The organism is Curtobacterium sp. BRB10, from assembly GCF_031844325.1.
Lineage (GTDB): Bacteria > Actinomycetota > Actinomycetes > Actinomycetales > Microbacteriaceae > Curtobacterium > Curtobacterium poinsettiae_A.
This window is the reverse complement of sequence record NZ_JAUZVA010000004.1, coordinates 114,689-228,348: the sequence shown is the minus strand read 5'-3', so window position 1 is coordinate 228,348 and position 113,660 is coordinate 114,689. Positions and strand designations below refer to the sequence as shown.

General features: G+C 71.6%; 103 protein-coding genes, 3 tRNA genes and 1 riboswitch (2 of these 107 running past the window's edge). Of the genes, 40 read left to right on the top strand and 66 right to left on the bottom strand.

The window, feature by feature from the left end; all coding sequences use genetic code 11:
- The 4 genes in view from Q9R26_RS10490 to Q9R26_RS10475 are tightly spaced (at most 8 nt apart) and all read right to left on the bottom strand, a layout consistent with a single transcriptional unit that may run on beyond the window.
- Positions 1-867, bottom strand: the 5' portion of a protein-coding gene (locus Q9R26_RS10490; protein WP_311227240.1) for an ABC transporter permease. Its footprint begins 24 nt before the window's first position; 867 of the gene's 891 nt are visible here — the first part of the coding sequence; its start codon is at positions 865-867; its stop codon lies off the left edge, out of view.
- Positions 864-1,805: an ABC transporter permease gene (locus Q9R26_RS10485; RefSeq protein WP_182064858.1), complete on the bottom strand. Its 942-nt coding sequence runs from the start codon at positions 1,803-1,805 to the stop codon at positions 864-866. The genes Q9R26_RS10490 and Q9R26_RS10485 overlap by 4 nt, the downstream gene beginning before the upstream one ends.
- Positions 1,805-3,205 (bottom strand): M14 family zinc carboxypeptidase, encoded by a 1,401-nt coding sequence (locus Q9R26_RS10480; protein ID WP_311227239.1) that lies wholly within the window; start codon positions 3,203-3,205, stop codon positions 1,805-1,807. Before Q9R26_RS10480 ends, Q9R26_RS10485 begins: the two co-directional genes overlap by 1 nt.
- 8 nt (positions 3,206-3,213) lie before the next feature.
- Positions 3,214-4,797 (bottom strand): ABC transporter substrate-binding protein, encoded by a 1,584-nt coding sequence (locus tag Q9R26_RS10475; protein WP_311227238.1) that lies wholly within the window; start codon positions 4,795-4,797, stop codon positions 3,214-3,216.
- Between the two features lie 179 nt (positions 4,798-4,976).
- Here Q9R26_RS10475 and Q9R26_RS10470 point away from each other — a divergent pair, with 179 nt between their 5' ends.
- Positions 4,977-5,636 carry an FMN-binding negative transcriptional regulator gene (locus Q9R26_RS10470; RefSeq protein ID WP_311227237.1) on the top strand — a complete coding sequence of 220 codons (660 nt, stop codon included), beginning with the start codon at positions 4,977-4,979 and terminating at the stop codon, positions 5,634-5,636.
- On the top strand, positions 5,633-7,105 hold the full coding sequence (locus Q9R26_RS10465; protein WP_311227236.1) for an amidohydrolase family protein: 1,473 nt from the start codon (positions 5,633-5,635) through the stop codon (positions 7,103-7,105). Before Q9R26_RS10470 ends, Q9R26_RS10465 begins: the two co-directional genes overlap by 4 nt.
- Positions 7,106-7,132: 27 nt before the next feature.
- Here Q9R26_RS10465 and Q9R26_RS10460 read toward each other — a convergent pair whose 3' ends face one another.
- From Q9R26_RS10460 to Q9R26_RS10450, 3 genes are read right to left on the bottom strand one after another with little or no spacing between them, the layout of a single operon-like run.
- Entirely contained in the window at positions 7,133-8,062 is a 930-nt protein-coding gene (locus Q9R26_RS10460) for an Fpg/Nei family DNA glycosylase (protein WP_071246661.1), read from the bottom strand.
- A 36-nt stretch (positions 8,063-8,098) separates the two neighbouring features.
- On the bottom strand, positions 8,099-8,587 hold the full coding sequence (locus Q9R26_RS10455) for a ribose-5-phosphate isomerase (protein WP_182064862.1): 489 nt from the start codon (positions 8,585-8,587) through the stop codon (positions 8,099-8,101).
- 46 nt (positions 8,588-8,633) lie between these two features.
- On the bottom strand, positions 8,634-9,275 hold the full coding sequence (locus tag Q9R26_RS10450; protein WP_311227235.1) for an XRE family transcriptional regulator: 642 nt from the start codon (positions 9,273-9,275) through the stop codon (positions 8,634-8,636).
- Here Q9R26_RS10450 and Q9R26_RS10445 point away from each other — a divergent pair.
- Positions 9,274-9,792 carry a GNAT family N-acetyltransferase gene (locus Q9R26_RS10445; RefSeq protein ID WP_259580945.1) on the top strand — a complete coding sequence of 173 codons (519 nt, stop codon included), beginning with the start codon at positions 9,274-9,276 and terminating at the stop codon, positions 9,790-9,792. The two genes, Q9R26_RS10450 and Q9R26_RS10445, sit on opposite strands and share 2 nt — an antisense overlap.
- Before the next feature lie 72 nt (positions 9,793-9,864).
- On the opposite strand, the gene Q9R26_RS10440 is transcribed toward Q9R26_RS10445, so the two are convergent.
- Positions 9,865-10,518, bottom strand: a complete 654-nt coding sequence (locus Q9R26_RS10440) for a DsbA family protein (protein WP_396136823.1) — start codon at positions 10,516-10,518, stop codon at positions 9,865-9,867.
- A 120-nt stretch (positions 10,519-10,638) separates the two neighbouring features.
- Here Q9R26_RS10440 and pepN point away from each other — a divergent pair, with 120 nt between their 5' ends.
- The 3 genes from pepN to Q9R26_RS10425 all read left to right on the top strand — a co-directional run bounded on the left by pepN (position 10,639) and on the right by Q9R26_RS10425 (position 14,876).
- Positions 10,639-13,218, top strand: coding sequence for an aminopeptidase N (pepN, locus tag Q9R26_RS10435; protein ID WP_182064864.1), 2,580 nt, complete (start codon positions 10,639-10,641; stop codon positions 13,216-13,218).
- 75 nt (positions 13,219-13,293) lie between these two features.
- On the top strand, positions 13,294-14,358 hold the full coding sequence (locus Q9R26_RS10430) for a mechanosensitive ion channel family protein (protein WP_259580940.1): 1,065 nt from the start codon (positions 13,294-13,296) through the stop codon (positions 14,356-14,358).
- A 56-nt stretch (positions 14,359-14,414) separates the two neighbouring features.
- The gene (locus Q9R26_RS10425; protein ID WP_311227344.1) at positions 14,415-14,876 is read left to right on the top strand and encodes a globin; all 462 of its coding nucleotides are present in this window, start codon (positions 14,415-14,417) and stop codon (positions 14,874-14,876) included.
- Between the two features lie 140 nt (positions 14,877-15,016).
- On the opposite strand, the gene Q9R26_RS10420 is transcribed toward Q9R26_RS10425, so the two are convergent.
- A complete protein-coding gene (locus Q9R26_RS10420) occupies positions 15,017-15,859 on the bottom strand; it encodes an NAD(P)H-binding protein (RefSeq protein ID WP_311227234.1) in 843 nt (280 codons plus the stop codon).
- A 69-nt stretch (positions 15,860-15,928) separates the two neighbouring features.
- Positions 15,929-16,630 carry a hypothetical protein gene (locus tag Q9R26_RS10415; protein ID WP_071405518.1) on the bottom strand — a complete coding sequence of 234 codons (702 nt, stop codon included), beginning with the start codon at positions 16,628-16,630 and terminating at the stop codon, positions 15,929-15,931.
- 91 nt (positions 16,631-16,721) lie between these two features.
- Here Q9R26_RS10415 and Q9R26_RS10410 point away from each other — a divergent pair, with 91 nt between their 5' ends.
- Positions 16,722-17,585 (top strand): acyl-CoA thioesterase II, encoded by an 864-nt coding sequence (locus Q9R26_RS10410; protein WP_182064867.1) that lies wholly within the window; start codon positions 16,722-16,724, stop codon positions 17,583-17,585.
- On the opposite strand, the gene Q9R26_RS10405 is transcribed toward Q9R26_RS10410, so the two are convergent.
- Complete coding sequence (locus Q9R26_RS10405) at positions 17,572-18,024, bottom strand: thioesterase family protein (RefSeq protein ID WP_259580936.1); 453 nt, start codon at positions 18,022-18,024, stop codon at positions 17,572-17,574. The genes Q9R26_RS10410 and Q9R26_RS10405 overlap by 14 nt on opposite strands.
- A gap of 32 nt (positions 18,025-18,056) precedes the next feature.
- Complete coding sequence (gene ettA / locus Q9R26_RS10400; protein ID WP_071405516.1) at positions 18,057-19,742, bottom strand: energy-dependent translational throttle protein EttA; 1,686 nt, start codon at positions 19,740-19,742, stop codon at positions 18,057-18,059.
- Between the two features lie 189 nt (positions 19,743-19,931).
- On the opposite strand from ettA, the gene Q9R26_RS10395 reads away from it, so the two are divergent.
- Positions 19,932-20,669, top strand: a complete 738-nt coding sequence (locus Q9R26_RS10395; RefSeq protein WP_182064869.1) for a hypothetical protein — start codon at positions 19,932-19,934, stop codon at positions 20,667-20,669.
- 74 nt (positions 20,670-20,743) lie between these two features.
- Here the strand turns inward: Q9R26_RS10395 and Q9R26_RS10390 are convergent, their stop codons facing one another.
- The 3 genes from Q9R26_RS10390 to msrA all read right to left on the bottom strand — a co-directional run bounded on the left by Q9R26_RS10390 (position 20,744) and on the right by msrA (position 22,327).
- Positions 20,744-21,439 (bottom strand): single-stranded DNA-binding protein, encoded by a 696-nt coding sequence (locus Q9R26_RS10390; protein ID WP_311227233.1) that lies wholly within the window; start codon positions 21,437-21,439, stop codon positions 20,744-20,746.
- 119 nt (positions 21,440-21,558) lie between these two features.
- Positions 21,559-21,762 carry a hypothetical protein gene (locus tag Q9R26_RS10385; RefSeq protein WP_027464651.1) on the bottom strand — a complete coding sequence of 68 codons (204 nt, stop codon included), beginning with the start codon at positions 21,760-21,762 and terminating at the stop codon, positions 21,559-21,561.
- A gap of 37 nt (positions 21,763-21,799) precedes the next feature.
- Entirely contained in the window at positions 21,800-22,327 is a 528-nt protein-coding gene (msrA, locus tag Q9R26_RS10380; protein ID WP_209133472.1) for a peptide-methionine (S)-S-oxide reductase MsrA, read from the bottom strand.
- Positions 22,328-22,476: 149 nt separating this feature from the next.
- On the opposite strand from msrA, the gene Q9R26_RS10375 reads away from it, so the two are divergent.
- Both Q9R26_RS10375 and Q9R26_RS10370 read left to right on the top strand, forming a co-directional pair.
- Positions 22,477-22,743 (top strand): hypothetical protein, encoded by a 267-nt coding sequence (locus Q9R26_RS10375; protein WP_182064872.1) that lies wholly within the window; start codon positions 22,477-22,479, stop codon positions 22,741-22,743.
- Between the two features lie 89 nt (positions 22,744-22,832).
- Complete coding sequence (locus Q9R26_RS10370; RefSeq protein ID WP_311227232.1) at positions 22,833-24,170, top strand: hypothetical protein; 1,338 nt, start codon at positions 22,833-22,835, stop codon at positions 24,168-24,170.
- Positions 24,171-24,231: 61 nt separating this feature from the next.
- Here the strand turns inward: Q9R26_RS10370 and Q9R26_RS10365 are convergent.
- Positions 24,232-24,304, bottom strand: a tRNA-Arg gene (locus tag Q9R26_RS10365).
- Between the two features lie 152 nt (positions 24,305-24,456).
- On the opposite strand from Q9R26_RS10365, the gene Q9R26_RS10360 reads away from it, so the two are divergent.
- From Q9R26_RS10360 to Q9R26_RS10350, 3 genes are all read left to right on the top strand, one after another.
- Entirely contained in the window at positions 24,457-25,251 is a 795-nt protein-coding gene (locus tag Q9R26_RS10360) for an acylneuraminate cytidylyltransferase family protein (RefSeq protein WP_311227231.1), read from the top strand.
- Positions 25,248-26,120: an N-acetylneuraminate synthase family protein gene (locus Q9R26_RS10355; RefSeq protein ID WP_071405510.1), complete on the top strand. Its 873-nt coding sequence runs from the start codon at positions 25,248-25,250 to the stop codon at positions 26,118-26,120. Before Q9R26_RS10360 ends, Q9R26_RS10355 begins: the two co-directional genes overlap by 4 nt.
- Before the next feature lie 67 nt (positions 26,121-26,187).
- Entirely contained in the window at positions 26,188-27,768 is a 1,581-nt protein-coding gene (locus Q9R26_RS10350) for a DUF6716 putative glycosyltransferase (protein ID WP_311227230.1), read from the top strand.
- Here the strand turns inward: Q9R26_RS10350 and Q9R26_RS10345 are convergent.
- Entirely contained in the window at positions 27,712-27,972 is a 261-nt protein-coding gene (locus Q9R26_RS10345) for a thioredoxin family protein (protein ID WP_027464648.1), read from the bottom strand. The genes Q9R26_RS10350 and Q9R26_RS10345 overlap by 57 nt on opposite strands.
- 29 nt (positions 27,973-28,001) lie before the next feature.
- The gene (locus Q9R26_RS10340; RefSeq protein WP_017886051.1) at positions 28,002-28,292 is read right to left on the bottom strand and encodes a hypothetical protein; all 291 of its coding nucleotides are present in this window, start codon (positions 28,290-28,292) and stop codon (positions 28,002-28,004) included.
- An 82-nt stretch (positions 28,293-28,374) separates the two neighbouring features.
- Between Q9R26_RS10340 and Q9R26_RS10335 the strand changes: the two genes are divergently transcribed.
- The 5 genes from Q9R26_RS10335 (at position 28,375) to Q9R26_RS10315 (ending at position 32,180) form a co-directional block, all read left to right on the top strand.
- Complete coding sequence (locus Q9R26_RS10335; RefSeq protein ID WP_311227229.1) at positions 28,375-28,824, top strand: MarR family transcriptional regulator; 450 nt, start codon at positions 28,375-28,377, stop codon at positions 28,822-28,824.
- Positions 28,821-30,062 (top strand): MFS transporter, encoded by a 1,242-nt coding sequence (locus tag Q9R26_RS10330; protein WP_311227228.1) that lies wholly within the window; start codon positions 28,821-28,823, stop codon positions 30,060-30,062. The genes Q9R26_RS10335 and Q9R26_RS10330 overlap by 4 nt, the downstream gene beginning before the upstream one ends.
- An 891-nt stretch (positions 30,063-30,953) precedes the next feature.
- Positions 30,954-31,592, top strand: a complete 639-nt coding sequence (gene orn, locus Q9R26_RS10325; protein ID WP_311227227.1) for an oligoribonuclease — start codon at positions 30,954-30,956, stop codon at positions 31,590-31,592.
- Positions 31,593-31,667: 75 nt separating this feature from the next.
- Positions 31,668-31,743: transfer RNA gene (locus Q9R26_RS10320), tRNA-His, on the top strand.
- Between the two features lie 92 nt (positions 31,744-31,835).
- Positions 31,836-32,180 carry a metallopeptidase family protein gene (locus tag Q9R26_RS10315; protein ID WP_311227343.1) on the top strand — a complete coding sequence of 115 codons (345 nt, stop codon included), beginning with the start codon at positions 31,836-31,838 and terminating at the stop codon, positions 32,178-32,180.
- A 35-nt stretch (positions 32,181-32,215) separates the two neighbouring features.
- Here the strand turns inward: Q9R26_RS10315 and Q9R26_RS10310 are convergent, their stop codons facing one another.
- Complete coding sequence (locus Q9R26_RS10310; RefSeq protein ID WP_311227226.1) at positions 32,216-33,481, bottom strand: acyl-CoA dehydrogenase family protein; 1,266 nt, start codon at positions 33,479-33,481, stop codon at positions 32,216-32,218.
- Complete coding sequence (locus Q9R26_RS10305) at positions 33,478-34,899, bottom strand: LLM class flavin-dependent oxidoreductase (protein ID WP_311227225.1); 1,422 nt, start codon at positions 34,897-34,899, stop codon at positions 33,478-33,480. Before Q9R26_RS10305 ends, Q9R26_RS10310 begins: the two co-directional genes overlap by 4 nt.
- Positions 34,900-35,001: 102 nt before the next feature.
- Here Q9R26_RS10305 and Q9R26_RS10300 point away from each other — a divergent pair, with 102 nt between their 5' ends.
- On the top strand, positions 35,002-36,387 hold the full coding sequence (locus Q9R26_RS10300; protein WP_311227224.1) for an MFS transporter: 1,386 nt from the start codon (positions 35,002-35,004) through the stop codon (positions 36,385-36,387).
- Between the two features lie 99 nt (positions 36,388-36,486).
- Here Q9R26_RS10300 and Q9R26_RS10295 read toward each other — a convergent pair whose 3' ends face one another.
- From Q9R26_RS10295 to Q9R26_RS10280, 4 genes are all read right to left on the bottom strand, one after another.
- Positions 36,487-37,143 carry an ATP-binding protein gene (locus tag Q9R26_RS10295; RefSeq protein ID WP_311227223.1) on the bottom strand — a complete coding sequence of 219 codons (657 nt, stop codon included), beginning with the start codon at positions 37,141-37,143 and terminating at the stop codon, positions 36,487-36,489.
- The gene (locus Q9R26_RS10290) at positions 37,136-39,739 is read right to left on the bottom strand and encodes an ATP-binding cassette domain-containing protein (protein ID WP_311227222.1); all 2,604 of its coding nucleotides are present in this window, start codon (positions 39,737-39,739) and stop codon (positions 37,136-37,138) included. The genes Q9R26_RS10295 and Q9R26_RS10290 overlap by 8 nt, the downstream gene beginning before the upstream one ends.
- Before the next feature lie 2 nt (positions 39,740-39,741).
- Positions 39,742-40,380, bottom strand: coding sequence for an ECF transporter S component (locus tag Q9R26_RS10285; protein WP_182064881.1), 639 nt, complete (start codon positions 40,378-40,380; stop codon positions 39,742-39,744).
- Positions 40,375-40,486, bottom strand: a riboswitch (TPP riboswitch). (Overlaps the previous gene by 6 nt.)
- Before the next feature lie 82 nt (positions 40,487-40,568).
- Positions 40,569-40,892 (bottom strand): hypothetical protein, encoded by a 324-nt coding sequence (locus tag Q9R26_RS10280; RefSeq protein ID WP_182064882.1) that lies wholly within the window; start codon positions 40,890-40,892, stop codon positions 40,569-40,571.
- A gap of 128 nt (positions 40,893-41,020) precedes the next feature.
- Between Q9R26_RS10280 and glgX the strand changes: the two genes are divergently transcribed.
- Genes glgX through treZ form a run of 3 tightly spaced genes read left to right on the top strand, consistent with a single transcriptional unit; the run spans position 41,021 to position 47,501 of the window.
- Complete coding sequence (gene glgX / locus Q9R26_RS10275; RefSeq protein WP_311227221.1) at positions 41,021-43,252, top strand: glycogen debranching protein GlgX; 2,232 nt, start codon at positions 41,021-41,023, stop codon at positions 43,250-43,252.
- On the top strand, positions 43,249-45,750 hold the full coding sequence (gene treY, locus Q9R26_RS10270) for a malto-oligosyltrehalose synthase (RefSeq protein ID WP_311227220.1): 2,502 nt from the start codon (positions 43,249-43,251) through the stop codon (positions 45,748-45,750). Before glgX ends, treY begins: the two co-directional genes overlap by 4 nt.
- On the top strand, positions 45,747-47,501 hold the full coding sequence (treZ, locus tag Q9R26_RS10265; protein WP_311227219.1) for a malto-oligosyltrehalose trehalohydrolase: 1,755 nt from the start codon (positions 45,747-45,749) through the stop codon (positions 47,499-47,501). The genes treY and treZ overlap by 4 nt, the downstream gene beginning before the upstream one ends.
- A 105-nt stretch (positions 47,502-47,606) precedes the next feature.
- Here treZ and Q9R26_RS10260 read toward each other — a convergent pair whose 3' ends face one another.
- The 8 genes from Q9R26_RS10260 to Q9R26_RS10225 all read right to left on the bottom strand — a co-directional run bounded on the left by Q9R26_RS10260 (position 47,607) and on the right by Q9R26_RS10225 (position 56,917).
- Positions 47,607-48,401 carry a polyprenol monophosphomannose synthase gene (locus Q9R26_RS10260; protein WP_209133493.1) on the bottom strand — a complete coding sequence of 265 codons (795 nt, stop codon included), beginning with the start codon at positions 48,399-48,401 and terminating at the stop codon, positions 47,607-47,609.
- A 45-nt stretch (positions 48,402-48,446) separates the two neighbouring features.
- Entirely contained in the window at positions 48,447-49,160 is a 714-nt protein-coding gene (locus tag Q9R26_RS10255; RefSeq protein ID WP_311227218.1) for a class F sortase, read from the bottom strand.
- A complete protein-coding gene (locus Q9R26_RS10250; RefSeq protein WP_311227217.1) occupies positions 49,157-50,311 on the bottom strand; it encodes a glycosyl hydrolase family 8 in 1,155 nt (384 codons plus the stop codon). Before Q9R26_RS10250 ends, Q9R26_RS10255 begins: the two co-directional genes overlap by 4 nt.
- Before the next feature lie 99 nt (positions 50,312-50,410).
- Complete coding sequence (locus tag Q9R26_RS10245; protein WP_311227216.1) at positions 50,411-51,235, bottom strand: DUF4397 domain-containing protein; 825 nt, start codon at positions 51,233-51,235, stop codon at positions 50,411-50,413.
- 433 nt (positions 51,236-51,668) lie between these two features.
- Positions 51,669-53,657, bottom strand: coding sequence for a glycosyltransferase family 39 protein (locus Q9R26_RS10240; protein ID WP_311227215.1), 1,989 nt, complete (start codon positions 53,655-53,657; stop codon positions 51,669-51,671).
- Complete coding sequence (locus Q9R26_RS10235) at positions 53,654-55,201, bottom strand: glycosyltransferase (RefSeq protein WP_311227214.1); 1,548 nt, start codon at positions 55,199-55,201, stop codon at positions 53,654-53,656. Before Q9R26_RS10235 ends, Q9R26_RS10240 begins: the two co-directional genes overlap by 4 nt.
- Complete coding sequence (locus tag Q9R26_RS10230) at positions 55,198-55,722, bottom strand: GtrA family protein (protein ID WP_182065872.1); 525 nt, start codon at positions 55,720-55,722, stop codon at positions 55,198-55,200. The genes Q9R26_RS10235 and Q9R26_RS10230 overlap by 4 nt, the downstream gene beginning before the upstream one ends.
- A 190-nt stretch (positions 55,723-55,912) precedes the next feature.
- Positions 55,913-56,917, bottom strand: a complete 1,005-nt coding sequence (locus Q9R26_RS10225) for an aldo/keto reductase family protein (protein ID WP_071405490.1) — start codon at positions 56,915-56,917, stop codon at positions 55,913-55,915.
- A 656-nt stretch (positions 56,918-57,573) separates the two neighbouring features.
- Between Q9R26_RS10225 and Q9R26_RS10220 the strand changes: the two genes are divergently transcribed.
- From Q9R26_RS10220 to Q9R26_RS10205, 4 genes are all read left to right on the top strand, one after another.
- A complete protein-coding gene (locus Q9R26_RS10220; RefSeq protein WP_311227213.1) occupies positions 57,574-58,305 on the top strand; it encodes a hypothetical protein in 732 nt (243 codons plus the stop codon).
- A 109-nt stretch (positions 58,306-58,414) separates the two neighbouring features.
- Positions 58,415-58,975, top strand: a complete 561-nt coding sequence (locus Q9R26_RS10215) for a YceI family protein (protein WP_027464630.1) — start codon at positions 58,415-58,417, stop codon at positions 58,973-58,975.
- A gap of 750 nt (positions 58,976-59,725) precedes the next feature.
- Positions 59,726-60,292, top strand: a complete 567-nt coding sequence (locus tag Q9R26_RS10210) for a TIGR03086 family metal-binding protein (protein WP_182065874.1) — start codon at positions 59,726-59,728, stop codon at positions 60,290-60,292.
- Positions 60,289-61,320: an aldo/keto reductase gene (locus Q9R26_RS10205; protein ID WP_280634932.1), complete on the top strand. Its 1,032-nt coding sequence runs from the start codon at positions 60,289-60,291 to the stop codon at positions 61,318-61,320. The genes Q9R26_RS10210 and Q9R26_RS10205 overlap by 4 nt, the downstream gene beginning before the upstream one ends.
- 82 nt (positions 61,321-61,402) lie before the next feature.
- Here the strand turns inward: Q9R26_RS10205 and Q9R26_RS10200 are convergent, their stop codons facing one another.
- Positions 61,403-62,329 (bottom strand): oxygenase MpaB family protein, encoded by a 927-nt coding sequence (locus Q9R26_RS10200; protein WP_182065875.1) that lies wholly within the window; start codon positions 62,327-62,329, stop codon positions 61,403-61,405.
- A 94-nt stretch (positions 62,330-62,423) separates the two neighbouring features.
- Between Q9R26_RS10200 and Q9R26_RS10195 the strand changes: the two genes are divergently transcribed.
- On the top strand, positions 62,424-64,106 hold the full coding sequence (locus tag Q9R26_RS10195; RefSeq protein ID WP_311227212.1) for a long-chain-fatty-acid--CoA ligase: 1,683 nt from the start codon (positions 62,424-62,426) through the stop codon (positions 64,104-64,106).
- 34 nt (positions 64,107-64,140) lie between these two features.
- Here the strand turns inward: Q9R26_RS10195 and Q9R26_RS10190 are convergent, their stop codons facing one another.
- From Q9R26_RS10190 to Q9R26_RS10175, 4 genes are all read right to left on the bottom strand, one after another.
- The gene (locus Q9R26_RS10190) at positions 64,141-65,148 is read right to left on the bottom strand and encodes an EamA family transporter (protein WP_311227211.1); all 1,008 of its coding nucleotides are present in this window, start codon (positions 65,146-65,148) and stop codon (positions 64,141-64,143) included.
- Complete coding sequence (locus Q9R26_RS10185) at positions 65,145-67,046, bottom strand: amino acid transporter (RefSeq protein WP_247737568.1); 1,902 nt, start codon at positions 67,044-67,046, stop codon at positions 65,145-65,147. The genes Q9R26_RS10190 and Q9R26_RS10185 overlap by 4 nt, the downstream gene beginning before the upstream one ends.
- 154 nt (positions 67,047-67,200) lie before the next feature.
- Positions 67,201-67,512 (bottom strand): hypothetical protein, encoded by a 312-nt coding sequence (locus Q9R26_RS10180; RefSeq protein WP_311227210.1) that lies wholly within the window; start codon positions 67,510-67,512, stop codon positions 67,201-67,203.
- An 11-nt stretch (positions 67,513-67,523) separates the two neighbouring features.
- Positions 67,524-68,915, bottom strand: a complete 1,392-nt coding sequence (locus tag Q9R26_RS10175; RefSeq protein ID WP_311227209.1) for a PspC domain-containing protein — start codon at positions 68,913-68,915, stop codon at positions 67,524-67,526.
- A 114-nt stretch (positions 68,916-69,029) separates the two neighbouring features.
- Here Q9R26_RS10175 and Q9R26_RS10170 point away from each other — a divergent pair, with 114 nt between their 5' ends.
- Both Q9R26_RS10170 and Q9R26_RS10165 read left to right on the top strand, forming a co-directional pair.
- Positions 69,030-70,265: a PspC domain-containing protein gene (locus Q9R26_RS10170; protein ID WP_311227208.1), complete on the top strand. Its 1,236-nt coding sequence runs from the start codon at positions 69,030-69,032 to the stop codon at positions 70,263-70,265.
- Positions 70,262-70,924, top strand: a complete 663-nt coding sequence (locus Q9R26_RS10165) for a response regulator transcription factor (protein WP_209133516.1) — start codon at positions 70,262-70,264, stop codon at positions 70,922-70,924. The genes Q9R26_RS10170 and Q9R26_RS10165 overlap by 4 nt, the downstream gene beginning before the upstream one ends.
- Before the next feature lie 60 nt (positions 70,925-70,984).
- Here Q9R26_RS10165 and Q9R26_RS10160 read toward each other — a convergent pair whose 3' ends face one another.
- The 9 genes from Q9R26_RS10160 to Q9R26_RS10120 all read right to left on the bottom strand — a co-directional run bounded on the left by Q9R26_RS10160 (position 70,985) and on the right by Q9R26_RS10120 (position 80,913).
- On the bottom strand, positions 70,985-71,833 hold the full coding sequence (locus Q9R26_RS10160) for an ABC transporter permease (RefSeq protein ID WP_311227207.1): 849 nt from the start codon (positions 71,831-71,833) through the stop codon (positions 70,985-70,987).
- Positions 71,830-72,831: an ATP-binding cassette domain-containing protein gene (locus Q9R26_RS10155; protein WP_311227206.1), complete on the bottom strand. Its 1,002-nt coding sequence runs from the start codon at positions 72,829-72,831 to the stop codon at positions 71,830-71,832. Before Q9R26_RS10155 ends, Q9R26_RS10160 begins: the two co-directional genes overlap by 4 nt.
- Positions 72,832-72,890: 59 nt before the next feature.
- Positions 72,891-73,679, bottom strand: a complete 789-nt coding sequence (locus Q9R26_RS10150; protein WP_247737507.1) for a hypothetical protein — start codon at positions 73,677-73,679, stop codon at positions 72,891-72,893.
- A gap of 259 nt (positions 73,680-73,938) precedes the next feature.
- Positions 73,939-75,525, bottom strand: coding sequence for an inositol monophosphatase family protein (locus Q9R26_RS10145; RefSeq protein ID WP_311227205.1), 1,587 nt, complete (start codon positions 75,523-75,525; stop codon positions 73,939-73,941).
- A complete protein-coding gene (locus Q9R26_RS10140; RefSeq protein ID WP_311227204.1) occupies positions 75,522-76,628 on the bottom strand; it encodes an ABC transporter ATP-binding protein in 1,107 nt (368 codons plus the stop codon). Before Q9R26_RS10140 ends, Q9R26_RS10145 begins: the two co-directional genes overlap by 4 nt.
- 53 nt (positions 76,629-76,681) lie before the next feature.
- On the bottom strand, positions 76,682-77,494 hold the full coding sequence (locus Q9R26_RS10135; RefSeq protein ID WP_311227203.1) for an ABC transporter permease subunit: 813 nt from the start codon (positions 77,492-77,494) through the stop codon (positions 76,682-76,684).
- Positions 77,491-78,531 (bottom strand): ABC transporter permease, encoded by a 1,041-nt coding sequence (locus tag Q9R26_RS10130; RefSeq protein WP_182065887.1) that lies wholly within the window; start codon positions 78,529-78,531, stop codon positions 77,491-77,493. The genes Q9R26_RS10135 and Q9R26_RS10130 overlap by 4 nt, the downstream gene beginning before the upstream one ends.
- Positions 78,528-79,682, bottom strand: a complete 1,155-nt coding sequence (locus tag Q9R26_RS10125) for an extracellular solute-binding protein (protein ID WP_209133525.1) — start codon at positions 79,680-79,682, stop codon at positions 78,528-78,530. The genes Q9R26_RS10130 and Q9R26_RS10125 overlap by 4 nt, the downstream gene beginning before the upstream one ends.
- A 280-nt stretch (positions 79,683-79,962) precedes the next feature.
- The gene (locus tag Q9R26_RS10120; RefSeq protein WP_311227202.1) at positions 79,963-80,913 is read right to left on the bottom strand and encodes a hypothetical protein; all 951 of its coding nucleotides are present in this window, start codon (positions 80,911-80,913) and stop codon (positions 79,963-79,965) included.
- Between the two features lie 115 nt (positions 80,914-81,028).
- Here Q9R26_RS10120 and Q9R26_RS10115 point away from each other — a divergent pair, with 115 nt between their 5' ends.
- Together Q9R26_RS10115 and Q9R26_RS10110 are read left to right on the top strand one after the other, a co-directional pair.
- Positions 81,029-81,451 carry a DUF3054 domain-containing protein gene (locus Q9R26_RS10115; protein WP_220456603.1) on the top strand — a complete coding sequence of 141 codons (423 nt, stop codon included), beginning with the start codon at positions 81,029-81,031 and terminating at the stop codon, positions 81,449-81,451.
- Complete coding sequence (locus Q9R26_RS10110) at positions 81,448-82,461, top strand: LacI family DNA-binding transcriptional regulator (RefSeq protein ID WP_182065890.1); 1,014 nt, start codon at positions 81,448-81,450, stop codon at positions 82,459-82,461. Before Q9R26_RS10115 ends, Q9R26_RS10110 begins: the two co-directional genes overlap by 4 nt.
- A 130-nt stretch (positions 82,462-82,591) precedes the next feature.
- Here the strand turns inward: Q9R26_RS10110 and Q9R26_RS10105 are convergent, their stop codons facing one another.
- Complete coding sequence (locus Q9R26_RS10105; RefSeq protein WP_182065891.1) at positions 82,592-83,245, bottom strand: spermidine/putrescine ABC transporter substrate-binding protein; 654 nt, start codon at positions 83,243-83,245, stop codon at positions 82,592-82,594.
- Between the two features lie 69 nt (positions 83,246-83,314).
- Positions 83,315-84,229: a DUF3097 domain-containing protein gene (locus tag Q9R26_RS10100; protein WP_182065892.1), complete on the bottom strand. Its 915-nt coding sequence runs from the start codon at positions 84,227-84,229 to the stop codon at positions 83,315-83,317.
- A 79-nt stretch (positions 84,230-84,308) separates the two neighbouring features.
- On the opposite strand from Q9R26_RS10100, the gene Q9R26_RS10095 reads away from it, so the two are divergent.
- A complete protein-coding gene (locus Q9R26_RS10095; protein ID WP_311227201.1) occupies positions 84,309-85,358 on the top strand; it encodes a zinc-dependent alcohol dehydrogenase family protein in 1,050 nt (349 codons plus the stop codon).
- A gap of 104 nt (positions 85,359-85,462) precedes the next feature.
- Here the strand turns inward: Q9R26_RS10095 and Q9R26_RS10090 are convergent, their stop codons facing one another.
- The 9 genes from Q9R26_RS10090 to mnmA form a co-directional block, all read right to left on the bottom strand.
- Positions 85,463-86,185 (bottom strand): methyltransferase domain-containing protein, encoded by a 723-nt coding sequence (locus Q9R26_RS10090; protein ID WP_311227200.1) that lies wholly within the window; start codon positions 86,183-86,185, stop codon positions 85,463-85,465.
- Entirely contained in the window at positions 86,182-87,381 is a 1,200-nt protein-coding gene (locus Q9R26_RS10085) for a type III polyketide synthase (protein WP_259580802.1), read from the bottom strand. Before Q9R26_RS10085 ends, Q9R26_RS10090 begins: the two co-directional genes overlap by 4 nt.
- A 108-nt stretch (positions 87,382-87,489) precedes the next feature.
- Positions 87,490-88,995, bottom strand: a complete 1,506-nt coding sequence (gene gatB, locus Q9R26_RS10080; RefSeq protein ID WP_259580800.1) for an Asp-tRNA(Asn)/Glu-tRNA(Gln) amidotransferase subunit GatB — start codon at positions 88,993-88,995, stop codon at positions 87,490-87,492.
- Entirely contained in the window at positions 88,995-90,542 is a 1,548-nt protein-coding gene (gene gatA / locus Q9R26_RS10075; RefSeq protein ID WP_182065896.1) for an Asp-tRNA(Asn)/Glu-tRNA(Gln) amidotransferase subunit GatA, read from the bottom strand. The genes gatB and gatA overlap by 1 nt, the downstream gene beginning before the upstream one ends.
- 11 nt (positions 90,543-90,553) lie before the next feature.
- Positions 90,554-90,853 (bottom strand): Asp-tRNA(Asn)/Glu-tRNA(Gln) amidotransferase subunit GatC, encoded by a 300-nt coding sequence (gene gatC / locus Q9R26_RS10070; RefSeq protein ID WP_182065897.1) that lies wholly within the window; start codon positions 90,851-90,853, stop codon positions 90,554-90,556.
- 138 nt (positions 90,854-90,991) lie between these two features.
- The gene (locus Q9R26_RS10065; RefSeq protein ID WP_311227199.1) at positions 90,992-93,343 is read right to left on the bottom strand and encodes a transglycosylase domain-containing protein; all 2,352 of its coding nucleotides are present in this window, start codon (positions 93,341-93,343) and stop codon (positions 90,992-90,994) included.
- Between the two features lie 292 nt (positions 93,344-93,635).
- Complete coding sequence (locus Q9R26_RS10060) at positions 93,636-95,066, bottom strand: alpha/beta hydrolase (protein ID WP_311227198.1); 1,431 nt, start codon at positions 95,064-95,066, stop codon at positions 93,636-93,638.
- A 178-nt stretch (positions 95,067-95,244) separates the two neighbouring features.
- Entirely contained in the window at positions 95,245-97,575 is a 2,331-nt protein-coding gene (ligA, locus tag Q9R26_RS10055) for an NAD-dependent DNA ligase LigA (protein WP_311227197.1), read from the bottom strand.
- Positions 97,576-97,641: 66 nt separating this feature from the next.
- Positions 97,642-98,748: a tRNA 2-thiouridine(34) synthase MnmA gene (mnmA, locus tag Q9R26_RS10050; RefSeq protein WP_031259645.1), complete on the bottom strand. Its 1,107-nt coding sequence runs from the start codon at positions 98,746-98,748 to the stop codon at positions 97,642-97,644.
- A 56-nt stretch (positions 98,749-98,804) separates the two neighbouring features.
- On the opposite strand from mnmA, the gene Q9R26_RS10045 reads away from it, so the two are divergent.
- From Q9R26_RS10045 to Q9R26_RS10035, 3 genes are all read left to right on the top strand, one after another.
- Positions 98,805-100,112, top strand: coding sequence for an MFS transporter (locus Q9R26_RS10045; protein WP_182065902.1), 1,308 nt, complete (start codon positions 98,805-98,807; stop codon positions 100,110-100,112).
- 166 nt (positions 100,113-100,278) lie between these two features.
- Positions 100,279-100,359 (top strand) — tRNA-Leu (locus tag Q9R26_RS10040).
- A 144-nt stretch (positions 100,360-100,503) separates the two neighbouring features.
- Entirely contained in the window at positions 100,504-101,211 is a 708-nt protein-coding gene (locus Q9R26_RS10035; protein ID WP_311227196.1) for a VTT domain-containing protein, read from the top strand.
- Positions 101,212-101,305: 94 nt separating this feature from the next.
- Here Q9R26_RS10035 and rdgB read toward each other — a convergent pair whose 3' ends face one another.
- The 3 genes from rdgB to murI are packed head-to-tail and all read right to left on the bottom strand — an operon-like array spanning position 101,306 to position 103,475.
- A complete protein-coding gene (gene rdgB, locus Q9R26_RS10030; RefSeq protein ID WP_027464602.1) occupies positions 101,306-101,899 on the bottom strand; it encodes an RdgB/HAM1 family non-canonical purine NTP pyrophosphatase in 594 nt (197 codons plus the stop codon).
- Positions 101,896-102,633, bottom strand: a complete 738-nt coding sequence (rph, locus tag Q9R26_RS10025; RefSeq protein WP_311227195.1) for a ribonuclease PH — start codon at positions 102,631-102,633, stop codon at positions 101,896-101,898. The genes rdgB and rph overlap by 4 nt, the downstream gene beginning before the upstream one ends.
- Entirely contained in the window at positions 102,630-103,475 is an 846-nt protein-coding gene (gene murI / locus Q9R26_RS10020; protein WP_027464600.1) for a glutamate racemase, read from the bottom strand. The genes rph and murI overlap by 4 nt, the downstream gene beginning before the upstream one ends.
- A 173-nt stretch (positions 103,476-103,648) precedes the next feature.
- Here murI and Q9R26_RS10015 point away from each other — a divergent pair, with 173 nt between their 5' ends.
- Positions 103,649-104,938: a nicotinate phosphoribosyltransferase gene (locus Q9R26_RS10015; protein ID WP_311227194.1), complete on the top strand. Its 1,290-nt coding sequence runs from the start codon at positions 103,649-103,651 to the stop codon at positions 104,936-104,938.
- Between the two features lie 181 nt (positions 104,939-105,119).
- Here the strand turns inward: Q9R26_RS10015 and Q9R26_RS10010 are convergent, their stop codons facing one another.
- The 3 genes from Q9R26_RS10010 to Q9R26_RS10000 form a co-directional block, all read right to left on the bottom strand.
- On the bottom strand, positions 105,120-105,380 hold the full coding sequence (locus Q9R26_RS10010; protein ID WP_099051947.1) for a DUF3039 domain-containing protein: 261 nt from the start codon (positions 105,378-105,380) through the stop codon (positions 105,120-105,122).
- A 101-nt stretch (positions 105,381-105,481) separates the two neighbouring features.
- Positions 105,482-107,053: an ABC transporter permease gene (locus Q9R26_RS10005; protein WP_311227193.1), complete on the bottom strand. Its 1,572-nt coding sequence runs from the start codon at positions 107,051-107,053 to the stop codon at positions 105,482-105,484.
- Positions 107,029-108,258, bottom strand: a complete 1,230-nt coding sequence (locus Q9R26_RS10000) for an ABC transporter ATP-binding protein (RefSeq protein ID WP_311227192.1) — start codon at positions 108,256-108,258, stop codon at positions 107,029-107,031. Before Q9R26_RS10000 ends, Q9R26_RS10005 begins: the two co-directional genes overlap by 25 nt.
- Positions 108,259-108,555: 297 nt before the next feature.
- On the opposite strand from Q9R26_RS10000, the gene Q9R26_RS09995 reads away from it, so the two are divergent.
- From Q9R26_RS09995 to Q9R26_RS09980, 4 genes are all read left to right on the top strand, one after another.
- Complete coding sequence (locus Q9R26_RS09995; protein ID WP_110862735.1) at positions 108,556-109,251, top strand: NTP transferase domain-containing protein; 696 nt, start codon at positions 108,556-108,558, stop codon at positions 109,249-109,251.
- Positions 109,252-109,295: 44 nt separating this feature from the next.
- Positions 109,296-110,120 (top strand): ABC transporter permease, encoded by an 825-nt coding sequence (locus tag Q9R26_RS09990; RefSeq protein ID WP_259362829.1) that lies wholly within the window; start codon positions 109,296-109,298, stop codon positions 110,118-110,120.
- The gene (locus Q9R26_RS09985; RefSeq protein ID WP_071405446.1) at positions 110,120-110,890 is read left to right on the top strand and encodes an ABC transporter ATP-binding protein; all 771 of its coding nucleotides are present in this window, start codon (positions 110,120-110,122) and stop codon (positions 110,888-110,890) included. The genes Q9R26_RS09990 and Q9R26_RS09985 overlap by 1 nt, the downstream gene beginning before the upstream one ends.
- 116 nt (positions 110,891-111,006) lie before the next feature.
- Complete coding sequence (locus Q9R26_RS09980) at positions 111,007-111,309, top strand: hypothetical protein (protein WP_311227191.1); 303 nt, start codon at positions 111,007-111,009, stop codon at positions 111,307-111,309.
- 46 nt (positions 111,310-111,355) lie between these two features.
- Here Q9R26_RS09980 and Q9R26_RS09975 read toward each other — a convergent pair whose 3' ends face one another.
- The 3 genes in view from Q9R26_RS09975 to Q9R26_RS09965 are tightly spaced (at most 44 nt apart) and all read right to left on the bottom strand, a layout consistent with a single transcriptional unit that may run on beyond the window.
- Positions 111,356-112,588 carry a CDP-glycerol glycerophosphotransferase family protein gene (locus Q9R26_RS09975; protein ID WP_311227190.1) on the bottom strand — a complete coding sequence of 411 codons (1,233 nt, stop codon included), beginning with the start codon at positions 112,586-112,588 and terminating at the stop codon, positions 111,356-111,358.
- Positions 112,589-112,631: 43 nt separating this feature from the next.
- Positions 112,632-113,507, bottom strand: a complete 876-nt coding sequence (locus Q9R26_RS09970) for a glycosyltransferase (protein WP_311227342.1) — start codon at positions 113,505-113,507, stop codon at positions 112,632-112,634.
- A gap of 44 nt (positions 113,508-113,551) precedes the next feature.
- On the bottom strand, positions 113,552-113,660 hold the final stretch of the coding sequence (locus tag Q9R26_RS09965; RefSeq protein WP_311227189.1) for a CDP-alcohol phosphatidyltransferase family protein. It continues 713 nt past the right edge of the window; 109 of the gene's 822 nt are visible here — the last part of the coding sequence; its start codon lies off the right edge, out of view — the gene reads right to left on this strand; its stop codon occupies positions 113,552-113,554.

Here is a 113,660-nt window from a genome sequence, read left to right as displayed (position 1 = left end):
GGCGCGCAGCGTGTCGCCGAGCGCGATGACGGCGAGCACGGTCACGGCGAGGAACGCCGCCGGCGCGATGAGCATGTGCGGGGCCCGGAGGAACTGCGACGTCGCCGCGGACAGCTGCAGCCCCCACGAGATCGCCGGACGCTCCAGCCCGATGCCGAGGTAGGTCAGCGACGACTCGGACACGATGACCCCGCCGACGGTGATGGTGGCGAGCACGAGCAGCGGCGAGATCGACGACGGCAGCACGTACCGGGTGGTGATCCGCCACGTCGACAACCCCATCGTGCGGGCGGCGAGCACGAACTCGGCGCCCCGGACGCTGCGGACGCTCGACCGCACGAGCCGGGCCATCGTCGGCCACCCGAACAGGGCGAGCACGAGCGACACGGTGAGCACCGACCGCTCCCCCACGCTGTTCAGCACGACGACGGCGCCGAGCAGGAACGGGAACCCGAGGAACACGTCGGTGAGCCGGGCGAGGACCGCGTCGACCCACCCGCCGACCATGCCCGCGACGGTCCCGACGACGACCGCGACCATGCCGGCGAGCAGGGTCGTGAGCACCGCGACGGCGATCGACGACCGGGTGCCCCAGATGACGTTCGCGTACACGTCGCAGCCCTGCAGGTCGAAGCCGAACGGGTGCCCGGCGCTCGCCGACGCCCCGCTCCGGCCGAGGTCGCACACCCGGGGGTCGCCGTGGCCGAACAGGCCGGCGAAGAGCTGCGGGAACGCCGCGATGAGCAGGACCACCACGAGCACCGACGCGGGCACCCAGAACCCCGGCGTCCGTGCGGCGGCGAGCAGTGGCCGACGCCGGACCCCGACGGCGGGTTCGACGGTGGCGCCGAGGGCTTCGGTGGTCATCGGGAGGCTCCTGTCCGGACGCGCGGGTCGAGGGCGGCGTGCAGCAGGTCGACGAGCACGCTCGTGACGAGGAACACCAGGATGAGGGCGGTCGAGATACCCACGACGACGGCGCCCTCGTGCGAGCGGATGCCCTGGAACAGCAGGTTCCCCACGCCCGGCAGGTTGAAGATGCCCTCGATGATGACGGTGCCGCCCATCAGGTACCCGAGGTCGGTCGCCAGGTAGGTGGCGGTGGGGATGAGCGAGTTCCGCAGCACGTGCACGCCGACGATCCGGCCCGGCGCGAGCCCCTTGGCGCGGGCCGTCCGCACGTAGTCGGCGTCGAGCGTCTCGATCATCGAGGTCCGGGTGAGCCGGGACACCGCGGCCAGGCCGAACAGGGCGATCACGAACGCCGGCAACACGTACGCGGTCGGCCACCCGGCGGTGACGCCCGCGACCGGGAACCAGTGCAGCCGCACCGAGAACACCAGCTGCAGGGCCACGCCGAGCACGAACACGGGTACGGCTCCGACGACGATGGTCCCGACGAGCACCGTCTTGTCGAGCACGGTGCCGCGCCGGAGCGCCGAGACCACGCCGAGCCCGATGCCGAGGACGATCTCGAGTGCCCACGCGCTCAGCGCCAGCGTGATCGTCACTGGCCAGCGCGAGGCCATCTGCTCGCCGACCGACTGCCCGTTGAAGTCGGTGCCGAAGTCACCCCGGAACAGGCCGCCCAGGTACTGCACGTACTGCAGCCACAGGGGCTGGTCCAGGTGGTACTCCGCCCGCAGCGTCCGCACGACGGTGTCGGTGAGCGGTCGCTCACCGCCGAGCGCCTTGATCGGGTCGCCCGGCAGCGCGAACGTCATCGCGTAGATCAGGAAGGTCACCCCGAGGAACACGATCACCAGGCCGCCGAGTCGGCGACCGGCGGCGAGCGTCGGACGCATCACGCGCCTCCCGCCTGTCCCGTGGTGACCAGGGGCGGACGGGAGGCGCGGGTCGGGTCCGCCACGTGCGCCGCGCAGGCGAGGATCGCCCCGTACTGCACCCCCACCAGCTTGCCCACCGGGATCGGCTGCGCACCCGTCGACGCGTCCGCCTGCCAGTGCGCGTACCGCTCGGCCAGGCGGTCGCGGAGCCGCCGGAGCGGCGCGGACGCCGTGCCGGCGGTCGTCTCCGCCTCGACGGCACGCAGGAGCATGCCGCCGTAGCGCAGACGGAAGCAGCGGACGAGGTCCTCGCAGCCGAAGCGCTCCGCGACGGTGGCCGTCCGGTCGGCCGGTTCCCGCTCGGCCCGGCGACGGTCGGTGTCCGCGATCCCGACGAGCATCGGCACGAACGCCCGGGAGGCCTCGACGAACGGGGACGGGATCGAGAGCATCGGCGACGCCTCGTCGAGGAACGCCTGCAGTTCCGCACCCGAGGCACCGAGCTCGTCTGCGCACCGGCGGAGCAGGTCGGCGTACGACTCGTCGGTCGGGGCCTGGTCGTCGGCGTCGGGATGGCTCCAGTACGGCAGCTCGGCCACCATGCAGAGGGCCCCGTGCCGCATCGCCCACGCTGCGCTCGACCCGCCGTGGATGTGCTCGCCGGGGTCGACACCGAGCTCCTCGAGGTAGGTGTACGCCGTCTCGATGCCGTCCATCGCGAACACCGCCGGGGCGAGCTCCCGCAGGTACGGTGACTCCGGCTCCCCGGTGTCGAGCGGCAGCCCGAGTGCGGCCGGCACCGCGTGCAGGGTGTCGACGACGTCGGGCAGGTCCTCGGACAGGTAGTAGTAGACCCCGCCCATCTCGCCGTTGTGCAGGCTCACGAGCAGGTCCGGCTCGGTGTCGTCGATGAGCCGCATGAACGCGAGCGTCTCGGGCAGCACCTGGTCGAAGTACACCGACTTGTAGCTGTTCGGGAACGTCCACTCGACCTGGCTGTCCGGGGCGGGCCGGTAGAAGTTCCGCGCGTAGAAGACGCGGTCGTGCGGGTCGTGGAACCACGCCTCGTTGAGCCGCATGCCGTCCGGGTCGATCGTCGGGACGATGTGCCAGGTGACGTCGAGCGTTCGCACACGCTCGTCGCCCAGGGCCGTCTCGGCGAGGTGCAGCGCCGTCCACGAACCGATCGGCTCGTTCGGGTGCACCCCGCCGACCACGACGGCCGCGTGCGACCCGGTGCCGATGCGGTAGCTGTGCAGGGGTTCGCCGAGGCGGCTCGTGCCGATCCGGGTCACCGTGACCCGGTCCGGGTGCGACGCGGCGAGCGCGGCGAACCGGGCGTGCAGGTCGTCGACGAGCGGGAAGCCGTCGCGGTCGGGGACGTCGCGGACCAGGTCGAGGACGGTGTGCTGCTCCATGCCCCGCCCTACTTCACGGTGATCTGCGCGATGACCGGACTGCCCGCCACCGCCGGCAGCTTCGCGATCTTGTCGCTCGTGACGTACGAGTACTTGTCGAAGAAGGTCGGGACGATCGGGAAGTCCTCCAGCACGGCCTCCTGCGTCTTCGTGTAGTACCCGTTCGCCTCGTCCTGGGACCCGGCGGAGTCGGCCTTCGCGAGCAGCGAGTCGACGTCGTCGGACTGGTAGTAGCCGGTGCACGGGGAGCAGCCGCCGGCCGTGGTGAACAGCGCGCGGAGCGTGTTCTGCTGGCTGATGTACAGCGCGCCCCAGTGGCCGAAGTGCGGACCGGCGACGGTCTTGTCGGTGAGCTCCGAGTAGTACGACGCCCAGTCGGTGGTGGCCTTCGCCTCGGCGTCGACGCCCAGGTTCTGCCGGATCTGGTTGGCGTACGCCTCGTACAGGGAGTCGAGGCCGGTGCCGCCCGGGTAGACGAGCGTCAGGGTGCCGTCGAACCCGCCGGCGCTCGCGAGGAGCTTCTTCGCCGCTGCCGGGTCGAACTCGCAGGCGTCGCCGCAGATGCCCTCCTCGGTGCCGGACATCGACGGTGGGGTCAACGCGGTGGCCGGGTCGTACAGGCCGCCGTAGATCGCGTCGTTGACCTCGTCACGGTCGATCGACATCGAGATCGCGCGGCGCACGTCGGGGTCGGAGTACCGGTCGTCCCACAGCGGGAACCCGAGGTAGTCGATGCCGGGGGCGTCGAACGAGTGCAGGCGGTCACCGAAGTCGGCCTTCGCGCTCGTCATCTTGTCGGTCGGCAGGAACAGCACGTCGGCGTTGCCGGCCAGGACGTCCGTGTAGGCGGTGTTCATGTCGGAGTAGCTGCGGAAGGTCACCTCGTCGGTGGCGGGCTTCGTGCCCTCGTAGTCCTTCCACGCCGTGACGGTGAACTCCTGGTCCGCCTTCCACGCCTTCGTCATCTCGTAGGGGCCGTTGCCGATCGGCTTCCTGTCGTACGCCTTCAGGTCGTCGTAGGCGGCCTCGGGCATCGGGTAGAACGCCGTCTGGGCCTGGCTGAGCTGCAGGGGGAACTGGCTGTCCGCGTGGGTGAGCGTGACCGTGAAGGTGTCCTTGCCGGTGACCTCCAGCCCCGACATCTCCTTGGTCTTCGGGGTGCCCTTCGCCGGGTTGAGGTCCGTGTACCCGACGATCCCGGCGAGCTGACCGCTGTTCTCCCACGCGTTCGGGCCGTAGGCGACGTGGTTCCAGGCCTTCACGTAGCTCTCCGGCGTGACGGCCTCGCCGTTCTGGAACGTCCAGCCGTCCCGCAGCGTGATCGTCCAGGTGGTGGCGTCGTCGCTCTCGACGCTCTTCGCGGCGACGTCCTGCAGATCACCGTCGGCGTCGGTCTGGGTGAGCGGCGCGAAGACGCTCATCACCTGGTCGAAGGCCACGGTCTGCCGGCCCGGGGTCAGGTGGTCGGGTTCGCCGGTCGCGTAGACCAGGCTCGAGGGAGCGTCGTCGGCCGCGCCGCCCGCCGAACAGCCGGTCGCCACCAGTGCCAAGGTTGCCGCCGCGGCCAGCGCGGCGATCGTCCTGCGTCGCATGATCTCTCCTCGATCGGGTGCGGCCGGATCCCTGCCCGGTCGTCGTGGTGGGAAAGCTAGGACGGTTCGAATCCCGACCACAAGACTTCTTTCAATGCGCTCTGAGAGTTTTACCGCGCAGAAACACAGAAGAAACGACACCCGTCGCGCGACCGAGCCCGTTGTGCAACGCTCGGAGCATGCGCCACACACCGCACTTCCTGATGACCGACGTCGACGAGGTCCGACGCCTCATCACCGGGAACCCGTGGGCGACGATCGTGTCGCACACCGCGGCCGGGCTGGTCGCCTCGCACTACCCGGTGCTGCTCGAGGCCCCCGGCCCCGACGACGACCCGGACGCCCTCGTCCTGGTGTCCCACGTCGGCCGCCCCGACGAGCTCGCGCACGAACTCGGACGGCACGAGGTCCTCGTCGTGTTCCAGGGCCCGCACGGCTACGTCTCCCCCGCCTGGTACCCGCCGGAGCAGTTCGTGCCGACCTGGAACCACGTCACCGCCCATGTCTGGGGCACCCCCGAGCTCCTGTCCGACGACGAGAACTTCCGGGTGCTCGGCGAGCTCGTCGACCACTTCGAGCAGGTCATGCCGGAGCCGGTCTCGCTCGAGATCGACGAGCAGACCGCACGCCGGATGGCGAAGGGCACCGTCGGCATCCGGATCCGCGTCACCCGGTTCGACGCCCGCGCGAAGCTCTCCCAGAACAAGGCTCCCGAGGTGATCGACCGCATCGTCGCCGGGCTGCGGGGCGACGGCCCCTACGCGTCGCCGGCGCTCGCCGCCGAGATGGAACGGGTCCGGTCCGGAGGGTCCACGACGGACAGCCGGGAGGCGCGATGAGCGAGATCCTGCTGCGCACCGTCCGCAGGGTGGGCACCTCCGGGGCCCCTGCCGACGTCCGCGTCGTCGACGGCCGGGTCACCGAGATCGCGCCGACCGGCACGCTCGACCCCACGGGCGTCGACACCGACGTGGTCGAGGCGGCCGGCGCCTGGCTCGGCCCGGGGCTCCGCGACCACCACACGCACTTCGACCAGTGGGCACTCGTCCGCCGCCGTGTCGACGTCACCGGCTGCGACTCCGCCGAGGCGACCGCCGACCTGCTCGCCGCCGTCGCGCGGGCGGGCGTGGCGGACCGCGTCGTGGTCGGACACGGCTACCGCGACGGGATGTGGCCGCGCCCCGCACGACGCGAGCTGCTCGACCGAGCCGCACCGGGCCTCCCGGTCGTCGTCATCAGCGCGGACCTGCACGCGGTGTGGTGCAACGCGCTCGCACTCGCGCACTTCTCGGCTGCTGTCGGCCGACCGCTCGAGGCGGGCGAGGACGGGGTCCTGCGCGAGCAGGACGCGTTCGACGTGACCGGTGCGCTGTCGCAGGTGCCGGACGACCTGCTCGACGCCTACGTGACGGATGCCGCCGAGGCCGCGGCGGCCCGCGGGGTGACGGGCGTGGTCGACCTCGAGATGCGCTTCGGGCTCGACCGCTGGCGCCGCCGGATCCACGCCGGCACCGACGCGATCCGAGTCGCGTCCGGGGTGTACCCGGCCGAGCTCGACCAGGCCATCGCCCGGGGGCTGCGCACCGGCGACGTGGTCGAGGGCACGCGGGGCCTGCTCACGATGGGACCGTTCAAGGTGGTCACGGACGGGTCGCTCGGCACCCGGACCGCCGCCATGACCGACGGCTCCGGCGTGCTCGCCTGGCCGTTCGAGGAGCTCGTCGCGATCACCCGCCGCGCCGTCGACGCCGGGCTCGTCCCCGCGATCCACGCGATCGGCGACCGTGCGAACACCCTGGCGCTCGACGTCTTCGAGACCGTCGGTGCCCGCGGCACGATCGAGCACGCACAGTTGCTCGTCGACACCGACGTCGACCGGTTCGCCCGGCTCGGGGTGGCCGCATCCGTGCAACCCGAGCACGCCATGGACGACCGGGACATCGCCGACCGGCACTGGGCGGGGCACACCGACCGGGCCTTCGCCTTCGCCTCGCTCGCCCGGGCCGGAGCACGCCTGCTGCTCGGGTCGGACGCCCCGGTGGCGCCACTCGACCCGTGGGTGTCGATGGCGGCAGCCGTCGGGCGGGACCGTGACGGGCGGGACCCGTGGCACCCGGCCGAACGGCTCTCGGCACTCGTCGCGTGGCAGGGGTCGACCGACGGGCGCGTCGGCGTGTCCGTCGGCGACGTGGCGGACCTGGTGCTCGTCGAGTCCGACCCGCTCGCCGCGTCCTCGTCCGCCGCACTCCGTGGCACGCAGGTGCTCGGGACGGCCGTCGCGGGACGCTTCACGTACCGGGAGCTGTGAGCGGACGGGTGTGCCCGCGCCCGTGGGCTACTTCTGGTCCTTCGGGCACCAGTAGAGCTTCCGGCCGGCCATGTCGGCCATCCGGATCTCGGTGCCGCACACCCGGCACGGCTCGCCCTGGCGGTGGTAGACCCAGTGGCGGTCCTTGCGGGAGCGCAGGGCCTTCTTGTGGTCGGCCTCGGACAGGTCGTCCATCGTCATCATCAGGCCGTCGCGGACGCCGTCGTGCAGCAGCTTCGACCAGTCGGCCCAGAGCGCCTTCGCCTGCTTGACGGTGATCTTCTTGCCCGGCTTGTACGGGTCGATGCGCTGCCGGAACAGCAGCTCGGCGCGGTAGATGTTGCCGATGCCGGCCACGACAGACTGATCCATGAGCAGCTGCCCGATGGCGACGTTCCGACGGCGGACGTTGTCCACGAAGGTCTTCTCGGCCTCGGGCCCGTCGTCGTTCATCGGGTCGGGGCCGAGCTTGTCGAGCGCGCGCTGCACCTCGGCCGGGGTCTCCACGACGCACGCGGTCGGGCCGCGCAGGTCGGCGACGGTGTCCTCGGTGAGGATCCGCACCCGGACCTGGCCCACCGGGTCCGGCGGGAAGGACTCGATCGGGTCCTCCGCCTTCTCCTGCTCAGCCATCCGGTACCGGGCGAGCCGCGGTGCGCCGATCGAGCTGAGCGACTCCTCGCGGTCGTCGTCGTCCGACAGCGCCTCGGCCGTGGAGATCACGCCGGCGAAGTCCCACGCTCCGTACAGCCCGAGGTGGACGCGGAGGAACAGGTCGCCCTCGAACTCCAGGAACATCTGCTTCGCGACGGCACGGGCGGCGATCATGCGCTTGCCGTCGAGCTGCGCGGCCCCGGCGGCGAAGCGACCCTGGGGGCTCGACACCTCGCAGCGCTTGCCGACGAAGTGCCGGGTGAACTGGTTGGCGATGCGGTGGACGGAGTGACCCTCGGGCATGACTACCGTTCTACCCGGTACCCCTGACGAGCCGGACTACGCGTCGATCTGGCGGCCGGCGATCAGCCCAGTGGTCTCGTACTCGGCGAGCTGCGCGATGCGGCGGGCGTGGCGCTCCTCGCCGGAGAACGGCTCGGCGATGAACAGGTCGACGAACCGGATCGCCTCGTCCTCGGTGTGCTGGCGCGCGCCGATGGAGATGACGTTGGCGTCGTTGTGCTGCCGGGCGAGCAGCGCGGTCGACTCGTTCCAGACGAGCGCGGCACGGATGCCCTCGACCTTGTTGGCGGCGATCTGCTCGCCGTTGCCGGAACCGCCGAAGACGACACCGAGGGCCTGGACACCGGCGCGCTGGTCCCGCACCACGGCGTGCGCGGCGTTGATGCAGAACGAGGGGTAGTCGTCGAGCGCGTCGTACTCGGTCGGACCGTGGTCCACCACCTCGTGCCCGGCTTCGGTCAGGTGGGTTGCGAGGGTCTTGTTGAACTCGAGGCCGGCGTGGTCCGTTCCGAGGTGGATGCGCATGGGACCGATCCTATTCCCGCGGCTCCGGGGCCCGGACCACCACGGACTACGGCGCGCGGACCACCACGACGAGGTACCGGGTGGGGTCCTCGCCCGGGTTGCGGTAGACGACGTCGGCGGGGTCGCCGAGCTCGATCCGGTCCCCCGCCGCCAGACGCGTCGGCTCGCCGCCGACGGCGACCTCGAGCACGCCGTCGACGACCCAGATGCAGTGCCGCAGGAACGCGTAGGCGGACGCCGGGTAGGCCACTTCGCGGCCGGCCGGGAGGCGCACCTCGGTGACGTCAGCTGGGAACGCCGCGCTCGAGACCGGGCGGCGGCGGTACCCGGTGTCGGGATCGGTCCAGGAATCGGCGGTCGCGCCGCGCTGGACCCCGCGCGCCTCGTCGGGGTCCGTCACTCTGGGCACCTCGTGCTCCAGGGCATCGTCGAGGAGCTGCGAGATCGTCAGGCCGAAGGCACCGGACAGGCGACCGAGGATCGTCGCGGTGGGGCTGGAGACCCCGCGTTCGACGCGGTTGATCATCGCGCGGGAGACGCCGGACTCCTCGGCGAGCTCGGTGAGGCTCCACCTTCGCTCGGTGCGGAGGCGCTGGAGGCGTTCACCGAGCGCCCGCTGCTCGGCGACCGAGGTGTCGTCGGCGCCGGTTGCGGGATCGGTGCGCTCGTCGTCTACGATGTGAGACATGACGACAGCATATGCGACGAACGGGGTCGTGATCCGCGACTGCTCCCCGAGCGACCTCGACGTCGTGCACGCCCTGCACGTCGATGCCGTGCTGCACTCCACCGCCATCTGGCAGGACACCCCGCACCCGCGTGCGTACTTCGACGGGTGGCTCGCCGAGCGGCAGGGCGGCGGGTACCCGGTGGTCGTGGCCGAGGTCGACGGCGTCGTGGCCGGCTACGCCACGTACTCCCAGTGGCGGCCGCACCAGGGGTACCGGCTGACCGTCGAGCACAGCGTCTACGTGGTCGAGGCGTTCCGCGGCCGGGGCATCGCGACCACTCTGATGGCCGAGTTGGTCGCGCGCGCCACCGCCGAGGGGCGACACGTCATGATGGCCGGGATCTGCAGCACCAACACGGGGTCGATCGCCCTGCACGAGCGCCTGGGGTTCACCACGGTCGCGGTCGTGCCCGAGGTCGGACGCAAGTTCGACCGCTGGCTCGACCTGACGCTCATGCGCCTGCCGCTCGTCTGACGCGACGGGCGGGGCGGACGCACCACGGGCCTCCCGGCCGCCCGTCGACGAACGGAACCCGGTTCCGGAGCGTCAGTCGGTGGTGTCGAAGACCGGGCCGACGGTGCGCGAGCGCTTGAGCTCGAAGAAACCGGGGTACTTCGCGACGGCGACGACGCCGTCCCACAGGTCGAGCGCCTCCTGGCCCTTGGGCGCCGGGGAGATGACCGGTCCGAAGAACGCGGTGCCCTCGACGGCGATGACCGGCGTCCCGACGTCCTGTCCGACGCGGTCGATGCCGTCCTGGTGGCTGACGCGCACGGCGGCGTCGACCTCGTCCGTCCATGCGTCCTCGAGCAGGTCGGCGTCGAGGCCGAGCTCCGCGAGCACGGCGGGGACGACCTGCTCCGGGTCGGACTCCTGGCGGTGGTGGATGTGCTCGCCGAGCGCGTCGTAGAGCGGCTTCACGACGTCCTGCCCGAGCCGGAGCCGCGCCGCCGTGACGATGCGCGGGTAGACCTGACCGGCGTGCAGGCGCTCCTTGTAGCTCTCCGGCACGTCCTGGTCCTCGTTGAGGACGAACAGGCTCATCACGTTCCAGGTCACGTCGAGGTCGCGGTGCTCGGCGACCTCACCCACCCAGCGGCTCGTCATCCAGGCCCAGGGGCAGTTCGGGTCGAACCAGAACTCCACGGCGGTGCGCTCGGTGGTGGGGTCGGTCGGGTTGTCCACAGTCGTCTCGGTCACGATCCGAGGGTACGCGGCGTCGCTAGGCTGGAACCCATCGTCCCGCCGGCGCACGACGCCGTCCGGGGCCCCGTACGCGGACGCCGATCGTCCGCGTCCCCAGCGAAGATGGAGCGTTGCGTGCCCGGAGAGAACCTCACCCGAATCGAAGCCCAGGAGCGCGCGGCCGTCGTCGCCGTGCAGACGTACGACGTCGAGCTCGACCTGACCCGCGGCGCCGACAGCTTCGGCAGCACCACGCGGGTGCGCTTCACCGCCACCGCCGGCGCATCGACCTTCATCGACGCCATCACGAAGACCGTGCACTCGATCACGCTGAACGGCACGGCGCTCGACGTCGCCGCGGTGAACGACGGCGTGCGCATCCGGCTCGACGACCTGCAGGAGCAGAACGAGCTCGTGGTCGTCAGCGACGCGCTCTACACGAACACCGGTGAAGGCCTGCACCGCTTCGTCGACCCGGTGGACGACGAGGTGTACCTGTACTCCCAGTTCGAGGTCCCGGACTCCCGCCGCATGTTCGCGGTGTTCGAGCAGCCCGACCTGAAGGCCGAGTTCTCCTTCACCGTGACGGCGCCGTCGCGGTGGCAGGTCGTCTCGAACTCCCCCACGCCGGAGCCGCACGTCGACGGCGACGTCGCGACCTGGGCCTTCCCGCCCACCGCGCGCATCTCGAGCTACATCACCGCGCTCGTCGCCGGCCCGTACGAGGTCGTGCGCGACGAGCTGACCAGCCGCGACGGCCGGACGATCCCGCTCGGTGTGTTCGCGCGCAAGTCGCTCGCCTCCTACCTCGACCCCGAGTACGTGTTCGACATCACGAAGAAGGGCTTCGCGTACTTCGAGGAGAAGTTCGACGTCGCTTACCCCTTCGACAAGTACGACCAGCTGTTCGTGCCGGAGTTCAACGCCGGTGCGATGGAGAACGCCGGCGCGGTCACGTTCACCGAGACCTACGTGTTCCGGTCGAAGGTCACCGACGCCATCAAGGAGCGCCGGGTCGTCACGATCCTGCACGAGCTCGCCCACATGTGGTTCGGCGACCTGGTCACCATGAAGTGGTGGAACGACCTGTGGCTCAACGAGTCCTTCGCCGAGTGGGCCTCCACGATCGCCACGGCCGAGGCCACCGAGTGGACCGAGGCCTGGACCACGTTCCAGGCGATGGAGAAGTCCTGGGCCTACCGCCAGGACCAGCTCCCCTCGACGCACCCGATCGTCGCGACGATCAACGACCTCGAGGACGTCCAGGTCAACTTCGACGGCATCACCTACGCGAAGGGCGGCTCGGTCCTCAAGCAGCTCGTCGCATGGGTGGGCATCGACGCGTTCTTCGCCGGTGTCTCCGCCTACTTCAAGAAGCACCACCACTCGAACACCGAGCTCCGCGACCTGCTCGTCGAGCTCGAGGCGACGAGCGGCCGTGAGCTGACCGAGTGGTCGAAGCTCTGGCTCGAGACCGCGGGCGTCAACACCCTGCGGCCCGAGATCGAGACCGACGAGTCCGGCGTCATCACGTCGTTCACCGTCCTGCAGGAAGCCCCCGCCGACCACCCGACGCTGCGCCCGCACCGTCTGGCGATCGGCGTGTACGCCTTCCGGAACGACGAGTCCGCGCCGTTCGGCGCCGACACTGCCTCCGCCGGCGGCAAGCTCGAGCGGGTCCACCGCGTCGAGATCGACGTCGACGGCGCCCGCACCGAGGTACCCGAGCTCGTCGGCGTCCAGCGCGGCGACCTCGTGCTGCTGAACGACGACGACCTGGCCTACGCCAAGATCCGTCTCGACGAGCACTCGCGGCGCACCGCGATCGAGCACCTCGCGTCGATCGCGAACCCGCTCGCCCGCTCGATCGTCTGGGGTTCCGTGTGGGACGCCACGCGCGACGCCGAGTCCCCGGCCAGCGACTACGTGCGCCTCGTGCTCGGCAACATCGCGACCGAGACCGAGTCGACGACCATCCGCACGACGCTCTCGCAGCTGCTGCTCACCGCACGCAACTACGTGGCACCGGGCTCGGTCGAGGCCACGGTCCGCACCGTCGGCGACACGCTCTGGCAGCTCGCGTCCTCGGCCGAGGCCGGTTCGGACGCGCAGTTCCAGTTCGTGAAGTTCTTCGCGCAGATCCCCTCCACGCCCGAGCACGTCGCGACCCTGCAGGGTCTCCGCGACGGATCGGTCACGCTGCAGGGCCTCGAGATCGACACCGACCTGCGCTGGGAGCTGCTCGAGGGCCTCGTGCTCACGGGCGCTGCGGACAACGCCGAGATCGACGCCGAGCTCGCCGCGGACAAGACCGCGTCGGGTGAGCAGGCCGCAGCCCGCGCACGGGCGACGATCCCCACGGCCGAGGGCAAGCTGGCAGCGTTCTCGTCGCTGGTCGACTCGTCCGAGCTGCCGAACGCCATCGTGCGCCAGACCACGGTCGGGTTCCAGCACGTGAACAGCCCGGTGCTGCTGGAGGGCCTCGTGCCGAAGTACTTCGAGGTCCTCACGCGCATCTGGGCCGAGCGCAGCTACCACATGGCGGACACCATCGTCTCGGGGCTCTACCCGGCGCCGCTCGCGTCGGCCGAGCTCCGTGACGCCGCCGCCGCGTGGCTCGAGGAGCACCCGGAGACGCCGGCGCTGCGCCGCATCGTGTCCGAGAGCCTCGCGGGCACCGAGCGCGCGCTCCGGGTCCAGGCCGCCGACGCCTGACCCCCGCTCTGATCCGGCGGGGTCTTGGTGTTCCTCCAGGGACGCCGAGGCCCCGCCGCTTAGCATCGACCGGATATGAACTTGGCTGCTACCACCGAAGACACGTCCAAACTGCTCTCGAACGCGTTCACGGACTTCGTCGAGACCTGGCAGGCGCCGATCACGATCGTCATCACGATCATCGCGGCGATCATCCTCCGGTTGATCTTGCGCCGAATGATCAAGCAGGTCGTCGACCGGATCGTCAACGGCGTCAAGAAGCGCCAGGGTGCCGCTGACACACAGGCCCTCATCGCGTCGCCGGTGCAGACGGCTCGGGTCGTCCAGCGCACCCGGACGCTCGGCAGCGTGCTCGAGAACCTCGCCACGGTCGTCGTCGTCGCGATCGCTCTCGTCATCATCGCCACTGCCGTGTGGAAGGGTGCCGCGGTCGGCATCGTCGGCGGTGCGTCCCTCGTCGCCGCCGGTCTCGCCGTCGGCGCCCAGTCCATCGTGAAGGACCTGCTGTCCGGCGTCTTCATGATCCTCGAGGACCAGGCCGGCGTCGGTGACGTCGTCGACACCGGGCAGGCCACCGGTGTCGTCGAGAACGTCGGGCTGCGCGTCATGCAGATCCGCGACGTGAACGGGATCCTGTGGTTCGTGCCGAACGGCCAGATCCTGCGCGTCGGCAACCTGTCGCAGGGCTGGTCGCGCGTGCTCGTCGACATCACCGTCCCCTACGACACCGACATCGACGCCGTGCAGGACGCCCTGCTCAAGGCGGCCGTCACGATGTCGCAGGAGTCCCGCTGGCGGCAGCGGATCGTCGAGAAGCCGGAGATCTGGGGCCTGCAGTCGATCACCGACGCCGGCATGGTCTTCCGCTTGGTGGTGAAGACCCGCGCGTCGGAGCTCGACGTGGTCGGTCGGGAGCTGCGCACCCGCCTGAAGCACGCCGTCGACGAACTCGGCATCACCCTGCCGGCGATGGCGATGATCATGCCCGAGGGCTGGGAGAACGCCACCTCGATCAACGGCCTGCGCACCGTCCGCACCCAGCCGACGCCGGCACCCACGAAGCCCCGGCGCACCAAGCGCAACATCCTCGGGCAGCCGATCCGCACGGACGACCCCGACAGCGGGAAGGACCCCCGATGACCGACCCCACACCCCCGAGCGGCACGGGCGGGCCCGGAGCACGCGGCTCGCTCGGCATGCCCGGCGCCCCCGGCATGCCCGGCTCGGTCGGCGTCCCGGCGCAGCCGATCTCCCTGCGCGTCGGGGAGCACGGCGCCTCGGCCACGGGGTCGCTGTACGAGCGGATCGGCGGCGCCCCCACCTTCGACCGGCTCGTCCGGCGCTTCTACGAGGGCGTGCAGCAGGACGAGGTCATCTGGCCGATGTACCCGGCGGACGACCTCGAGGGTGCGATCTGGCGCCTCTCCGCCTTCCTGCAGCAGTACTGGGGCGGCCCCGGCACCTACAGCGAGCAGCGCGGCCACCCTCGCCTGCGGATGCGGCACAACCCGTTCCGCATCACGTCCGAGGCCCGGGAACGCTGGCTCCACCACATGCACGAGGCGGTCGAGTCGCTCGAGCTCCCTCCCCTCGACGAAGCCGAGCTCTGGGGCTACCTCGACCGCGCTGCCCACGCGATGACGAACACCTTCGACTGACGCGCTCCGGGCGCGTCGCCGGCGCGGTGGACCCCGCACGTGGCGGACGGGAGGCCCGTGGCGGCGCCGCCACGGGCCTCCCATCCGCCGGTCCCCGCGTCCTCGTGCCCCGGGACGCCGGCGTCTTCTGGCGGCGCGTCTCAGCGCACGGACGAGCCAGAGGCGAGGTCCTCGACCAGGGACGGCCGCGACGGCCGCCAGCCGAAGGCTGACCGGGCGTGTGCGCCGGACGCCTCCTGGTGCAGCAGCAGGGCGTCGGCGAATTCCCGCCCGAGCCGTTCGCGGCTCGCGTCGACGCTCTCGGCGACGACCGGTGCACCGTGGGCCCCGGCCTCGGCGATCTGGCGGACGGTCGGGTTGTCGCCGGTCGCGGCGACGATGTACCCGTCGGCCTGGCCGCGGTGCAGCGCGAGGACGTAGAGCTCGCCGAGGTCGTCGACGTGCACCGTCGTCCACCGCTGCGAGCCGTCGCCCACCAGCCGCACCGGCTGCTCGCCGTCGCTGACGAACATCGCCGGGATGCCGGCGCCGCGCCCGTAGACGATGCCAGGGGCGACGATGGTGCTCCGCACGTCGCTCCCCCGCAGCAGGGCCTCGTTCGGCCCGCGCCAGGCGGTCAAGGCCGGCGGGTCGATCGGCGACTGCTCGGAGATGTCCGTCGAGTCGCCGAAGGTGAAGATCCCGCCGGTGTGCACGAACGGCTTCGGTGTGCCAGCCAGGGCACCGATCGCGGTGCGGATGAAGTCCGGGTCGACGCCCGGCGCCGATGCCGTGTGGACCACGCCGTCGCTCTCGTGCAGCAGGCGTTCGACGACGTCGGTGTCGGCGACGTCGCCGACCAGGGCCCGGCCACCGGCGTCACGGACCTGCTTGGCCTTCTCGTCGGAGCGGACGAGCGCGGTGACCTCGTCGCCGTGGGCCACGAGGGAGCGGAGGACGGAGGATCCGATGTAGCCGGACGCACCGGTGAGGAAGACGTGCATGCCGCCAGCCAACCACGGCGACCGGGCGGCGTCGCGGTCGGCGCCCCGTCGTCGCCGCAGCCGTCGTCGCTACGAGCTCAGGGTCCAGGCGCGGCGCTTCACGAGCACGTGGCCGCGCGAGGTCGTGAGTCGGCTCCACGGGCCCGTCTCGAACAGGCGGACCGGGTCGTGCCCGAGGAACCCGAGACTCTCGCCCGCGAAACCCGCACCTGCGGGCAGGTGCTCGACGCCGGGGACCGGTCGGCCCCAGACCTCGGCACGGATCCGCCGGACGATGGCCTCGCCCGCGTTGGACGGCACGGCGTCGGCGACCTCGGCGATGCCGTCACGGGTGGCCCGGCGGAGGAGTTCCGGTGAGACGTCCGGCAGCGGGACCCAGCCGCCGCGGGGCGGGGAGATGGCCGCCCACGTCACGGTGTGCACCTCGTGCGGCAGCTCGACCTCGATCGGGGTGGCCCGCGTCGGGTCGGCGCCCTCGGCGTGTTCGGCGTCCTGTGCCTCGGCCAGCAGGCGGAGGCGCTCGAGGAGCGACTGCAGCGGGACCACGGTGTCGATCGACGCGGGCTCGGTGAGCGAGAACGTGCGCAGCCCGAGCACCGTCGGCAGTTCGTCGAGCAGCCCGAGCGGGTAGAGGATCGCCGTGTAGACGGCCAGGACGCCGGAATCGGCGATGAGCCGGACCGAGCCGTCCTCGATCCGAGCGGCACGTCCGAGGTACGTGCGGAGGTCACCGAGTGAGGCGGCGTCGGGAAGCGTGAACGAGTTGCCCATGTCGTGCCCGATCCTACCGGCCATCGGGACCGCGCAGCCTGGGCGCGGCGACCTGCGACGGCGGCGGGCAGCCGTTCGTAGACTGCACAGCGTGAACGGCGAACCCGACTTCCTGCGGACCCTGCGACTCGAGGACACCGGCGCGAGCACGGGCGAGACGATCCTCACGGGCGCCAGCCACTGGTCACCCGGTGGACGGGTGTTCGGCGGCCAGGTGTTGGCGCAGTGCATCGTCGCCGCGCAGCGCACGATCGAGGGACGCGACGTCCACTCGATGCACGGCTACTTCCTGCGGCCCGGCGACATCGACGTGCCGATCACCTTCGGCGTGGAGCGCATCCACGACGGCCGGTCGTTCGCGGCCCGTCGCGTGCAGGCGTACCAGCGCGGTGTCCCGATCTTCTCGATGATCGCGTCGTTCCAGGTGCCGGACACCGGCATCGAGCACCAGGACCCGTACCCGGTGGACACCCCGGACCCCGAGTCCCTGCCGTCGGCCGCGTCGATCCTGTCCGCGATCGACCACCCGGTCGCACGTGCCTGGGCCGCGCGGTCCATCGACCTGCGACACGTCGAGGGCCCGGTGTTCGTCGACGTGCAGGGCGAACACGTGCCGCACCAGGCGGTCTGGTTCCGGGTGCAGGGCGACCTGCCCGAGGACCCGGCGCTCCACCGAGCCGTGCTCGGGTACGCGAGCGACCTGTCGATCCTCGAGCCGATCATGCGGCGGCACGGCGTCGCCTGGGGCACCCCGGGGGTCAAGAGCGCGAGCCTCGACCACGCCATGTGGTGGCACCGCGACGGTCGCGCGGACGAGTGGATCCTGTACACGCAGGAGTCCCCGAGCGCACAGGGCGGACGGGGACTCGCGTTCGGGCGGATGTTCTCCCGTGACGGCACGCTGCTGGCCACCGTCGCCCAGGAGGGCATGATGCGGGTGCCTACGGCCGGCTGAACTGCACCGGTTCCTCGAGGTAGCGCTCGCACGCGGCACGCTCGGTGTCGGTCAGCCGACGAGGACGGTTCGTCGCCGCGTCGACCATCACGAGTGCCGTCGTCGCCCGGGTGTACAGCACGGCGGGGTGCTGTCCCACCGGCGACCAGACCTCGTACGAGACGTCGATGCTCGCACCCCCGAGCCGCCCGATCCACATCTGGATGTCCAGCGGCTGACGGAGGTACGGGATCGATTCCAGGTACTCGAGGCGCTGGCCGGCGATCACCGTCATGGTGCCGGAACCGGGCCGACCGTCGATGATCGGCTCGGGCAGGTCGCCGTCGGGGTCCTCGCCAGGGTCGGCACCCCAGAACCCCACGATGCGCGCCTCCTCGAGGAGGCGCAGCATCGCGGAGTTGTTGACGTGACCGTAGGCGTCGATGTCGCTCCACCGCATGCGGATGGGAGCGTGCAGTCTCGCCACGCGGGTCAGTCGCGGGTGAGCTTGCGGTACGTCGCGCGCCCCGGCTTCGCGGCGTCGGCGCCGAGGCGCTCGATCTTGTTCTCCTCGTACGCCTCGAAGTTGCCCTCGAACCAGTACCAGTTCGGCGTGCCGTCCTCGTTGAGGCCCTCCCACGCCAGGATGTGCGTGGCGATGCGGTCGAGGAACCACCGGTCGTGGGTGATGACCACGGCGCAACCGGGGTACTCGAGCAGGGCGTTCTCCAGGCTGCCGAGCGTCTCGACGTCCAGGTCGTTGGTCGGCTCGTCGAGGAGCAGCAGGTTGCCGCCCTGCTTGAGCGTCAGCGCCAGGTTCAGACGGTTGCGCTCACCACCGGACAGGATGCCGGCACGCTTCTGCTGGTCCGGGCCCTTGAAGCCGAACTGCGACACGTAGGCGCGGGACGGGATCTCGGTCTTGCCGACCTGGATGTAGTCGAGCCCGTCGGACACGACCTCCCACAGGTTCTTGTTCGGGTCGATGCCGCCACGGGTCTGGTCGACGTAGGAGATCTGGACGGTGTCGCCGATCTTCAGCGTGCCGCCGTCGAGGGGCTCGAGGCCGACGATCGTCTTGAAGAGCGTGGTCTTGCCGACACCGTTCGGGCCGATGACACCGACGATGCCGTTGCGGGGCAGCGTGAACGACAGGTCGCCGATGATGACGCGCTCACCGAACTGCTTGCGCAGGTGCTCCGCGTCGATGACCTGCGAGCCCAGACGCGGGCCGACCGGGATCACGATCTCCTCGAAGTCGAGCTTGCGCGTGCGCTCGGCCTCGGTGACCATCTCCTCGTACCGGGCGAGACGGGCCTTCGACTTCGCCTGACGGCCCTTGGTGTTGCTCCGGACCCAGTCGAGCTCCGAGGACAGGCGCTTCGCCAGCTTGGCGTCCTTCTTGCCCTGGACCTCGAGGCGAGCACGCTTCTTCTCGAGGTAGGTCGAGTAGTTGCCCTCGTACGGGTACAGGCGGCCACGGTCGACCTCGGCGATCCACTGGGCGACGTGGTCCAGGAAGTACCGGTCGTGGGTCACGGCGAGGACAGCACCGTGGTACTGCTGCAGGTGCTGCTCGAGCCAGAGCACGCTCTCGGCGTCGAGGTGGTTGGTGGGCTCGTCGAGGAGGAGCAGGTCGGGCTTCTGGAGCAGCAGCTTGCAGAGCGCGACGCGGCGCTTCTCACCTCCGGACAGGTGGGTGACGAGTTCGTCCCCCGGGGGGCACTGCAGCGCGGCCATGGCCTGCTCGAGCTGGGAGTCGAGGTCCCACGCGTCGGCGGCGTCGATGTCCTCCTGCAGCGTGCCCATCTCGGCCAGGAGCGCGTCGAAGTCGGCGTCCGGCTCGGCCATGAGCGCCGAGATCTCGTTGAAGCGTGCGAGCTTGCCGTGGATCTCGCCCACGCCTTCCTGCACGTTCTCGAGCACGGTCTTGCTCTCGTCGAGCTCCGGCTCCTGCATGAGGATGCCGACGCTGAAGCCCGGCGTGAGCTTCGCCTCGCCGTTGGACGGCTGGTCGAGACCCGCCATGATCTTCAGGATCGTCGACTTACCAGCACCGTTCGGTCCGACGACGCCGATCTTGGCACCGGGGAGGAACGACATCGTGACGTCGTCGAGGATCAGCTTGTCGCCGACCGCCTTGCGGGCGCGGACCATCTGGTAGATGTACTCAGCCATATCGGCCCCAAGTGTAGTGACACCACCGGAGCACCGCTCGCCCGACGCCGGATCGCCGCTTCCCGCACCTGTACGAACAGGCCTGTTGTTCGCGGCAACGACGACGTAGCTTTGGCTCACCCCGCTGCCTCGGGCCCGTCGCCCACCACGACGAGGACCAGGATCAGGACCACGGACAGGACGAGGACCATGACCACGCACACGACCACGACCCCGTCGCGGCTCCGCCGCCTCGCGCTCCCCTTCGTCGGAGCGATCGCACTCACCGTCGCACTCATCGCCCCGGTGTCGCCGGCGTCCGCCGCCGGTGCCGTGCCGAAGGGCAGCCCGTACCTGCTGTACACGGCGAGCATCAGCGCCAACGGCACGGGGACCGGCTACTCGTCGTACATCAACGTGCACGACGCCCACAACAACGCGTACGCCTTCGGGATCCAGTCGGACAAGGGCTCCCCCGAGAGCAAGGGCAAGCCGCGCTACATCTGGGAGCGCGTGCAGAACGGCAAGTTCACCTACGGCTACCTCGGTCCGGCCACCAACAAGCTCACGCCCATCGGCATGCGCTGGTACAAGAACGACGTCGCGACGATGATCGTGAACCACAAGACGATCGGCACCCTCAAGCTCAACCTCGACGGCCGCCTGTTCTTCAACGCCGAGGCCAACGCACGCCTGAACGGTGACGTCGTGCACTCCACGGTGCAGAACACCCGCATCACGGTGGGTGACCGCAAGTCGAACACCGGCCTGAACGGCAAGTGGGACACGAGCTTCTCGTTCCACGGGCTGAAGGCGAAGCAGACGAACAGTCCGCGGGTGCAGGGCGCCAGCTTCAAGATCGACGGCCGCGTGACCGGTCTGCCACGCGGCGGCAACTGGGACACGACCCAGGTCTCCGGCATCGCGATGATCGCCCAGAAGTGGTGACCGACGCGACGCGGTGAACCGTCTGCACACCCTGCGGCCTGACCCGCGCACCCCGACTCCGGTCGGCGTGCGGATCAGGCCGCTTCGGCGTCGGGTGCGTGGTCCTCGAGGGGCGGCGAAGGGTCCCAGGGGGCGGCGTCCTGTTCGAGGACGTGCTCGGACGGCCCCGCCGGCTCCTCGCCGTCACCGAGGGCCGGCGCGCCGTGCAGCCCGTCACCGTCACCGTCGCCGACGCCGACGCCGACGCCGTCCGGACCGTGCTCGGTCGCCGGTGGGTGGTCGTGCGAACCGTCCGGCTCCGCGCCGTGGTCGGACCCGTGTCCGGCGCCGTGCCCCGCCGGGTCGCGGACCTCGCCGGTGCGGGGGTCCACACCGCGCAGGCCACCCTGCCCCGAGGCTCCGTCGCCGACCTGCCGCGGCACCCGCAGCCAGTTGCTGATCCCCCACGCCAGGTCGTGGCCGATGCCGTCGGCGTCGATCTCGACCGAGGTCCCGCCGCGACCGTCCCGTTCCCACGTGCGGATGCGGACCCGGCCGGCGACGACGATCCGGTCGCCCTTCTTCAGGGACTTGTACACGTTCGACGCGAGCGACCGGAACGCCGTGACGGTGTACCAGTTGGTCGCGCCGTTGACCCAGGCGGCGCTGGCCCGGTCCCAGCGGCGCGAGGGTGACGCGAGTCGGAGACTCGTGATGGCGATGCCGGTCTCGGTGACGAGGTGCCGGGGCTCGGTGGCGACGATTCCGCAGACGGTGATGATGTCGTTCATGCGTCGATCGTCACGGAGCCCGGGGCCGCGTCAGCGGCCCCGGGCTCGATCTGTGGCGGGCGGACCCGATCAGGCGACCTGTGGAGGACGAGTCCCCCGGGCCTCCTGTCCGGACCCGGTCAGTGCGCTCGGAACTCGGGCCGGGCGGCCAACGGTCCGAGCGCGGCGTGGACCGCGCCCTTCGCGGACTCGAGGGACGGGTACGGCCCGCCCGCCCGTCGTCGTCCGTACAGCTCGACCTGGAACCCGTCCGCCGCGCGGTGGATGCTGCCCACCGCTCCGGCCGGACCGATCGCGACCCAGGTTCCCGTGTTGTCCGTCATGTTCGAACCACCTCCTCGTGGCCCTGCCGCCCCGGGGTCAGGACGCCAGGATGTACTGACTGTAGGCCTTCCGGACCTTGTTCACCTTGGGCAGCGCGACTGCGAGGCAGTAGCCCTGCCCGGGGTTCTTCGCGAAGAAGTCCTGGTGGTACTCCTCGGCCGTGTAGAAGGTCGAGAGTGGCTCGATCGTGGTGACGATGCCGCCGTCCCAGATCTCCGACGCCCGCTCGATGGCGCGCTCGAACAGCTCGCGTTGCGCGTCGTCGGCCGGGAACATCGCCGAGCGGTACTGCGTGCCGACGTCGGCCCCCTGGCGGTTCAGCTGGCGGGGGTCGTGCAGCGTGAAGAAGACGTCGAGGATCACGTCGGCCGGGATCACCGACTCGTCGAACGTCACCGCGACTGCCTCGGCGTGCCCGGTCGTCCCGGTGCACACCAGTTCGTAGGAGGGGTCCTCGACCTGTCCGCCGACGTAGCCGGACACCACGTCCTGCACACCCTGGAGTGTGCGGTACACGGCGTCGAGACACCAGAAACATCCACCTGCGAGCACGAACGTGGTCATGGCCACAACCTCTCTGCGGGCTGCTGGTGCAGCCCCTCGTTCCTCCACAACAGTGTGCGCGGAGACCCTGTTCCCCAGGCCGGACGGCGCCCCTCGGCGTGTCGGTGGTCCCCCGTAGCGTCGGAACCACACCGACCAGGAGGCCAGCGATGCAGACCACGACCGAACCCGCCCTGCGGATCCGCACCGTCCCGCTGGCCCGCGCCCGGGGCGACTACCGCATCCTCGACGTCCGCGACGACCTGAGCAGGGTCACCCGGGCCAACGGCGAGATCGTCGGGTACGTCGACCGCATCGACGTCGCCGGTGACACCGCCTACCGTGCCCGCCGGTACGTCGCGACCGAGCGCCGGTTCGTCGAGCTGCCGAGCGTGTGGTCCGCCGACGACGCCGTGGACACCCTGCGCTGGTCTTGATGTTCCACATTGCAATCATCTGCACCGGGATGCACGGAACGCCGCCCGGCCTCCCCGACGCCTGACCGTTCCGTGGGTATGGTGCGCGCATGGACTGGTGGAACGACCTGACCGACTGGACTTCGTCCGACACGGGGTGGCGGGTGCTCTCGGGCGCTGTGATCCCCTTCGTCGCCATCGTCGTGGCGGGTGTCATCGCAGCGCTCATCGGGCGCAGCGCGACCAAGCGGGTCGTGGCGCTGCAGGAGCGGGAATCGAAGAACGCGGCGGTTGCCGCGATCCTGACGGCTGCGCGCAAGGCAGCGGCGTGGGGATCGCTCGGGCACGACGAGCGGGCCTACGCGGACCACCTCGCCGAGGATGCCGACATCCGGCTGCGCCTGCTCCCCGTGCAGGGTTCGCCGCTGGCCGCCAACTGGGCCCAGCACGAGATCGCCGACATCAAGAAGAACTCGTCGACGTTCAGCTTCCAGGCAGACCAGTCCCTCGCCGAGTTCCGTGACCGCCTGCTCGACTGGCAGGCACGACCGAGCCGTGCGCGCAAGCTCTTCAAGGCCGACCTCGAGCGCTGGAAGTTCGAGTCCCCGGATCCCGACGCCGACCTGATCAAGCGTCAGCAGGACTGGAACGCCGACCAGGCCGAACCCACTCGTGCGCAGGCGCAGGCGCAGGCAAAGACGCCGACACCGGCGCCGGCTGCTCCCGCCGAGCGTCCCACCCCGACCACGACCTCGCTGCGTCCGGCCCAGCGCCCCGCGTCCGCACCCTCGACTCCTCCGGCGCCAGCCGCTGCTGCACCCGGTGCTGCGTCAGCCGGTGCTGCGTCAGCCGGTCCTGCCGGCGGGACGACCCCGTCGTTCTCCGTGAACCGTGGCGCGGGCACGAACCCGAACCGCGGCAGCGCCGACCCGAACGCCACGCGCTCCTTCGGTGACAACACCACCCGCGTCTACGGCGACGACGAGGCTGCACCCCCGGTCCGTCCGGCGCTCGGCACCCCGACCTCGCCCGCCCGCTCCGTCCAGGGCCGCGGCACGGACGACACCGAGGTCGTGGGCGACGACAGCCCCACGCGGGCCTTCGGCGACGCGAGCGCCACTCGCGCGTCCGGCGACGCCGGCGCCACCCGCGCCTTCGGTGACACCGACCGCGGACCGCGGAACGACCGTCCGTCCTCGTCCGATCGCCCCGTCGCGACGCCCACCGCAGCCGACGCGCACGTCAACCGCGCGCCCGCGAACGACGTCCCGCCCGCATCGGCACCGCGGATCGACTCCCCCGGCACGACGACCACCACGTCCGTCCCGACGCGGCTCAACCAGGCCCCCGCCGAGCCGACCGACGCGAACGAGACCTCCGAGGCGCCGTACACGCAGCCGATCAGCGCCGCCGAACTCCGACGCCGCGCCGCGGACGACGACGAGTAACCACCCCACGACGAGAACGGGGCCGCCATCCGGAGAGGATGGCGGCCCCGTTCGTCTTCGGCGCCCCCGGCAGGAATCGAACCCGCGGCACGGTGGGTAGAAACCACCTGCTCTATCCACTGAGCTACGGAGGCGAGCAGCGTCGATTGTAGCGGCGAGCGGCCATCGGACGCTCGATGCACGCCCCGCCGCGTCGCGGTGACGGGGCTCGGCGGTCGCTCAACGGTCGGCCGCCGTCTGCCGTCCGTTCTCCTCCGGGACACCCGCGCTTCGTAGCGTCCGGAGCATGCGCACCACCGGTTCCGTCCTCGCCGTCGTGCCCGCACGTGCCGGATCGAAGGGGATCCCCGGCAAGAACCTCCGCACGGTCGCGGGTCGTTCGCTGGTTCGTCGGGCGGTCGAGTCGGCACGACGTGCCACGCGCATCGACCAGGTGGTCGTCACGACCGACAGCGACGCCATCGCCGCCGAGGCGGTCGCTGCCGGTGCCGCCGTGGTCCGCCGTCCGCCCGAGCTCGCCGGCGACGAGGCGTCATCGGAGTCCGCCCTGCTGCACGTCCTCGACGCGATGAGCACCCCGCTGCCCGAGGTCCTCGTCTTCCTGCAGGCGACCTCGCCGTTCATCGACCCGGCCGACCTCGACGCCGCCGTCGCGCGCGTGGTCGACGGGCACGCCGACACGGTGTTCGCGGCCGCTCCGTCGCACGCGTTCCTGTGGCGGACCGCCCCGGACGGCACGGCGGTCGCGGTGAACCACGACGCGGCGACCAGGCCCCGTCGGCAGGACCGCGAGCCCGAGTACCGCGAGACCGGCGCCTTCTACGTGATGCGGACGGCGGGGTTCCTCGAGAACCGACACCGGTTCCACGGCCGCGTCGAGTTGGCCGTCGTCGACGGTGCCGGCGCGATCGACATCGACGACGAGGCCGACCTGGCCCTCGCCGAAGCCCTCGCCGAAGCGCCCGGCGAAGCGCCCGGCGCGCCGACCGACGCACGCGTCGGCGCCCCGGCACCAGCACCCACCACGACTCGAGACCCATCCCCGACGCGGGCCACGCCCGCACCGAACGGAGCACCATGACCGTCACCATCGGTACGTCCACGATCGGCGCGGGCCACCCCGCATACCTCATCGGCGAGATCGGCCTCAACCACAACGGCGACGTCGACATCGCGAAGCAGCTCATCGACGTCGCCGCCGACGCGGGCCTGCAGGCCGTGAAGTTCCAGAAGCGCACCCCCGCGATCTCCACGCCGGAGCACATGAAGAACACCCCGCGCAGCACCCCGTGGGGCGACATGACCTACCTGGAGTACCGCTACCGCGTCGAGTTCGACCGCGACCAGTACATCGAGATCGGTGACCACGCGACCCTCCGCGGCCTCGACTGGTTCGCGTCGCCGTGGGACGAGCCGTCCGTCGACTTCCTCGAGGACCTCAACGTCGTCGCCTACAAGATCGCCTCGGCGTCCGTCACCGACCTCGGCATGCTCGCCGCCGTCGCCGCGACCGGCAAGCCCGTCATCCTGTCGACCGGCATGTCCACGCTCGAGCAGATCGACGCCGCCGTCGAGGCCCTCGGCACCGACCGCCTCGTCCTCATGCACGCGACGTCGACCTACCCGCTGCCGGCCGAGGAGGCGAACCTCCGCATGATCGACACCCTCGCCCACCGCTACGCGGGCGTCCCCGTCGGCTACTCCGGCCACGAGCCCGGCCTGCAGATCTCCATCGCCGCCGTCGCCCTCGGTGCAACGGCCGTCGAACGGCACATCACGCTCGACCGCACGATGTGGGGCTCCGACCACGCCGCGTCGCTCGAACCGCACGGCCTGAAGACGCTCGCCCGCGACATCCGCATCATCGAGACCGCGCTCGGCGACGGCGTCAAGAGGATCTTCCCCGGCGAGCAGGCACCGCTCGCGAAGCTGCGTCGCGTCGGCGCGTGAGCGGATGCAGTCCCCATCCGACCGCCGGCGAGCAGGCACCGCTCGCGAAGCTGCGTCGCGTCGGCGCGTGAGCGGAGCGCACGTGCGCGGAGCGCACCCGAGCGGAGCGCACCTGAGCGGCCCGGTCGACGGGACCGGTGCCCTGGACGGGCCGGGTGACGGCGGCGGGTCGACAGACGGACTGGAGGCGCGCCTCCCGTCCGACGCGTCACCACGCGTCCGACGCGTGGTCGGCCTGGTCGACACCGACTCGTTCGCCAAGTGGGGCGCCCACCTGCTGTCGAGCGCCCCGGCGGACTGGGATCTGGAGCTCCGCACCGTGGCGACTCCGCGGTCGGCGAGTCCGGAGCAGCTGCGGTCGGCGTTCCGCGGGCTGGACGGGCGGCTCGCCCACCTGCACCGCGACCCACCCGCTCCGAAGGACGTCGACGCCGTCGTCGAGGAACTCCGACGGGACCCGCCGGACGCCGTCCTGGTGTCGTTGATCGGCCCGGTGGCCGAACTCGTGATCGACGAGGTGCACCGGCGGATCCCGGATCGGCCGGTGCTGGTGTCGGGGCTGCCGGGGATCTCGTTCCCGTCGAAGTGGAAGGGCATCTTCTTCCGTGCCCGGGCCGACCTGTTCGTGCTGCACAGCCACCGTGAGGTCCGCGCGTACGAGGAGATGGCTCGCGATGGCGGCGTCGAGCCGCACTTCGCACTCGCCACGCTGCCGTTCGCACGCGGCGCGGGCGGTGTCGGCTCGGCGGGCGCGACCGTCCGCGACTCCGTCGTCTTCGCGGCGCAGCCGAGCGTGCCGTTCGAGCGGGCCGACCGGGCCCTCGTCGTGCGGTGGCTCGTCGGTACGGCGCGGGCGCACCCGGAGTGGCGCGTCGTCATCAAGACGCGCGCTGCGGCCGGCGAGCACCAGACGCACCGCGAGGAGCACCCGTACCCGGACCTGGTGCCCGCGGACGCGCCGACCAACCTCGTGGTGGAGAGCGGGCCGATGGCCGAACACCTCGACCGGGCGGTGGCACTCGTGACGATCAGCTCGACCGCGGTGCTCGAGGCTGCGGCCCGGGGCGTCCCCGCGCTCACGCTGACCGACTTCGGCATCGGGCGGCACCTGATCAACGAGGTGTTCGTGGGGAGCGGCCTCGAGGGTGACGCCGTCGACCTGGTCGACGGACGGTTCGGCGTCGTCCGGCCGGAGTGGATGCGGGACAACTACTTCCACCCGGCCTCGGAGGACGACTGGCAGCACCGGCTGGTGGAGCTCATGGCCCGACGGGACGCCGGGAACTTGATGGACCGGGCGCCGGCTCGGCGGAGTCGCGGTGGGCTGCTGCGGCGTGCGTGGGAGCGGAAGAACGCCCTCGGCGCGGCCGATCGCAGTCCGCTCGGGTTGGTGGCGCTGGGCATCGGGGCACCGATCCGGGGCACCAAGCGTCTGGCACGACGCGTGCGGGCGCTGGTCGATCCGCCGGAACCCGTCGTGGTGGCGGCGCCGACGTCGCAGCGCGCGGGGACTCGCGCCGCTGTGCCTGCGCCGGGGGCCGCCGCTGGCACGGCCGCGAGGCCCGCGGCTGCCGCTGCGGCGGACGCTCGCTCAGAGCGCCTTGGCCACCGCGAGCAGGAGTTGGTCGCGGGTCGGGACGCCGGGTGACCGGAAGACCTCGGTGCCGTCGTCCTGCCGCACGATGATCGTGGGCGTGGACCGGATACCGAGGTCCTCCGCGTCGTCGGGGTGTGCCGCCACGTCGCGTTCGGTCACGGTGAGCCCGGGGACGAGCGCCGAGGCCTCGGCCGACACCCGGCGGGCGGCGGCACACGGCGCACAGAAGGCGGACGTCCAGAGGTCGAGCTGCATCTGGTCCTGCAACGCGGCGGGAGCGGGTTCTACTCCCGGTCGAACTCGCCGCTGCGGTCGCCGCGGTCCTGCAGGTCGTCGACCGGGTCGGACTCGCTGGGCTCGTAGGTGAACTCGACCGAGATCTGGTCGAGGACCTGGCGGGACTTCGTGGCGCGGTAGGTGAAGGCCGTCTGCAGGCCCTCGACGTCGGCGAACACCGTGACCTCGTCGTCCAGCGCGTCGCTCGTGGCGGTGCGGGTGTCGGTCGTGCCGTCGAAGGGGCCGCCGTGGAAGATCGCGGTGTACTCGTCGCCTTCGTGGATGGTGATGTCGCTCATGCCTCCCTTCTACCAGGCGGCGGCTGGTGCAGTCTGTCCGGCCCGCGTTGCGGTATTCATAGCACAGCTATATAGTTCAGCTATGGAAACACCGCGTGAGCAGACGATCGAGACCCTCCTCGTCTCCGTCAACCGCCTGATCCGCAGCGCCGTCCAGTCGACGGGCAACACCACGTCCACCGCGGTCTGGCGCACACTCGGCATCCTCGAGACCGACGAACCCCTGCGACTCGGTGAGCTGGCGACAGCATCGCGCGTGGCACAGCCCACGATGACCCGACTCGTCGCCGGCATGCTCGCCGACGGCCTGATCAGTCGCAGCGTCGACCCGGACGACTCCCGCGGCCAGCTCATCGAACTCACCGAGGCCGGACGCGAGCGGCTCGCTTCCTGGCGCTCCACCCTCACCAGCACGGTCGGTCCGTTGTTCGCCGACCTGACCGACGACGACTGGGACGTCCTGCACCACGCGGCGAACCTGATCGCCCAGCGCACCCGGACAACCCCCAACGGAACGGAGATTCCCGCGTGAACGCCCACGCACCCGCCGGCCAGTCCGGCTCCATCCTCAAGCAGTCGTCTGCGGTCTGGGCGATCGCCTTCGCCTGCGTCGTCGCGTTCATGGGCATCGGCCTCGTCGACCCGATCCTCCCGGCGATCGCGGCGTCCCTCAAGGCGACCCCGGCGCAGACCGAGTTGCTCTTCACGAGCTACCTCGCCGTCACCGGTGTCGCGATGTTCTTCACCAGTTGGGTCTCCAGCCGCATCGGCGCGAAGCGCACCCTGCTCATCGGACTCGCCCTGATCGTGGTCTTCTCGGTGCTCGCCGCGACGTCGAACAGCGTGTGGAGCATCATCGACTTCCGCGCCGGCTGGGGCCTCGGCAACGCGCTCTTCATCTCCACCGCGCTCGCGACCATCGTCGGGGCAGCGTCGGGTGGCACCGCCTCGGCCATCATCCTGTACGAGGCAGCACTCGGCCTCGGCATCGCCGTCGGGCCCCTCGTGGGAGGCCTGCTCGGCTCGGTGAGCTGGCGCGGCCCGTTCTTCGGCGTCACGACCCTGATGGCCGTCGCGTTCATCGCCATCGTCGCCCTGCTGAAGACCGGCAGCCTCGAGAAGCCCACACCGACGAAGCTCTCCGCCCCCTTCCGCGCCCTGACCCGTCCGGCACTCGCCGCCCTGGCCGCGACCGCACTGTTCTACAACATCGGCTTCTTCGTCCTGCTGGCGTACACCCCGTTCCCGCTCGGCTTCGGCGCGCTCGGCATCGGCTTCACGTTCTTCGGATGGGGTGTCGGTCTCGCCATCACGTCCGTGTGGGTCGCCCCGATGCTCACCGCCCGTCTCCGGCGGACGACGGTGTTGAAGATCGCACTGCCGCTGCTCGCCCTCGACCTGTTCGCCGCGGCCCTGGTCGTCCGCTCCCAGGTCGGCCTGATCATCTGCGTCGTCATCGGTGGCCTCGTGCTCGGTGTCCTGAACACCGTGCTCACCGAGTGCGTCATGGAGGCCACCGACCTCCCCCGCTCGGTCGCCTCGAGCGCCTACTCCGCGGTCCGGTTCATCGGTGGCGCCATCGCGCCGCCCGTCGCGACCCTGCTCGCCGACGCGTACTCCCCCTCGGCCGCCTACGTCTTCGCGGGTGCATCCGTTGCGGTCGCCTTCGTCGTGATCCTCTGCACCACCAGGGTCCTGCGCCGCGTCGACGACGGCCCCGAGCCGGAGCGTGTCGAGGCCGAGGCCATCACCGCCGGCGACATGGCCTAGCCGCCGGCGTGCGGGGGCCTTCCCCCTTCCCCCTTCCCCCGTCCCCCTTCCCCTTCCCCACGAACGGGCGAAATGCCGGAGTGTCCTCCATGTGCACCCCGGCATCCCGCCCGTTCGTGCGTCCGCGCGGGGCCTCGCTCACCCCTCGTTCCGCGCCCCACCCGCGAGCGGGCGAAATGCCCGGCCCCGACCGCGGAGCAACTCCGGCATTCCGCCCGCTCGTGCGGGCTGGCGAGAACCGTGCGGCAGGCGGGGTGGAGGGCGACCGCCTGGAGGCGCGGGTCGGCCTGCCGGGGTCGCCACGGGCCTCCAGGCGATCGCTTCACGATGCACGCGGCTCGCGTCGCGGACGAGCGGGCGGAACATCCGGGTGCGCCAGCAGGACGACCGCGGCATTCCGCCCGCTCGGCAGCACGCAGCCGTGCGAAGCCGGGAGCGCGGCGCGGCCGCTGTCGGCGAGCGGGCGGAATACCGCGGTCCGTTCGAAGGGTGACCGCGCCATTTCGCCCGCTCGCGTCGACGACGCGGGACCGGGCCGGATCGGTGCGGCAGGCGGGGTGGGTGGCGACCGCCTGGAGGCGCGGGGCGGCCCGTCGGGGTCGCCACGAGCCTCCCGGCGGTCGCCTGCACCGCATGCGGCTCGCGTCCCGGACGAACGGGCGGAACATCCGGGTGCGTCCGCAGGGCGATCGCGGCATTCCGCCCGCTCGCGGGACGGGCGGGACGGGCTGGGACGGGCGGACGCGGCCGGGCGCGGTCGGGCCGGCGCGAGCGGACGCGGCAGGCACGGTCGGGCCGGCGCGAGCGGACGCGGCAGGCACGGTCGGGCCGGCGCGGGCGAGCGCGGCGGCACGTACGGGACGATCGCGGGGCGGGAATAGGATCGGGGACATGGCAACCGCGAATGACCGCCTCGTCTGGATCGACTGCGAGATGACCGGCCTCGACCTCGAGGTCGACGAACTCGTCGAGGTGGCCGTGGTCATCACCGACTTCGACCTCGAGCCCGTGCACCCCGGCTTCGACATCGTCATCAAGCCGGACCAGTCGGCGCTCGACAACATGAACGAGTTCGTGACGAACATGCACGTCACCTCGGGGCTCATCGACGAGATCCCGAACGGCGTCAGCCTGGCGGACGCCGAGTACCAGGTGCTCGAGTACATCCTCCAGCACGTCCCCGCCGAGGGCTCCGCGCCGCTGGCCGGCAACACGATCGGCACCGACCGAGCGTTCCTGTCGAAGTACATGCCGCGGGTCGACGGGCACCTGCACTACCGCAGCGTCGACGTGTCGAGCATCAAGGAGCTGTGCCGCCGCTGGTTCCCGCGCGTGTACTTCAACGCGCCGGAGAAGCACGGTGGACACCGGGCCCTCGCGGACATCCTCGAGTCGATCCGGGAGCTCGAGTACTACCGCCGCGCCGGCTTCGTCGCCGAGCCCGGCCCGACCACCGACGATGTCCGCGCCGTCCAAGCCGAGGTCGTCGAGAAGTGGGAACCGCGCCTGGCACAGCCCGCGGCCGAGTGACGACACGGGTGGTCGGCACCACCCGCAGCATGTACTACTATTGAGTGGTCGCGCCGGTCCGCCGGTGTGTGCATGGTGGATATAGCTCAGTTGGTAGAGCGCCTGGTTGTGGTCTAGGAGGTCGCGGGTTCGAGACCCGTTATTCACCCCAGTGTTCAAGAACAGACGAAGGCCCCGGTCCGTTGGATCGGGGCCTTCGTCGTACCGCGGGTGGTCAGCGCGGTGTGGGACGATCCCCTCGTGATGGAGATGTCCGCCGACGACTTCGAGCAGCTCGTGACCGACGAACTCGACCTGCTGCCTGACGAGATGGTCGACGGGCTCGACAACGTGGTGTTCGTCGTCGAGGACGAACCGGAGAACGGCGAAGAGCTCTTCGGCGTGTACGACGGCATCGCGGCCACCGAGCGCGGCCAGTACGGCTTCGGCGAACTGCCTGACCGCATCGTGGTGTTCCGGAAGCAGCACCTGGCCGAGTGCAACACCGTCGAGGAGCTCAAGGACGAGGTGCACACCACCCTCGTGCACGAGATCGGACACTTCTACGGCATCGACGACGAGCGGCTGCACGAGCTCGGCTGGGCATAGCGGCCCAGCGACTCGCCCGCGCACCGCACCGCACCTCAGAACCGCGTCGGCCCCACCTCGTGGTACTTCTCCCACGCGCCCACCGGCCCCCGCCCGTGCAGCGCGTACTCCCCCACCATCCGTTCCTTGTAGACGGCCGGGTTGTGCGACGCCACCACCCGCGCGTTCCGCCAGTGCCGGTCCAGCGCACGCGTCCGGTCGGCCGCGGACGCCCCGCCGACCTCGAACAGCTCGGACGCCGACCGCAGCACCCGCGGCCCGACCTCGACCTGCGCCTGGTACACGGCGTTCTCGGCCGCGTCGAGCAGCACGCGGTCGACACCGACCCCGGGCTCGTTCGTCGCGACGACCCCGTCGAGCAGCCCAGCGGCGGCGACGACGAGTGACCGGGCGGTGAACGCCCCGGCCGACAGCCGCCCGAGCACCGCGAGCACCTGCGGGTCCTCCCCCGGCACGGCCGCGTTGGCGTGGATGTACGTGCGGGTCCGTGGTCGCACGAAGGCCACGGCGTCGTCGGACACCGCCTGCCCGATCCCGGCGAGGACGGCCAGCAGGTACAGCTGGTAGAAGGCCTGGATGTGCGACAGCGGAGCGTCCCGGTACGCCGACACCACCGACGGGTCGACCGCCACCCCGTCGAACACGGTGGTGCCGGACGCGGTCAACCGCTGCCCGAAACCGTCCCAGTCGTCGATGCTCCTGACCCCCGGAGCGGTGGCGTCGACGGCGAACGTCACGCGCTCCCCGTCGCGATCCGCCGCCAGGTAGATCCAGTCCGCGTAGAGCGTGCCGGTCGAGTAGAACTTCCGCCCGTCGAGACGCAGGGAATCACCAGCCGGTGTGACCGTCGTCGAGATGTCGGCGAGCGTCGTACCGGTGCGCTCCGAGGTCGCGTTCCCGATGACCGCCCCGTCGACGATGCGCTGGAGCCACTCGTCCCGCCCGGCCGAGTCCGGCCGCAGCAGCACGAGCTCCGTGTACCCGAAGTGCCCGCGCCACAGGTGGGCGATGTTCGAGTCCGCGGCGGCCAGGTCCGCCACCAGGTGCGCGAGTTCGACGAGGGTCACCCCGAAGCCGCCGCGGTCCTCCGGCACACGCAGCCGCCCGAACCCCGCGCCGGCGAGCGCGCGGACCTCGTCGTGCGGTAGCGGCCGGTCCCCCGGCGTCCCGGATACGAGCTCGCGCGCGACCGCGCCGTCGCGGATGGTCGCGAACAGCGGTGCGAAGCGCGCCCGCAGGGTGGTCAGGCGGTCGGCCGGGAGGCCCGTCCTGCGCCCGTCGGTCGTCGTCGCCGCCGTCACGCGGTCACCTCCACGGCACGTGCCGCGTCCGCGACGCCGCTCGCGCCGCCGGTGAACGCTCCGCGCCACTGCCTGGCCGGGTGCGAGTCCGGCAGCTGCGCGTGGCCGAAGAGCTTCTCGCGCAGGGTGCCCTCGCGGTACTCGGACTGCATCAGCCCGCGCTCCTGCAGGGTCGGCGCGATGTGGTCGACGAACTCCTCGTACGAGCCGGGCAGCGTCCAGTTGATGACGTTGACGCCGTCGACACCCACCCGCTGCCAATCGGCGAGCTCGTCGGCGATCTGCTCCGGCGTGCCGACGACCCGGGCGCGGAGCTTCGCGGACAGGCGAGCCAGGTCGGCGATGGTCGGTTCGCGGTCGCCTGCGGCCTCGCGGAGCCACTGCAGATGGGACTGCCCGGCGTGGGTGCGGACCTCGGACAGGGGGGTGTCCGGGTCGAGGGGTTCGCCGGTGTCCGGGTCGAAGCCGAGGTTCGAGTGCACCAGGAACCCGTCGGCGGCCAGGTACTCGTCGATCTCCGCTTCCTTGGCCTTCGCCTCGGCCTCGGTGGAGCCGGTGACGAAGGTCAGGCCGAGGAAGAACGCGATGTCCTCCCGTCGGCGCCCCGCTGTCGAAGCGAGGTCGCGGGTCTCGCGGATGAGCTGTTCGGTGGCGTCCCGGTTCGAGGTCAGGATGAACTGGGCCTCGGCGTTCCGCGCGGCGAAGGCACGGCCGGCCGGCGACGACCCGGCCTGGAACAGCACCGGCGTCCGCTGCGGCGACGGTGCCGACAGGTGCGGGCCCTGCACGTCGTAGCGCGTGCCGTGGTGGTCGATGCGGTGCACCTTGTCGGGGTCGGCGTAGCCGTGGACGGGGTCCTTCAGCACGGCGCCGTCCTCCCACGAGCCCTCCCAGAGCTTCGCGCAGACCTCGAGGTACTCCTCGGCCCAGACGTAGCGCTCATCGTGCTCCTCGAGCCGGTCGGCGCCGAAGTTCCGGGCGGCGCTGTCGAGGGCGCTCGTGACGACGTTCCAGCCGATGCGGCCCCGGGTGATGTGGTCGAGCGTTGAGACCTTGCGGGCGAAGTCGAACGGGTGCGCCTGGATGACGCTCGAGGTGAACGCGAGCCCGAGGTGCTCGGTCGACACGGCGAGCGCCGAGAGCAGCACGGAGGGGTCGTTCGAGGGGATCTGCAGCCCCTCGCGCAGGTTGGTCGAGTAGTCGCCGCGACCGGGGCCGTAGGTCCCGACGACGTCGGCGAAGAACATCGCGTCGAACTTGCCGCGCTCGAGGGTCCTCGCCAGGTCGGTCCACAGCGTCACGTCGTCGAAGTCCGCCTGCCGGGCGTCGGGGTGGCGCCACAGGCCGTGCTGGATGTGCGAGGTCGTGTTCATGACGAAGGCCGCGAAGCGCAGCGGGCGGTTCGGTGCATCGCTCATGCGTCCCATCGTGGTCGGCGGGCACCGCCCGACGACAGCGACGTGACCTCCCGTTACGCGCGGTGTTCCCCGCGGCCCTGGACGCGACCATGCTCCTGAGGCATGCCGAGCCAGACCACCGTCACCGCGCCTCCCGGCCGTCCCGCCGCACCGTCGACCACCGCAACCCGTCGTCGGGTCGCCCTCGCGTCGTTCGTCGGCACGACCGTCGAGTACTACGACTTCTACCTCTACGCGACGGCCTCGGCGCTGGTGTTCGCACCGACGTTCTTCCCGTCGGTGACGCCGGCCGTCGGGGTCATCGCGTCGTTCGCGACCTACGGCGTCGGGTTCGTGGCGCGGCCGCTCGGCGGGGTGATCGCCGGCCACCTGGGTGACCGGATCGGGCGGAAGAAGCTGCTCGTCGCGTCGCTGGTGCTGATGGGCATCGCCTCCACACTGATCGGGGTGATCCCGTCCGCCGCGACCATCGGGGTCGGTGCCGTCGTGGCGCTCGTGTTCCTGCGGCTGCTGCAGGGCGTCGCGGCCGGTGCGGAGTGGGGCGGCTCGGCGCTGCTGTCCGTCGAGCACGCACCGGAACGGCACCGGGGGCTGTTCGGGGCGTTCACGCAGATGGGGTCGGCCGGTGGGATGCTCCTGGCGACCGGGGTCTTCACGCTCGTGCGGTCGACGCTCGGCACCGAGGCGTTCCTGGCCTGGGGCTGGCGGCTGCCGTTCCTGTTCTCGGCGGTGATCGTGGCGGTCGGGCTCGTCATCCGGCTCGGCGTGCAGGACGCCCCGGTGTTCCAGGAGCTGCGCGCCGCGGGTGGGGTCGAGCGGTTCCCGGTGTGGCAGGCGATCCGGCAGCATCCGCGGTCGATCCTGGTGACGGCGGGCCTGCGCCTCGTGCAGCCGGCGCTCTACTCGATCCTGACGACGTACTCGCTGACCTACCTCGGCAACGTGCGCGGGCCGGCGGGCTCGGACGCGGGGCTGCAGGCCGTGCTCGTGATCTCGGCGGTGTCGCTCGTGTCGACGCCGTTCTGGGGGTGGCTGTCCGACCGGGTCGGGCGGCGGGTGCTCACGATCTGGTCGGCGGCGGGCATCGCGGTGCTCATCTGGCCGTTCTTCGCGTTCCTCGACGCCGGTCCGCTCGTGCTGCTGCCGCTCGTGGCGCTGATCGGGATGTGCGTCTTCCACGACAGCATCTACGGGCCGCAGGCGGCGTGGTTCGCGGAGCAGTTCCCGACCGGGCGGCGGTACTCGGGGATGTCGCTCGGGTACCAGATCGGGTCGATCTTCTCGGTGGGGCTGACGCCGCTGCTGGCCGCGGTGTTCGTGCAGCTCGGGGGTGGCTCGCCGTGGATCCTGTGCGGGTACCTCGGGGTGTACGCCGTGCTGACGATCGTGGCGGCGGTGTTCGCGGTGGATCCGCGGGCAGTGGCGCGGCGGGAGGCGGGCACGGGCGCGGGGGCGCGTGCGGGCACAGGCGCGGGCGCGGCGGGCTGACGTTCCGCGCTGAGCGACAGCTCTCGCCGTCCGGAGGCCGTGAGGTGTCGCCGAGCGCGGAACCTCGATGCTCGCCGCCGGCCGCGGTGCTGCGGCGCCCTACGTCCGCAGGACCACGTCGGCCAGGGCGGCCGGGTCTTCGGCGGCGATGAAGGCCTGCTCCTGCGCGGCCCAGCGGTCCCACTCGCGCGCGAAGACCGCACCGTCGCGGCCGATCGCCCGGCCCCACCGCACGGCGTCGTCGGCCTCGAGCCACACCCGCAGGGACGCCAGCGGTGCCGACGCCCGGGACAACGCCCCGCACCCCTCGACCACGATCGGCAGGTCGGGGTCCACCGACGCCCGGTCCGCGGGTGCATCGGCCACCCAGTCCCAGCGTCGGTACCCACTCGGCGCTCCGAGGACGTCGGTCACCACGGCATCGGCAGCCGCACGCAGGCCGTCCCACCCCGGGTACAGGTCGTCCAGGTGCACGAGCTGCGCGCCGAGCAACTCCGCGACCTGTGCTCCGAGGGTGGTCTTGCCCGTGCCGGACCGGCCGTCGACGAGCACGACGGCACGCCGACCCATGGCAGCGGCGACACCGGCAGCAGCGGCGGCCAGGCCGGGGGCGAGGTCAGCGGCGGTCGTGCCCGTTGCGCGCCCGCCGCTTGTCGCGTGTTCGCCGCCCGTCGCGCGCCCGCCGGCCGTCGCGTGTTCGCCGCCCGTCGCGCGCCCGCCGCCCGTCGTCCCGTCCGCGCGTTCCGTGTCAGGCACGCCACGTCCCCACGCTCACCGCGACCGTGATCGACACCACGCCGATGCCGACCAGCGCCGCCACCATCGCCCACTCCGGCCCGGCGAACCGTGCGACCCTCGCCCAGGTCCGCCGTCCGGGAGCACCGAACCCCCGTGACTCCATCGCCACCGCCAACGTCGTCGCCCGACGCAACGCGAGCACGAGCAGCGCGAACGCCATGGTCGCCCCGCGTCGCAACCGCCCGGAGTCGGCCAGTCCTCGGGCGCGCCGCGCCATCGCGAGTTGTCGCCAGTCGTCGACGAGCAGCGTCATCATCCGGACGGCGGCGAGCGCCCCGAGCACGAAGCGCGCGGGCAGCCGGAGGACCTGCGCGAGCCCGTCGGCCAGGTCGGTCGGGTCGACCCGCACGAAGAGCGCGATGGCCGGCACCCCCACCGCGAGGACCCGGAGCGCGGTCGCCGACGCGAGCGTCAACGACCCGTCGGTGACGTGCGCGAACCCGAGGTCGAACCACTCCCGCCCGGAGGGCCTGCCGTACAGCGCGATGCTCACCGCCGTCAGCGGCACCGCGAGGAGCACCGGTGCGAGTCGGAGCAGCAGGGTCCGGACCGGCAGGCGCAGGAGCGGCAGGAGCGCGAGTTCGAGCGCCAGGGCGACGGCGGCGGAGACGACGTCGAGGCTGAGCACCAGGCAGACGCCGAGGGCGAGCACACCGATCAGGGACGCGACCGGCTGGACGCCGGGGATGCCGGTCGCGCGGGCCGGCAGCGGTCGTCGCACGGGGTTCGTCCGGTGGGTCGCGTTCGTCCCGGCGGTCGCGTCAGTTCCGGCGGTTGCGTCAGTCCCGGCGGTCCGGGCGGTCTCGGCGGGCCGGGCGGCCGTGTCGGTTCGGTCTGGAGGCCCGGGGCGTATCCCGACCGTCGGTCCCGTCTCCGGGATGGTCGCGACCGACGGCCCCTGGTCGCGCCCGACGGTCCGGGCACCGTCCGGCCCGAGCACGACCTCGTCGGCATCGAGTGCCCGGACGAGATCGCGGTCGTGGGTGACCGCCACCACCGCGGTGCCGGCGTCGGCCAGGGCCCCGAGCCGACCGACGACGGCCTGCCACGTGGCACGGTCCTGCCCGGAGGTCGGTTCGTCGAGCACGACGACCGGCGGCCGGGCCGCGATGACCGCGGCGATCGCGAGTCGGCGTTGTTCGCCCCCGGACAGGGTGAAGGGGTTGGCGTCGGCCAGGTGTGCGAGCCCGAACTCGTCGAGCAGAAGGGTGGCTCGTTCGGCGGCGTCCGCGGCTCCGAGGGCGCGGGGGCCTGCCTCGACCTCCTCGCGGACGGAGCGGGCGACGAACTGGTGCTCCGGGTCCTGGAACACCGTGCCGATCCGGGCGGCGAGTTCGCGGCTCGTCCAGGCGTGCGGTGCGGCGCCGATGCCGTCGGCGAGGGTGTCCGTGGCCCGGAGCTGACCGGCTGCCGGTGGGAGCAAGCCCGCGAGGGTCAGCCCGAGCGTCGACTTGCCGACGCCGTTCGGTCCGGTGACGGCGAGGACCTGCCCGGCCCGGAGCCCGAGGTCGATGCCGTTCCCCACCGCTCGCTTCCCCCGTGCCGTGCCGAGCGTCCGGGCTTCGAGCAGCACCGCCGTCCCCTCGTCGAGCACCCTCTCGCCGAGCTCCCCCTCGCCGGCCTCTCCCTCGCCGAGCGGGCGGAATGCCGCGGTCGCCCCACCGGACGCCCCGGGTACTTCGCCCGCTCGCCCGCGCGCACGCCGCCGCCCCCGCGCCGAACCGCGCGCCGGCTCGGCGCCCGGCACCCAGACCCCGGCCGCCGTGAGCACCTCGCCGTGGTCCGCCAGCACCCGGGCCGGCGGACCGTCCGCGACCACGCCGCCGCCCGGTTCGAGCAGCACGAGCCGATCGACCAGGTCCAGCCAGGTGCCGATCCGGTGCTCCACCACGAGCAGCGTCGCCCCGGTCTCGTCGAGCAGTGCCCGGACGGCGTCGTGCACCTGCGCCACGCCGTCCGGGTCGAGGTTCGCGCAGGGTTCGTCGAGCACGAGCGCACCCGGCCGCATCGCGAGCACGCCCGCGAGCGCCAACCGCTGCCGCTGCCCGCCGGACAGCTGCGCGGTGGAGCGGTCGAGCGGCAGGTCGAGGCCGACGACGTCGAGCGCCGTCCGCACCCGGGCCCAGGTCTCGTCGCGGGAGACGCCGGCGTTCTCGCAGCCGAAGGCCACGTCGTCGCCGACGCGGGACATCACGGTGTGCGCCTCGGGGTCCTGCATGACGAGCCCGACTCGCCCGCGGACCGCGCGGGGGTCGGCCTCGTCGACCAGGAGTGCTCCCTGCACCGAAGCAGCGGTGTCGTCGGTGGCATCGGGCTCGTCGGGCAGCACGCCCGCGACCGCTCGCAGGAGCGTCGACTTGCCTGCCCCGGACGGGCCGACGACGGCGACCCGCTCCCCCGGCTCGACGGTCAGGTCGACGTCGTGGACGGCCCAGGCGTCCCGCTCCGGGTACCGCCAGCCCCAGCCACGGAACACGATGCGTGCCCCGCGGACGCCGGCACCTGCGCCGGCGTCGCCGCCGGTGGAAGGGGACGTCGCCGACGGAGCGGGCACGGTCACACCAGGGCGCGGGGTTCGCGACGGCTGTGCTCGCGGCCGGCCGCGAAGGACGACAGCACCCCGGTGCGGGCGAGTGCCCGGACGATGAGCCACGAACCCGCCCCCGCGATCACGGCGCCGGAGATGATCGCGCAGACGACGTAGACGACCTTGAAGGCGACGTCGAGCCCCGGGTACCAGAGGACGGTGTCGTTGATGCCGAGCGCGAGTCCGGCCGCGGCACCGGCGAGCACGACGACCGGCAGGCGGTAGACGCGGTACAGGAACAACGCGAGGACGATCTCCGCGCCGAGGCCCTGGACGAGCCCGGCCTCGAGCGTGAGCCATCCCCACTGGGTGCCGAACAACGCCTCGACCGAGGCGGCGACCATCTCGCCGTAGAGCGCGGCGCCGGGCTTGCGGACGACGATCGCGACGATCGGGCCGGCGAGCAGCCAGACCCCGCCGAACAGGGCCTTCGTGCCGGGGAGCACGAGGTCCATGACGGCGCTGATGGGTTCGTAGCCGAACTCCCAGAGCCGGAAGACGACCCCGAGGGCCACCGCGAGGACACTCGCGACGACGATGTCGACGACCCGCCAACGCAGCGATCGCCGCGGAGCGGTGGTGACGGTTGTGGACGTGCCTGAAGGCATGCTGCTGACTCCTCCCTGCGCCGGCATGATCCGGATCAGGTTCGACGGTCGGAGCGCCGATCGCTCCCTCTCAGCCCGGCGGTCCCGGACTCCCGTGTGTGTGCCAGCAGTCTAGACGCGGTCGCGACCGCGTGACGGACGGGAGGCCCGTGGCGGCGTCGCCACGGGCCTCCCGTTGCGTCAGGGGGTCACTTCTTGAGCGCGCGCACCAGTTTGCGGAGGACACGCCCGGCCACCCACACGAAGGGGATGGCCACGACGATCAGCGAGATCGGGTTCGGTTCGAACACGAGGTCCTTGCCCGGGCGACGGACGTAGGCGCCGACGGGGGCCGACGCACCGCCACCACCACCACCGCCGTTCTCGTCGTCGCCCCCGCCGCCGCCGAAGCCGAACCAGCTGACGGACACGGGGATCAGGGTCTGGTCGCCGACCTCGACGGGTTCTCCGTAGTTCGTGGAGACCCCGAGCGGGCGGACCTGGTCTGCGATCTTCGAGACGATGTTGGCCATGCGCGCGACGCTACTCGTCCGTTCCTCCACAGGCCGCGGGGCACAGCTGGCATCCACAGCTGGGGCTTGTCTGCGGACGCGGACGAGTGCCGCCGATATGTTGGCCGCACCCACACCTGGAGGACCGTTTGCACACCTGGCCCGGAAACCCGTACCCGCTCGGGGCGACCTACGACGGGAGCGGCACGAACTTCGCGCTGTTCTCCGAGGTCGCCGAGCGCGTCGAACTCTGTCTGTTCGATTCCGACGGCAACGAAGAATGCGTCCGCCTGCTCGAGGTGGACGCCTACGTCTGGCACGCGTACCTCCCCAACATCGGCCCCGGGCAGGAGTACGGCTTCCGCGTGCACGGCCCGTACGACCCGGACTCCGGCGCGCGATGCAACCCGTCGAAGCTCCTGCTCGACCCGTACGCCAAGGCGACGAGCGGCGAGATCGACTGGGACCAGTCGCTCTTCTCGTACACGTTCGGCGACCCGGACTCGACCAACGACGAGGACTCCGCGTCGCACATGATGAAGGGCGTCGTGATCAACCCCTTCTTCGACTGGCAGGGGGATCGCCCGCCGCGCACGCCGTACGGCGAGACCGTCATCTACGAAGCGCACGTCAAGGGACTCACCGAGACCCACCCCGACGTGCCGGAAGAGCAGCGCGGAACGTACGCCGGCGTCTCCCACCCGGCGGTCATCGAGCACCTGCAGCGTCTCGGCGTCACCACGCTCGAGCTCATGCCGGTGCACCAGTTCGTGAACGACTCGACCCTGCAGGACAAGGGGCTGTCGAACTACTGGGGCTACAACACCATCGGCTTCTTCGCGCCGCACTCGGCGTACTCGTCGTCGGGCGACCAGGGCCAGCAGGTCCAGGAGTTCAAGACGATGGTGCGCGAGCTGCACCGCGCCGGCATCGAGGTCGTCCTCGACGTCGTCTACAACCACACCGCCGAGGGCAACCACCTCGGCCCGACGCTGTCGTTCCGCGGCATCGACAACGCGGCCTACTACCGCCTGGTCGACGACGACAAGAAGTTCTACATGGACTACACGGGCACGGGGAACTCGCTCAACGTCGGGCACCCGCACTCGCTGCAGCTCATCCTCGACTCGCTCCGCTACTGGGTGACCGAGATGCACGTCGACGGGTTCCGCTTCGACCTCGCGTCGGCACTGGCCCGCGAGTTCTACGAGGTCGACCGGCTGTCGGCCTTCTTCGAACTGGTGCAGCAGGACCCGATCGTGTCGCAGGTCAAGCTGATCGCCGAGCCGTGGGACGTCGGCCCCGGTGGGTACCAGGTCGGCAACTTCCCGCCCCAGTGGTCCGAGTGGAACGGCAAGTACCGCGACACCGTCCGCGACTTCTGGCGCGGTGAGTCGTCGACGCTCGGCGAGTTCGCCTCGCGGATCTCCGGCTCGGCGGACCTGTACGAGCACGACGGCCGCACGCCCAAGGCGAGCATCAACTTCATCACCGCGCACGACGGCTTCACGCTGTACGACCTGGTGGCCTACAACGAGAAGCACAACGAGGCCAACGGCGAGGACAACAACGACGGTGAGAGCCACAACCGGTCGTGGAACTCCGGTGCCGAGGGCCCGACCGACGACGAGGCCGTGAACGCCCTGCGGCTGCAGCGTCGCCGGAACTTCCTGGCCACCCTGCTCCTGAGCCAGGGCGTGCCGATGATCGCGCACGGCGACGAGCTCGGCCGGTCGCAGTCCGGCAACAACAACGTCTACGCGCAGGACTCCGAGCTCAGCTGGATCGACTGGGACAGTGCGGACGAGGACCTCATCCAGTTCACCGCCGACGTGGTGAAGCTCCGGCACGACCACCCCACGTTCCGCCGGACCAGGTACTTCAACGGCCGTCCGGTCCGTCGTGGCGAGGGCGAGCCGCTGCCCGACGTGGTGTGGCTGACCCCCTCGGGCGACGCGATGGACCCCGAGGACTGGGACTCCGGCTTCGGCAAGAGTGTCGGCATGTACCTGAACGGCGAGGGCATCCGCGGGCGCGACGCCCGTGGTGAGCGCGTCACCGACGTCGGTTTCATCACGTACTTCAACGCCCACGACGACGTCGTGACCTTCACGCTCCCACCAGAGGAGTACTCCCCCGGCTGGACCGTCCGGATCGACACCGCCGACCCCGGCGCACGCGACGAGGTGCTCGATGCGGGGACCCCGCTCGACGTCCCCGCGCGGTCGATGATCGTCCTGCGTGCCGAGCCCGACCACGAGGTCACGAGCACCCCGGTCGACGCCGAGCAGGACGGCGCCCCCGAACCGGTCGCCCCGCAGGACGCCGTCACCCCGTCCAACCCGGCCGGTTCCACCGCACCGAGCGGAGCCGCCCGATGACCGCCGGAACGCCCGGCGCAGCGAACCGCGTCCCCTCGTCGACGTACCGGTTGCAGGTCTCGGCCGACTTCGACCTCGACGCCGCCCGCGACCTGGTCGACTACGTGCACGACCTCGGGGCCGACTGGCTGTACCTGTCGCCGGTGCTCCAGGCCGAGTCCGGGTCGAACCACGGCTACGACGTGGTCGACCACACGCGGGTCGACACCGACCGTGGCGGTGACCAGGCGATGCGGGCGGTGGCCGAGGCCGCGCACGCCGTCGGCCTCGGGGTCATCGTCGACGTGGTGCCGAACCACGTCGGCGTCGCGACCCCCGAGTCGAACCCGTGGTGGTGGTCCCTGCTCGAACTCGGGCAGGGCTCCCCCGTGGCGTGGGCCTTCGACGTGGACTGGGAAGCCGGCGACGGCAAGCTCCGCGTCCCCGTGCTCGACGACCGGCTGCTCGACGCGGTCACGCTCGACACGTCCGACGCCGAGCGTCCGGTGCTCCGCGTCGGCGAGACCGCCTACCCCACCGCACCCGGGACGGTGCACGACGGCGACACCGTCGAGACCGTCCACGACCGCCAGCACTACGCGTTCGTGCACTGGAAGCGTGCCGACCACGACCTGAACTACCGCCGGTTCTTCGCGGTGAACACCCTCGCGGCGATCCGGGTCGAGGAGCCCGAGGTGTTCGCGGCCTCGCACGGGGTCATCGGCGGCTGGTTCCGCGACGGCCTCGTCGACGGCCTGCGCATCGACCACCCGGACGGGCTGTACGACCCGGCGGGCTACCTGCAGGACCTGGCGGAGCTGACCGGCGGGGCCTACACCCTCGTCGAGAAGATCCTCGAGCCCGGCGAGCAGCTGCCGAGCTCGTGGCCGGTCGACGGCACCACCGGGTACGACGCCCTCGGGGTGCTCGACCGCGTGTTCGTCGATCCCTCGGGCGAGCAGGCGTTGACCGCGGCATCGGGCGCCGAGCCGACCGACTGGCAGCAGCTCACGCACGACACCCGACGGGGCATCGCGGACGGCATCCTCGGCAGCGAGGTCGAGCGGCTCGCACGCCTGCTCGCGCCGAGCGCCGCGACGGAGACGATCACGCACGAGCGGATCGTCGACGCGGTCGCCGAGATCGTGGCCTCGTTCGACGTGTACCGCACGTACCTTCCCGAGGGCGCCCACCACCTCATCACCGCGCTCGAGCGTGCCGCCGAGGCCCGACCGGACCTCGACGACGTCATCGACCGGATCGCACCGGCACTCGTCGACCCGACGAACGCGGCGGCGGTCCGACTGCAGCAGACCAGCGGCATGGTGATGGCGAAGGGCGTCGAGGACACGGCGTTCTACCGCACCTCGCGCCTGTCGTCCCTGAGCGAGGTCGGCGGCGACCCGAGCGTCTTCGCGGTCTCGGTGGCGGACTTCCACCAGGCACAGCGCGAACGGCTCGGCAGCTGGCCGCACACCATGACGACGCTCACCACGCACGACACGAAGCGCAGCGAGGACACCCGCGCCCGCATCGCCGTGCTGGCCGAGCTCGGCGACGAGTGGGCCGCCACGCTCGAGCGTCTGCAGTCGCTCGTGCCGTTGCAGGACGGCGTGTTCGCCGACCTGCTCTGGCAGGCGATCGTCGGTGCCCGGCCCGCCAGCCGTGAGCGTCTGCACGCGTACGCCGAGAAGGCATCCCGCGAAGCCGGTGACAGCACCACCTGGACCGAGCCCGACGAGGCGTTCGAGCAGCAGATGCACGCGATCGTCGACGCCGCGTTCGACAACCCGGACGTGGTCGCCGTGCTCGAGGCCCTCGACGAGCAGATCGACGCCGCCGGGTGGTCGAACGGTCTCGCCCAGAAGCTCGTCCAGCTCACCGCACCGGGCGTCCCCGACGTCTACCAGGGCACCGAGTTCTGGGACCGCTCGCTCGTCGACCCCGACAACCGTCGTCCGGTCGACTACGCCGAGCGGCGTCACGTGCTCGCCGAGCTCGACGGCCCGGACGACGACGGGCCCGAGGACCTGCCGGCCATCGGCATCGACGGCGCCGCGAAGCTCCTGGTCACGACCCGCGCACTGCGCATCCGTCGGGAACACCCGGAGCTGTTCACCCGGTACCTGGAGCTCGAGGCCACCGGCAGCGCGGCCGACCACGTCATCGCGTTCGACCGCGGCGGTGCCGTGACGATCGCGACGCGGCTGCCGATCGGCCTCGACCGGGTCGGCGGCTGGGGCGACACACTGGTGCACGCCGTCCCCGTCGAGCGCATCGACCTGCTCACCGGCCGACACGTCCCCGCCGACCGCGGGATCGCGCTGGCCGACCTGCTCACCACCTACCCGGTCGCGCTGCTCGTGCCCGCCGACGCGGTCGGTGCATCCGGCCACGCCGACGCGGTGACCGCCGTGTCCGACGCGAGCGGCGCCTCCCGGCCCGCCGCCGACCGCACGACGGACGCCACCGAGACCGACGCGCAGGCCGAGATCGACATCCTGGAGGGTCACGCATGACCGCACCCGACCGTTACGCCGTCTGGGCGCCCGAGCCGGACCGGGTCCGGCTCGTCGTCGACGACGTCGAGTACCCGCTCACCAAGGGCGACGACGACTGGTGGTCCACCGACGCCGTGATGCCGGTCGTCGGCGCCCGGTACGGGTTCCGCGTCGGCGACGACGACGCGGTCCGACCGGACCCGCGCAGCCGGTACCAGCCCGAGGGCGTGCACGGCCCGTCCGAGGTCGTCGACCCCGCACGGTTCGCGTGGACCGACGAGTCGTGGACCGGACGCCCGGCCCGCGGCGCCGTGATCTACGAGATGCACATCGGCACCTACACGCCCGAGGGCACGCTCGACGCCGCCGCCCAGAAGCTGGACCACCTGGTCGAGCTCGGGGTCGAGTTCGTCGAGCTGCTCCCCGTCAACGCCGTGAACGGCGAGTGGAACTGGGGCTACGACGGCGTCGGCTGGTTCTCCGTGCACGCCCCGTACGGCGGCCCGGACGCCTACGACCGGTTCGTCGACACGGCGCACGCGCTGGGGCTCGGAGTCATCCAGGACGTCGTCTACAACCACCTCGGACCGAGCGGCAACTACCTGCCGCTGTACGGCCCGTACCTGCTGGCCGGGCTCGGCAACACCTGGGGTGACTCGGTGAACGTCGAACACCCCGAGGTCCGTCGGTACGTGCTCGACAACGTCCGCATGTGGTTCCGCGACCACCACGTCGACGGGCTGCGGCTCGACGCCGTGCACGCGATCCGCGACACCACCCGCCCGCACGTGCTGGCGTCGATGGCCGACGAGACCGACGCCTACTCGTCGTTCATCGGTCGTCCGTTGTCGCTGATCGCGGAGTCCGACCTCAACGACCCGGTGATGTTCCGGCCGCGCGAGGCCGCCGGGTACGGCCTCACCGGGCAGTGGTCGGACGACTTCCACCACGCCGTGCACGTGGCGCTCACCGGCGAGACGAACGGCTACTACGCCGACTTCGCTCCGCTGTCGGCGCTGGCGAAGGTGCTCGAGGACGGCTTCTTCCACGACGGCACGTGGTCGTCGTTCCGCGGCAAGCGGCACGGCCGGCCGATCGACCGCGGGACCTCCCCCGCGACGGCCCTGGTCGTCGCGAACCAGAACCACGACCAGATCGGCAACCGCGCCGCAGGCGACCGGCTCGCCGCGACGCTCGACGACGAGGGGCTCGTGATCGCCGCGGCCCTGACGCTGCTCGGGCCGTTCACGCCGATGCTGTTCATGGGCGAGGAGTTCGCAGCCTCGACGCCGTGGCAGTTCTTCACCTCGCACCCTGAGCCCGAGCTCGGCAAGGCCACCGCCGAGGGGCGCATCGCCGAGTTCGCGGAGCACGGGTGGGACGAGTCAGCGGTGCCGGACCCGCAGGACCCGACGACGTTCACCAACTCCAAGCTCGACTGGGCCGACGTCAGCTCGGAGCGCGGTGGGGCGATCCTGCGTGCCTACCGGGTGCTCATCGCCCTGCGGCGCACGGACCAGGCGTTCGTCGACCACCGCTACGAGGCGAACGCCGTCCGCTTCGACGAGGACCGCCGCTGGCTCGTGCTCACGCGCGGGCTGCTCGGCCCCGACGTGGCACCGGTGCACGTCGTGGTGAACCTCGCCGACGACGCAGCCGAGGTCCCGGTGCCCGACGCCGTGGGCGAGGAGCTCTACGGCTTCGGCGCGATCGAGGTCGATGCCGGCGTCGTCCGCTTCCGTGGCCGCGGCGTGGTCGTGCTCCGCTAGCCGACCGCGGGCTGCGCGAGCGAGCCGCAGGCTGCACACACGAACGGCGACGAACCCCCGGGTCCGTCGCCGTTCGTGTGTGCAGGCGTTCGCGTGTCTTCGGCCTCAGCCCGCGTGGTCGGCGACCGCGTGCGCGTTCTTCCGCACGGACGGCAGCTTGCGGTGGTCCTTGACCAGGGAGCGGGTCTCGCGGATCCGGCGGTCGATGCCCCACTTCGTCACGAGTGCCAGGCTCTCGCGCACGATGTTGCCGCTCATCTTCGAGACGCCGAACTCCCGCTCGGTGAACGTGATCGGCGTCTCCACGACCCGCAGGCCCGCCTCGAGGGCACGCCAGCACAGGTCCACCTGGAAGCAGTACCCCTTCGACGCGACGCCGGCGAGGTCGATCCGCTCGAACGCCCGCGAGGTGAACACCCGGAACCCACCGGTCGCGTCGCGCACGGCGATGCCCAGGGCGAGACGCGTGTACAGGTTGCCGCCGCGGGAGAGCAGGAGCCGGTACCAGGGCCAGTTCTCGACCTTGCCGCCCTTGATCCACCGGGAGCCCAGCACCAGGTCGTTCGAGTCGGCGAGCTCGAGCATCCAGGGCAGGTACTCGGGGTGGTGGGAGCCGTCGGCGTCCATCTCGACGAGCTTCGCGTAGCCGTGTTCCAGGCCCCACGCGAAGCCGGACAGGTACGCGCCGCCCAGGCCGTCCTTGACGGTGCGGTGCATGACGTGCACCCGGTCGGTCTCGCGGGCGATGGCCTCCGCGATGTCGCCGGTGCCGTCGGGCGAGTTGTCGTCGACGACGAGCACGTGCACGGAGTCGTCGGTCGCGGCCAACGTGCGCTCGACGATCGGCCGGACGTTCTCGGCTTCGTCGTAGGTCGGGATGATGACCAGGGTCTCGCTCATGGTGCTCCTCGTGCTCCTCATCGAATGTATCGCGGGCTTGTTGGGTCAATCCGACGACAGGTCTGCGAACACGATCAGATTGTCCGTGTAGTGCCCGGTGGCGGTGTCGAACGTGCCGTCGCAGGTGATGAGTCGGAGTTGCGGGGTGGGGGTGGGGCCGTAGACGTCGCTCGTCGGGAACGCCGACTTGGCGGCGCGCTCCGAACGGTCGACGGTGAAGGTGCGGGTGCTGCCGTCGGACATCCGGACGTGGACCTCGTCGCCGGCGACCAGTTCGTCGAGCCGGAAGAACACCGCGGCGCTCGTGGGACTGTCGACGTGACCGGCGATGACGGCGGGGCCGACCTCGCCGGGGACGATCCCGTCGCTGAACCAGCCCGCGCTGTCCCAGTCGACGGGCGGGTCGAGTTCCCCGGCCGCGCCGCGGTGCAGGTCCTCGAGTGAGGACCGCACCCCGATGGCGGGGATCGACACGCTGACCGGGGTGGCCGTCGAGCGGGCCTGCGGTGCAGCAGGGTCCTGGAACCCTTCGGTGCCCGTACCCGAGGACGACGAAGAAGAACGAGACGAAGACGACGACGACTGCGACGGAGACGACGAGGACTGCGACGGCGCCGACGACGCACCACCGCCGACGGTCGACGCGACCGCCACCCCGGCCACACCCCCGACCACCACGACTGCGGCGACCACGGCACCGATCACCACGCCTCGGCGCCGGACGGCCGAGACGCGCCCGGCGCTCCGACGGCCGCTCACGAGCCGCCTCCCACGTCGCCGGCACAACCCCCGAGCACGTCGGAGGTCAGCATGGTCGAGCCGATGGCCAGCCAGGCGTCCCCGTAGTACGTCGGCGTGGTCGCCGCCGTCCGGTCGGCCCGCGCGAGGTCGGCGGCAGCCGCACCGGAGGAACCGGCAGCCTGCTCGGCCGCGGCCCGCGCGGTGTAGGCCAGCGCGTTCGTGTCCCGCGTCACCGGGGCACCACCGAGGTCGAGCTGCGAGGCGAGCTGGGTCGTCCGTCCGAGTGTGGGCGCGAGTGCCGCCGCGAGCTCCCGGTCCGGCGCCGAACACGCCTCGGCGTACCGGAGCGGCGTCCGCATCGCGTCGTAGCCGTAGAGGACGCGCCCGTCGCCACCGACGGCCGGCATCGGGTCCACCGATCCGTCGGCGTGCACCTGGGACCAGTCGCTGGGCAGGTCGGAGGCGTCCAGTACGGCCGCGGTCACGGCACGCGAACCCCGGGTCAGCGCGTTCCAGCGGTCGTCCCCGGTGACGTCCGCCAGCACCGAGAAGGCCGCGGGCGAGGCGTACGAGGCGTTGTACCGGTAGGGCTCCTGATCCGCCCACGGTCCGGGCAGCAGGATCGTGCCGAGGTCGGTCCGGGCAGTCTCGTGCTGGAGGATCGCCGCCGCGATGCGCTTGCCCGCGGCGGTGTACCGGTCGTCGTCCCAGGCCTTCCCCGCGAGCACCAGGGCCCGGGCTGCGTCGAGGTCGGCGTCGCTCGCGGACTGCTCGTCGGCGACGCCCTGATCGGACGTCCACCGCCACGCCAGCAGGTCGTCGTCGGTGAGCAGGTGCGCTTCCGTCCACTCCCAGATCGCGTCGAAGCGCGCACGGTCGTCGTTCGCGTAGGCGATGAGCAAGCCGTACGCCTGCCCCTCGCTGACGGTGTCACCGCCCTGGTCGGTGCGGACGACGCGACCGCCCTCGACGTAGCGGTCCAGGAACGCGGACCGCAGCTGCTGCGGCGAGCGCGTCGCGTCGGGCGCGGTGGTCGAGGTCGGGGTCGCCGTGCCGGGGTCGGCGGTCGTGGTGCTCGACGACCAGGGGCGGACGGCGACGATCGCGACCACGACGGCGACGATGACCGCCGCCGCGGCGGCGACCGGTATCCAGGTCCTGCGGGTCATGCTGGCCTGCCTCTCCGGGGATGGTGGTGGGGGTCGAAGGGGAGGCGCGGATCACGTGGGTCGTGCGGCGCACGTGATCCGTGCCTCCAGTCCGGGGTGTCAGCGGAACAGCGAGCGGAGCATCGCGACGGCCGCGTGGACCGCCTCGGTCACCGGCCGGTCGGCGGCTGCGCCGCCACCGCCGGTCTGCACACCGCCGGACGGGGTGGCGGCGGTCGCCGCGGCGTCCGTGACGGGCACGACCGTCAGGTTGCCCTTGCTGTCGTCGAGGACGAACAGGGTCGAGACGGTGTTGCCGGCGAGGTCCACCTTGGCGGTGCCCTGCTGACCGCTGCCGGAGACGTCGAGCGACCACTTGCCGGCGTCGACCGTGGCGTACTTCGTGGCGGTGCCGAAGGTGGCGTCCTCGGCGATCGGGGTCCCCTCGGAGGTCTGCACGTCGACCCGCTTCGCGGTGGTGGCGGCCTGCACGAGCCGGAGCTTCGCCTTGCCGTCGCCGGGCTGCTGCAGGTCGTCGGTGAACGCGGTCGTCTTCAGCCCGTCGTTCTTGCCGTAGGCGACGACGGTGCTCGCGTCGCCCTCCTGCACGGTGACGTCGGTGGAGATGACAGGCGTGGAGTCCGGGGCGTCGGCGGCGCGCATCGACAGGACGTAGGTGCCGACCGGCAGCTTCTCGTAGGGGCTGACCTGGCCGTACGTGACGTCGTCGAGCTCGAAGACGGTCTTGCCCCCGGCGAGGCTGGACAGCTCGACGTCGACGCCCTTCGTGTCCGGCGACAGGTGTCCGACGCGGAGCCAGCCCTGGTCAGTCGTCGCGGCGGAGGCGGACTGCGGGGCGGCGAGCCCGACGGTCGCGGCGACGATTGTGGCGGTGAGCGCGCCGACGACGACGGTGCGGCGGCGGTTCGTGGTGTGTGCGGTCATGATGGTGCTCCTTCGGGTCGAGGTGCGGTTGGCGTGCGGTCGTCGTGTCGAGGTGCGGTTCGTGCGGCTCGTGCGGTTCATGCCGGCCGTGCGGCTCGTGCGGACCATCTGGTCCATGCGGTTCGTGCCGGCCGTGCGGTTCGTGCGGTTCGTACGGTTCGTGCGCGCCCCGGGCGAGCGGCCGCCGCCGCGCGAGCGGGCGGAATACCGGGGTCAGCGCCGGAGCCGCCCGGGCATTTCGCCCGCTCGTCCAACGGGCGTTCCGCCCCGACGCGTTCGCGGTGAGGGTCATCGCGGCCGATCCGGCGAGCGGGCGGAATACCGGGGTCCGCGCCGGAGGCCTCCGGGCATTCCGCCCGCTCGCATTTCGCCCGCTCGCGGGACGTCAACTCAGCCAACGCCCGATCGGTCGGCCCGGCCGAGCGATCGCGGGTCACGAGGCGCTCGTCGCGGTCGTCGTCGGGTCGGCCGGGGCGTACGTCACCGTGAGCCGTGCTCCCTCGCGCTCGACCGAGTCCGGCCGGAAGGCCTCGGACATGGCGTCGAAGGTCCGGAGGACCCGGGCAGCCGAGGCGTCGTCGCTCGTGTGCAGGACGACGGTCCGGAACGGCTGGCCGGTCTCCCCGGTGCGCGGGGTGAACCGGTCGACCCGCACGTCCTGGTCGGCGAGCACCTGTCCGAGCGCGATCATCGCCCGCGAGTCGACCTGTCCGGCGCGGAACTGCGACTTCGTGCCGTCGTCCGCACGCAGGGCCGGGTTCGAGGCGAGCTCGGTCCCCAGGGTCTTGCGGACGTCGGTGGCCCGGGTGATCGCGGTCTCGGCGGCACTGGCTCCCTCGGCGTGGATCCGGCGGACCTCGACCTGCTGGTCACCGGTACCGAAGGTCGCGACGGCCGTGGAGTTCTCGATCGCCTGCCGCACGTCGGTGGACGAGTTGCCGCCGGTGCGCATGGAGTCCGTCGTGATGACGTAGTCCGAGTCCTTCCAGCCGTTCGGGGACTGCCGTTCCACCGCTCCGTCGGTGTCGAGCTTGTAGTACCAGACGACGTTGTTCCGGGCGAAGCCGTCTTCCACGAGGTCGACCCACATGGCGTCGTCGACCAGCAGGCGCGAGGACTTCGGCACGTTGTCGCCCACCCACTGCTCGGCCTGCTGCATCGGCAGGTCGAGGTTGCCGAGCAGGAACCCGCGCAGCTGCGTCCCCCACAGCGGCACCGCGACGACGAGCGCCGCAGCCGTGACGACGGCCCAGGTGATGCCGAGGCCGCGCCGGGCCCTCGGCCCGAACCGGCCCCGGGTGTGGACCCGACCGGCGATCGTCAGGACGGCACGCTCGACGGTGTAGGCGACGAGGAGCGCTGCGAACGGGATGAGCATGATGACGTAGGGCACCGGCAGGTACCCGTTCGGCCGGAACATCACCGCGAGCAGGAACACGAGCATCGCGGCGATCGGTCGGACCCGTCGCAGGAAGAGCCCGACGAAGGCCGCAACCGAGCCGAGCACGATGAACACCGGGTCGAGTGCCCACCACTGCGCGGCGGCCTCGTTCGCCAGGCTGCCCACGTCGAACACCGATCCGGAGGCGGTCCGCGACCCGAGCTGGTAGGTGACGCCCTCCCACAGGCTGACTCGTCCGTTGCCCGGCACGAGTTCGCCCTTCACCGCGGCGAGCAGCAGGTAGCCGCCGCCGATCAGCACGAGCACTGCCCCGGCGACGCTGAGCGTGTACCGGCGGGTGCTCGTGTCGGCGCGACGCACGGCCATCCAGATGAGGAACGGCAGCGCGAGCAGGTAGGTCTCCTTGGACAGCACGGCGATGCCGAGGCAGGCAGCGGCACCGGCGAACCCGGCGAGCTGCTGGCGACGGCTCAGCACGAGGACGAACGCAGCGAGCAGCCAGGGCGTCGCGACGTTGTCGATGTACACGGTGCGGTGGTACTGCAGCGCGAGCGGTGACAGCGCGAAGACGAGTCCGGCCGCGGCCGCCGTGATCCGTCCGGCACCGAGACGTCGGGCCAGCACGAACAGCAGGATGCTCGAGACGGCGGAGAAGAACACCATGGCCTCGCGCCCGGCCTCCACCGCGAAGGGGTACCGCGCGAACGCCCCGGTCAGCCCGGTGTAGCCGGCGATCTGGATCCATCCGAGCGGCGGGTGGTCGTACCAGTACGTGTAGTGGGTGAGCTCGCCGAGGTTCGTGATCGCCCACGCCTGGGCGGTGTAGGTCCCCTCGTCGTCGATGCGCTGCGGCGTGCCCGACATGTTCCAGGCCTGGACGAGCACGGTGACCGCGACGACGGGCAGCAACCACGTCAGGCTGGCTGCGTGCCGTCGGAACCACGCCCCGATGCCGGAGCGGTGTGCTGCGGCGGCACCGCGGATCGGGATGCCCGTGGTGTCGGTGATGCTGGCGGTCATCGGGTGCCTCCCGTGGTGGTGCCGGCGAACGCACGGTCGGACGACGCCGCGCCCGATCCGGTGACCGAGGACGACGCCGCGCCCGATCCGGTGACCGAGGACGACGCCGCGCCCGACCCATCGAGGTCCGAGGCGAAGCCGATGACCTGTCCGTTGCGGTGCTGACCGGTGTGCTCGGTCTTCTCCCACCCGTTCTGTCCCTTCGCGTGCCGGACGACTGCCCGGACCGCCGCGGCGGCGAGGAACACCTGGTACGGCACCAGGCCGAGCACGAGCCGCACGTAATCGCGGAGCCGGACCTTCTCGCCGTACAGGCGGCCGAACTCGTTCAGCCCGACGACCTCGACGGCGAGCAGCATGAGCGTCGGTGCCACCGGCACGAACGACACGAGGGCGATCGCCGTCGGCACCTTGACGAACAGGATCATCAGGACGCTCAGCGGGATGAGCAGTCCGGTGGCCGCCTGGATGAACGGCATGGTGAGCATGTAGCGGGCGAAGAACCGTTGCCGGAAGGACGGCAGCTTCTTCCACTCCCCCTTGCCCAGCACCTGCAGGAAGCCCTGGTTCCACCGCGTGCGCTGCTTGAGCAGCGAGGCGAAGGTCGGCGGGGTCTCCTCACGGGTCACGGCCTCGGGACTGTAGGCGACGACGACCTTCGCGCCGTCGGCGGAGAGCCGCACGCCGAGTTCGCAGTCCTCGGCGAGGCAGTGCGCGTCCCAGCCGTTCGACCACTCCAGGCGGGAGCGCGTCACGAAGACGGTGTTGCCCCCGAGCGGGATGAACTTGGACCCGGCGTGGAAGTGCAGGCGCGAGCGGAACCAGAAGTAGTACTCCAGGACGTTCCGGAGCGACCACCAGCTCGACTTGAAGTTCATCAGCTGGACGCCGCCCTGCACCACGTCGGCGTCCGTTTCCTGGAACCGCGAGTCGACGAGGGAGAGCAGCCGCGGGTAGACCTCGTCCTCGGCGTCGAACACGCCGACGATGTCACCCGTCGCGTGCTGGAGCGCCAGGTTCATCGCCTTCGGCTTGTTCTTCGGCAGGGTGTCGTCCACCACGACCTTGATCAGCGAGGGGTGCCGAGCCGCCGCGGCACGCACGACGGCGTCGGTCTCCGGGTCGTCCTCCCCGACGATCGCGATGATCTCGAAGTCGGGGTGGTCCTGGGTCGCGAGCATGTCGAGTGTCTGCCCCATCACGTCCTGCTCGTGCCGACCGGGCACCAGGAGCGTGAACCGGTGCGCCGCCGGGAGCGGGGTCTGGCTGAAGCTGGTGGACTTGAGCGCGTCCCGGGACCGCCAGGCGTGCAGCATCCACCAGAGGGTGGTCAACGCGATGATCGTGAGCAGCACGGAGAGGGCGATGAGGGTCGAGTAGCCGAGCCACTCGCCCAGCGACCAGGCGGTCTGTGGGAGCTGCCCCGAGCCGCCCGTCGGCACGTCCGTGGTCCCACGGTTCGGGACGTCCCCGGTCGTGCCAGGGCGTTCGTCGGGCTGGAGCAGCGGCCCTGCGGCCGTCAGCAACACGGCTGGGATGGTCATTCGGGGAACCCCTTCGGGCGAGTGTCGGTGGACCGGAAGACGAGGGCCTTGTACGCGGCGAAGCGGAACGCGGTACCGAGGACGAGGCCGACGCCGTTGCCGGCGACGTTGTCGGCGAGGGTGGACGTGAAGCCGAGGACGTAGTGCGAGACGAACAGGCAGGCAGCGGCGATGCCGAGGCCGACGAGGTTCGTGGCAGCGAAGAGCAACCCCTCGCGGACGGTCTCGCGGCGGCCGGTCTGGCGCTGGGCACGGAAGGTGATGAAGCGGTTGCCGATCCACGCGACCGAGGTCGACACGATGGCCGACACGATCTTCGCGGCGATGGGACCGTCCGACATGACGGTGGCGCGGAGCAGGTTGTAGACGCCCAGGTCGATGACGAAGCAGACGGCACCGATGGTGCCGAACGACGCGAGTTGCCTCGCGGTGGCGAGCAGGCGTGGGACCGCGCCAGGGCGCACGGTCCGCTCCGCACCGGTGTCGGGTGACACCAGAACGGGGGTATCAGTTCGGGTCATGCCCCCGATTCGGGGGGCCTGGGTGGGTGGTTTGGGTGGGGTACGTGTTTTGCCAGGCCCCTGCCAGATACACGACACATGCCGTTCATCTTGACGATCCGTCAGCTGCGGTGGTCAGCGGCGCGGGGACGACGGACGGGAGGCCCGGTGCCAGCTGGCACCGGGCCTCCCGTCCGTCGGTCGGTCGCGTCTACGCGGGGCGCGACGACGGGGACACGTTCTTGGACGCGTCCCGTTCCGGGATGTCGCCGAGTGCCTCGTCGATCGCCGCGAGGGCGTCCGCGTCGAGCTTGACTCCGGCGGCCTTGACGTTGTCCGTGACCTGCTGCGGACGCGAGGCGCCGACGATGGCCGACGCGACGTTCTCGTTCTGCAGGGTCCACGCGATCGCGAGCTGCGCGAGCGTGAGGCCGGCCTGGTCGGCGACGGGCTGCAGGCGCTGCACGGCTTCGAGGACCTCGTCGCGCATGAACCGCTTGATCATGTCCGCGCCGCCCTTCTCGTCCGTGGCGCGCGAGCCCTCGGGCAGGGGCTGACCCGGCTTGTACTTGCCGGTCAGGACGCCCTGCGCGATGGGCGACCAGACGATCTGCGACAGGCCGAGCTGCTTCGAGGCGGGGACGACCTCGCCTTCGATGACCCGCCACAGCATCGAGTACTGCGGCTGGTTCGAGATGAGCTGGAAACCGAGCTCCTTGGCGAGTGCGGCACCGGCGCGGATCTGCTCGGCGGACCACTCGCTGACGCCGATGTAGAGCGCCTTGCCCTGGCGGACGACGTCGGCGAAGGCCTGCATCGTCTCTTCCAGGGGGGTCTCGTAGTCGTAGCGGTGCGCCTGGTAGAGGTCGACGTAGTCGGTCTGCAGTCGCTCGAGCGAGCCGTCGATCGACTCCATGATGTGCTTGCGGCTGAGGCCGACGTCGTTGTGCCCCTTCGGGCCGGTCGGCCAGTAGACCTTCGTGAAGACCTCGAGGGACTGGCGCCGCTCGCCCTTGAGCGCCTCGCCGAGGACGGTCTCGGCGGCGGTGTTGGCGTACGTGTCCGCGGTGTCGAACGTGGTGATGCCGGCGTCGAGCGCTGCCCGCACGCACTGGGTGGCGACGTCGTTCTCGACCTGCGAGCCGTGCGTCAGCCAGTTGCCGTAGGTGATCTCGGAGATCTTGAGTCCGGAGTTGCCCAGGTACCTGAATTCCATGGCCCCGACGCTACTGGCTCCTGCCACGGCGTGAGGGGTCCCGCGAGTGCCTGTCGGGGGTGGGGGGAGTGGCGCGGGCTGGAGGTGCGGGGTGCGGGGTGCGGAGGTGCGGGGTGCGGGGTGCGGGGTACGGCGGTGCGGGGGTGCGGGGGTGCGGGGGTGCGGGGTCGGGAAGGGGATCCGCGAGCGGGCGAAATGCCACGGTGCCCTCGCCAGCACACCCAGACATTTCGCCCGCTCGCCTGGAGGACGACCCCGGGCTGTGGCTTCCTGCTCCCTTCGATCGCCTCCACCCGGCGAACGGGCGAAACATCGCCGTGCGGCCAGGCGGCAGGCACGGTGTTCCGCCCGCTCGCAGGAACAGCCGTCCCTCCACAGCGGCGAGAGCGGGCAAGCCGTCCACAACGGAGGCCCGACTCTCCCCCTCGGGATCGGCTCGCCGTCACGCTGTGGAGATGACCGTGAGACGCCGACTCCCGATGGCACTCCGCGACGCTTCGTTCCGAGTACGGGATGCGCTGCACCGAGGCGTGTCGCGTGGCCGACTCGATGCTCGCGATCTTGTCCGCCCGTTCCACGGCATCCGATCGGCGTTCCCGCCTGAGGCCGTAGATGAACGTGCGAGAGCACTCGCTCATCGGCTCCGCCCCGATCAGGTGTTCAGCCACGTCACCGCAGCAGCGATCATCGGCATCCCACTGCCCCGTCGTCTCGAACGCGACCAGCGGTTGCACGTCACGACGATCGGGACCGACCAAGCGCTCCGGGTTCGCGGCACGGTCGGCCACCGGGCGCGGTACGGATCGGTCCGCGCGACGATCGCACGAGGGGTCCCGCTGACCACTCCGGCCGACACGTTCGTCGCACTGGGCTCGATGCTGACGCTCGACGAACTCATCGTCGCGGGCGATGCGCTCGTGGGGTGGCTCGGCTGGGCGACGCTCGACGAACTCGCCCAGGCCGTCCGTCGACGACGAGGGATGCGCGGCATCGTGAAGCTCCGCCTCGCGCTCGACGAGATCCGGCGGGGATCTCGGTCTCCCGGAGAGACCCGGACACGGCTGGCACTCGTTCGTCGCGGGCTCCCAGAGCCGTCGCTCAACCACGATGTCGTCGTCGACGGGCAGTGGATCGCATGTGTGGACCTTGCCTACCCCGCTGCCAGGGTCGCGATCGAGTACGAGAGCGATCTGCACCGCACCGATCCCGCGACCTTCCGGAAGGACCTGACGCGCGGGGAACACCTGAAGGACGTGGACTGGTGGCTCGTCAGAGCGACAGCAGACGACCTGGCTCACGGTGTCGAGCGTTTCGTGCACCGCATCCGTCGGCTGCTCGAGGTCGGAACCAGAGGAGCCCACGACACGCGGTTTGCGACACTTGGGTGAACAATGGTTGACGCTTCAACCAAAACGGTGCACACTGTCGTAGTATCAACTCGATGCAGGCGCATGGAACGCGTCGCACCGCAGACTCTCGTTCGGAAGAAGGACCACCATGACGCTCACCGCTGACACCGTTCCCGGCTACAAGACCGGCACCTGGAAGATCGACCCGACCCACTCCGAGGTCACCTTCTCGGTTCGCCACCTCGCCATCAGCAAGGTCAAGGGCAAGTTCGAGACGTTCGACGCCACCGTCGTCACCGCCGAGAACCCGCTCGAATCGACCGTCGAGGCCAACATCGACGTCGCGTCGATCAACACCGGCCAGGAGCAGCGCGACCAGCACCTCAAGACGAGCGACTTCTTCCTCACCGAGGAGCACCCGCAGCTGACCTTCCGCTCCACGAGCATCGAGGCGAAGGGCGACGACCTGCACATCGCGGGCGACCTGACCCTGCGCGGCGTCACCAAGCCGGTCGTCCTCAAGGCCGAGCTCGGCGGCTTCACCACCGATGGCTACGGCCAGGTCAAGTTCGGCGCCGAGGCGACCACGAAGATCGACCGCACCGAGTTCGGTGTGAACTGGAACGCGGCGCTCGAGGCCGGCGGCTTCACGCTCGGCAACGACGTCACGATCAACCTCGACGTCCAGTTCGTCCTCCAGGCGGCCTGACCCACCTCTGACGCATTGCCCGACTGAGGGCACCGAACGGCACTCCCAGAACCCGAGAAGAACGCCCCGACTCCGCACGGAGTCGGGGCGTTCTCCGTTGTCGGCACCGGTCCCCCAACGACGAGCGGGCGAAACACCACGGAGCCTCGTCCTGGCTCGTCGGGCATTCCGCCCGCTCGCCGATGCCGGCACCGAAGTCGACGCCGGTCCCCGCGATCACGCCCACGCCGGCGCCCGTGTCGGACGCCACGAGCGGGCGAAACACCACGTCGGTCCCTGTGGCACGCCGGACATTCCGCCCGCTCGCGCAACGACCCGAGCGGAGGACGCGAGCGGAGGACGCGAGCGACCCCGGCCGAGATCGGAAGCGCGGCCGAGCGGGCGGAATGCCCGGGACACGGCGGGGACGCAGCGCGGCATTTCGCCCGCTCGCGCAAGGACGCGCGAGAACGAGCAACGACGAGCAAGGACCCCCAACGACGAGCACGGGGGCACACGGGGCACACGGGGGCACAAACGGGTCACGGGGCGAGCAAGGGCAGGGCAGACAGCGGGGACGGGCGGCCGAGCGCTGCCGCCGCGTAACGTTGGCACGTGCGACGAGGAGAGGGGAATCCACACTCCGCACCCCGAGTTGCACGACAAGCACCAAGCACCAAGCACCAAGCACCCAGCACCAGCACCAGCACCAGCACCAGCACCGGCACCGGCACCAGCGCACACACCCGCACGACGAACAGGAGCACCACCATGGCCACCGACTGGATCGCGATGCAGGCCCTCGCGGCAGCCGAGTTCGGCCGCCGCGTCGCCGCCGTCACCGACTGGGACGCTCCCACCCCCGACTCCGAGTGGACCACCCGCGACCTCGTCGCCCACGTGGTCGACGAGCAGCGCTGGATCCCGAAGCTCCTGACCGGGTGCGACTACGCCCAGGCCCAGGCCGACCTCGAGCCGATCGGTGACGACCTGGTGGCCGAGTGGCACCGGTTCGCCACGGCGGCCACCGACGCCTGGCGGAACGCGCCGCAGGACACCCCCGTGCACCTCAGCACCGACGTCGTGCCCGCCGCGCAGTACCTCACCGAGCAGACGAGCGACATCACGATCCACACGTGGGACCTCGCCCGGGCGACGGGCACCGAGGAGGCCCTGCCCGAGGAGCTCGTCCGCGCGGTGTGGGAGTACTTCGAGCCCCAGATCGAGGACCTCGCCGCCACCGGGCTGTACGCGCCCCCGGTCGACGTCACCGAGGACTCCCCGCTCCAGGTCCGCCTGCTCGCCGTCACAGGCCGCGATGCCAGAGTAACGGCATGACCACCGACACGAGCGGCACCGCCGCGGAGACGAGCAGCATGACCACGGACACGAAGCGCCTCGGCAACTCGGGGCTCGAGATCAGCAGCGTCGTCCTCGGCATGATGTCGTACGGCGACCCGGACCGGGGTTCGCACGCCTGGAGCGTCGGCATCGACGACGCCCGCCCGTTCGTCCGTCGCGCGTTCGAGGCCGGCATCACGACCTTCGACACCGCGAACGTCTACTCCGACGGCAGCAGCGAGGAGATCACCGGCACACTCCTCGCCGAACTGGCTCCGCGCGAGGACGTCCAGGTCTTCACGAAGGTCTTCAACCGGATGCGTCCCGGCCGGAACGGCGCCGGGCTGTCCCGTGCGGCGATCATGCACGAGATCGACGCGTCCCTGACCCGGCTGGGCACCGACTACGTCGACCTGTACCAGATCCACCGCTTCGACCCGGTGACGCCGATCGAGGAGACCATGGAGGCCCTCCACGACGTCGTCAAGGCCGGCAAGGCGCGGTACATCGGTGCGAGCAGCATGTGGACGTGGCAGTTCGCCGAGATGCAGCACACCGCCGAGCGCCACGGCTGGACGAAGTTCGTGAGCATGCAGGACCAGTACAACCTGCTCGAACGCGAGGAGGAGCGCGAGATGCTCCCGTTCTGCGAGCACACCGGCGTCGGCGTGATCCCGTGGAGCCCCCTCGCCCGCGGCCGTGTCACCCGCCCCTGGGACGCCTCCGGTTCGGGTTCGCGTGCGCAGACCGACGAGTTCGGCAAGACCCTGTACAAGCAGGACGAGGACGCCAACCGCGCGATCGTCGACGCGGTCGAGGCCGTCGCCACGGAGCGCGGCGTCCCGATGGCGCAGGTCGCCCTGGCCTGGGTCGCCGGCAAGCCCGCGGTCTCCGCGCCCATCGTCGGCGCGACGAAGGAGCACCACATCGACGACGCGGTGGCCGCAGCGTCGCTGCGGCTCACCGACGACGAGGTCACGCGACTCGAGTCCGCGTACACACCCCGGGTGCCGTCGGGTTTCTGACGCGCCCACGAGCGGACGGGAGGCACGGAGCCGGCTGGCACCGTGCCTCCCGTCCGTCAGGTGGTCGCGGTGACCGCCGTGGTCAGGCGACCACGCCGCCGTCGGTGCGCTGCAGGCGCGCGATGCGCCGCCGCGCGGCCCGTTCGGAAGCGGTCTGGTCATCGAGCACCGCCCCGATCCCGTCGAGCACGAGCTTCGTGGTGCGGACCACCGGCAGCTCGACCGGGCCGACGATCGGCGCACGGAGGCCCAGCAGCGACCGGTGCCGCGGATCGAGCGTGGACACGGCGCCCTGGAACACCGCGCGGTAGCCGGGTCGCAGCAGGCGGGACAGCGGCGGGTCCTTGATGAACCGGACGACGTCGCGGGTGCGCGAGTCGACCAGGAGTTCGCCGCGGTCGAGGTACCCGTTCATCTGGGCACGGAGCTCCGCCTCGGACTCGGGCGGGTCGACGATGCGCATGAGGCGCCCGGCCTCGGCCCACTCCCGCACGTACGCGTCGGCGCCCCCGGGGATCGGACCACCCCAGCGCTGGGCGGCGCGGAGGAACGCGTCGGTGAAGGCGAGGTGCACCCAGCGCGCCAGGTCCGGGTCGTTCGCCGCGTAGGGGCGGGTGGTGCCGTGCGCGTCGACGTACTGCCCACGGACCCGCTCGTGCAGCCGGAGCACCCAGTCGCTGCCGCTGCGAGCGGTCTGCCGGTCGCCGTACGTGACCGTCGCGATCCACCGGCTGGTGCCGGCCAGGCGACCGAACGGGTCCTCGCGGTAGCGGGAGTGGTCGGCGACGCCGGCGAGCGCGCCGGGGTGCAGCGCCTGGACGAGCAGTGCCCGCACACCGGCGACGATGCCGTGGCTGCCACCGTGCACCGCCCACGTGGCGGAGCCCGGACCGAAGAAGCCCGCGTCCGTGCCGTGTTCCAGGTCGTCCATCCAGGCTTCCGTGCCGGTCGAACCACCCGTGAACGTCTGGTTGAGGCGGGACCGGAAGGCGTCGGAGACAGTGGACATGCCGTCATGTTCCGTCCGTCGCCTGGGTAGGGGGTGGCATCGCGCAAAGTGGCCCTCCCAGCGTGCACGGGGGTCGCCCACTAGGTTGGGTCGGGTGAGCATCGACACGCCTCGTCCCTGGCTTGCCTCGTACGCCCCGGGGGTCCCGCACGACATCGAGGAACAGAGTGGTTCCCTGTACGACCTGGTCGAGCAGTCGGCCCGGAAGTTCCCCAGGCAGGTCGCACTCGAGTTCTTCAAGCGCACCACGAGCTACGCCGACCTCGAGGAGCAGATCCTCCGCGCGGCGAACGGCTTGCGGAAGCTCGGCGTGGGCGCGGGTGACCGGGTCGCCATCGTCCTGCCGAACTGCCCGCAGCACATCGTGGCGTTCTACGCGGTGCTGCGGCTCGGCGCGATCGTGGTCGAGCACAACCCGCTGTACACGCCGCGGGAACTCCGCCACCAGTTCGAGGACCACGGTGCCAAGGTCGCCATCGCGTGGGACAAGTCCGTCGCGACGCTGCAGGACTTCCCGGCCGACGTGCACCTCGACGCGATCGTCTCGGTCGACATCACCCGCGCCATGCCCCGGAGCACCCGGCTCGCCCTGGCGCTGCCGGTGTCGAAGGCCCGGGAGTCCCGCGCGAAGCTGACGGCGAAGGTGCGCGGCACGGTCAAGTGGAACGACCTCGCGGACACCCGCAAGCTGTCGAAGCGGCACCCGCGGCCGGCCACCGACGACGTCGCGCTGATCCAGTACACGTCCGGCACCACCGGGATCCCGAAGGGTGCGGTGCTGAGCCACCGGAACCTGCTGGCGAACGCCGCGCAGGCCCGGGCGTGGGTGCCGCAGATCCGCCGCGGCGACAACGTCGTGTACGCGGTGCTGCCGATGTTCCACGCCTACGGCCTGACGCTCTGCCTGACCTTCGCGATGAGCATGGCGTCACGGCTCGTGCTCTTCCCCGCGTTCGACCCCGCCCTCGTCCTGACGGCGATCAAGCGCCACCCACCGACGTTCCTGCCGGCCGTGCCGCCCATCTACGCCCGACTGCAGCACGCGGCGGACTCGGCGAAGGTGTCCCTCAAGGGCATCGAGATCGGCATCTCCGGCGCCATGCCGCTGTCGCAGGACATCGTCGAGCCGTGGGAAGCCCGGACCGACGGCTACCTGGTCGAGGGCTACGGCCTGTCCGAGTGCTCCCCGGTCCTGATGGCCAACCCGGTCTCCCCCGAGCGTCGACTCGGATCGATCGGCCTGCCGCTGTCCTCCACCGAGGCGCGCGTGGTCGACCCCGACGACGACACGAAGGTGCTCGGTATCGACGAGCCCGGCGAACTGCAGGTCCGTGGCCCGCAGGTGTTCCGCGGCTACTGGGGCAAGGCGGAGGCCACCGACGAGGTCTTCACGCCCGACGGCTGGTTCCGCACCGGCGACATCGTGGCGATCGACGCCGACGGGTACGTCCGGATCGTCGACCGCCTGAAGGAACTCATCATCACCGGCGGCTTCAACGTGTCGCCGTCCGAGGTCGAGGACACCCTGCTCAAGCACCCCAGCGTCAAGGAGGTCGCGGTCGTCGGCATCACGCAGGGCGGCAACGAGCAGGTCGTCGCCGCGGTCGTGCCGAAGGACCCCGCTGCGTTCGACGGCGCCGCGCTCCGGGCCTGGTCGCGCGAGCACCTGGCGGCGTACAAGGTGCCGCGCCGGGTCGTCGTGGTCGAGGACCTGCCGCGCTCGATGATCGGCAAGGTGCTGCGGCGGAAGGTGCGGGACCAGATCCTGGACGGCTGACCCGCGGGCGTCACCGCTGGGTGGTCGCTGCAGGTCATCCGGCGCGCCGCGCGGGCAGCGCCAGCACGGACAGCCCGGCCACCACCAGCAGGACGCCGGCCCATCCGCCGAGCCCCAGGCGCTCCCCCACCACGAGCACCGCCAGCACCGCGGCCACGACGGGCTCGAGCAGGGACAGCAACGTCGCGACCGACGCCGTCACCGTCCGGAGCCCGAGCGCGTACAGCGAGTGCCCGATCACCGTCGGTACCAGCGCCAGGTACAGGAACACCGGCCAGTTGCCGGCGTCGCCCAGGAACGGCCCGCCCGCCACCACGGCGAGCACGACGAGCGGCACCGCGGCCACCCCGAACACCGCTCCGACGAGCCCGCGTTCGTTCGGCCCTCGGGCAGCCCGTGCCGCCGCGACCCCGACGTCCCCGCCGACGCGCATGCTGTCGGACTCCGCGCGGACGACGGCGATCGGCATCCGGCTCGTCGCGGCGTGCATCCCCCGCGCCACCGCCCACGAGTACAGCGCGTACGTCAGACCGGCGACCAGGGCGCTGCCGACGCCGACCGCGAGTGACTGCCCGCCGCCGTCGTGCTCCGAGCGCGCGAGGGTGACGACGACCATGCCGACCACGCTCACCAGGGTTGCGAGGACCCACCGACGGGTGACGCGTCTGCGGTCGGCGACCCACTCGACCAGGCCGGCGAAGACGGGCGACGACCCGATGGCCAGGGTCGTGCCGAGCGCGACCCCGGCGTCGGCGAGGGCCGCGTAGAACGCGACCGCGTAGACCACGAGCGATGCGGCCCCGAGCAGCGCCCAGCCGCGGGTCCGGCGCTGCGTGACGGCACGCAGTGTGCCGCGGCCCGCGGTCGCGGCGAGGACGAGGCCGCCGAGCCCGAAGGTCACCGCACCGAACACGAACGCCGGCACACCGGGGGCGAAGTGCGTCGCGGTCCCGGTGGTCCCCCACACCGCCGCGGCGACCGCGATCGCCGCCAGGCCGCCGACGGGCCCGGAGGCACGCCCCGCGCCCGGTCCGTGGCTCACGAGACGTGGACGCTCGGCCGTCGGTTGACCTCGGGTTCCGCTTCGCGCAGGACCTCGCGCGTGACGGGGGCGACGTCGCCGGCGCCGGTGAACACGAAGCGCAGCGCGTTGCGGATCGGACTGCCCTCGTTCCACTCGAAGTAGATGCTCGGCACCACCCCGGCGATGTCGCGGATGGCGAGGAGCGTCGACGCGATGGTGTTCGGGACGTTGCCGGAACGGACCTTGAGCACGCGGAACCCGTGGATGACGTGGCCTTCGACCACCAGGTCCTCTTCGAAGTCCGAGGAGTCGGCCGGCAGGACCTCGAGGAACATCGTCGGCACGCGGGCCGGGATGCCGGAGTCGCGGCGTTCCTCGCGCCCCTTCGCCCGGTACGCCTCGGCCGTGCCGGCACCGGGTTCGTTCGCGATGATGCAGACCGAACTGAACTGGTCGGCGTCGGCCTCGACGAACTGGCGGGCGGTCGCGTCGAGCTCGATCGACGACGCCCGGAGCTCGAACGAACGCCGTACGCGCGAGATGAGCGACACCACGACGATCGCGATGATGAAGATCGCCGCGATCCGCACGCCGTCGGGCCGCTCGATGACGTTGGCGACCGTGGTGTAGACGAACACGACCGAGATCACACCGAACGCGATGGTGCGCTTGCGCTGCTGCTTGCGGCGCGCGGACAGCGTCACCGCGACCGCTGCGCTCGTGATGAGCACCAGCACGCCGGTGGCGTAGGCACCGCCCTGGGCGTCGACGTCGGCCTGGAAGATGATCGTGATGACGAACGCGATGAGCGTGAAGATGATCACGAGGGGACGCACCGCACGCGCCCACTGCGGTGCCATGCCGTAGCGGGGCAGGAACCGCGGCACCAGGTTGAGGAGCCCCGCCATCGCGCTCGCGCCGGCGAACCACAGGATGGCGACGGTCGAGAAGTCGTAGATCGACCCGAACACCCCGCCCATGTACTCGTGCGCCAGGTACGCCAGGGCACGCCCGTTCGCACCGCCGCCCGGCTGGAACTCGCGCTGCGGGATGAGGAACGTCGTCACGATCGACGACGTGATGAGGAACGAGCTCATGATGAGCGCCGCGACGGTCAGCAGCCGCTTGGTGCCGCGGATCCGGCCCTCGGGTCGGTCGCTGGTGTCGTCGCTGGCGTCACCGCGGACCTGGGGCATCACCGCGACGCCGGTCTCGAACCCGGAGAGCCCCAACGCGAGCTTCGGGAACACGATCAGGGCGATGCCGACCATCACGAGCGGGTTGCTGTGCTGCGCCGTCAGCCCGGACCACCAGTCGCTCGCCACCATCGGGTTCTCGAACACGTGCCAGAGGGCGACGATGATGACCACGGCGTTCAGGGCGAGGAACACCGCGACGAGCCCGACCGCGATGCCGATGGCCTCCTTGAACCCGCGCAGGAACACGATGCCGAGCAGGAGCAGCAGCGCCAGGGTGAGCGGCACCGGGATCTCGGTGAACCAGTGCGGCGTGTACGGGTTCTCGGCGATGTGCGCCGTGGCGTCGGCCGCCGACAGGGTCATCGTGATCATGAAGTCCGTCACGGCGAACCCGAGCAGCACCAGCACGAGGAGCTTGCCCGCCCACCACGGTAGGAGCTTCTCGAGCATCATGATCGACCCGGCGCCCCGGAAGCTGTCGTGGGCGATCCGGCGGTAGACCGGCAGCGCCCCGAACAGCGTGACGAGCACGAGGACGATCGTCGCGATCGGCGACAGCAGACCCGCGGCGAGCGCGGCGATGGCGGGCTGGTACCCGAGGGTGGAGAAGTAGTCGACGCCGGTCAGGCACATGACCCGCCACCACGGGTGGGTCTTCTCGACCTCGACCTGGTGCGGGCCCTGGTGCGAGGCGCCCTGGTCGGCCCCGTGCAGCATCCACCGGCGCAGGCGGGTGCTGCGGTCGAGGGGCTGCTCGGTGGCGTCGCGCTGGGCGGCCCGCTCGGCGTCTGTCGCGGTCACGTGGATGATGCTAAGCCGTCCGGGTGGCCCCCGTGCACACCTCGACGGTCCTGTGCACGGAGCGGGCGGACTACCGCCGTGTGCGGGACAGAGCGGCCACGATCCCCGCCACGACCAGCAGCACACCGGCGGCGATGCAGGCGGCCAACAGCAGGGTCATGGTGTCCACTGAGAACATCGGCAGCGCACTCACGGCCATCGCGCCGGCGAACACCAGGAGCAGCACGCCCCAGAGGATCGTGCCGAAGCGTGCACCACCGTGTCGAGGCCGGCGGGCGGGCCCGTCCGCGGCCACCGGCGCAGTCGCCCCGTCGTTCGTCGTGCCGTCGTCCATCGGGCTGTCGTTCGTCGGGCTGTCGTTGGTCGTACTGTCCGTCGTCATCGTCCCGTTCCTCACTCGCCGACCGTGATCGCCCGCGGCACCTCGACGCCACCGCCGAGGATCCACAGGTGCACCGTCGTCGTCTCGTCCGCGTCGGCGGTGCGTGCCGCTCGGTTCTCGAGCGTGGTGGTCCGGAGCACCCCACCGGCGCCGTCGCCGTCGCCGCCGGTGTCGACCCCGTAGCCGACACCGCTCACCTGGACCCGGACCGGCAGGTCGGTCGGCAGCAGGACATCGGCCCCGCCGGCGCCCAGCCAGAGGGTCACGTCGCCCCCGACCGCCGACGGTTCGAGCCCGCGGAGGTCCAGCGTCGGACCGCCGGCCAGCATCGCGAAGTTCCGTTCGGTCCCCGGGGCGGCCCGTTCCACCTGCCACGTGGTGCCGCCGATCAGCGAGACCTGGGTGCCGGCAGGCAGAACCCCGGTGACCACGAGGGCGACCGCGGCGACCGTGGAGAACAGTCCGAGCACGTCGTCGTCACGGCCTCGGACCCCGGCGACGATCGTGGCGACCGCCAGCACGGCGAGCGCCGCGGCGATCCCGAGGACCGGGACGGACCACCCGGCCTGCTGTGCCCAGAACGCGACCCCGGCTCCGGCGACGAGTGCGAGTCCGAGGGACACGGCGACGTACGCAGCACCGGGGCGCCGCTCGGCCCGCTCCGCCCGCCGTTCGGACGCGCGCTCGCGTTCCGCGCGCATCCGCTCCTCGTGCTGCCGTCGCCGGTCCTCGGGGCTCACGGGTGCACCCCACTGCCAGGAGGCCCGTCCTGCGTCCGGCGCGCCGGTCGCCTCCGCGGTCCACGCGTTCCGGGCCGGGCGCGGCTCCTCGGGGCTGGTCCAGAAGTCGCCTCGCGGGGCAGCGGTCGGGTCGGTGCCAGCGCCGGTGCTCGCGGTCCGCTCACCGTCCACCCCGCGTCGGGCCAGGACCACGATGAGCCACACGATCCCGCCGACCAGCACGATGCTCCACGCGGTGGCGAGGGTCGCCTCGAGCCAGCCGGGCATCCCCCAGGCGTCCGGGACCCCCTGCCACCAGAGGCCGCGGGCGGCGGGCACGAAGGTGAGCGCCACGAAGGCGCCGATCGCGATGAGCGCCGGGTCGAGGACCCCGCGGATCATCCGTTCGACGTGGATGCGTCCGGCGGTGTCGGGCAGCAGCGCCCAGCCGGCCGCGTAGGCGAGGAAGACCGGCCCGCCCAGCAGCGCGACGACGATCGTCACGCCGCGGACCACGAGGGGGTCGAGCCCGGTGCGGCGGGCGACGGCGCCGCACACGCCGGCGAGCCAGCGGTCGTCGGTGCGCGCGATGCCGAGGCCGCGGACCCAGTCGAAGAACCGGGTCGTCGAGTCGGCGCTGCCGGCGGCGGTGCCGGGAGCGGAGTCGTACTGGTGATCGGTCATGGCCACCAGCATCCCGGCAGTGCTGCGCCGACGCCATCGGGGTTCCCCCTGACCAGTCCCTGATCCCGGCCCCGGACCCTGCTGCGCCGGCCGTTCCGGTGCCAGGATTGCCCCATGGCCACCGCGACGATGACGCGCCCGACCCCCAGGGTCGTCGGCGGGGTCTGCAGCGGGTTCGCGGCGCACACCGGGTTGCCGGTCGGAGCCGTCCGGCTCGCCACCGCGGTGCTGGTGGTCTGCGGTGGCGCCGGCCTGCTGCTCTACGCCTGGCTCTGGGCGACCGTGCCGAGCGCTGCCGCCGGGGCAACCGCCGGGCGCGCGCCGCTCAAGTCCGTGCTGACCCCGGCCGCCGACGTCGACCAGGACGAGACCACCGCGTCCGCCCGGCGTGCCCCGGTCGTCGAGATCCTGCTCGGCGTGGCCCTGCTCGCCGCTGCCGGCGCCGTCGTCGCGGCACGGATGGGCGCCGCCGTGCCCCTCGAGGTCGTCGTGCCCGGCGTCGTGGTCGTCACCGGCGCCGCACTCGCCTGGCGGCAGTTCGACGCGCTGCGCAACGTCCGCACGGCCGGATCGTCCGCCCTGGTCGTCCGGGCGCTCGGAGCCCTGGTGCTCGTCGTGCTCGGCATCCTGCTGTTCTTCACGACGAGCAGCCGCCCGAACGTCTGGACCGTGCTGACCGCCGCGGTCGCCGTCCTGGTCGGCGTCGCCGTCGTGGTCGCCCCGTGGGTGGTCCGGCTCGTCCGCGACCTCGCCGAGGAACGCGCCGCCCGAGTCCGCGACCTCGAGCGGGCCGAGTTCGCGGCGCACCTGCACGACTCGGTGCTGCAGACCCTCGCCCTCATCCAGCAGAAGGCCGAGCCGGGTTCGGACGCGGCACGGCTGGCGCGGGCGCAGGAGCGCGAGCTGCGGTCCTGGCTCTTCACGGAACAGGCGGAACCGACGCGCGACCTCGGCGCGCAGCTGCGCGACGCCGCCGTGGACATCGAGGCCGAGTACCCCGCCCGCATCGAGGTCATCGCGGTCGGACCCGCCCGCAGCGACCTGCCGGACGGGCTCGTCGCCGCCGCCCGCGAGGCGATGCTCAACGCCGCCCGGCACGCCGGTGGGACCGTGAGCGTGTACGTCGAGACCGCCGGTGACCGGGTCGAGCTCAGCATCCGCGATCGCGGCCCGGGCTTCGACGTCGACGCGGTGCCCGCGGGCCGGTACGGCGTCCGCGAGTCGATCGTCGGCCGGATGCAGCGCCTCGGGGGCCACGCGACCATCGCGCCCGGGCCGGGGCACACCGGCACCGAGGTCCGGCTGACCCTGCCGCTCGCACCCGCGGCCCAGGACGAGGAGCACGCATGACCGAGCCCGCCCCGTTGACCGTCGCGATCGTCGACGACCACTCCATCTTCCGAGTCGGCGTGCGCGCTGGACTGCCACCGGGCCTCCAGGTCGTGGGTGAGGCGGCGACCGTCGACGAGGCCGTGGCGCTCGTCGCGGCCACCCGCCCACGCGTCGTCCTGCTCGACGTGCACCTGCCGGGCGGCGCCGGCGGCGGCGGTGCCGAGGTGATCACGCGGTCGGCGCCGGAGGACCCGGACACCCGGTTCCTCGCGTTGAGCGTGTCGGACGCTGCCGACGACGTGGTGCGGGTCATCCGCGCCGGCGCCCGCGGGTACATCACGAAGAGCTCGTCGAGCGCCGAGGTCGCCGAGGCCGTGGCCCGTGTGGCGGACGGGGACGCGGTGTTCTCGCCGCGCCTGGCCGGCTTCGTTCTCGACGCGTTCGGAGCGGTCAGCGGCGAGACGGCGCAGCACGACGCCGAGCTGGACCGCCTGTCCGCCCGCGAGCAGGAGGTCATGCGGCTGATCGCGCGCGGGTACGCCTACAAGGAGGTCGCGACGGAGCTGTTCATCTCGGTGAAGACCGTCGAGACACACGTGTCGAAGGTCCTGCGGAAGCTCCAGCTGTCGAACCGGCACGAGCTGACCGCGTGGGCGCTGCAGCGCAAGCTGCTCTGATCACTTCGCGCTGATGCGAGGCGGTGAGGGGGGCAGCCTTGTTGACCGCCCACAGCCGCCTCACTTCGCGCTGATCCTGGTGTACTTGTTCACCGCCCACGGGACGAACACCACGAGCATCACGGCGATCCCGATCAAGACGGTCAGCACGGGGTGCTGCATCGTCCAGATGTCCGGCACCGGGGCGGACCCGACGTTGCCGAACAGCTCCCGCGCGGCCTGCACGAGCGACGACACCGGGTTCCACTCCGCGAACACGCGCAGCACCAGCGGCAGGGTGTCGCTCGGCACGAACGCGTTCGAGATGAACGTCAGCGGGAACAGGATCATGAACGAGGCGTTGTTGATGACCTCGGGCGTCTTGACGCTCATGCCGAGCAGCGCCATCACCCAGCTGAACGCGTAGCTGAACAGCAGCAGCAGGGCGATGCCGGCCAGGAACTCGAGCGGCGACGAGTTCACCCGCCACCCGACCGCCAGGCCGGTGAGCATCATGATCGCCATCGAGATCGAGTTCAGGACGAGGTCGGAGTTGGTGCGCCCGACCAGCACCGCGGACGCCGACATCGGCAGCGTCCGGAACCGGTCGATCAGCCCTTCCTTCAGGTCCTGCGCCATCGCCGACCCGGAGAACGTCGCACCGAACACCACGGTCTGCGCGAAGATCCCCGCCATCAGGAACTGCGTGTAGTCGGTCCCCTGCACCTGGATGGCGCCGCCGTACACCTGGCTGAACAGCAGCACGAACATGATCGGCTGCAGCACGGCGAACACGAGCATGTCCGGCGACCGCTTGAGCTTGATGAGGTTCCGCTTGGTGACGGTCCAGCCGTCCTCGACCCAGACGGCGAGCGGCGAGGTCACGACGACGGGCAGGTGGCGGCCCGGCGCGAGGGACGTGGTGGTCATCGTGCCGTCTCCTTCTGCTTGGTTGCCGCGGGTTCGCCGGCGTCGTCGTCCGTCGCGGCGTGCCCGGTCAGGCGGAGGAAGACGTCGTCGAGGGTCGGTCGTCGCATGCCGGCGTCGTGGAGTTCGATGCCGGCCTCGCCCAGGTCGGCGAGCACGCGCTGCAGGGCTGCCGGACCGGCCTCCACCGCGATGGCACGGGTGCGGCCGTCGCCCGAGGTCTCGACCTCACCGACCCCGGAGCGGCGCAGCACCGTGGTCGCCGCGTCGCCGTCGGCATCGTCGACCAGGGTGACGACCACCCGGTGCCCGCCGACCTGCGCCTTGAGCTGGTCCGCGGTGCCCTCGGCGATGACCGCCCCGTCGTCGATGACCGCGATGTCGTCGGCGAGCCGGTCGGCTTCTTCCAGGTACTGGGTGGTGAGGAGCACCGTCGCGCCCTCGGCCACGAGGTCCTCGATGATGCCCCAGAGCGCCAGCCGGCTGCGGGGGTCGAGGCCCGTGGTCGGTTCGTCGAGGAACAGCACGCGCGGGTTCATCACCAGCGCCCCGGCGAGGTCGATGCGTCGCCGCATGCCGCCGGAGAAGCCCTTCACCGGTCGGTCCCCGGCCTCGGACAGGTCGAAGACGTCGATGAGCTCCCGGGCACGATCGCGCGCCGTCCTGCGGCCCAGGTGGTAGAGCCGCCCGATCATCTCGAGGTTCTCGAACCCGGTCAGGTTCTCGTCGACCGCCGCGTACTGCCCGGACACCCCGATGGACCGCCGGGTGGCCTGCGGGTCGGCGATCACGTCGATGCCGTCGATCGTCGCGGTGCCCGAGTCCGGTGTGATGAGGGTGGTCAACACCTTCACCACCGTGGTCTTGCCTGCGCCGTTCGGCCCGAGCAGCGCCTTCACGGTGCCCTGTGGCACCGACAGGTCGAGTCCGGCGAGCGCGTGCACCGGCCCGGACTTCGACCTGTAGGTCTTGGTGAGCCCGGAGGCTTCGATGATGGCCATGTCGCTCCTTCGTCGGACACGGTGGGTACCCGGGGGTCCGGCGGAGCGACGGACGTCACTCAGACGTCGAAGTCACCACCACCGAAGTCGCTGAAGCCACCGCCGAAGTCGGATCCGCTGTCGCCCCAGCCCGCATTGTCGAAGCCGCCGCCGTCGGATGCGCCGCCGTCGGACGCCCCGGCATCGCCGGATTCAGCACCAGTGTCCTCCGAACCACCGTCACCCGCAGCGTCGGTACCGCCATCGAACGAACCGGGGTCCGGCAGGAACGCGCTCATGATCGCCGAACCGATGACGTAGCCGGCCACCGTCCCGAGGATCGAGGCGCCGATCATGCTGCCGAACGACGGACCGCCGCGCTGGCCGCCGAAGCGTCCGCCACCGCCGACACCGCCGAGCGAGCGCTCCATGAAGCCCGGCTGACGGATCTCGGAGCGGGTCGCCGACTGGGCGAGCGAGCGGGGGTCGTCACCCCGGGGCGCCTCACCGGGAGGCGCGGTCCGGGTGAACTCGTCGTAGACCATGCGGCGCTGCTCGTCGGTCAGCTTGGCGAAGGCCTCGGCGTGGACCTCTTCGATGCGCTCCGGCGGTGCGGTGCGGAGCAGGTAGCGGTAGCGCTCGACCGCACGCTCGTCGTCGGTCGTCGCACCCTGCTGCTGCGTCGGTGCACCGCCCCACTGCGGGACGCCGTACTGGCCGCCCTGCGGTGCGGACGGCGCCGGCTGCTGGTACGACTGCTGGCCGTACCGGTAGCCCTGCTGCTGCGGCGGCTGCCCCCACTGGTTCTGCTGCGCGTCAGCGGATCGGTCACGCTCCGGACGTCCGAGCAGGCGGTCGAGGAATCCCATGGTCGATGCTCCTTCGGGTGCACGGTGGGCCCGGTCGGACCCGTCGTGGACTGCAACACTACGAACCCCGGGCGTCCGGTGACTGAGCGCCCGCTCAGAGTCGGCCGGGAGGCGCGTGCCGGGCTGGCACCGTGTCTCCAGTCCGACGGTGCGCACCTGCGCACCCCGTGCGCGGTTCCCGGCCGCGTGCGCGCTCGCAGCACCGCACCCGGCAGCCGACCCAGCACCGGGTCGCAGACCCCGCACCGTGCGCCGCGGCTCACCCCGCGGCGAGCGCCGCCGTCCACACCGCGTGCAGCTCGTCCGCGGCACCAGGGTGCGCCACCAGGAACGGCTCCCCCACGGGCGGGAAGCCCTCGACGGGGCCGGCCGGCGTCAGCACGACGCCCCCGGCCTCGTGCACGAGCAGCACCGCGGCCCCGTGATCGACCGGGTTGAACGCCGAGACGCAGCCGCCGATCCCACGCCCGGCCGCGACCTGCGCGATCGTCAACGTGCCCGACCCCTGCACCCGGAGGGTGCACGACCGGTCGGCCAGGGCGTCGAGGAACGCCCCGAACCCCGGCCAGGGGCGGTGTCCGTCGAGCTCGGTGCCGACGACGGCGCCGGCGAGCGGCCGGGGTGTGTCGTCGAGTCGGAGCTGGCGCTCGCGCAGGGTGGCGCCGCGGCCACGTCGGGCCTCGAGCACCTCGCCGCGCCAGGGGTCGGCGACGACACCGACGAGCGGTCGGCCACCACGGGTCAGGCAGAGCGACATCGAGGTCCAGGGCACGCCGTTGGCCAGGTTGGTGGTGCCGTCGACGGGGTCGAGGAACCAGCGGTGCCGGTCGCCGGGGGCCTCGCCGTACTCCTCGCCGGTGAACCCGTGCGTGGGGAAGACCATCCGCACGCGGGAGCGGACGTGCTGCTCCACCAGGCGGTCGACGTCGGTGACCAGGTCGGCGGGGTTCGCCTTGGTGTGGACCTCGCTGACCGGGTGCTCACGCGTGTAGGCGATGACCTCGTGGGCGATGCGGTGGGCCAGGGCCTGGGCGCGCGAGGCGACCTCGGTCTCGGTGGGCTCGCGGTCGCGCTCGGGCCAGCCGTCGCGCTCAGCCGCGGACAGGGCCGCTCCGATGGAACCGACGTCGTTCGTGGTGATCGAATCGACGCCGAGCCGGGCTGCCCAGACCGCCGGCTCGACGTCGTCGATCGTCCAGACGGCGACGCGCAGGCCCAGGGCGTGTGCGACCTCGACGGTGCGCGGTGTGAGGAACGCGACGTCGAGGTTGAGCGTCGACGGGTCGAGCGCCTCGAGGTCCGCCGACACGGGCGGGTCGAGCGACTCCCACGCCAGCCAGACGTCGGCGTCGGGCAGCACGGAACGGACGGCCGCCATCGCCGCCGGCGCCCCGCACCAGGCCACCACCGTGGAGCCGGTGAAGCCGGCCACGGTCCGGGCGGCCACCAGTGCGTCCTCGGCGTCCGTCAGGTCGACGAGCAGGGTCGACCGGCAGCCGTCGAGCCGTTCGAGCGCACCGTCGAGCCGCGGGATCCGGTCGAGGCCGTTGCCGAGCCGGGCGACGTCGCACCAGTCGACGTCGGCCACCCGGCGGGCGTCGCCCCACATCCGGCCGAGGGTCTCGTCGTGCAGCAGGACGGCGACGCCGTCGGCGGTGCGGCGGACGTCGACCTCGATCACCTCGGCGCCGAGCGCCTCGGCGACCGCGATGGCGGGCAGCGTGTTCTCGCGCCGGACGCGCGGCGCACCGCGGTGGGCGACGAGCCGTGGCGGACGCACGCCGGGCCTCCCGTCCGGGCTGGTGGCGACCACCTGGTCGGCGGGTGCCGACACGGCGGCGCTCACCGGGCGACCTCGAGCAGCACGCCGTCGCGGTGGACGAGCACGTCGCCCAGGCGCACCCCGGTCTCGGTGCCGACCGTCGGCGGTGGCCCGGTGACGTAGGCGCGGAGCTCTGCGCCGTCGGTGCTGAGCACCACCTCGGCGAAGTGCCCGCGCATGAGCACCCGCGCGACGGTCGCACGGATCGGCGAGTCGTCGGTGAGCACGACCTGCTCGGGCCGGACCAGCACCGTGTCGGCCGCCGTCGGACTGACCGACGTGCCGGCGAGGAACCGGCCGGTGACGACGCTCGTCGAGCCGATGAACGATGCGACGAAGCTCGTGGCGGGGCGGGCGTAGAGCTCCGTCGGGGTCGCGATCTGCTCGATGCGGCCGTCGTGCATGACGGCGATCCGGTCGGAGATGCTGAGCGCTTCGTCCTGGTCGTGCGTCACGATCACGGTCGTGATGCCGAGTCGCTGCTGGATGCGGCGGATCTCGTCGCGGACGCTCACGCGGAGCTTCGCGTCGAGGTTCGACAACGGCTCGTCGAGGAGCAGCACGTCGGGCTCCTGCACGATGGCGCGCGCCAGGGCGACGCGCTGCTGCTCACCGCCCGAGATCGCGGTCGGCTTCGAGCCGGCGTGGTGGCTCAGGCCGACGAGCTCGAGCGCGTCGCGCACCCGCTCGGCGACCCGCTGCTTCGGCACCCGTCGGGTCCGCAGCGGGAACGCGACGTTCTGCGTCACCGTCATGTGCGGCCAGAGCGCGTAGTTCTGGAACACCATCGCGCTCGGCCGGCGCTCCGGGCCGAGCGACGTGACGTCGCGGTCCCCCATGGCCACCACGCCGCCGTCGGCGGGCAGGAACCCCGCCACCATGCGGAGCGTCGTGGTCTTGCCGCATCCGGACGGCCCGAGCAGCGAGACGAGCTCGCCCTTCGCGACGTCGAGGTCGATGCCGGCGACGACCTCGCGCCCGCCGAGCGTCTTGCGCAGTCCGCGGATGGTGAGGCCGCCGGATCGGGTCCGGTCCGTCGTGCTGCCGTCGGCCTGGAGGCCCGGAGCGCGTTCCGTGACGAGCGCCTGGTCCGTCATCTGGTCGCCTTTCGTGCTGGTGTGGGTCATCGGTGTCGGTCCGGGTCTCTGTCCGGGTGTCGGCCCGGTCGGTTGCGGCCGGGTCATCGGATCTGGAAGCCGTCCGCCAGCCGGCCGCCCATGATGTGCTTCCGGGCGAGCAGCAGCAGGACCACGGACGGGATGCTCAGCGCGATCGCGAACACCGCCGAGACCTGGCGCGGGGAGTTCAGGACGAGCGAGTACATCGCCGTCGGCATCGTCATGTACGTCGGGGCTCCGACCAGGTACGTGCCCTGCGCCTCGTCGAAGGACGCCAGGAACGACATCACCATCGCGACGAGGATCCCGGGCCAGGCGATCGGGAACGTCACCTTCCAGAAGGTCCGCCAGCGGCCGGCCCCGGCGTCGCGGGCCGCTTCCTCGAGGGACCGCGGCACGGCCGAGAACGCTGCGGCGGGCAGCCACGTCATGAACACGACGCAGCCGAGGACGTGGACGATCAGGATGCCGGTGACCGTGTTCATGAGGTCCAGCGCGGTGAACATCGCCGACATGGTGACGAAGAGGCCCATCTTCGGGAACGCGTTCGTGGCGAACAGCCCCACGAGCACGAGCCGCCGCCCCGGGAACTCGATGCGGCTGATCGCCCACGCGGCGGGCAGGCAGACCACCGCGGCGACGAGGACCGTGAGCGGTGCGAGGACGAGCGAGTTCTGCACCGCCACGGCCAGGCTGCGGTCCTCGAACACGGTCCCCCACCACTGCAGGGTCCAGCCGTCGGGGAGCAGGTTCGGGTACGTCCACGTCGTCGCGAAGGCCCGGGCGGCCAGCCAGACGAGCGGCCCGAGGATGAAGACGGCCAGCACGACGGCGGTGGCCCAGACGAGGGTGTTCCCGGTGAGTCGCTTGATCACGGCTGCTCCTGCTTCTGCTGCTGCTTCCGCAGCTCGCCGGCGTTCGCCCGGACCGTCGAGCGGAGGTAGAAGACGCTCGCGGCCGCGGCGAACGCGAACACGATGAACGCCATCGCCGTCGACTGCTGCGGACGGTTGTAGGCCTGGAAGTACTTCGAGATGTCCACGCCGAGCATCGTCGGGGCGTTCGGGCCGGTGAAGTACGGCACGGTGAACGAACCGAGGACCCCGATCACGGTGAACGTCGTCGCGATGACGAGCGGGGTCGCGGCCATCGGCAGGAGCACCTGCCAGACGACGCGCCAGGTGCTCGCCCCGGCGTCCTTCGCGGCCTCGACCAGGGCGTCCGGGGTGCCCTGCAACGCGCCGGCGATCATGAGCACCGCGAACGGCAGGCTCGTCCAGACGCTGCCGAACACCACGGCGACGAGGGTGTAGCCCCACACCGGGACGTCGAGGCCGAACTGGGCACCGAGGCTGCGGAGGAAGCCCTGCGCGTCGGTGAAGGTCAGGATCGACCAGCTCGCGATGACCACCGGCACGAAGATCGGCACGACGGCCAGGACGCTGAGGGTCTTGCCGAGGAAGCCTCCGCGGAGCCGCAGGATCACCGCGACGACGACGGCGAGCCCCACGGTCAGGCCGGTCGACAGCGCGGTGACGCCGAGCGTCGCGACCAGGTCACGCAGGAACGTGGCGTTGCCGAGCAGGGTCGCGTAGACCGCGAACGAGAAGCCGCGCACGGTGTCGCCGCCGATGTCGGCGAGCGCCTGGTTCAGGCCGCCGGTGAACCCGAGGCTGAACAGGGCGGCGTTCACCACGGGGACGCCGACGAACAGGACGACGACCAGCACCGGGGCGGCGACGAGGGCGAGGCCCTGCCACCGTCGACGGCGGGCCAGTCGCTCCTGCGCCGTGCGCCCGCCGGCGGGGTGCGCCGGGCCCTGGGCGTGGGGCGGGACGGGCGGGAGGCCCATGGCGGAGTCGCCACGGGCCTCCCGGCCGGTTGCCGGGCCGTCCTGGACGGTCTGGGTCACTGCGGGACCTTCGCGTCCCACGCCGCGTTCATGTCGGCGGAGAAGTCGCTCTGGAACCCGAGGCGGAGCTGCGAGGGGTTCGCGTCGGCGAACTGCTCGGCGACCGACTTCGGCAGGCTGTCGAGCGGAATCACCGGGTAGCCGGAGACGGCGCTCGCGACGAGCTGCTGACCCTTCGCGCTGAGCACGAAGTCGGCGAGCTTCTCGGCTGCCGCCTTCTTGGCCGCCGGCTCGGTCTTGGGGATGCCGAGGAAGCTCGCGCTGCCGGTGAACGACGGGTCGTCGATCTGCACGGCCTTGACGGTCTTCGGGATGATGCCGGTCTTCTGCGAGGTGATGAACTGGTCGCTCCACACGGGCGCCATCGCGATCTGGCCGCTGCCGAGCAGCTGCACGACCTGGTCGTTGCCGTTCGGGTAGACGCCCTTCTGGTACGTCGACGGGCCGAGGTCCTTCAGGGCCGCGAAGCCCTCGTCCCACTTCGACTCGAGCGACTTGTCGTACTTCGTCTGCATCGTCTCCTGCTCGGCGGGCGTCAGGTACTTCGCGAGCACCGTGGCCACGAACGAGCCACCCGAGCCGCCGGACGACGGGGAGTTGTAGGCGAACTCGCCCGGGTTCGCCTTGATCCAGGCGAGCAGGTCGTCGAGGGTCTTCGGCGGGTCCGTGACCTTCTTCGCGTCGTACGCCAGCAGTACGCTCGAGGCGCGGTACGGGATGGCGCTGTCGCCGCCCTGCTGCTTCGTGGCGTCCGGGACGTCCTTGAGGTTCGGGATCGTGCTGTCGCTGACCGTCGCCATCAGCCCGGCCTTGCCGGCGGTGGTGACGAACCCGGCGTCGACGAGGTCGTACGCGACGGACTTGCCGGCCTTGACCGCGGTGGCGAGGTTCGCCTGGGTCTGGGCATCGTGCTCGCCGTGCAGGTCGATGCTGGTGCTGACGTGGATCTTCGGGTTCGCCTTCTCGAAGGCGGGGATGAGCGACTTGTCCCAGAGGTCCTGGACGTTGGTGTCGCCGCTGATGAACACGGTGAGGTCGGTGGTGCCGTCGGCGTCGGAGGCGTTCGAGGCGTTGGCGCTCTGGACGCAGCCGGAGAGTGCGACGGTCGCGGCTGCCGCGATGGCGAGGCCGGCGAGGACTCGGGTCTTCACGTGGGTTCTCCCTGTTCCGTGGTGCGTGGGGGCGTGCGGGGGTGGGGCGTGCGGTCGTGCGGGCGGTGCGTGTGGGAACGTTCCCGCGCCGAGGTCGAGTGTGGCGCTGCCGGGTGAACTCCGGGTGCCTCCGGCGTCGCCGCCGGGTGAACTCCGGGTGCGGTGCGGTGGGCGCGTGCTGCGCGTCTGGTGCGAGGTTCCGTACTCCGTGCCCGCCCTGGAGCCCGGCACCGAGTACGGAACCTCGCACCGTTCGCGCCGCCCCTCGCACCGTGCGAGGTCACCGTGACATCGGTACCCGGGCATTTCGAAGCTTCGCGCGGAACGCGGGCTCGTCCCACACGTCCTTCCAGCCGTACCGGATCACACCGCGTACCTCGGGGAAGGAGCGCAAGCGGTCCTCGCGGTACTTCTCCGCGATGACGATGTCCTCCGCCGACCGCCCTCCGCGGAGCCCTGGATCGCGGTACTTCACCTCACCGTCGAACTCGATCACCACGCCCTGGTCCGGGAGCCAGAAGTCCACGACGATGTCCGGCTCGCCCGGGGTGGTGAAGCGTCGTTGCAGCACCGGGGTGGGAGCGCCGTACTCGTCCAGACGGACCCGGACCAGCGACTCCCCGACCGAGTCAGCGGCTGCGTCTGCGAAACCGACGGACCGCAGGGCACGGCGCCGGCCCTTCCGACCTCGCCGGGCGACCCCGTCCAGGACGGCGTCGCGGTCCGCGCCGAGGGCGAGGAGCCGGTCGAGGGCCACCACCGCCTCCGTCATCGGCAAGGTCATGGCGAGGTCCACGGCCGTCCGGTCAAACCCCGTCAGGGTCAGGTCGTCCGTGCGGAACCGCCACGTGGCCGCCATCGACGGGTCGAAGTCGGCGTGCACGACGAACGTGGCGTTGGTCGTCCGAGCATCACGCCCGGGTCTGGTCAGGTGGACTCGTTCCGGCCACCGGCCCACGTGCGGCACACCGATGACCGCTGCCGCTGACAGGTGCGACACGACGAAGCGGGGTCTGATCCGGTCGACGAGTGATCGCACGAGCACGTGGTGCCGCTGCTCGGGGCGGAGGCCCTTCCACCGCTCGGTGTCGGCGTACCGGCCGTGCGCGATGCGGATCAGTTCCCCAGCGCGGGCCCGGACCCGGATCGCCGCGGCCTCGTCGGGTCGTGACTCGTGCGCGACGAGGACCGTGCAGTCTGGGACGGCGGGGAAACGGGGATGAGCAGCCATGCACTGGATGCTGGCGGACACCTCGCACGGTGCGAGTACAGCCGGATCAGCCTGTGGACAGCCGCGTCCGTCCACAGTCGCAAGCGGATGAATCAGCAACTGCGAGAATGAGCGGGTGAACGCACGCACCTGGGGTTGGCTCGCAGCCGTCATCGACGTCGTCCTCATCGTCGTCTTCGCGCTCATCGGGCGCTCGTCGCACGGCGAGGCCAACACGGCCCTGGCGCTCTGGACCACCGCCTACCCGTTCCTGGCCGGTTGGGCGATCGGGTACGTGACGAGCGGGGCATGGGCTCGACCGCTGCGCTTCTGGCCGACCGGCATCGTGGTCTGGGTCCTCACGGTCTTCGTCGGTCTGGCCATCCGCGTCGCCACCGGCCAGGGGGACGTCGACGGCAACCCGCTGCCGATCTCGTTCGTCATCGTCGCGACGATCGTGCTCGGGGTGTTCCTGCTCGGCTGGCGCGCGATCGCCCGCGGCGTGCTCCGGTTCACCGGGTCGCGGTCGCGGCAGGACGCCGCAGCGTCCGACGCGTGAACGGCAGCCGCGGTTCCCAGCCGACGATCCTCGACGTCGCCGCACGTGCGGGCGTCTCGAAGTCGGCGGTGAGCCGCGTGCTGTCCGGGACGGGACGGTTCTCGGACGAGACCCGCGAGCGCGTCGAACGAGCGGCGGCCGAGCTCGGGTACGTCGCGAACGCGATGGCTCGCGGGCTGGTCAGCGGGCGCACGAACACGATCGGGATGCTCGTCCGTGACGCCTCGTCGATGGTCTACACCGCCCTGCACGCCGTGATGGAGCGCCGCGCGTCCGAGCTCGGCTACCGCGTCGTCACCACGACGGGCGTCGGGCGGGTCGAGGACGAGAAGTCCGCCCTCGCCGCACTCGTGTCGATGCGCGTCGACGGGCTCGTCGTCTGCAGCGGCCTGATGCCGTCCGCCGACATCGCCGAGTTCGCGCCCCGCATCGCCACCGTCGTCGCCGGTCGCCCCGAACTGCACCCGGCGCTCTCGAGCGTGTACTGCGACGAGGTCGACGGTGGGGCTTCCATCGCGGACGCCGTCGCCGACGCCGGCCACACCACGGCCGTGGTGCTCACCGTCCCGCTCGACGACGCGATCACGCAGCACGCGCGGTCCTCGGCGATGCTCGAGCGGCTCCGGGCACGTGGCGTCCGGGTGATCGACATCGACGCGAGCTTCGTGCGGCCACCCGACGACCTCGCCGCCGACCTGGTCGACGCCGTGCAGGAGTCGGGCGTGACCGCGGTGATGTGTCCGACCGACCGGCTGATGCTCGACGTGTGCGAGGCGCTCGCCCGCCGCGGTGTCGAAGTCCCGCGCGACCTCTCCGTCACCGGGTTCGACGGCGTCTACCCGCTGGCGAGCGACTGGATCGGCTTCACGACGCTCGAGCAACCGATCGAGCGCATCGGCCGCGAAGCGATCGACCTCGTCATCGGCCGCATCGACGACCCCGCGCGCCCGGTCGAGCACCGCTCACTACGCGGCACCGTGATCCCCGGCCGCACCCTGCTCCCCCGCTGACACCGGCCCGCCGACCTCGCACCGTGCGAGGAGCCGTGCGAACGGTGCGAGGTTCTGTACTCGGTGAGGCCGGACGGCCCTCGCACCGAGTACGGAACCTCGCACCGAACGCAGCCCCGCGCTCGCGCGCCTAGAACAACCCGCTGCGCGGCCCGTCCTCCGGCCCGTCGAACCCGCGGAACATGTCCGACACCAGCGCCTCGATCTGCGGCTCCACGAGCCGTTCGACGGCCTCGGCGATCCGCGGCCGGTGGTCGATGAGCGCCAGGCACACCGCCGTCCCGGTCGAGCGCGCACACTCGTCGGACAGCGCGATCTCGTGCCGGAGCGCGGCCTTCGCCTCGTCGGACAGCGGCTCGCGCGGCGTCTGCTCCCCCGCACCGGTGCCGGCCAGCTCGCCGAGCGTGAACAGGAACGGCGACCCCGGCGACGGCTCGGGGTCGACGTCGAGGCCCTGGAACTCCGGCGACAACCCCTCGGCCGGCTGGTACCCCGCGTGCCGCTTCCGGGCCGCCGCCCGCTCGAGTTCACGCTGCAGCAGCGGCAGGTTCCTCGCCGTGTAGTCGTCGACGGCGTCCTCGACGATGGTCGAGATCCGCCCGATCAGCGCGTGCTGGACGGCGTGCGGCACGTCGGGCCCGAACCCCGCGGCCGCAGCGATCGGGGACCCGGTGCACTTCCGGCAGATGCGCGTGCGCGGGCGGGCGGTACCGATCTGCCAGCGCGGCAGCCAGCGCAGCCACAGGTCGACCGCGCCCCGCACGCGACCGTCGATGCCGTCCATGCCTCAACAGTAGGCCTGGAGGCGCGGATCATCCCCGGCACACCGCGCCCGTCGGGCAATCGCCGATTCTCAGGCCCGTGGTTCCGTGACGAAGTCGATCAGCTCCTCGACGCGGCCGAGCAGCTCCGGCTCGAGGTCGGCGAAGGTGCGCACCTGCCCGAGGATCCGCTGCCACGCCCGGGCGATGTCGGCCTGCTCGGCGTGCGGCCAGCCGAGTGCCTGGCAGATGCCCGCCTTCCACTCGATCGAGCGCGGGATCGTCGGCCACGCCTGCAGGCCGACCCGCGCCGGCTTGACCGACTGCCAGACGTCGACGAACGGGTGCCCGACGACGAGCACGTGCGCTCCCCACTTGCCGCGCATCACGGCGTCGGCGAACCGGGACTCCTTCGACCCGGGCACCAGGTGGTCGACGAGCACGCCGACCCGGCGCTCGCGCGTCGGCTGGAACTCGTCGAGCACCGCGGCCAGGTTGTCGACGCCGGAGAGCTCCTCGACCACGACGCCCTCGACGCGCAGGTCGGCACCCCACACCTTCTCGACGAGTTCCGCGTCGTGCTTGCCCTCGACCATGATGCGGCTGGGGAGCGCCACCCGAGCACGCTGCGACTCGACGGCGAACGATCCGGACGCGGTGCGGAGGCGACCGCCGTCGGACGCGTGCCTGACCGTCGGAGCCGCCCCGGGCCTCCTGTCCGGTGGTGCGGCCGCGGCAGACCGGCCGACCGGCGCCGACGGCCGCCCCAGCGTCACCAGCTCGCCTTCGAGCAGGAACTGCCCGGTGAAGGGGAAGGACCGCGTGCGGCCCTTCCAGTCCTCGAGCGCGATGTTGCCCGCCTCGAGCCCCACCACGGCACCGGCCCACCCGGAGTCCGGGTCCTCGAGCACCATGTCCCGTTCGAGCGGCACCTGCCGCACCTTCTTCACCCCGCGCGAGCGCCAGTCCCCCGAGAGCACATCGCCGCCGTACCGGTCGTCGTCCACCCGCACGAGGGTACTGTCGACGACGGCCGGACGACGTCGACCGCGCCGGTTCCCCATCATCTCGACGGAAGGCCCGCCCGTGCGCGCAGCGATCATCCACGCCCCGAACGACATCCGCGTCGAGGAGCGCGACCGACCCGGGCTCCTCTCCGGCAAGGATGCCGTCGTCAAGGTCCTCGCGGCCTGTGTCTGCGGATCGGACCTCTGGCCCTACCGCGGCGTCACCGAGACGAAGCGGCCCCGGCCGATCGGTCACGAGCTCGTCGGCGAGGTCGTCGCCGTCGGTGACGACGTCACCGGCCTGCACGAGGGCGACTTCGTCATCTCCCCCTTCACCATGAACGACGGCACCTGCCAGGCCTGCCGCAACGGCATGACCACCGGCTGCGACCACCTGTCCGGATTCGGCAGCACGGACGCGTACGGCGACCCCGTCGGCGGCGCACAGGCCGAGTACGTGCGGATCCCGGACGCCGACGCCACGCTCGTCGCGGTCCCCGGCCCGGTCGACCCGGCCCTGGTGCCGTCGCTGCTCACCCTGTCCGACGTCTTCTCGACCGGCCACCACGCCGCCGTATCGGCCGCGGTCGGCCCCGGCAAGACCGTCGTCGTGGTCGGCGACGGCGCGGTCGGCCTCTCCGCCGTGCTCGCCTCGAAGCGGCTCGGCGCGGACCGCATCATCGCGATGAGCCGGCACGCCGACCGTCAGGCGCTCGCCCGCGAGTTCGGTGCCACCGACATCGTGGCGGAGCGCGGCGACGAGGGCGTCGCGGCGGTCCGCGCACTGCTCGGCGGCGACCTGGCCGACTGCGCGGTCGAGGCCGTCGGCACCGAGGAGAGCATGGACCAGGCGCTGCACTCGGTCCGGCCCGGCGGCAACGTCGGCTTCGTCGGGGTCCCGCACGGAGTCCCGACGATCGGCACGCGCTACCTGTTCGACACGAACATCGCCATCGCGGGCGGCATGGCCCCGGCCCGGAAGTACATCCCCGAACTGCTGCCCGACGTGCTGTCCGGCGCGATCGACCCCGGTCGCGTCTTCGACCTGGAGCTGCCGCTCGACGAGGCCGCCGAGGCCTACCGCTCGATGGACGAGCGCCGCGCCATCAAGGTGTTGCTGCGCCCGTAGCGGCGCGCGTCGTGGACGCACCGGCAGACGGACGGGAGGCCCGTGGCAGCATCGCCACGGGCCTCCCGTCCGTCGTCTGGTCGCGTCGGGCGGCCGACGCCCGGTCAGGCGTCACGGATCGCCAGCACCCGGTGCGGCGCAGCCGCCTCGGCCCGCCACCCGCCGGGCAGAACGTCGCGGAGTTCGGGCACGGTGAAGCTCCGGCGGATCGACCGGAGGCCGTCGACGCGGATGAACGTCCCCGCCGCGACGAGCGGTGACGCCAGCGCGTACGCCCGGTAGGCCGCCGGCGACCGCCGGATGTCGGAGTGCAGGCTGCGCCCACTCGCGAGCAGCTCGGAGTCGGCCAGGAACCCCCGCCGCTCCTCGTCGCCCAGGTGGTGCAGCACGTGGTTCGACACGACGACGTCGAACCGCTCACCAGCGGCGACGAGGTCACCGCTCGACTGCTGCCGGAACGTCACACCAGCCGGGGAGGACCGTCGTGCCGCGGCGATGGCGCGTTCGTCCGGGTCGACCCCGACGACCTCGAGGTCGAAGCCGTCGCTCGCCGCCCAGCGCACCAGCGAGCGGGCCAGGTCGCCGCCGCCGCACCCCAGGTCGAGCACCCGGCCACGGCCGCTGACGGGCAGGGCCGGCACGACGTGTGATCGCCAGGCCGCGTGCCAGCCGCTCACGAGCGCGTTCACGACGGCGAAGCGCCGGAACGTGCGCGCGAGCGCACGCGGGTCACAGTCCGGGTCGTCCATCAGTTCGGTCAGGTCGAGCGCGCGGGTGCGCAGGTCGACGGCCGGGAGGCCCGTGGTGCCGCCGCCCTGGCGGCTCACGCCGCGCCCGTGGTCGCGACGGGGACGCGGGCGGGTTCGACAGCGGGTTCCACCGCGGGCGATGCCGCAGGTTCGGCCGCCAGCGACTCCAGGGGTCCTGCCGCGAGCGACGCCTCGGTCCGCACCGCGGTGAGCCGTGCGCTCTCGACGGTCAGACCCGGGCCGAAGGCCAGTGCGACGACGGCGCTGCCGTCCTCGAGGCCGGCGTCGACGGCGTCGCGCAGCACGAAGAGCACGGTGGCGCTCGACATGTTGCCGTGTTCGCGCAGCACGCGCCGGCTCGACTCCATCGCGCTGTCCGGCAGCCCGAGGGACTCCTGGGCGCGGTCGAGGATGGCCCGGCCGCCCGGGTGCACCGCCCACACCGGCACGTCCGAAGCCGACCCGCCGTCGAGCAGCGGTTGCACGGCGCTCGGGACGTGCAGGCCGACGAGCTTCGGCACGGCGGTCGACAGGACCATCTCGAAGCCCTCGTCCCCGATGTTCCACGCCATCTCGGACGCTCCCTCGGGCACCACGGCCGTCGTGAACTCGTCGAAGCGCAGACCGGCTCCGTCGCGGGCGACCACCGCTGCCGCGGCACCGTCGCCGAAGACGCTGTTCGCGACGATCTGGTCGGGGTCGTTCGAGGCACGGACGTGCAGGGTGCAGAGTTCACCGCAGACCACGAGCACGACGGCGTCCGGGTCCTGGTCGACGAACGCCGCGGCGATCCGGAGCGCGGGGAACGCGGCGCAACACCCCATGAAACCGATGTGGTGCCGGAAGACGCCCCCGGGCAGCCCGAGCTGCTCGACGACGTCGATGTCGGGTCCGGGCTGCGTGAACCCGGTGCACGACACGGTCACCAGGTGTGTGACCGCCTCCGGCGCGATGCCGGCGCGTTCCACCGCGTCGCGGGCGGCGGCGACGAACAGCGGCGGGGCGAGTTCGCGGTACCGGTCGTTGCGCGAACCGGTGGACGGCGAGCGCAGGGTGCCGTCGTCGTCACGGAAGGCACCACCGGCACGTTCGGAGTCGAGTTCCTCGAGGACGGTGTGCCGTTGGTCGACCGCCGACCCGTCGAACGCGGCGGGGACGAGCCGTCTGCCGAGCCGCCCGAGGTCGGGTTGGGCGGAGAAGAGGTCACGCACCCTGGGCTGGTCGAGGGTCGTCTCGGGGACGGCGGTTCCGATGGCGCGGATCGTTGCGGACACGACTCATCCTGTCACCGGATCGCTGACGTGTCCCCAGGATGCACACGACGACCGGGACGCGCGGAGGGCACGGCACCGACCGGTACCGTGCCCTCCGAGGTGGGCCTGCTACGACTGCTGCGCGCGCTCCAGCACGAGTTCCCGCACGCGGGCGGCGTCGGCCTGGCCCTTCATGGCCTTCATGACCGCACCGATGATCGCGCCGGCCGCCTGGACCTTGCCGTCCTGGATCTTCGCCAGCACGTCGGGCTGCGCCGCGAGTGCTTCGTCGACCGCTGCGGTCAGGGCGGAGTCGTCCGAGACGACCTTGAGCCCGCGGGCCTCGACGACCTGCGCCGGCGAGCCCTCGCCGGCGATGACGCCCTCGAGCACCTGGCGCGCCAGGCGGTCGGTCAGGTCGCCGGACTCGACGAGCGCGATGACCTCGGCGACGTGCTTGGGCGACACCAGGTCACCTGGGGCGGCGTCCTGCGCGTTGGCGACGCGGCTGATCTCACCGGTCCACCACTTTCGCGCTGCCTGTGGTGCGGCGCCGGCAGCGACGGTGCCCTCGACCTCGTCGAGCAGGCCGCCGTTGACGACGTCCTGGAACTCCAGGTCGGCGAAGCCCCACTCGCCCTTCAGACGACGGCGACGTGCGACCGGAGCCTCGGGCAACGAAGCACGGAGCTCCGCGACGACGGCCGGGTCCGGCACGACGGGCAGCAGGTCGGGCTCCGGGAAGTACCGGTAGTCGTCGGCGTCCGACTTCGGACGACCGGCCGAGGTGCGGCCGGTGTCCTCGTGCCAGTGCCGGGTCTCCTGCGTGATCGTGCCACCGGCGGCGAGGATCGCTGCCTGGCGCTGGATCTCGTAGCGGATCGCACGCTCGACGGCGCGGAACGAGTTGACGTTCTTGGTCTCGGTGCGGGTGCCGAGCTTCTCCTGCCCGCGGGGGCGGAGCGAGATGTTCGCGTCGCACCGCAGGTTGCCGCGCTCCATGCGGGCTTCGGAGACTCCGAGCGCCCGGACGAGGTCGCGGATGACCTGCACGTAGGCGGCTCCGAGCTCGGGGGCCCGGTGTTCGGCGCCGAAGATCGGCTTCGTGACGATCTCGACCAGGGGCACACCGGCACGGTTGTAGTCGACGAGCGAGTACTCGGCGCCCTGGATGCGGCCGGTGGCACCGCCGACGTGCGTCAGCTTGCCGGCGTCCTCTTCCATGTGGGCGCGCTCGATCGGGATGTTGTAGATCGTGCCGTCGGCGAGCTCGACCTCGACCTCGCCCTCGTAGGCGATGGGCTCGTCGTACTGCGAGACCTGGTAGTTCTTCGGGTTGTCCGGGTAGAAGTAGTTCTTCCGGGCGAACCGCGAGGACTCGGCGATCGAGCAGCCGAGCGCGAGCCCGAGCTGGATCGAGTACCGCACGGCCTGTGCGTTCACGACCGGCAGCGACCCGGGCAGCCCGAGGTCGACCGGGGTGACGTTCGTGTTGGGCTCGCCGCCGAAGAAGTTCGGGGCGTCCGAGAACATCTTGGTCTTCGTCGCGAGTTCGACGTGGACCTCGAAACCGAGCACCGGCTCGTAGCGCTCGAGCGCCTCGTCGAAGTCCATCAGCGCGTCCTTCTGCGCCATCAGATCACACCTTCCTGCGCAGCGGACTGCTGACTCTGGTCGAGGTCCGGGACGGACGCGATGAGCGGCGCGCCCCACTGCTGTTCGAGCAGACGCTCGAGGGCGGCACCGTAGCGGTACAGCCGCGCGTCCTCACGCTGGGGCGCCATCAGCTGCACGCCGACGGGCAGGCCGTCCTCGGGCGCGAGGCCGTTCGGGATGCTCATCCCGGGGACGCCGGCGAGGTTCGCCGGGATCGTCGTGAGGTCGTTGAGGTACATCGCCAGCGGGTCGTCGATGCGCTCACCGATCGGGAACGCGGTCGTCGGCGCCGACGGGCTGACGAGCAGGTCGACCTGCTCGAAGGCGGCCTGGAAGTCCCGCTGCACGAGCGTGCGGACCTTCTGCGCCGAGCCGTAGTAGGCGTCGTAGTAGCCGGCGCTCAGGGCGTAGGTGCCGAGGATGATGCGCCGCTTGACCTCCGGTCCGAAACCGGCTTCACGCGTGGCGGCCATGACGTCCTCGACGGTGGCACCGTTCTCGGGCGTGACCCGGAGGCCGAAGCGCACCGAGTCGAACTTGGCGAGGTTCGACGATGCCTCGGCCGGGAGGATCAGGTAGTACGCGCTGATCGCGTACGCGAACGACGGAGCGTCGATCTCGACGACGACCGCACCGGCCGACTCGAGCAGCGCGACCGTCTCCTGGAAGCGCTGGGTGACCCCGGCCTGGAACCCGTCGCCCCCGGCGAGTTCCCGCACCACGCCGACGCGCAGGCCGCGGAGTGTGTCCTCCTGCAGCCCTTCGCGTGCGGCGGCGGCCATCGAGGGCCAGGCGTCCGGGATGGACGTGGAGTCCTTCGGGTCGTGCCCGCCGATGACGTCGTGCAGGAGCGCGGCGTCGAGGACGGTGCGGGACACCGGTCCGATCTGGTCGAGGCTGGACGCCAGGGCGATGGCGCCGTAGCGGCTCACCCCGCCGTACGTCGGCTTCACACCGACCGTGCCCGTCACGGCACCGGGCTGACGGATGGAGCCACCCGTGTCCGAGCCGAGGGCGAAGGGTGCTTCGTGCGCGGCGACCGCGGCGGCCGAACCACCGCCGGATCCGCCGGGGATCCGGTCGAGGTCCCACGGGTTGCGGGTCGGGCCGTAGGCCGAGAACTCGGTGGTCGAGCCCATCGCGAACTCGTCCATGTTGGTCTTGCCGAGCGGCACGAGGCCGGCGGCGCGGAGCTTCGCGACGGGGGTGGCGTCGTACGGCGGCACCCAGCCCTCGAGGATCTTCGAGCCGGCGGTCGTGGGCATGTCCTGCGTGCACAGGACGTCCTTGACGGCGATCGGCACACCGGCGAGGGGCCCGAGGTCGTCGCCCGCGGCACGGCGGGAGTCGATCGACTTCGCCACCGCGAGGGCGTTCTGGTTGACGTGCAGGAACGCGTGCACGTCGCCGTCGACGGCGGCGATCCGGTCGAGGTGGGCCTGGGTGGCCTCGACGCTCGAGACGTCGCGCGCCACGAGGGCGTCGGCGAGCGCCGCGGCGCTCAGCTTCGTGATGTCGTCAGTCACTGTTCTTCGCCCTACTGTTCTTCGCCGAGGATGGCGGTCACGCGGAACCGTTCGCCGTCGGAGTCGGGCGCCCCGGAGAGCGCCTGCTCCTGCGTCAGCGTCGTGCCGACCACATCGGGTCGGGTGACGTTGCCGAGCGGCACGGGGTGGCTCGTCGCCGGGACGTCGTCGGTCGCGACCTCGGCGACCTTGGCGACGCTCTCGACGATGTGCGCCAGCTCCCCGGTCAGCTTCTCGATCTCGTCGGGCGTGAGTGCGATACGTGCGAGGTTCGCCAGGTGCGCGACCTGCTCGCTCGTGATGTCAGGCATGGTGCTCCGTCGATCGGTTCGTGGAATGCCCCACAGTCTATTGGCTGCGTCGGGCGCGCAGGCGCGGCTGTGGACGACGGGCTGGAGGCCCGGTGCCGGTCCGCCGGACCGGCACCGGGCCTCCAGAGGGTCAGAGGGTCACTTCCCGTTCTGGTTCCTCGCAGCCGGAGCCACCGTCGCGGCGGGCGCCGGCGCAGCCGGAGCAGCGGGTGCAGCCGGAGCAGCGGGTGCAGCCGGAGCGGCTGGCGCAGCCGTCTGCGTCGGCGTCGGCGTCGGCGTCGGCGTCGTCTGGGCGTCCTGCGTCATCCCCTGCGCGGACGAGGACCCCGACGATGACGAAGACGACGACGACTTGCTCGCCTGCCCCATCATCGCCTGGCTCGGCGCGGGCAGCGCTCCCCCGCCGACGGTCTGGTCCAGGTACGCCATCATCGACTTCCCGACCCCGAACTTCGCGCTGTACCCGGTGGTGCCCTGCAGGAACGGCCAGTTCGCCAGGCTCACGTTCCCCTGCACGTTGCCGACCCAGGTGGCGTTCGTGTACTTCGTCGACGACGCGACCAGCCAGTTCTGCACGTCGCCGTCGGTGGTGCCGGTCTTCGCGAACTTCGGCACGCTGTCCCCGGGGTTCGCGCTCGCGGCCGTCCCCGACCCGGACAGCACGCCCTGCAGCGCGTAGTCGACGGTGCCCGCGACGTCCGCCGAGACACCCTGCGTGCAGGACGACGGCGTCGGCGTGATCTTCGTGCCGTCCGCCTCGGTCACCGAGTCGATCGCGGTGGGCGTGCACACGACGCCACCGTTGGCGAAGCCCGCGTAGGCCTCGGCCAGGTCGATCGGCGACAGCTCGTTCACGCCGAGGATCGAGGACGGCGTCTGCGTCAGGTCGCCGCCGTCGGCGCGGTGGATGCCCATCGACTGCGCGAGCTGGGCGATCTTGCACAGGTCGAGCTGCTTGCCCATCTGGGCGTAGGCGGTGTTGATCGACTCGACCGTCGCCGCCTCGACCGACATCGACGACGGCACGCTCTCGGCGTTCGCGACGTTCCAGGTGCCGCCCGCGACGTTCTGGCAGCTGTTGGTGAACTCGGCGTTCTGGAACTGGTGCTCCGAGGTGGTGACCGAGTCGGACAGGGTGTGTCCGCTGGCGAGCCACTCGGCCAGGGTGAACACCTTGTAGGTCGAGCCGGTCTGGAACCCACCCGAGTTGCCGTACCCGGAGTCGGCGCTGTAGTTCACCGCGGTGGCGCCGGCCGCGGCGTTGTCACCCTGCGTGTACGTGGTGTTCTGGACCATCGACATGATCCGGCCGGTCCCGGGTTCCACGGTGACGTTCGAGCCGCCGACGTCGACGCCGGCCATCGTGGACGGTACGTAGGTGGACAGCGCGGACTGGGCCTGGCCCTGCAGGTCGAGGTCGAGCGAGGTGTGGATCTGCAGGCCCTTGGTGTCGAGCGTGGCGATGCGTGCCGCCGCGGTCTTGCCGAAGGCGGGGTCTTGCAGCACCTGGTCGCGGACGTAGTCGCAGAAGTAGCCCGCGTCGTGGTTCGTCGCGGCAGTCGAGCACCCGTTGGCGGTCTCGGTGATCTTCGGCGTGACCGGCGTCGCGATCGCCTTCGTCATCTGTGCCTTCGTGATCGACCCGTGCGCCTGCATCCGGCGGAGCACGTAGTCGCGGCGTTCCTTCGTCAGCGCGTACCCGTTGGCCTTGCCGTTGTCCTTGTCGCTCGGCACGTCGATGCGCAGGTTCGACGGGTTGTTGAGGATCGCGACGAGCGTGGCCGACTGCACGAGCGACAGGTCCTTCGCGTGCACGCCGAAGTAGTACTCAGCCCCGGCCTCGGCACCGTAGACCCGCCCGCCGAGCCCGACGATGTTGAGGTACCCGGTCAGGATCTCGTCCTTCGAGTACTTCTTGTTCACCGCGATCGCGTACCGCATCTCCTGCAGCTTGCGCTGCGGCGTGACGCCGGCCGCGTCCTGGTAGCAGGCCTCGACCTTCTTCTCGGTGGCGGCCTGGTCCTTGCCGGTGAGCTCCTCGCACTGCTGCACCAGGACGTTCTTGACGTACTGCTGCGTGATGCTCGAGCCGCCCTGCACGTCCCCGCCGACGACGGTCGCGGCGACGCCCCGGAGCGTCCCGAGCACGTCGATGCCGCCCTCGTCGTAGTAGCGCGGGTCCTCGGTGTCGATCGCCGCCTGCTTGAGCGAGTCCGCCATCTGGTCCGCCGTCACGTTCGTGCGGTTCTCGGCGTAGAACGAGGCGATCTTGACCTGCTTCCCGCCCTGCTCCGCGTACACGGACGACACCTGCTGCGGGGTCTGCACGTCGAGGTAGGTCGGCAGGTCCTCGAAGAACGAGACCGCCCCGGACGTCCCCTCTCCCGCGACGGCGACCGCCGGCGTCACCGCGACGGCGACGAGCATGCCCGCGAGCACGGACATCACCACGAACATCAGGAGAGCACCAGGCCATCGCACCACACGCATGACGGCACCGTAGGCAGCAGGGCTGTACTGGTTCTGCCCCGGAACGAGTGCAGGCTGCGGTCGCGTTCAGGTTGCCACCCAGCCCGCTCCGAGGACGCGTCGCGATCCGCACGGGTGCACCGATCCGGCCGGGAGGCCCGCCATGCCTCCCGCACGTCGGCCGCCGGTCACGATCGGGTCACGCCCACCGCGTCGCCTCGACCGGCGGGTCCACCCGGTCGGTCATCGGGCGGTCGGGTGGATCCCGGTCGGTCATCGGGCGGTCGGGTGGATCCCGGTCCGTCACGGGCGGTCAGTCACGGGGCTGCAGGTCCTGCGGACGCACGAGGTACATGTCCGGCGAAGCGCCGACGATGCCGTCGCCACCCGACCTCCCGCGTCGGACCTGCTCGCGCACCAGGTCACCGCGACCGATGCCGATCAGGGCGACGTCGTGCAGCGATGCCGTGCCCGGCTTGAGGTAGTCGTTGTGCCCCACGGGTCGCCGGAACACGTCACCGGCCGACAGCGCGTCGGCGCCGCCGGCCAGGTCGAGCACGGTCGACCCGAACGACGCCCCACCCGGGTCGGTGCCGAAGTACCCGGAGCCCGCGATGGGGTCGCTGTGCGCGCCGCCGACGAAGACCTGCCCGGTGGCGACGGCGAGGTCGGCCGCCGTCCGGACGTCGCTGCCCGGCGACCCGAGCACGGTCAGGGTGTCGGCCGTCATCCGGCCGGACGCCAGGGCCGTCATCGCCGTGGTCGAACCGTACGAGTGCGCGACGATGTTCACCCGCGGTTGATCGCCGGCGCGGATCGCGCGCAGGCCCGCGACGGTCCGTTCGAGCCGCTCCGCCCCGGTCCGTGCGAGCCCGAGTGACAGGATGTTCGACAGGTCCGGCGTCCGGTACCCCATCCACGCGACGACGGCGACACCCGACCCGTTGCCGGTCGCGGCGAGTGGGGCCAGGGTGGCCTGCTCGCGGGACAGGTCGTTGGCGGTGTTCGTGAAGTCGGTCATCTGCCCGGTGACCGTGAAGAACATGCCCGGCACCACGACGGTGACGTCGGCTGCGGTGTCGAGGTCGCCGATGCTGATCGCCGCACGCCCGGAGCCCCGAGTGTCGAGTGCCACCAGGAAGCGCCGCGGGTCGCCCGGTTCCTGCACCAGGGAGTCCCGGACCTGCCCGAGCATCGCGGCCCGGGCTGCACCCACCTGGGCGTCGGCGAGGCCGGACGTCAGCGTCGCCCGGTTGGCCTGGTCGCGGACGGCGTACGGCACGCCCTCGAGGTTCCCGACCAGGGCGGGCGCGTGCACGAGGAGTCGGTCCTGCTCGTCGGCGGGCAGGTGCGACCACCACTGCGCGACGGTCTGCGCGGGCGGCGGATCGTCCTGCACCGTCGCCACGACACGGCGGTCGGTGGCCGCGCTCCGCAGGTCTGCGGCGCCGAGCGCGCCGAGGTCCTCGACGAACGCGCGCCCGTGTGCGGCGGCGAGGTCGTCGACCCCCACCGCTGTCGTGGACGACACCGCTGCCACCACCGGCATCGCCACGGGCGCTGACACGGACGCTGACACGGACGCCGACGCCGACGCCGACGAGAGCCGGTCGTCGGCCGGGATGATGCGGGTCGTGGCGGTGCTGGCGACCGTGACCTGGTGCGCCGGGGGCATGCCTGGGGCCTCGATCACTCCGAGCGAGTGCACCGAGGCGGTGAGCAGAGCCGCAGCGATGAGCAGCATTCGGGTCTCCCCCGGGAAGGCCGTCCCGCCGTCCCCCTGCAGACGACGGGTGATGCTCGGTCGAGTCTATGGAGATGTCCACGGATCATCCATGCGCGATGCAACTTGTCCCCCGAACTGGGCGCGTTCGACGGCGCGCCGCGCTCAGCGGATGCGACCGGGCATGCTGCGCGCCCCGCTAGTCCTCGGTCGTCGGCGCTTCCGGTTCGGCGAGCGCTGCCGGTCCCTCGGTCACGAGCAGGTGGAACTGCTCGGCGTCGATGATCCGGACGCCCAGCTGCTCGGCCTTCGTGAGCTTCGAACCGGCACCCGGACCGGCCGCCACGAAGTCGGTCTTCTTGCTCACGCTCGAGGCCGCCTTGCCGCCCGCGGTGATGATCGCCTCCAGTGCACCTTCGCGCGTGTAGCCCTCGAGCGACCCGGTCGCGACGACGGTGACGCCGCTCAGCACGCCGCCCTCGACGTCGGCACTTCCCGGGCCGGGGTGGCCCGGGGTGGTGAACTGCACGCCGGCCGTGGTCCAGCGGTCGATGATCTCGCGGTGCCAGTCGACGTCGAACCAGGCGAGCAGGGCGTCGGCGATGATCCCGCCGACCCCGTCGACGGCGGCGAGTTCTTCGCGCGATGCCGACCGGATGGCGTCGAGGGAGCCGAAGTGGTTCGCGAGGGCTCGGGCGGCGACGGGTCCGACGTGGCGGATGCTCAGACCGACCAGGATCCGCCACAGGGGCTTCGTCTTCGCGGCGTCGATGTTGGCGAGCATCTCGAACGCGTTCTTCGACGGGTAGCGGCTCGGCTCACCGGTGTAGTCGGTGCCCCGTGCCTCGGGGTCGAACGGGGGGTCGGTCTTCTTGCGCGCCCGACTGAACGGCGTGACGCGCTTCGGGGTGCCGTCGTCGTCGACCTTCTCCATGCCGGTCTCGGCGTCGCGGACGATGACCTCGATCGGGACGATGTCCTGCATCGTCAGGTCGAACAGTCCGGCCTCGGTGACGAGCGGCGGGGTCTCCGGGCGGAGCGGCTGCGTGAGCGCCGCGGCCGCGACCTCGCCGAGCCCCTCGATGTCGAGCGACCCGCGCGAGGCGATGTGCTCGACCCGACCGCGCACCTGCGCCGGGCAGCTCTTCGCGTTCGGGCAGCGCAGGTCGATGTCGCCTTCCTTCGCGGGGGCGAGCTCGGTGCCGCACTCCGGGCAGTTCGTCGGCATCACGAACTCGCGTTCGGAGCCGTCGCGGAGCTCGACCACCGGGCCGAGCACCTCGGGGATGACGTCGCCGGCCTTCCGCAGCACGACGGTGTCACCGATGAGCACGCCCTTCGCCTTGACGACCTGCTGGTTGTGCAGTGTGGCCTGGCGGACGACGGACCCGGCGACCTCGGCCGGGGCCATCACCGCGAAGGGGGTGGCACGGCCGGTGCGCCCGACGCTGACCACGATGTCGGTGAGCGTCGTGTGCACCTCTTCCGGCGGGTACTTGTAGGCGATCGCCCACCGCGGCGCCCGCGACGTCGACCCGAGCTCCTCGTGCAGGGCGAGGTCGTCGACCTTCACGACGACGCCGTCGATCTGGTGCTCGACGGACGAACGGCGCTCCCCCGTGGTCCGGACGAAGCCGTTGACCTCGTCGATGGTGTCGAACACCCGGTAGTGGCTGCTCGTCGGGAGTCCCCAGGTCTGCAGCAGCTCGTACACCTCGGACTGGCTGCGGACGTCGGTGCCCTGCTCGAGTTCACGGACGGGCCAGGCGCCGATGCCGTGCACGAGCATCCGCAGACGCCGGAGCCGGTCGACCATCAGTGCCCGCTTCGCCTCGGACTTGCCCTCTTCCTTCTGGCGGAGGGACCCGGCGGCGGCGTTGCGCGGGTTGGCGAACACGCGCTCCCCCGCCTCGCGCTGGTTCGCGTTGAGCTCGTCGAACTCGGCGACCGGGAAGAAGATCTCGCCCCGGACCTCGACCAGGGGCGGGTGGCCGCTGCCCGACAGGCGGTCCGGGATCGTGCCCATCGTGCGGACGTTGCCGGTGACGTCCTCGCCGACCACGCCGTCGCCACGGGTGGCGGCGGAGACGAGCCGACCGTGCTCGTACCGCAGGTTGATCGCCAGGCCGTCGATCTTCAGCTCGGTCAGGAACCGCACCCGCTCGTCACCGGCGTCCCGCTGCACCTTGCCCGCCCACTCGGTGAGCTCGTCGGGGCTGAAGACGTTGTCGAGCGAGAGCATGCGCTCGGCGTGCTCGACCGGCGCGAACTGCGTCGTCTGCGCCTTCCCGCCCACCGTCTGCGTCGGGCTGTCGGGCGTCAGGAGTTCCGGGAAGCGCCGTTCGATCGCGTCGAGGCGGTGCACCAGGGCGTCGTAGTCGGCGTCCGACAGGGGCGAGGCGTTGCCCTCGTAGTAGTCGTGGCGCAGCTCGTTGACGCGGGCGCGCAACCGGTCGACCTCGCGCGCGGCCTGGGCGGCGTCGAGCCCGTCGGGGTCGATTGTCTCGAACGTCGCGTCGGTCTCGCTCATGGCATCAGTTCTACCGTGCACCACCGACGCAGCGTGCAGCGAGCGTGTGCCCCGGGAGCGGCGGGGTCAGGCGTCGACGGGGACGGCGCTGACCGTGGTGTCGATCGTGCACTGGCCGAGCACCCGCGTGCCGACGTAGACCACGGCTGTCTGCCCGGGAGCGACCCCGTGCAGCGGCTCGTCGACGTCGATCACGAGCACGTCGTCCTGCACGCGGGCCGTCGCGGGCACCGGGTCGGCGTGCGCGCGGATCTGCACGTCGCAGGCGAACGGCGTCGCGGGGTCGGCCGGTGCCGTGCCCGCCCAGGTGAACCGCGACCCGGACATCGAGGTGACGGCGAGGGCCTCCTTCGGGCCGACGACGACGGTGTTGTCCTTCGGGCGGATCTCGAGCACGAACCGGGGCTTCCCGTCCGGTGCCGGGCGCCCGAGGGCCAGGCCGCGGCGCTGCCCGACGGTGTAGCCGGTCGCGCCCTCGTGCGATCCGACGACCGTGCCGTCGCGCTCGACGACCTCGCCGGGGGCGGTGCCGACGCGGTCCGCCAGCCAGCCGCGGGTGTCGCCGTCCGGGATGAAGCAGATGTCGTACGAGTCCGGCTTCTGGGCGACCGTCAGCCCGCGCTCGGCGGCCTCGGCCCGGACCTCGTCCTTCGACGGGGTCGCACCGAGCGGGAACATCGCGTGCTGCAGCTGCTCGGCGGTCAGGACCCCGAGCACGTACGACTGGTCCTTCGCCCACGCGGCCGACCGGTGCAGCTCGCGGGAGCCGTCCGGACCGGTGACGATCGAGGCGTAGTGCCCGGTCGCGACGGCGTCGAACCCCAGCGCGAGTGCCTTCTCGAGCAGCGCCGCGAACTTGATCCGCTCGTTGCAGCGCATGCAGGGGTTCGGGGTGCGGCCGGCCTGGTACTCGGCCACGAAGTCGTCGACGACGTCCTCCTTGAACCGGGCCGAGAAGTCCCACACGTAGTACGGGATCCCGAGGGCCGACGCCGCGCGCTGCGCGTCCATCGAGTCCTCGATGGTGCAGCACCCGCGGCTGCCGGTGCGCAGGGTGCCGGGCATCCGGCTCAGGGCCAGGTGCACGCCCACCACGTCGTGGCCGGCGTCGACCGCCCGGGCTGCGGCCACCGCCGAGTCGACACCACCGCTCATCGCCGCAAGAACACGCATGCGTCCAGGGTAACCCGCCGACGAAGCGGTACCGCTGGCGTACCGTTGGTCGGGCGATGGCCACGACGGGGAACGACTCATTCGACTTCCGGTCCGTCCTGCTGTCCGGGTTCCTGCCCGCCGCGCTCTTCGCGATCGGCGAGGGCGCGATCATCCCGATCATCCCGATCGCGGCCGACTCCCTCGGCGCCAGTCTGGCGTTCGCGGGCTTCGTCGCCTCGCTGATCCTGGTCGGGGAGCTCATCGGCGACGTGCCGTCCGGCATCGTCGTCGCCCGCATCGGCGAGCGGAACGCGATGATCGGCGCCGCGCTCGTGTCGGTGGTCGGGCTCGTCGTCGCCACGACGGCCGCGAACGCCTGGGTCCTGGCTCTCGGGGTGTTCCTGGTCGGCGTCTCCACCGCGGTGTTCGCGCTCGCCCGGCACGCCTACATGACCACCGCGATCCCCCTGCGGATCCGGGCCAGGGCGCTGTCGAGCCTGGGCGGTGTCTTCCGCTTCGGCTACTTCGTCGGCCCGTTCATCGCCGCCGGCGTCATCCACCTGACCGGGACCACCGGCAGTGCCTTCTGGATCCACGTCGTCTGCTGCCTGGCGGCCGCAACCGTGCTCCTGGTGCTGCGCGACCCCGCGACGGGCACACGCGGCCTGCGGTTGCCGCCACGGGCCTCCCGGCCGTCGGCCGACCAGGCGACGGACGCGAGCGGCCACGCGACCGAACCGCCCGCCGACACCGGCGCGCAGTTCGTCCAGCAGGAGGCGCAGGGGCTCTTCCGCACCATCCGCGCGAACGGGGCGGTCCTGCTCCGGCTCGGCAGCGGCGCCGGCCTGATCGGCGCGATGCGCGCCGGACGGCAGGTGATCCTGCCGCTCTGGGCGGTGAGCGTCGGCCTCGACGACTCGACCGCAGCACTCGTGATCGGCATCGCCGGAGCCGTCGACTTCGCGCTCTTCTACACGAGCGGGCAGATCATGGACCGGTGGGGACGGCTCGCGAGCGCGCTGCCCTGCATGCTCGGCCTGAGCATCAGCTACTTCCTGCTCGCCTGGAGCGGCCACCTGGACGCCCGGGTCGGCTGGTTCGTCGCGATCGCGATGGGCATGTCGCTGGCGAACGGGGTCGGCTCCGGCATCCTCATGACGCTCGGCGCGGACCTCGCACCCCGCGACGCCCCGGCGCCGTTCCTGGGGGCCTGGCGGTTCACCGGCGACTTCGGGTCGGCGGCGGCGCCGCTCCTCATCTCCGGCGTGACCGCCGTCGCGTCCATCGCCGTCGCGAGCGGGGTGATGGGCGTGCTCGGCCTGGTCGGCGCGGGCATCCTGCTCCGGTACGTGCCCCGGTACCTGCCGCGCCCGCTGCGCTGACGCGCTGTCGTCCCGTGCGAGGTTCCGTACTCGGTGGCACTCGGCCCGCCCCGCACCACGTCCGGTTCCTCGCACCGGGTCGCGGAGCGCGCACGGTGTGTCCCACGGCCTGGAGGCCCGGCGCACGTCCGCCGCGCACCCCGCGCTCGGTAGACTGCCGCTGCTCGCGGGAGTGGTGGAATCGGTAGACACGCAGGATTTAGGTTCCTGTGCCCCAGGCGTGAGGGTTCGAGTCCCTCCTTCCGCACCGAGTCCCTCCTGGCGCACCGTTGCGGTCATCCGCACGCCTCGAGCAGGTCAACCCTGCGAGGGATGGCCCGGTCACTTCCGGGCGGTACCCTCATCCCGCGGGAGTCCTCCCCGTGACTCCCGCTCCACGACCGGAAGAACCATGCACTCCGTCGCACTCGCCCTGATCCCGTGGCTCGATCCGCAGTACATCCTCGACCACTTCGGGGCCATCGCCGTGCTCGTGGTGTGCGCGATCGTGTTCGCCGAGACCGGTCTGCTCATCGGCTTCATCTTCCCGGGCGACAGCCTGCTGGTCATCACCGGCCTGTTCGCCTTCGACCGCGGCGGCGAGATCGGCGGCATCCCGATCTGGGTCGCGGCGCTGATGATCGGTGCCGCCGCGTTCCTCGGCGGCGAGCTCGGGTACTACATCGGCAAGAAGGCCGGGCCCCCGATCTTCGAGCGGAAGGACAGCGGGCTCTTCTCGAGGGCGAACGTCGAGCGCACCAACGCGTTCTTCCACCGCTTCGGCCCCCTGGCCGTGATCCTGGCGCGCTTCGTGCCGGTCGTCCGCACCTTCGCCCCGATCGCTGCGGGCGTCGGCCGGATGGACTACAGGAAGTACTCGCTCTACAACGCGATCGGCGCCGTGGTCTGGGGCGTCGGCGTGACGTTCCTCGGGTACTTCATCGGGCACATCCCCTTCGTGGCGCACATCGTCCGCGAGTACATCGACATCATCCTGCTCGCCGCGGTCGTCGTGACCGTGGTGCCGATGGCGCTGACGTACCTGCGCAACGCCCGCAAGGCGAAGCGCGCGAACGAGGCCGAGGCCACCACCGCCCCGACGGCCGACCCGACGCTCTAGCCGCAGCACCGGCGTACGACCGGAGTCGCCCCGGACCACGTGATCACGTGGTCCGGGGCGACTCCGTCGTACGGAACGACACGAGCGTTGGAACTCAGACGCCGAAGTGCTCCCGCACGATCGGCGCGATGCCCCGGAACGCCTTGCTGCGGTGCGACAGGGCGTTCTTCTCGTCGCGGGTGAGCTCCGCCGACGAGCGGTCGGCGTCGTCCGGTCGGAACACCGGGTCGTAGCCGTGGCCGCCGTCACCGACGGGCTCGGTCAGCACCTCGCCGTTCCAGACCGCCTCGACGACGTGTTCCTGACCGTCGGGCGTCACGAAGGCGGCAGCGCACACGAACGCGGCGGTGCGCTCCACGACACCCTGCAGGTTCGTGAGCAGCAGCGCGATGTTGTCGGCGTCCGAGCGGGTCCCGGCGTACCGGGCCGAGTGGATGCCCGGTGCGCCCCCGAGGGCGTCGACCGCGATCCCGGAGTCGTCGGCGAGCGCCGGCAGCCCGGTGTGCGCGACGGCGGCACGAGCCTTGATCAGGGCGTTCGCGGCGTAGCTGTCGCCGTCCTCGACGGGCTCGGGGCCGTCGTACCCGACGAGTTCGACCCCCTCGCCCAACGCCGACCCGAGGATCTCGCGCAGCTCGACGACCTTGCCCTGGTTGTGGGTGGCCAGGACCACCTCGCGGGACGTCACGCCAGACCCAGGACCGAGCGCTGGATCGCCGCGAGCGACTCGTTGCCGGCCAGGCCCAGGTCGAGCAGCACGTTCAGCTCGTCGCGGTCGAACGGCGCGTGCTCGGCGGTGCCCTGCACCTCGATGAACTTGCCCGACCCCGTGGTGACGATGTTCATGTCGGTGTCGGCAGCCGAGTCCTCGGTGTAGGCCAGGTCGAGCATCGGCTCCCCCTTGACGATGCCGACCGAGATCGCCTGCACGCTGTCGGTGAGCGGGGTGGCCTTCTTCGCGATGAAGCCCTTGGCGCGGCCCCACTCGATCGCGTCGGCCATCGCCACGTACGCACCGGTGATCGACGCCGTACGGGTGCCGCCGTCGGCCTGCAGCACGTCGCAGTCGATGACGAGGGTGTTCTCGCCCAGGGCCTTCGTGTCGACGACGGCGCGGAGCGAACGCCCGATCAGGCGGGAGATCTCGTGGGTGCGACCGCCGACCTTGCCCTTGATGGACTCGCGCTGCATGCGCTCGTTGGTCGACCGCGGCAGCATCGAGTACTCGGCGGTGACCCAGCCGGTGCCCTTGCCGGCGAGCCAGCGGGGCACGCCGTTGGTGAACGACGCGGTGCAGAGCACCCTGGTGTCGCCGAAGGAGATGAGCGCGCTGCCCTCGGCCTGCGTGCTCCACCCCCGCTCGATGGTGACGGGACGGTGGTCGGTGGCGGTGCGGCCGTCGACGCGGAGGTTGTCGGTCATGGGGTCCTTTCGGTGCGGGGCAGCGTGATGGCCCCCGTCTGGAGGTGGCCGACGCTCGAGACCTCGGGGCCGAGGAAGCGCCGGGCGAGCCGGATGAAGCCGTTCTTGTCGTCGCCCGTCGCCTCGAACGAGTACGTCGGGGCGGTGGTCGCGGTTCGCTCGAGCCCGTGCTCCACGAGCCGGCGGTAGACGTCGTTCGCGGTCTCCTCGGCGCTGGAGACGAGCGTGACCTCCGGACCCATGACGAACTGGATCGCGGCGGACATGAGCGGGTAGTGGGTGCAGCCGAGCACGAGGGTGTCGACGTCGGCGGCACGGATCGGGTCGAGGTAGCCGGCCGCGATCTCGCGCAGCGACGGCGACGAGGTGTCGCCCGCCTCGACGAACTCGACGAACCGGGGGCACGCGGCGGTGGTCAGCGTGACGTCGGCGGCGACCGCGAAGGCGTCCTCGTAGGCGCGCGACGCGATGGTGCCGACGGTGCCGATGACGCCGATGCGGCCCGTGCGGGTCTGCTTGACGGCTGCTCGGGCCGCGGGCTGGATGACCTCGACCACGGGGATGCCGTACGCCTGCTCGTACCGTTCGCGGGCGTCACGGAGCACGGCGGACGAGGCGGTGTTGCACGCGATCACCAGGGCCTTCACACCCTGCTCGACCAGGTCGTCCATGACCTCGAGCGCGTAGCGGCGGACGTCGGCGATGGGCTTCGGGCCGTAGGGCGAGTGCACGGTGTCGCCGACGTACCGGATGCTCTCGCGCGGGAGCTGGTCGATGATGGCACGGGCCACGGTGAGGCCGCCGACCCCGCTGTCGAAGACTCCGATCGGTGCATCCGTCACGGCACCAGCGTACCGACGCCCGCCGACCAGCACCGACGCGACCACGCGCGCCACGCAGGCCGGGCGCACGGGGTGATCCGGGCCTCCCCACCGGCACGGCCGGCCCGCCGCTGACACGTCGCGGCGGAACTGGTGGTGGGCCCCCAGAGGGTCACGTCACTAGTGTCGGAGAGGTGACCACCGCGCTCCTCACCGACCAGTACGAACTCACCATGGTCGACGCCGCCCTCAAGGACGGGACCGCCGATCGCCGATGCGTCTTCGAGGTGTTCGCCCGACGGCTCCCGGACGGCCGCAGGTACGGCGTCGCCGCCGGACTCGGTCGGTTCCTCACCGCCCTCGCCGACTTCCGCTTCGGCGACGAGGAGATCGGGTTCCTGCGCGACCGCGGGGTCATCGACGCCGGCACCGCAGCCTGGCTCGCCGACTACCGGTTCAGCGGGGACGTCCGCGCCTACCGCGAGGGCGAGGTCTACTTCCCGAACTCCCCCATCCTGCAGATCGAGGGCACCTTCGCCGAGGCCGTCGTGCTCGAGACCCTCGCGCTCAGCATCTTCAACGCCGACAGCGCCATCGCGAGCGCCGCCGCCCGCATGGTGTCCGCCGCCGACGGCCGCCCGCTCGCCGAGATGGGCTCCCGCCGCACCGGCGAGTGGAACGCCGTCGCCGCCGCGCGTGCCGCGTACATCGCCGGCTTCGGTGCGACGAGCAACCTCGAGGCCGGCCGTACCTGGGGCATCCCGACGATGGGCACCGCCGCGCACGCCTTCACGCTGCTGCACGACTCCGAGGAGCAGGCGTTCCGGTCGCAGCTCGACGCGCTCGGCAGCGGCACGACCCTGCTCGTCGACACCTACGACATCGAGTCCGCGGTCGAGACGGCCGTCCGGCTCACCGACGGCGAGCTCGGCGGCGTCCGGATCGACAGCGGCGACCTGCCGTCCGTCGTCGCCGCCGTGCGTGCGCAGCTCGACCGCCTCGGCGCGACGGGCACGAAGATCACGGTGACGAACGACCTCGACGAGTACACGATCGCCGCACTCCGAGCCGCACCGGTCGACTCGTACGGCGTCGGCACCTCGGTCGTCTCCGGCTCCGGGCACCCGGCCGCCGGCATGGTGTTCAAGCTCGTCGCGCACCGGGACGCGGACGGCGGCGACTGGGTCCCCGTCGCCAAGAAGTCGGCGGACAAGGCGTCGATCGGCGGCCGGAAGGAGGCGGGCCGACGACTCCGCAACGGCGTCGCCACCGCCGAGATCGTGCTCACGGGTGCACAGGTCGGTCCGGACGAGCGGCCGCTGCTGGTCCCCGTCGTCACCGGCGGTGCGGTCGACCCGGCGTTCCTCGGCACGCAGGGCGTCGAGGCCGCACGTGCGCACCACGAGCGGGCGAAGGCGGAGCTGCCCGCCGACGCGTCGCGCATCGGGCGCGGCGACCCCGCCATCCCCACCCTGGTGATCTAGCGCTCGCACGCGCGCACGCGCACGCGCACTCGCACGCGCGTCCGTGTCGCGGTGTCGCTTGGTGAGCAGCAATGGTCGGGTCTGTGTGACGGACCCGACCACTGCTGCTCACGAAGCGACAGACGGACGGGAGGCCCGTGGCCGCATCGCCACGGGCCTCCCGTCCGTCTGCTGGTCGCGTCTACTCGGCCTTCATCTTCTCGTAGATGGCCTTGCAGTCCGGGCAGACCGGGAACTTCTCCGGGTCGCGACCCGGGATCCACTTCTTGCCGCACAGCGCCTTGACCGGCTTGCCGGACAGCGCCGACTGCAGGATCTTGTCCTTCTTCACGTAGTGCGAGAACCGCTCGTGGTCACCGGGTTCGATCGCTTCGTCTTCGAGGAGCTTCTCGAGCTCCCGGTCCATCACGTCGAGGCCGCCGCCTGGTTCCGTCATGCTCATGGGTCCAGGGTACGACGGTCCGCCCTCGGGCGCGCCGCTCGTCCGCGCCGGGCGATCGTGGCGCCGAGTCGCTGGTGCCAGGCGCCAGGTGCTCGGGGCCGCTAGTTGCGCTGTGCCGCGGCGAGCAGGTCGGGGCCGCGGCGGTCGAACAGGCGTCCGCCGGCGGAGACCCCGATCACGAGCACGACGGCACCGACCCCGATGCCCACCAGGAGCGTCAGCACCGACCAGGGCTCCGGACCCTGCACGACGGCGAGCACCGCGAGGCAGGCTGCGGGGACCGTGCAGAGCACGATGCCGATCACCATGGACGCCTGCGCGACCGTGGCGGTGACGCCGGCTGCCTGCGGCTGCTGGAAGGGGTGGTCGCCCGGGCGCACGGTCGGGTAGGGCAGGAGCACGGACAGGACGCTCGACAACCCGAGGCCGGACAGCAGTGCGCTCGCGCTCACGCCGATGAGCAGCGGGAACGCCGCCCAGTCTCCGAACAACCGGGCGGACAACGCGGCCCCGGCGACGATCGCGGGTGCCCCCACGACCAGCACGGGCACGACACGACCGAGCCGGTCGCTCCACCCGGGCGCACCGGAGGCGACGTGCAGCCACACGGCGGTGTTGTCGTACGAGACGTCGTTGTGCGGCAGGAACCCGGCGATCAGGGCCATCAGCGGCAGCGGCACGAGGGCAGTCCACTGCCACGGCACCCCGGCGACACCGAGCGGGATGACGACGATCGGCACGAGCAGGATGATCAGGTACGACGTGCGGTACCGCGGGTCGCGGACCCAGTAGGTGAGCGCCCGGGCGGCGACGGCCGACACCGGCGCCGAACCGAACCGGTCGAACCAGCCCAGGCCCTGGTAGCGGCGGGTGCGGGCACGGTCGTCGACGGTCTCGAGCGCCCGGCCGACGAGCGCCCACCACGCCCAGGCGAGGAGCGCGACGACGGCGACCGCGACGAGGAGCTTCAGGACACCGGCGCCGACGTGGCCGCTCGCGACCTCGGCGGGTACAGCCCAGGCCGCACCCCACGGGGTCCACCCGGCGACGTCCGCGACGCGCTGCATCTCGGCGCCCTGCGGGTCGAGCCAGTCGACGCGCAGCAGCAGCGCCACCGTCGGGATCGAGAGCGCGATGATGACGAGCGCCACCAGCCACCCGGCGTCGCGGGAGCGGTCCGGCCCGATCAGCCGGGAGCCGACGGTGCAGCAGACGCGGACGAGGAGCGCGCACGTGGCGACGCCGAGCAGCCCGCCGAGCACCGCGAGCAGCCCGAGACCGGGGTCGCGGGCCCAGGCGACGACCTGGCCGACCGCGACGACGACCACGCCGATCACCGGGATGCCGACGAGCCCGGCGACGACGAGTCCGATCGCCAGGCGACGGCGCCCGATACCGAACACCGCGAAGCGCCGCGGGTCGAGCTGGTCGCTCCGGCCGACGACGAGCGGTACGACCGTGAACCCGAAGGTGATCAGGGTGCCGACGGGCACTATGACCGCACGCGCGACGTCCGGGTCCGCGTCACCGAGGGCGATGGTCCGCGACGCGACGAACACGGCGGCGAGGAGTCCGACGAGGCTGGCGAGCACGACGGCGACGGACCGGCGGGCGGTGCCGCGGACCTCGCCCGCGAGCAGGTCCGCCCTCAGCCGGAGAAGCTGTGCAACCATTCCATGCTCTCCGCGACGACACGACCGCCGGCGAGTTCGACGAACTTGTCCTCGAGGCTCTTGCGCCCCCGGACCTGGGCCATGGTGCCGGACGCCAGGACCTTGCCGCCGACGATGATGGCGACCGAGTCACAGGTGCGCTGCACGAGCTCCATCGAGTGGCTGGACAGCACGACCGTGCCGCCGCCCCGGGTGTACCGGCGCAGGATGTCCGTGATCGTCGCTGCACTCACCGGGTCGACCGACTCGAACGGTTCGTCGAGCACGAGTACCCGCGGCGAGTGGATCAGGGTCGCGGCCAGGGCGATCTTCTTCGCCATGCCGACGGAGTAGTCGGCGACCTGGCGGCCCAGCGCCTCGCCCAGCCCGAAGGCCTCGGCGAGGTCGGCGCTGCGCTTCCGGGCGGTGGCCCCGTCGAGCCCGCGGAGCGTGGCCGAGTAGTACAGGAGCTGCGCACCGGTCAGCCGGTCGAACAGACGGAGACGGTCCGGCAGGACGCCGAGACTGCGCTTCGCCGCCGTCGGGTCGGCCCAGACGTCGTGGTCGAGCACCGTCACCGAGCCGGCGTCGGGGCGCAGCAGTCCGGTGATCATGGAGAGGGTCGTCGTCTTGCCGGCGCCGTTCGGGCCGACCACGCCGAAGATGGAGCCCTGCCGGATCTCGAGGTCGACCTCGTCGACGGCCAGGGTCTGCCCGTACCGCTTGACCAGGCCGTTCGCCGCGAGCACGACGGGCTGGAGCGTCTGCGGCTGCTTCGGCGCGGCGGTGCGGGGCGCACGCTTCTTCGTGGCAGGCGGGGCTGCGGCGTTCGCCCGGTCGGCGTCGTCCATCGCGTCGTCCGCGTCGGACGGGACGGGAGGCGCGGCGTCGGTCCGCGGGGCGGCCTTCGTCGGGCGTTTGGTGCGTCCCTTGCCGTTGCGCGCCTTCGCGGGGCGTGGCGCTCCGGCCGTCGCGTCGTCGGTGCCGGTCTCGGTCGTTGCGTCGTCGGAGCGGGTCCCCGCCGTCGCGTCGGTGCGGACGGCCGTCCCGTCGGTCATCGCGTCATCAGTGGCGGCGTCGTCCGCATCAGTGTCCCCCGTGTCGTCGTCGGCTGCGTCGTCCTCAGCAGCCGCGGCGGTGTCCGCGTCGTCGGCGTCCCCCGCCTCGGTCATCCAGGCAGCGTCGGCCGTGGCGTACACGTCCTCGTTCTCTGCTCGCGCTGGCATCGACCCACCGTACCAACGCTCTCCGACCGGCGGGAACCGTCTCGGCCAGGGTCACGAATTGAGTACGAAGCACGCAGACCCGTACCCCGCGAGGGGGTGTTTCCGTATCATTCACCAGGGCACGAAGGAGTGTTCACCACTTGGAAACCTGCTCCAGCAGGCGATCCCGGCAGCCTCCTCGCAGCGACGACCACGTCGACGCGACCGGTTCTCGGGCAACTCGGACGTTGGAAGCGCAGACTCGACGAGGCCCGCCCGTACCCCAGGGTGCGCGGGCGGACACCAGAAGGGACCAGCATGACCACGCAGATCGTGATCCTCGCAGCGGGGATGGGCAGCCGTCTCGGCCGCAGCCTGCCGAAGCCGCTCACGGAGCTCAGTGACGGCCGCACCATCATGCAGCAGCAGTTCGACAACATCCGCGCCGCGTTCGGTTCGAGCGCCCGCGTGACGATCGTCGTCGGCTACAAGTCGGAGCACATCGTCGAGGCGTTCCCCGACGCGAACTTCGTCTACAACGAGTCCTACGACTCCACCAACACCTCGAAGAGCCTGCTGCGTGCCCTCAAGGCCACCGGCAAGAGCGGTGTCCTCTGGATGAACGGCGACGTGGTCTTCGACCCGATGGCGCTCGTCCGTGCGGCCGACATGATCGACGAGGGCCGTTCCTTCGTCAGCGTCAACACCGACAAGGTCTCCGACGAAGAGGTCAAGTACACCGTCGACGCCGAGGGCTTCATCCACAAGCTCTCCAAGCAGGTCGTCGGGGGTCTCGGCGAAGCCGTCGGCATCAACTACGTCTCCGCCGCCGACAAGCAGGCCCTCATCCGCCAGCTCGGCCGCGTCGACGACCAGGAGTACTTCGAGGGCGGCATCGAGGCTGCCATCGCCGAGGACGGGCTACGCTGGACGCCGATCGACATCTCCGACCTGTACGCGGTCGAGATCGACTTCGCCGAGGACCTCGAGCGCGCGAACAACCTGTTCGCCTGAACCACCGTCAGGACCCCCTCGGCGATTCCGCCCGGAGGGAAACCGTGACCACAGCGAGTGCGCCGACCGCGCCCGTGGCTCCCGCACCCGCGAAGGCCCGGAGCGCCGGTCGGCGCTATCGTCAGGCCCTCTGGTTGCTGACCGTCCGCGACCTCCGGGTCCGCTACTCGACGTCGGCGCTCGGCTACGTGTGGTCGATCCTCGACCCGCTCGTGATGTCGGGGATCTACTGGTTCGTCTTCACGCAGGTCTTCCACCGCGGTTCGGTCGGTGAAGATCCCTACATCGTGTTCCTGCTGTCCGCACTGCTGCCGTGGATGTGGTTCACCGGTGGCGTCTCGGACTCCACCCGGGCGTTCATCAAGGAATCCAAGCTGATCCGCTCGACCACCATCCCCCGCACGATCTGGGTGGCACGGATCGACGCGTCGAAGGGCATCGAGTTCCTGCTGAGCCTGCCGGTCCTGGCCGCCTTCGCGATCGCGACGGGTGCCCACCTGCACTGGCAGGTCGTGTTCTTCCCGTTGGCGATCGTGCTGCAGTGCGCGCTGGTCTACGGCCTGGGCCTCATCGTCGCCCCGCTCGTGGTCTTCTTCCGCGACCTCGAGCGCGCCACCAAGCTCGTGCTGCGGTTCCTGTTCTACGCGTCCCCGATCATCTACGGCACCCACGCGCTGCCGTCCGCACTGCGGGACATCGCCGCGATCAACCCGCTCACCGGCATCTTCGGCATGTACCGCGCGGCGTTCTTCCCCGGCCAGCTCGACTGGCTCGAGGTCGGCGCCTCGGTGGTCGTGACCGGCATCGTCCTGGTGATCGGCTTCGCGGTGTTCCGCCGCAGCGAGCACCGCGTGCTGAAGGAGCTGTGATGACCGCGACCGACCAGACCCGACGCACCGAGACCGTCGCACCGGTCATCTCGGTTCGAGACGCCGGCATCTGCTTCAAGCGCAACCGTCGCGCGAGCCGGAACTTCAAGGACCTGTTCGCCGGACGCGGGCGCCGCAAGCGTGCCGACGAGTTCTGGGCGCTCCGCAACGTGTCGTTCGACGTCCGTCCGGGCGAGGCGATCGGCGTCGTGGGGCGGAACGGCCAGGGCAAGTCGACCCTGCTGAAGCTGGTGGCCCAGGTCATGCTGCCCGACGAGGGCCGCGTCGACGTGGGTGCCGGCGTCGCCCCGCTCATCGAGATCACCGGTGGCTTCGTCGGGGATCTCACCGTGCGCGACAACGTGTACCTGACGGCGGGCCTGCACGGCATGTCGCGGGCCGAGATCCGCGACGCCTTCGACGAGATCATCGACTTCGCCGAGATCGCCGACTTCGTGGACACCCCCTACAAGCACCTGTCGAGCGGCATGAAGGTCCGCATCGCGTTCGCGGTGATCTCGCGGCTCGACGAACCGGTCATCCTGGTCGACGAGGTGCTGGCGGTGGGCGACAAGGCCTTCCGCGAGAAGTGCTACAAGCGGATCGAGCAGCTCCTGGCCGGCGGCCGGACGCTGTTCTTCGTCTCGCACAGCGACAAGGACCTCCGCCGCTTCTGCGACCGGGGGCTGTACCTCGACAAGGGTCGTCTGCAGCTCGACGGCACCATCGAGGCCGCGCTGGCCCGGTACGCGGCAGACTACGGCTCCTGACCGGCCGGGGTACTCCCCCTGCACCAACACCGGTATCGCTGGCTCCCTCCACAGCACCGGCGCTCGTGAGCGCCCCCGGGGTCCCGCCGTCGGACCCTCCCCCTAGCGTTCCACCCATGCACCACCCACCAACCGCGTACGCCGTCCCGTTCGCCGTCGACCGATCGCACGCACCGCGTCGGTACGATCTCGTCAACACCGGCCCCGAGCCGGTCGACGGCCTCTCCCTCACCCACCTGGGCAACGGCTACTGCCCGCCGCTCGCGGTGCGCCGCCTCGATCCGGGCCGGTCGTTGTCCCTGGCGGTCTTCGGTGCCGACCCCGAGGACACGGGGGTCGTCATCGTGCGGTGGCGTCGGCCCGACCGGTCCGAGTACCTCTGGCGGATGTCACTCGTCGGACCGGGGTTCCAGCCGTGACCCTGCGCCGATCTGCGCCTCGGCACCCCCGGGTGACGTTCGGCCGTCAGCGCCCGTCGCGTTCGGCCGCGACGGTCCGCCACCGCTCGAGCAGCCACTCCACGGCCTCGTGGAACCGCTCCGTGGCGGCGCCCGGGGTCGTGTCGCCGAAGTACCGTGCGACCCAGTGCTGCAGGCGCGCGAGCTCCTCGGCGTCGCTCGCGGCCGCGTCGACACGGGCGAGCACCGACGGGGCATCGGCCGCGGTCAGCCAGTTCGCGTCGCTCAGGTAGCCCCGCTCGTCGACGTCGGCCTCGGGCGAGACCGGCCGCGTGACGATGAGCGGCTTGCCGACCGCCAGCCGGTCGTAGATCATCGCGCTGATGTCGGTGATCGCCACGTCGGCGTCCGCCAGCTGCCATCCGAGGGCACCGCTGTCGTCGTACAGGTGGTGTGCGGCCGGGTCGGCGGCGTTGGCGGCGCTGATCGCCGCGACGATCCGCTCGTGCGCCGCACGGTAGGCGGGGTCGAGCACGCCGCTGCGCGGGTGCGGGCGGTACACCAGACGGTGGCGGGGCGATGCGAGCACCTGCGCGGCGATGACCGTGCCGTGCGACGCGATCGACCCGTACGCCGCGGCACCGCGGTCGCCCTCCCACGTCGGGGCGTAGAGCACGACGGTCCGGTCGTCGTCGGGGTACGGGGCCGCTCCGGCGAAGTGGTCGGCCTGCGGGCGTCCGATCGCGATGGTCCGGGCGTCCAGGTCGTAGTCCCACAGCGCCTCGGCCAGACGATCGCGTGCTGCGTCCCCCGCGATCAGGGCGTAGTCGTAGGCCTTGAACTGGTTCGTGGTCATGTACATCTTGTCGCTCTCGCCGTGGTTGACGAAGACGTGCCACATCCGCCCGTACCGCATCATCTGGAAGTTGCGGGCGTTCTGGTTGACGTAGAGCACCACCTTCGGCGCCTGGGTGTCGACGAAGTGCTCGAGGTCGACCACCTGCCGGGCGTAGACCACGGGCACGGGCGACTCGTCGAGCAGGGTCAGCATGGTGCCCGGGCTCCGCGAGACGATCGCCACCGGGTGCGTCTTCGCGAGTTCCGCCAGCGGCGCATACCACTGGCGCACCTGGTACATGTTGACCGGACCGTCGGCGAAGTACACGGCGATCTCGACCGAACCGGGCGCCGGCTCCGGCGCGGACGGCAGTCGCTGTGCGAGCTGCCGCCGGCTCCGGCGGGACGTCAGGAGTCGCTCGACGAGCCGCAGGGCGGTCCGCAGGTCGCTGATGATCGACATGGTCGTTCTCCGGGTCTGCTCGGGCGGTACGGGGTGGGCGGGGTCAGACGACCGGCGGCCGCCCTGCGATGGTCATCCGTGCGACTGTGAGCCAGCCCATCGGGCGGACAGGACCGCAGTCGGTCGTCCATCCTTCACGGATCCCTCCGAACCAGGTGGCCAGCCGGCGGGGGTGACGCCACCAGCGCGCGATCTGGATCGCGGCCCAGGACCCCACGTACACCGGGCGCAGCACCGCCGGCAGGTTGCGCCGAGCGAGCCACACCCGGTTCCGGGCGTTCAACCGGTAGTACTCGGTGTGCCGCGCCGGGTCGATCGCGGGGTGGTGCGCGACGAGGTCCCCGGCGTACCACGTCCGACGGCCGGCGTCCCACACGCGCCACGCGAGCTCGATGCCCTCGTGGGCGTAGAAGTACTCGGCGCCCCAGCCGCCGACGGCCCGGTACACGTCCATCGGCAGCACGACGGCACCTTCCCAGACCGAGAAGACCGGCGACGAGTGGTCCGGCTCGCCCTTCCGGATCCGCGGCACCCACCGGCGCGGGTTCGCGGCGCCCGTGGGGTCGACGACCCGGGGCTGCACGAGGCCGAGCGACGGATCGTGCTCGAACACCGCGATCGCGTCGCGCAGGAACGTCGGCGACGGCACCGACGCATCGTCGTCGAGGAAGAACACGTAGTCGCCGTCGACGACCTCGGCTCCGGCGTTGCGCCCGGCCGGGATCCCGACGTTCTCGGGCAGGGCCAGCGCCCGCACGCCGTCCGGCAGCCCGGTCGGCGTCCAACCGTTGCCGACGCAGACGACGTCGAGCTCGACGTCCTGCTGCGCGAGCACGCTGTCCAGCCCGCGGCGCAGGTCGTCGGGCCGGGTGCCCTGCGACAGGCTCACCACGGCGACGCGCGGTCGTCCGCGGTGCACCACCGCGTGGCGGCGCACCGTTCCGGGCGCGGTCGTGTCCTCGGTCACGCCTTGACCCGCTTCGAGGCGATGATCGCCAGGAAGTGCCCGATCGTCGCGAGCACCGCGAGCGGCAACAGCGCACCGACCAGGATCCGGCTTGCGAGCGGGTCG

Coding starts and splice junctions, on each gene's coding strand:
- Q9R26_RS10485 (WP_182064858.1), bottom strand. CDS start 1,805: ATGCGTCCGACGCTCGCCGCCGGTCGCCGACTCGGCGGCCTGGTGATC.
- Q9R26_RS10480 (WP_311227239.1), bottom strand. CDS start 3,205: ATGGAGCAGCACACCGTCCTCGACCTGGTCCGCGACGTCCCCGACCGC.
- Q9R26_RS10475 (WP_311227238.1), bottom strand. CDS start 4,797: ATGCGACGCAGGACGATCGCCGCGCTGGCCGCGGCGGCAACCTTGGCA.
- Q9R26_RS10470 (WP_311227237.1), top strand. CDS start 4,977: ATGCGCCACACACCGCACTTCCTGATGACCGACGTCGACGAGGTCCGA.
- Q9R26_RS10465 (WP_311227236.1), top strand. CDS start 5,633: ATGAGCGAGATCCTGCTGCGCACCGTCCGCAGGGTGGGCACCTCCGGG.
- Q9R26_RS10460 (WP_071246661.1), bottom strand. CDS start 8,062: ATGCCCGAGGGTCACTCCGTCCACCGCATCGCCAACCAGTTCACCCGG.
- Q9R26_RS10455 (WP_182064862.1), bottom strand. CDS start 8,587: ATGCGCATCCACCTCGGAACGGACCACGCCGGCCTCGAGTTCAACAAG.
- Q9R26_RS10445 (WP_259580945.1), top strand. CDS start 9,274: ATGACGACAGCATATGCGACGAACGGGGTCGTGATCCGCGACTGCTCC.
- Q9R26_RS10450 (WP_311227235.1), bottom strand. CDS start 9,275: ATGTCTCACATCGTAGACGACGAGCGCACCGATCCCGCAACCGGCGCC.
- Q9R26_RS10430 (WP_259580940.1), top strand. CDS start 13,294: ATGAACTTGGCTGCTACCACCGAAGACACGTCCAAACTGCTCTCGAAC.
- Q9R26_RS10425 (WP_311227344.1), top strand. CDS start 14,415: ATGCCCGGCGCCCCCGGCATGCCCGGCTCGGTCGGCGTCCCGGCGCAG.
- Q9R26_RS10420 (WP_311227234.1), bottom strand. CDS start 15,859: ATGCACGTCTTCCTCACCGGTGCGTCCGGCTACATCGGATCCTCCGTC.
- Q9R26_RS10415 (WP_071405518.1), bottom strand. CDS start 16,630: ATGGGCAACTCGTTCACGCTTCCCGACGCCGCCTCACTCGGTGACCTC.
- Q9R26_RS10405 (WP_259580936.1), bottom strand. CDS start 18,024: ATGCGGTGGAGCGACATCGACGCCTACGGTCACGTCAACAACTCCGCG.
- ettA (WP_071405516.1), bottom strand. CDS start 19,742: ATGGCTGAGTACATCTACCAGATGGTCCGCGCCCGCAAGGCGGTCGGC.
- Q9R26_RS10395 (WP_182064869.1), top strand. CDS start 19,932: ATGACCACGCACACGACCACGACCCCGTCGCGGCTCCGCCGCCTCGCG.
- Q9R26_RS10390 (WP_311227233.1), bottom strand. CDS start 21,439: ATGAACGACATCATCACCGTCTGCGGAATCGTCGCCACCGAGCCCCGG.
- Q9R26_RS10385 (WP_027464651.1), bottom strand. CDS start 21,762: ATGACGGACAACACGGGAACCTGGGTCGCGATCGGTCCGGCCGGAGCG.
- msrA (WP_209133472.1), bottom strand. CDS start 22,327: ATGACCACGTTCGTGCTCGCAGGTGGATGTTTCTGGTGTCTCGACGCC.
- Q9R26_RS10375 (WP_182064872.1), top strand. CDS start 22,477: ATGCAGACCACGACCGAACCCGCCCTGCGGATCCGCACCGTCCCGCTG.
- Q9R26_RS10370 (WP_311227232.1), top strand. CDS start 22,833: ATGGACTGGTGGAACGACCTGACCGACTGGACTTCGTCCGACACGGGG.
- Q9R26_RS10360 (WP_311227231.1), top strand. CDS start 24,457: ATGCGCACCACCGGTTCCGTCCTCGCCGTCGTGCCCGCACGTGCCGGA.
- Q9R26_RS10355 (WP_071405510.1), top strand. CDS start 25,248: ATGACCGTCACCATCGGTACGTCCACGATCGGCGCGGGCCACCCCGCA.
- Q9R26_RS10345 (WP_027464648.1), bottom strand. CDS start 27,972: ATGCAGCTCGACCTCTGGACGTCCGCCTTCTGTGCGCCGTGTGCCGCC.
- Q9R26_RS10340 (WP_017886051.1), bottom strand. CDS start 28,292: ATGAGCGACATCACCATCCACGAAGGCGACGAGTACACCGCGATCTTC.
- Q9R26_RS10335 (WP_311227229.1), top strand. CDS start 28,375: ATGGAAACACCGCGTGAGCAGACGATCGAGACCCTCCTCGTCTCCGTC.
- orn (WP_311227227.1), top strand. CDS start 30,954: ATGGCAACCGCGAATGACCGCCTCGTCTGGATCGACTGCGAGATGACC.
- Q9R26_RS10315 (WP_311227343.1), top strand. CDS start 31,836: ATGGAGATGTCCGCCGACGACTTCGAGCAGCTCGTGACCGACGAACTC.
- Q9R26_RS10305 (WP_311227225.1), bottom strand. CDS start 34,899: ATGAGCGATGCACCGAACCGCCCGCTGCGCTTCGCGGCCTTCGTCATG.
- Q9R26_RS10300 (WP_311227224.1), top strand. CDS start 35,002: ATGCCGAGCCAGACCACCGTCACCGCGCCTCCCGGCCGTCCCGCCGCA.
- Q9R26_RS10285 (WP_182064881.1), bottom strand. CDS start 40,380: ATGCCTTCAGGCACGTCCACAACCGTCACCACCGCTCCGCGGCGATCG.
- Q9R26_RS10280 (WP_182064882.1), bottom strand. CDS start 40,892: ATGGCCAACATCGTCTCGAAGATCGCAGACCAGGTCCGCCCGCTCGGG.
- treY (WP_311227220.1), top strand. CDS start 43,249: ATGACCGCCGGAACGCCCGGCGCAGCGAACCGCGTCCCCTCGTCGACG.
- treZ (WP_311227219.1), top strand. CDS start 45,747: ATGACCGCACCCGACCGTTACGCCGTCTGGGCGCCCGAGCCGGACCGG.
- Q9R26_RS10260 (WP_209133493.1), bottom strand. CDS start 48,401: ATGAGCGAGACCCTGGTCATCATCCCGACCTACGACGAAGCCGAGAAC.
- Q9R26_RS10250 (WP_311227217.1), bottom strand. CDS start 50,311: ATGACCCGCAGGACCTGGATACCGGTCGCCGCCGCGGCGGCGGTCATC.
- Q9R26_RS10245 (WP_311227216.1), bottom strand. CDS start 51,235: ATGACCGCACACACCACGAACCGCCGCCGCACCGTCGTCGTCGGCGCG.
- Q9R26_RS10240 (WP_311227215.1), bottom strand. CDS start 53,657: ATGACCGCCAGCATCACCGACACCACGGGCATCCCGATCCGCGGTGCC.
- Q9R26_RS10235 (WP_311227214.1), bottom strand. CDS start 55,201: ATGACCATCCCAGCCGTGTTGCTGACGGCCGCAGGGCCGCTGCTCCAG.
- Q9R26_RS10230 (WP_182065872.1), bottom strand. CDS start 55,722: ATGACCCGAACTGATACCCCCGTTCTGGTGTCACCCGACACCGGTGCG.
- Q9R26_RS10225 (WP_071405490.1), bottom strand. CDS start 56,917: ATGGAATTCAGGTACCTGGGCAACTCCGGACTCAAGATCTCCGAGATC.
- Q9R26_RS10215 (WP_027464630.1), top strand. CDS start 58,415: ATGACGCTCACCGCTGACACCGTTCCCGGCTACAAGACCGGCACCTGG.
- Q9R26_RS10210 (WP_182065874.1), top strand. CDS start 59,726: ATGGCCACCGACTGGATCGCGATGCAGGCCCTCGCGGCAGCCGAGTTC.
- Q9R26_RS10205 (WP_280634932.1), top strand. CDS start 60,289: ATGACCACCGACACGAGCGGCACCGCCGCGGAGACGAGCAGCATGACC.
- Q9R26_RS10200 (WP_182065875.1), bottom strand. CDS start 62,329: ATGTCCACTGTCTCCGACGCCTTCCGGTCCCGCCTCAACCAGACGTTC.
- Q9R26_RS10185 (WP_247737568.1), bottom strand. CDS start 67,046: ATGCTGCACGGGGCCGACCAGGGCGCCTCGCACCAGGGCCCGCACCAG.
- Q9R26_RS10180 (WP_311227210.1), bottom strand. CDS start 67,512: ATGACGACGGACAGTACGACCAACGACAGCCCGACGAACGACAGCCCG.
- Q9R26_RS10175 (WP_311227209.1), bottom strand. CDS start 68,915: ATGACCGATCACCAGTACGACTCCGCTCCCGGCACCGCCGCCGGCAGC.
- Q9R26_RS10170 (WP_311227208.1), top strand. CDS start 69,030: ATGGCCACCGCGACGATGACGCGCCCGACCCCCAGGGTCGTCGGCGGG.
- Q9R26_RS10165 (WP_209133516.1), top strand. CDS start 70,262: ATGACCGAGCCCGCCCCGTTGACCGTCGCGATCGTCGACGACCACTCC.
- Q9R26_RS10160 (WP_311227207.1), bottom strand. CDS start 71,833: ATGACCACCACGTCCCTCGCGCCGGGCCGCCACCTGCCCGTCGTCGTG.
- Q9R26_RS10155 (WP_311227206.1), bottom strand. CDS start 72,831: ATGGCCATCATCGAAGCCTCCGGGCTCACCAAGACCTACAGGTCGAAG.
- Q9R26_RS10150 (WP_247737507.1), bottom strand. CDS start 73,679: ATGGGATTCCTCGACCGCCTGCTCGGACGTCCGGAGCGTGACCGATCC.
- Q9R26_RS10140 (WP_311227204.1), bottom strand. CDS start 76,628: ATGACCCACACCAGCACGAAAGGCGACCAGATGACGGACCAGGCGCTC.
- Q9R26_RS10120 (WP_311227202.1), bottom strand. CDS start 80,913: ATGGCTGCTCATCCCCGTTTCCCCGCCGTCCCAGACTGCACGGTCCTC.
- Q9R26_RS10105 (WP_182065891.1), bottom strand. CDS start 83,245: ATGGACGGCATCGACGGTCGCGTGCGGGGCGCGGTCGACCTGTGGCTG.
- gatB (WP_259580800.1), bottom strand. CDS start 88,995: ATGGCGCAGAAGGACGCGCTGATGGACTTCGACGAGGCGCTCGAGCGC.
- gatC (WP_182065897.1), bottom strand. CDS start 90,853: ATGCCTGACATCACGAGCGAGCAGGTCGCGCACCTGGCGAACCTCGCA.
- Q9R26_RS10065 (WP_311227199.1), bottom strand. CDS start 93,343: ATGCGTGTGGTGCGATGGCCTGGTGCTCTCCTGATGTTCGTGGTGATG.
- Q9R26_RS10060 (WP_311227198.1), bottom strand. CDS start 95,066: ATGCTGCTCATCGCTGCGGCTCTGCTCACCGCCTCGGTGCACTCGCTC.
- ligA (WP_311227197.1), bottom strand. CDS start 97,575: ATGAGCGAGACCGACGCGACGTTCGAGACAATCGACCCCGACGGGCTC.
- mnmA (WP_031259645.1), bottom strand. CDS start 98,748: ATGCGTGTTCTTGCGGCGATGAGCGGTGGTGTCGACTCGGCGGTGGCC.
- Q9R26_RS10045 (WP_182065902.1), top strand. CDS start 98,805: ATGGCCACGACGGGGAACGACTCATTCGACTTCCGGTCCGTCCTGCTG.
- Q9R26_RS10035 (WP_311227196.1), top strand. CDS start 100,504: ATGCACTCCGTCGCACTCGCCCTGATCCCGTGGCTCGATCCGCAGTAC.
- rph (WP_311227195.1), bottom strand. CDS start 102,633: ATGACCGACAACCTCCGCGTCGACGGCCGCACCGCCACCGACCACCGT.
- Q9R26_RS10010 (WP_099051947.1), bottom strand. CDS start 105,380: ATGAGCATGACGGAACCAGGCGGCGGCCTCGACGTGATGGACCGGGAG.
- Q9R26_RS10005 (WP_311227193.1), bottom strand. CDS start 107,053: ATGGTTGCACAGCTTCTCCGGCTGAGGGCGGACCTGCTCGCGGGCGAG.
- Q9R26_RS10000 (WP_311227192.1), bottom strand. CDS start 108,258: ATGCCAGCGCGAGCAGAGAACGAGGACGTGTACGCCACGGCCGACGCT.
- Q9R26_RS09995 (WP_110862735.1), top strand. CDS start 108,556: ATGACCACGCAGATCGTGATCCTCGCAGCGGGGATGGGCAGCCGTCTC.
- Q9R26_RS09985 (WP_071405446.1), top strand. CDS start 110,120: ATGACCGCGACCGACCAGACCCGACGCACCGAGACCGTCGCACCGGTC.
- Q9R26_RS09980 (WP_311227191.1), top strand. CDS start 111,007: ATGCACCACCCACCAACCGCGTACGCCGTCCCGTTCGCCGTCGACCGA.
- Q9R26_RS09975 (WP_311227190.1), bottom strand. CDS start 112,588: ATGTCGATCATCAGCGACCTGCGGACCGCCCTGCGGCTCGTCGAGCGA.